General features: G+C 43.1%; 105 protein-coding genes, 2 tRNA genes, 1 other RNA gene, 1 pseudogene and 3 riboswitches (1 of these 112 running past the window's edge). Of the genes and pseudogenes, 59 read left to right on the top strand and 50 right to left on the bottom strand.

All coding sequences use genetic code 11. The features are described 5' to 3' along the window. Positions 1–32 carry the 5' end (the start) of a universal stress protein gene (locus BM271_RS07140; protein WP_046789010.1) on the bottom strand. 391 nt of this gene lie to the left of the window's left edge, so the window shows 32 of its 423 coding nt (coding positions 1–32); its start codon is at positions 30–32; the stop codon falls past the left edge of the window. 529 nt (positions 33–561) lie between these two features. Between BM271_RS07140 and BM271_RS07135 the strand changes: the two genes are divergently transcribed. The 4 genes from BM271_RS07135 to BM271_RS07120 all read left to right on the top strand — a co-directional run bounded on the left by BM271_RS07135 (position 562) and on the right by BM271_RS07120 (position 3,904). Then, complete coding sequence (locus BM271_RS07135) at positions 562–969, top strand: hypothetical protein (protein ID WP_052749793.1); 408 nt, start codon at positions 562–564, stop codon at positions 967–969. After that, entirely contained in the window at positions 970–1,395 is a 426-nt protein-coding gene (locus BM271_RS07130) for a protein kinase domain-containing protein (protein WP_052749792.1), read from the top strand. A 225-nt stretch (positions 1,396–1,620) separates the two neighbouring features. Next, entirely contained in the window at positions 1,621–2,244 is a 624-nt protein-coding gene (locus BM271_RS07125) for an NAD(P)H-binding protein (RefSeq protein ID WP_046789009.1), read from the top strand. Positions 2,245–2,281: 37 nt separating this feature from the next. Then, positions 2,282–3,904, top strand: a complete 1,623-nt coding sequence (locus BM271_RS07120) for an FMN-binding glutamate synthase family protein (RefSeq protein WP_046789008.1) — start codon at positions 2,282–2,284, stop codon at positions 3,902–3,904. A 156-nt stretch (positions 3,905–4,060) separates the two neighbouring features. Here the strand turns inward: BM271_RS07120 and BM271_RS07115 are convergent, their stop codons facing one another. The 3 genes from BM271_RS07115 to BM271_RS07105 all read right to left on the bottom strand — a co-directional run bounded on the left by BM271_RS07115 (position 4,061) and on the right by BM271_RS07105 (position 6,761). Beyond that, on the bottom strand, positions 4,061–5,263 hold the full coding sequence (locus BM271_RS07115) for a CynX/NimT family MFS transporter (RefSeq protein ID WP_046789007.1): 1,203 nt from the start codon (positions 5,261–5,263) through the stop codon (positions 4,061–4,063). Between the two features lie 4 nt (positions 5,264–5,267). Further along, positions 5,268–5,957, bottom strand: a complete 690-nt coding sequence (locus tag BM271_RS07110) for a FadR/GntR family transcriptional regulator (protein ID WP_046789006.1) — start codon at positions 5,955–5,957, stop codon at positions 5,268–5,270. A gap of 324 nt (positions 5,958–6,281) precedes the next feature. Beyond that, positions 6,282–6,761, bottom strand: coding sequence for a ThiF family adenylyltransferase (locus BM271_RS07105; protein ID WP_052749791.1), 480 nt, complete (start codon positions 6,759–6,761; stop codon positions 6,282–6,284). 163 nt (positions 6,762–6,924) lie between these two features. Beyond that, a riboswitch (TPP riboswitch) is annotated at positions 6,925–7,027 on the top strand. Between the two features lie 103 nt (positions 7,028–7,130). Between BM271_RS07105 and BM271_RS07100 the strand changes: the two genes are divergently transcribed. The 3 genes from BM271_RS07100 to BM271_RS07090 all read left to right on the top strand — a co-directional run bounded on the left by BM271_RS07100 (position 7,131) and on the right by BM271_RS07090 (position 9,792). After that, a complete protein-coding gene (locus BM271_RS07100; RefSeq protein ID WP_046789005.1) occupies positions 7,131–7,880 on the top strand; it encodes a 3-oxoacyl-ACP reductase in 750 nt (249 codons plus the stop codon). A gap of 12 nt (positions 7,881–7,892) precedes the next feature. Beyond that, positions 7,893–9,200, top strand: a complete 1,308-nt coding sequence (locus tag BM271_RS07095) for an NtaA/DmoA family FMN-dependent monooxygenase (RefSeq protein WP_046789004.1) — start codon at positions 7,893–7,895, stop codon at positions 9,198–9,200. Positions 9,201–9,339: 139 nt separating this feature from the next. Continuing rightward, a complete protein-coding gene (locus tag BM271_RS07090) occupies positions 9,340–9,792 on the top strand; it encodes a hypothetical protein (RefSeq protein WP_046789003.1) in 453 nt (150 codons plus the stop codon). Positions 9,793–9,872: 80 nt separating this feature from the next. Here BM271_RS07090 and rlmH read toward each other — a convergent pair whose 3' ends face one another. Next, complete coding sequence (rlmH, locus tag BM271_RS07085; protein WP_046789002.1) at positions 9,873–10,352, bottom strand: 23S rRNA (pseudouridine(1915)-N(3))-methyltransferase RlmH; 480 nt, start codon at positions 10,350–10,352, stop codon at positions 9,873–9,875. Positions 10,353–10,450: 98 nt separating this feature from the next. Here rlmH and BM271_RS07080 point away from each other — a divergent pair, with 98 nt between their 5' ends. Beyond that, on the top strand, positions 10,451–11,086 hold the full coding sequence (locus BM271_RS07080) for a hypothetical protein (protein ID WP_046789001.1): 636 nt from the start codon (positions 10,451–10,453) through the stop codon (positions 11,084–11,086). Between the two features lie 154 nt (positions 11,087–11,240). On the opposite strand, the gene BM271_RS07075 is transcribed toward BM271_RS07080, so the two are convergent. The 7 genes from BM271_RS07075 to BM271_RS07045 form a co-directional block, all read right to left on the bottom strand. Beyond that, on the bottom strand, positions 11,241–12,029 hold the full coding sequence (locus BM271_RS07075) for an MBL fold metallo-hydrolase (RefSeq protein ID WP_143544914.1): 789 nt from the start codon (positions 12,027–12,029) through the stop codon (positions 11,241–11,243). Positions 12,030–12,034: 5 nt separating this feature from the next. Further along, the gene (gene yycI, locus BM271_RS07070; protein ID WP_046789000.1) at positions 12,035–12,811 is read right to left on the bottom strand and encodes a two-component system regulatory protein YycI; all 777 of its coding nucleotides are present in this window, start codon (positions 12,809–12,811) and stop codon (positions 12,035–12,037) included. Then, positions 12,811–14,124: a YycH family regulatory protein gene (locus BM271_RS07065; RefSeq protein ID WP_046788999.1), complete on the bottom strand. Its 1,314-nt coding sequence runs from the start codon at positions 14,122–14,124 to the stop codon at positions 12,811–12,813. Before BM271_RS07065 ends, yycI begins: the two co-directional genes overlap by 1 nt. After that, complete coding sequence (gene walK, locus BM271_RS07060) at positions 14,117–15,958, bottom strand: cell wall metabolism sensor histidine kinase WalK (protein ID WP_046788998.1); 1,842 nt, start codon at positions 15,956–15,958, stop codon at positions 14,117–14,119. Before walK ends, BM271_RS07065 begins: the two co-directional genes overlap by 8 nt. Before the next feature lie 16 nt (positions 15,959–15,974). After that, positions 15,975–16,676 (bottom strand): response regulator YycF, encoded by a 702-nt coding sequence (gene yycF / locus BM271_RS07055; protein ID WP_046788997.1) that lies wholly within the window; start codon positions 16,674–16,676, stop codon positions 15,975–15,977. 135 nt (positions 16,677–16,811) lie between these two features. Then, a tRNA-Asp gene (locus tag BM271_RS07050) sits at positions 16,812–16,884 on the bottom strand. 30 nt (positions 16,885–16,914) lie between these two features. Then, a tRNA-Glu gene (locus BM271_RS07045) sits at positions 16,915–16,986 on the bottom strand. Between the two features lie 368 nt (positions 16,987–17,354). On the opposite strand from BM271_RS07045, the gene BM271_RS07040 reads away from it, so the two are divergent. The 9 genes from BM271_RS07040 to cysC all read left to right on the top strand — a co-directional run bounded on the left by BM271_RS07040 (position 17,355) and on the right by cysC (position 26,708). Then, positions 17,355–18,089 (top strand): phosphoadenylyl-sulfate reductase, encoded by a 735-nt coding sequence (locus BM271_RS07040; RefSeq protein WP_046788996.1) that lies wholly within the window; start codon positions 17,355–17,357, stop codon positions 18,087–18,089. A gap of 127 nt (positions 18,090–18,216) precedes the next feature. Beyond that, positions 18,217–20,046, top strand: coding sequence for an assimilatory sulfite reductase (NADPH) flavoprotein subunit (locus BM271_RS07035; RefSeq protein WP_046788995.1), 1,830 nt, complete (start codon positions 18,217–18,219; stop codon positions 20,044–20,046). Between the two features lie 14 nt (positions 20,047–20,060). Further along, the gene (gene cysI / locus BM271_RS07030; protein ID WP_046788994.1) at positions 20,061–21,779 is read left to right on the top strand and encodes an assimilatory sulfite reductase (NADPH) hemoprotein subunit; all 1,719 of its coding nucleotides are present in this window, start codon (positions 20,061–20,063) and stop codon (positions 21,777–21,779) included. Positions 21,780–21,802: 23 nt separating this feature from the next. Then, on the top strand, positions 21,803–22,576 hold the full coding sequence (gene cobA / locus BM271_RS07025; RefSeq protein ID WP_046788993.1) for a uroporphyrinogen-III C-methyltransferase: 774 nt from the start codon (positions 21,803–21,805) through the stop codon (positions 22,574–22,576). A 13-nt stretch (positions 22,577–22,589) separates the two neighbouring features. After that, positions 22,590–23,330, top strand: a complete 741-nt coding sequence (locus tag BM271_RS07020; RefSeq protein ID WP_046788992.1) for a sirohydrochlorin chelatase — start codon at positions 22,590–22,592, stop codon at positions 23,328–23,330. A 19-nt stretch (positions 23,331–23,349) separates the two neighbouring features. After that, positions 23,350–23,955, top strand: a complete 606-nt coding sequence (locus BM271_RS07015) for an NAD(P)-binding protein (RefSeq protein ID WP_046788991.1) — start codon at positions 23,350–23,352, stop codon at positions 23,953–23,955. 27 nt (positions 23,956–23,982) lie between these two features. Beyond that, a complete protein-coding gene (locus tag BM271_RS07010; RefSeq protein WP_046788990.1) occupies positions 23,983–24,891 on the top strand; it encodes a sulfite exporter TauE/SafE family protein in 909 nt (302 codons plus the stop codon). Positions 24,892–24,910: 19 nt separating this feature from the next. Then, entirely contained in the window at positions 24,911–26,104 is a 1,194-nt protein-coding gene (gene sat, locus BM271_RS07005; protein ID WP_046788989.1) for a sulfate adenylyltransferase, read from the top strand. Positions 26,105–26,108: 4 nt separating this feature from the next. Further along, complete coding sequence (gene cysC, locus BM271_RS07000; protein WP_046788988.1) at positions 26,109–26,708, top strand: adenylyl-sulfate kinase; 600 nt, start codon at positions 26,109–26,111, stop codon at positions 26,706–26,708. A gap of 56 nt (positions 26,709–26,764) precedes the next feature. On the opposite strand, the gene BM271_RS06995 is transcribed toward cysC, so the two are convergent. The 9 genes from BM271_RS06995 to BM271_RS06955 all read right to left on the bottom strand — a co-directional run bounded on the left by BM271_RS06995 (position 26,765) and on the right by BM271_RS06955 (position 38,788). Then, complete coding sequence (locus BM271_RS06995) at positions 26,765–28,051, bottom strand: adenylosuccinate synthase (protein WP_046788987.1); 1,287 nt, start codon at positions 28,049–28,051, stop codon at positions 26,765–26,767. A 114-nt stretch (positions 28,052–28,165) separates the two neighbouring features. Continuing rightward, a complete protein-coding gene (gene dnaB / locus BM271_RS06990; protein ID WP_046791370.1) occupies positions 28,166–29,536 on the bottom strand; it encodes a replicative DNA helicase in 1,371 nt (456 codons plus the stop codon). Positions 29,537–29,575: 39 nt separating this feature from the next. Then, the gene (rplI, locus tag BM271_RS06985) at positions 29,576–30,022 is read right to left on the bottom strand and encodes a 50S ribosomal protein L9 (protein WP_046788986.1); all 447 of its coding nucleotides are present in this window, start codon (positions 30,020–30,022) and stop codon (positions 29,576–29,578) included. Next, positions 30,019–31,995, bottom strand: coding sequence for a DHH family phosphoesterase (locus BM271_RS06980; RefSeq protein WP_046791369.1), 1,977 nt, complete (start codon positions 31,993–31,995; stop codon positions 30,019–30,021). The genes rplI and BM271_RS06980 overlap by 4 nt, the downstream gene beginning before the upstream one ends. Positions 31,996–32,000: 5 nt before the next feature. Next, the gene (locus BM271_RS06975; protein WP_143544911.1) at positions 32,001–32,924 is read right to left on the bottom strand and encodes a DUF2232 domain-containing protein; all 924 of its coding nucleotides are present in this window, start codon (positions 32,922–32,924) and stop codon (positions 32,001–32,003) included. A gap of 59 nt (positions 32,925–32,983) precedes the next feature. Then, positions 32,984–34,261 carry a serine--tRNA ligase gene (gene serS / locus BM271_RS06970; RefSeq protein ID WP_046788985.1) on the bottom strand — a complete coding sequence of 426 codons (1,278 nt, stop codon included), beginning with the start codon at positions 34,259–34,261 and terminating at the stop codon, positions 32,984–32,986. 301 nt (positions 34,262–34,562) lie between these two features. Further along, the gene (gene hutI / locus BM271_RS06965) at positions 34,563–35,795 is read right to left on the bottom strand and encodes an imidazolonepropionase (RefSeq protein ID WP_046788984.1); all 1,233 of its coding nucleotides are present in this window, start codon (positions 35,793–35,795) and stop codon (positions 34,563–34,565) included. Continuing rightward, positions 35,795–37,453: a urocanate hydratase gene (hutU, locus tag BM271_RS06960; RefSeq protein ID WP_046788983.1), complete on the bottom strand. Its 1,659-nt coding sequence runs from the start codon at positions 37,451–37,453 to the stop codon at positions 35,795–35,797. The genes hutI and hutU overlap by 1 nt, the downstream gene beginning before the upstream one ends. A 12-nt stretch (positions 37,454–37,465) precedes the next feature. Next, the gene (locus tag BM271_RS06955) at positions 37,466–38,788 is read right to left on the bottom strand and encodes a YjiH family protein (protein WP_046788982.1); all 1,323 of its coding nucleotides are present in this window, start codon (positions 38,786–38,788) and stop codon (positions 37,466–37,468) included. A gap of 177 nt (positions 38,789–38,965) precedes the next feature. Here BM271_RS06955 and BM271_RS06950 point away from each other — a divergent pair, with 177 nt between their 5' ends. Next, positions 38,966–39,871, top strand: a complete 906-nt coding sequence (locus tag BM271_RS06950) for a LysR family transcriptional regulator (RefSeq protein WP_046788981.1) — start codon at positions 38,966–38,968, stop codon at positions 39,869–39,871. Here the strand turns inward: BM271_RS06950 and hutH are convergent. The 8 genes from hutH to dnaA form a co-directional block, all read right to left on the bottom strand. Continuing rightward, positions 39,868–41,358 (bottom strand): histidine ammonia-lyase, encoded by a 1,491-nt coding sequence (gene hutH, locus BM271_RS06945; protein ID WP_046788980.1) that lies wholly within the window; start codon positions 41,356–41,358, stop codon positions 39,868–39,870. The genes BM271_RS06950 and hutH overlap by 4 nt on opposite strands. A gap of 104 nt (positions 41,359–41,462) precedes the next feature. Beyond that, complete coding sequence (gene hutP / locus BM271_RS06940) at positions 41,463–41,909, bottom strand: hut operon transcriptional regulator HutP (RefSeq protein ID WP_046788979.1); 447 nt, start codon at positions 41,907–41,909, stop codon at positions 41,463–41,465. 154 nt (positions 41,910–42,063) lie between these two features. Continuing rightward, positions 42,064–44,628, bottom strand: a complete 2,565-nt coding sequence (gyrA, locus tag BM271_RS06935; RefSeq protein WP_046788978.1) for a DNA gyrase subunit A — start codon at positions 44,626–44,628, stop codon at positions 42,064–42,066. 18 nt (positions 44,629–44,646) lie between these two features. Then, on the bottom strand, positions 44,647–46,566 hold the full coding sequence (gene gyrB / locus BM271_RS06930) for a DNA topoisomerase (ATP-hydrolyzing) subunit B (RefSeq protein ID WP_046788977.1): 1,920 nt from the start codon (positions 46,564–46,566) through the stop codon (positions 44,647–44,649). 14 nt (positions 46,567–46,580) lie between these two features. Beyond that, the gene (gene recF / locus BM271_RS06925) at positions 46,581–47,678 is read right to left on the bottom strand and encodes a DNA replication/repair protein RecF (protein ID WP_046788976.1); all 1,098 of its coding nucleotides are present in this window, start codon (positions 47,676–47,678) and stop codon (positions 46,581–46,583) included. Further along, positions 47,675–47,890, bottom strand: a complete 216-nt coding sequence (yaaA, locus tag BM271_RS06920; protein WP_046788975.1) for a S4 domain-containing protein YaaA — start codon at positions 47,888–47,890, stop codon at positions 47,675–47,677. Before yaaA ends, recF begins: the two co-directional genes overlap by 4 nt. Before the next feature lie 196 nt (positions 47,891–48,086). After that, positions 48,087–49,220, bottom strand: a complete 1,134-nt coding sequence (dnaN, locus tag BM271_RS06915) for a DNA polymerase III subunit beta (protein ID WP_046788974.1) — start codon at positions 49,218–49,220, stop codon at positions 48,087–48,089. 166 nt (positions 49,221–49,386) lie between these two features. Beyond that, positions 49,387–50,718, bottom strand: coding sequence for a chromosomal replication initiator protein DnaA (dnaA, locus tag BM271_RS06910; protein WP_046788973.1), 1,332 nt, complete (start codon positions 50,716–50,718; stop codon positions 49,387–49,389). A 472-nt stretch (positions 50,719–51,190) separates the two neighbouring features. Between dnaA and rpmH the strand changes: the two genes are divergently transcribed. The 14 genes from rpmH (at position 51,191) to rpsR (ending at position 62,142) form a co-directional block, all read left to right on the top strand. Next, positions 51,191–51,328 carry a 50S ribosomal protein L34 gene (gene rpmH / locus BM271_RS06905; RefSeq protein WP_000240855.1) on the top strand — a complete coding sequence of 46 codons (138 nt, stop codon included), beginning with the start codon at positions 51,191–51,193 and terminating at the stop codon, positions 51,326–51,328. 110 nt (positions 51,329–51,438) lie between these two features. Further along, positions 51,439–51,774, top strand: a complete 336-nt coding sequence (rnpA, locus tag BM271_RS06900) for a ribonuclease P protein component (protein WP_200795333.1) — start codon at positions 51,439–51,441, stop codon at positions 51,772–51,774. 16 nt (positions 51,775–51,790) lie between these two features. After that, positions 51,791–52,633 (top strand): RNA-binding cell elongation regulator Jag/EloR, encoded by an 843-nt coding sequence (gene jag / locus BM271_RS06895; RefSeq protein ID WP_046788971.1) that lies wholly within the window; start codon positions 51,791–51,793, stop codon positions 52,631–52,633. Between the two features lie 15 nt (positions 52,634–52,648). Then, positions 52,649–54,028 (top strand): tRNA uridine-5-carboxymethylaminomethyl(34) synthesis GTPase MnmE, encoded by a 1,380-nt coding sequence (mnmE, locus tag BM271_RS06890; RefSeq protein WP_046788970.1) that lies wholly within the window; start codon positions 52,649–52,651, stop codon positions 54,026–54,028. A gap of 13 nt (positions 54,029–54,041) precedes the next feature. After that, entirely contained in the window at positions 54,042–55,925 is a 1,884-nt protein-coding gene (gene mnmG / locus BM271_RS06885; protein ID WP_046788969.1) for a tRNA uridine-5-carboxymethylaminomethyl(34) synthesis enzyme MnmG, read from the top strand. Further along, on the top strand, positions 55,922–56,635 hold the full coding sequence (rsmG, locus tag BM271_RS06880; protein WP_046788968.1) for a 16S rRNA (guanine(527)-N(7))-methyltransferase RsmG: 714 nt from the start codon (positions 55,922–55,924) through the stop codon (positions 56,633–56,635). The genes mnmG and rsmG overlap by 4 nt, the downstream gene beginning before the upstream one ends. A gap of 16 nt (positions 56,636–56,651) precedes the next feature. Then, entirely contained in the window at positions 56,652–57,464 is an 813-nt protein-coding gene (locus BM271_RS06875) for a ParB/RepB/Spo0J family partition protein (RefSeq protein WP_046788967.1), read from the top strand. Between the two features lie 137 nt (positions 57,465–57,601). Then, positions 57,602–58,423 carry a ParB/RepB/Spo0J family partition protein gene (locus BM271_RS06870; protein ID WP_046788966.1) on the top strand — a complete coding sequence of 274 codons (822 nt, stop codon included), beginning with the start codon at positions 57,602–57,604 and terminating at the stop codon, positions 58,421–58,423. A gap of 15 nt (positions 58,424–58,438) precedes the next feature. Continuing rightward, a complete protein-coding gene (locus tag BM271_RS06865) occupies positions 58,439–59,362 on the top strand; it encodes a mechanosensitive ion channel family protein (RefSeq protein WP_052749790.1) in 924 nt (307 codons plus the stop codon). A gap of 15 nt (positions 59,363–59,377) precedes the next feature. Beyond that, positions 59,378–59,557, top strand: coding sequence for a DUF951 domain-containing protein (locus BM271_RS06860; RefSeq protein WP_046788965.1), 180 nt, complete (start codon positions 59,378–59,380; stop codon positions 59,555–59,557). Between the two features lie 27 nt (positions 59,558–59,584). After that, positions 59,585–60,685 carry a redox-regulated ATPase YchF gene (gene ychF, locus BM271_RS06855; RefSeq protein ID WP_046788964.1) on the top strand — a complete coding sequence of 367 codons (1,101 nt, stop codon included), beginning with the start codon at positions 59,585–59,587 and terminating at the stop codon, positions 60,683–60,685. Between the two features lie 312 nt (positions 60,686–60,997). Then, the gene (gene rpsF, locus BM271_RS06850) at positions 60,998–61,297 is read left to right on the top strand and encodes a 30S ribosomal protein S6 (protein WP_046788963.1); all 300 of its coding nucleotides are present in this window, start codon (positions 60,998–61,000) and stop codon (positions 61,295–61,297) included. 25 nt (positions 61,298–61,322) lie between these two features. Continuing rightward, entirely contained in the window at positions 61,323–61,832 is a 510-nt protein-coding gene (gene ssb, locus BM271_RS06845) for a single-stranded DNA-binding protein (RefSeq protein ID WP_046788962.1), read from the top strand. Positions 61,833–61,902: 70 nt separating this feature from the next. Then, a complete protein-coding gene (gene rpsR / locus BM271_RS06840; protein ID WP_017547433.1) occupies positions 61,903–62,142 on the top strand; it encodes a 30S ribosomal protein S18 in 240 nt (79 codons plus the stop codon). A gap of 114 nt (positions 62,143–62,256) precedes the next feature. On the opposite strand, the gene pruA is transcribed toward rpsR, so the two are convergent. Next, complete coding sequence (gene pruA, locus BM271_RS06835; protein WP_046788961.1) at positions 62,257–63,801, bottom strand: L-glutamate gamma-semialdehyde dehydrogenase; 1,545 nt, start codon at positions 63,799–63,801, stop codon at positions 62,257–62,259. A 245-nt stretch (positions 63,802–64,046) separates the two neighbouring features. Here pruA and BM271_RS06830 point away from each other — a divergent pair, with 245 nt between their 5' ends. Then, positions 64,047–64,427, top strand: a complete 381-nt coding sequence (locus BM271_RS06830; RefSeq protein ID WP_046788960.1) for a VOC family protein — start codon at positions 64,047–64,049, stop codon at positions 64,425–64,427. 44 nt (positions 64,428–64,471) lie between these two features. Here BM271_RS06830 and BM271_RS06825 read toward each other — a convergent pair whose 3' ends face one another. Next, the gene (locus BM271_RS06825) at positions 64,472–65,572 is read right to left on the bottom strand and encodes a general stress protein (protein WP_046788959.1); all 1,101 of its coding nucleotides are present in this window, start codon (positions 65,570–65,572) and stop codon (positions 64,472–64,474) included. 343 nt (positions 65,573–65,915) lie between these two features. Here BM271_RS06825 and BM271_RS06820 point away from each other — a divergent pair, with 343 nt between their 5' ends. Beyond that, positions 65,916–66,566: a YfbU family protein gene (locus tag BM271_RS06820; RefSeq protein ID WP_268794009.1), complete on the top strand. Its 651-nt coding sequence runs from the start codon at positions 65,916–65,918 to the stop codon at positions 66,564–66,566. Between the two features lie 30 nt (positions 66,567–66,596). On the opposite strand, the gene BM271_RS06815 is transcribed toward BM271_RS06820, so the two are convergent. Then, a complete protein-coding gene (locus BM271_RS06815; protein ID WP_046788957.1) occupies positions 66,597–66,983 on the bottom strand; it encodes a general stress protein in 387 nt (128 codons plus the stop codon). Between the two features lie 147 nt (positions 66,984–67,130). Beyond that, a riboswitch (purine riboswitch) is annotated at positions 67,131–67,231 on the top strand. 80 nt (positions 67,232–67,311) lie between these two features. On the opposite strand from BM271_RS06815, the gene guaB reads away from it, so the two are divergent. Both guaB and guaA read left to right on the top strand, forming a co-directional pair. Then, the gene (gene guaB / locus BM271_RS06810) at positions 67,312–68,781 is read left to right on the top strand and encodes an IMP dehydrogenase (protein ID WP_046788956.1); all 1,470 of its coding nucleotides are present in this window, start codon (positions 67,312–67,314) and stop codon (positions 68,779–68,781) included. Between the two features lie 18 nt (positions 68,782–68,799). Further along, complete coding sequence (gene guaA / locus BM271_RS06805) at positions 68,800–70,344, top strand: glutamine-hydrolyzing GMP synthase (protein ID WP_046788955.1); 1,545 nt, start codon at positions 68,800–68,802, stop codon at positions 70,342–70,344. Positions 70,345–70,527: 183 nt separating this feature from the next. Here the strand turns inward: guaA and BM271_RS06800 are convergent, their stop codons facing one another. The 3 genes and pseudogenes from BM271_RS06800 to BM271_RS06790 all read right to left on the bottom strand — a co-directional run bounded on the left by BM271_RS06800 (position 70,528) and on the right by BM271_RS06790 (position 72,151). Then, positions 70,528–71,460, bottom strand: a complete 933-nt coding sequence (locus BM271_RS06800; protein ID WP_046788954.1) for an ATP-binding protein — start codon at positions 71,458–71,460, stop codon at positions 70,528–70,530. A gap of 110 nt (positions 71,461–71,570) precedes the next feature. After that, positions 71,571–72,044: pseudogene (locus BM271_RS06795) on the bottom strand (tyrosine-type recombinase/integrase); the annotation flags it as partial. Further along, the gene (locus BM271_RS06790) at positions 72,029–72,151 is read right to left on the bottom strand and encodes a recombinase family protein (RefSeq protein ID WP_074924551.1); all 123 of its coding nucleotides are present in this window, start codon (positions 72,149–72,151) and stop codon (positions 72,029–72,031) included. The gene BM271_RS06790 and the pseudogene BM271_RS06795, both read right to left, overlap by 16 nt. A 338-nt stretch (positions 72,152–72,489) precedes the next feature. Here BM271_RS06790 and BM271_RS06785 point away from each other — a divergent pair, with 338 nt between their 5' ends. Beyond that, a complete protein-coding gene (locus BM271_RS06785; RefSeq protein WP_052747272.1) occupies positions 72,490–74,064 on the top strand; it encodes a multicopper oxidase family protein in 1,575 nt (524 codons plus the stop codon). A gap of 253 nt (positions 74,065–74,317) precedes the next feature. Then, a complete protein-coding gene (locus tag BM271_RS06780) occupies positions 74,318–74,596 on the top strand; it encodes a four-helix bundle copper-binding protein (RefSeq protein ID WP_074924550.1) in 279 nt (92 codons plus the stop codon). Between the two features lie 362 nt (positions 74,597–74,958). On the opposite strand, the gene BM271_RS14660 is transcribed toward BM271_RS06780, so the two are convergent. Further along, positions 74,959–75,495: a YdhK family protein gene (locus BM271_RS14660; RefSeq protein ID WP_046514319.1), complete on the bottom strand. Its 537-nt coding sequence runs from the start codon at positions 75,493–75,495 to the stop codon at positions 74,959–74,961. Between the two features lie 632 nt (positions 75,496–76,127). On the opposite strand from BM271_RS14660, the gene merR reads away from it, so the two are divergent. The 3 genes from merR (at position 76,128) to BM271_RS06755 (ending at position 79,671) form a co-directional block, all read left to right on the top strand. Continuing rightward, the gene (gene merR, locus BM271_RS06765) at positions 76,128–76,520 is read left to right on the top strand and encodes an Hg(II)-responsive transcriptional regulator (RefSeq protein ID WP_001863748.1); all 393 of its coding nucleotides are present in this window, start codon (positions 76,128–76,130) and stop codon (positions 76,518–76,520) included. A gap of 28 nt (positions 76,521–76,548) precedes the next feature. Beyond that, positions 76,549–78,189 (top strand): mercury(II) reductase, encoded by a 1,641-nt coding sequence (gene merA, locus BM271_RS06760; protein WP_046788952.1) that lies wholly within the window; start codon positions 76,549–76,551, stop codon positions 78,187–78,189. A 159-nt stretch (positions 78,190–78,348) separates the two neighbouring features. Further along, positions 78,349–79,671 carry an ISL3 family transposase gene (locus BM271_RS06755; protein WP_046788951.1) on the top strand — a complete coding sequence of 441 codons (1,323 nt, stop codon included), beginning with the start codon at positions 78,349–78,351 and terminating at the stop codon, positions 79,669–79,671. A 138-nt stretch (positions 79,672–79,809) separates the two neighbouring features. On the opposite strand, the gene BM271_RS06750 is transcribed toward BM271_RS06755, so the two are convergent. From BM271_RS06750 to BM271_RS06735, 4 genes are all read right to left on the bottom strand, one after another. Next, a complete protein-coding gene (locus BM271_RS06750) occupies positions 79,810–81,126 on the bottom strand; it encodes an APC family permease (RefSeq protein WP_046791366.1) in 1,317 nt (438 codons plus the stop codon). 141 nt (positions 81,127–81,267) lie between these two features. Beyond that, positions 81,268–81,939 (bottom strand): response regulator transcription factor, encoded by a 672-nt coding sequence (locus tag BM271_RS06745; protein WP_046791365.1) that lies wholly within the window; start codon positions 81,937–81,939, stop codon positions 81,268–81,270. Continuing rightward, entirely contained in the window at positions 81,917–83,320 is a 1,404-nt protein-coding gene (locus BM271_RS06740; protein WP_020006658.1) for a sensor histidine kinase, read from the bottom strand. The genes BM271_RS06745 and BM271_RS06740 overlap by 23 nt, the downstream gene beginning before the upstream one ends. A gap of 75 nt (positions 83,321–83,395) precedes the next feature. After that, positions 83,396–84,307, bottom strand: a complete 912-nt coding sequence (locus tag BM271_RS06735) for a F510_1955 family glycosylhydrolase (RefSeq protein ID WP_020006657.1) — start codon at positions 84,305–84,307, stop codon at positions 83,396–83,398. Positions 84,308–84,629: 322 nt separating this feature from the next. Between BM271_RS06735 and BM271_RS06730 the strand changes: the two genes are divergently transcribed. Next, positions 84,630–85,421: a YdhK family protein gene (locus tag BM271_RS06730; protein ID WP_234960489.1), complete on the top strand. Its 792-nt coding sequence runs from the start codon at positions 84,630–84,632 to the stop codon at positions 85,419–85,421. Between the two features lie 228 nt (positions 85,422–85,649). Here BM271_RS06730 and BM271_RS06725 read toward each other — a convergent pair whose 3' ends face one another. The 6 genes from BM271_RS06725 to BM271_RS06700 all read right to left on the bottom strand — a co-directional run bounded on the left by BM271_RS06725 (position 85,650) and on the right by BM271_RS06700 (position 93,388). Then, on the bottom strand, positions 85,650–87,761 hold the full coding sequence (locus BM271_RS06725) for a copper-translocating P-type ATPase (protein ID WP_020006655.1): 2,112 nt from the start codon (positions 87,759–87,761) through the stop codon (positions 85,650–85,652). Positions 87,762–87,961: 200 nt separating this feature from the next. Continuing rightward, entirely contained in the window at positions 87,962–88,468 is a 507-nt protein-coding gene (locus BM271_RS06720; RefSeq protein ID WP_020006654.1) for a CueP family metal-binding protein, read from the bottom strand. Between the two features lie 208 nt (positions 88,469–88,676). Then, entirely contained in the window at positions 88,677–89,381 is a 705-nt protein-coding gene (locus BM271_RS06715; RefSeq protein WP_020006653.1) for a cytochrome c biogenesis protein CcdA, read from the bottom strand. 560 nt (positions 89,382–89,941) lie between these two features. Further along, positions 89,942–90,562 (bottom strand): CadD family cadmium resistance transporter, encoded by a 621-nt coding sequence (locus BM271_RS06710; protein ID WP_046791364.1) that lies wholly within the window; start codon positions 90,560–90,562, stop codon positions 89,942–89,944. Continuing rightward, positions 90,559–93,027, bottom strand: coding sequence for a heavy metal translocating P-type ATPase (locus BM271_RS06705; protein ID WP_046791363.1), 2,469 nt, complete (start codon positions 93,025–93,027; stop codon positions 90,559–90,561). The genes BM271_RS06710 and BM271_RS06705 overlap by 4 nt, the downstream gene beginning before the upstream one ends. After that, positions 93,020–93,388, bottom strand: coding sequence for an ArsR/SmtB family transcription factor (locus BM271_RS06700; RefSeq protein ID WP_046791362.1), 369 nt, complete (start codon positions 93,386–93,388; stop codon positions 93,020–93,022). The genes BM271_RS06705 and BM271_RS06700 overlap by 8 nt, the downstream gene beginning before the upstream one ends. Positions 93,389–94,092: 704 nt before the next feature. Here BM271_RS06700 and BM271_RS06695 point away from each other — a divergent pair. From BM271_RS06695 to BM271_RS06670, 6 genes are all read left to right on the top strand, one after another. Continuing rightward, positions 94,093–94,368, top strand: a complete 276-nt coding sequence (locus BM271_RS06695) for a hypothetical protein (protein WP_046791361.1) — start codon at positions 94,093–94,095, stop codon at positions 94,366–94,368. A 290-nt stretch (positions 94,369–94,658) separates the two neighbouring features. Next, positions 94,659–95,345 (top strand): phosphoribosylaminoimidazolesuccinocarboxamide synthase, encoded by a 687-nt coding sequence (locus BM271_RS06690; protein ID WP_046791360.1) that lies wholly within the window; start codon positions 94,659–94,661, stop codon positions 95,343–95,345. 53 nt (positions 95,346–95,398) lie between these two features. After that, positions 95,399–96,247: a sialate O-acetylesterase gene (locus BM271_RS06685; RefSeq protein ID WP_046791359.1), complete on the top strand. Its 849-nt coding sequence runs from the start codon at positions 95,399–95,401 to the stop codon at positions 96,245–96,247. Positions 96,248–96,411: 164 nt separating this feature from the next. Next, complete coding sequence (locus tag BM271_RS06680) at positions 96,412–97,341, top strand: hypothetical protein (protein WP_046791358.1); 930 nt, start codon at positions 96,412–96,414, stop codon at positions 97,339–97,341. A 176-nt stretch (positions 97,342–97,517) separates the two neighbouring features. Next, positions 97,518–99,656: a DEAD/DEAH box helicase gene (locus BM271_RS06675; protein WP_052749923.1), complete on the top strand. Its 2,139-nt coding sequence runs from the start codon at positions 97,518–97,520 to the stop codon at positions 99,654–99,656. Between the two features lie 455 nt (positions 99,657–100,111). Next, a complete protein-coding gene (locus BM271_RS06670) occupies positions 100,112–101,746 on the top strand; it encodes a BCCT family transporter (RefSeq protein ID WP_046791357.1) in 1,635 nt (544 codons plus the stop codon). A 92-nt stretch (positions 101,747–101,838) separates the two neighbouring features. On the opposite strand, the gene BM271_RS06665 is transcribed toward BM271_RS06670, so the two are convergent. Further along, complete coding sequence (locus tag BM271_RS06665; RefSeq protein ID WP_046791356.1) at positions 101,839–102,729, bottom strand: SAP domain-containing protein; 891 nt, start codon at positions 102,727–102,729, stop codon at positions 101,839–101,841. 108 nt (positions 102,730–102,837) lie between these two features. On the opposite strand from BM271_RS06665, the gene BM271_RS06660 reads away from it, so the two are divergent. Next, positions 102,838–103,230, top strand: coding sequence for a hypothetical protein (locus tag BM271_RS06660; protein WP_046791355.1), 393 nt, complete (start codon positions 102,838–102,840; stop codon positions 103,228–103,230). 14 nt (positions 103,231–103,244) lie between these two features. On the opposite strand, the gene BM271_RS14275 is transcribed toward BM271_RS06660, so the two are convergent. Then, on the bottom strand, positions 103,245–103,400 hold the full coding sequence (locus BM271_RS14275; protein WP_158462242.1) for a hypothetical protein: 156 nt from the start codon (positions 103,398–103,400) through the stop codon (positions 103,245–103,247). A gap of 74 nt (positions 103,401–103,474) precedes the next feature. Continuing rightward, a riboswitch (PreQ1 riboswitch) is annotated at positions 103,475–103,519 on the top strand. A 22-nt stretch (positions 103,520–103,541) separates the two neighbouring features. Between BM271_RS14275 and BM271_RS06655 the strand changes: the two genes are divergently transcribed. After that, complete coding sequence (locus BM271_RS06655; RefSeq protein ID WP_046791354.1) at positions 103,542–103,982, top strand: QueT transporter family protein; 441 nt, start codon at positions 103,542–103,544, stop codon at positions 103,980–103,982. Between the two features lie 103 nt (positions 103,983–104,085). Here the strand turns inward: BM271_RS06655 and BM271_RS06650 are convergent, their stop codons facing one another. Then, positions 104,086–104,694 carry an FMN-binding negative transcriptional regulator gene (locus BM271_RS06650; RefSeq protein WP_046791353.1) on the bottom strand — a complete coding sequence of 203 codons (609 nt, stop codon included), beginning with the start codon at positions 104,692–104,694 and terminating at the stop codon, positions 104,086–104,088. Positions 104,695–104,711: 17 nt separating this feature from the next. Further along, positions 104,712–105,230 (bottom strand): spermidine/spermine N(1)-acetyltransferase, encoded by a 519-nt coding sequence (gene paiA, locus BM271_RS06645; RefSeq protein WP_046791352.1) that lies wholly within the window; start codon positions 105,228–105,230, stop codon positions 104,712–104,714. Positions 105,231–105,389: 159 nt separating this feature from the next. Here paiA and BM271_RS06640 point away from each other — a divergent pair, with 159 nt between their 5' ends. From BM271_RS06640 to recR, 9 genes are all read left to right on the top strand, one after another. Then, positions 105,390–106,268, top strand: a complete 879-nt coding sequence (locus tag BM271_RS06640; protein ID WP_052749922.1) for a carboxypeptidase regulatory-like domain-containing protein — start codon at positions 105,390–105,392, stop codon at positions 106,266–106,268. Positions 106,269–106,376: 108 nt separating this feature from the next. Continuing rightward, positions 106,377–107,597 carry an ammonium transporter gene (locus BM271_RS06635; RefSeq protein WP_046791351.1) on the top strand — a complete coding sequence of 407 codons (1,221 nt, stop codon included), beginning with the start codon at positions 106,377–106,379 and terminating at the stop codon, positions 107,595–107,597. Positions 107,598–107,771: 174 nt separating this feature from the next. Continuing rightward, positions 107,772–109,223 carry a PTS system trehalose-specific EIIBC component gene (treP, locus tag BM271_RS06630; RefSeq protein WP_046791350.1) on the top strand — a complete coding sequence of 484 codons (1,452 nt, stop codon included), beginning with the start codon at positions 107,772–107,774 and terminating at the stop codon, positions 109,221–109,223. A 25-nt stretch (positions 109,224–109,248) separates the two neighbouring features. Beyond that, on the top strand, positions 109,249–110,892 hold the full coding sequence (treC, locus tag BM271_RS06625; protein WP_046791349.1) for an alpha,alpha-phosphotrehalase: 1,644 nt from the start codon (positions 109,249–109,251) through the stop codon (positions 110,890–110,892). 11 nt (positions 110,893–110,903) lie between these two features. After that, a complete protein-coding gene (gene treR / locus BM271_RS06620; protein ID WP_338061312.1) occupies positions 110,904–111,677 on the top strand; it encodes a trehalose operon repressor in 774 nt (257 codons plus the stop codon). Positions 111,678–111,724: 47 nt separating this feature from the next. Further along, positions 111,725–111,991, top strand: an RNA gene (ffs, locus tag BM271_RS06615) — signal recognition particle sRNA large type. 125 nt (positions 111,992–112,116) lie between these two features. Then, entirely contained in the window at positions 112,117–113,760 is a 1,644-nt protein-coding gene (dnaX, locus tag BM271_RS06610; protein ID WP_046791348.1) for a DNA polymerase III subunit gamma/tau, read from the top strand. Positions 113,761–113,836: 76 nt separating this feature from the next. Continuing rightward, on the top strand, positions 113,837–114,148 hold the full coding sequence (locus BM271_RS06605; protein ID WP_046791347.1) for a YbaB/EbfC family nucleoid-associated protein: 312 nt from the start codon (positions 113,837–113,839) through the stop codon (positions 114,146–114,148). A gap of 1 nt (position 114,149) precedes the next feature. Next, complete coding sequence (recR, locus tag BM271_RS06600) at positions 114,150–114,746, top strand: recombination mediator RecR (protein ID WP_046791346.1); 597 nt, start codon at positions 114,150–114,152, stop codon at positions 114,744–114,746. The last annotated feature ends 597 nt before the right edge of the window (positions 114,747–115,343 follow it).

Here is a 115,343-nt window from a genome sequence, read left to right as displayed (position 1 = left end):
AAATCATAAGGTAGTAAAATATTATTATACATAGATACACATCCTTTTTCTTTTTAGAAATTAAAATCTTATTTATTACTATTCCGTTTGTAAAAATATTTATTCACATTGTTTTATACAAAAGTATTTCAGTTAGCATATCAGATTCCTGCAGCTTTGGATACACTGCTTATCGTAAAAATTGCTAATAAATTATGAAGCTTTTTTTGAAACGGAACACCCAAAATCAAGGAATTCAAATCCATTTCAATGATTTGTATTTAATCTTCATTAAAATTAAAGAAATCCTTTCAATTTTAATTATTTTTAAATTTTCTGATGAATATCCATTAACCATACAGATGGCATTATAGAATTAACACAAACGAAGGGAGGAGAATTTCATGAACCATTTCGAAGATATCCAATCAGCAGCATCCAATGATTTTTCAACTGGTTGCTACTCAAGTGAGTCAAACGACTCTTATGATAACAGTGAGTCTTCTGACTAAGTTCATAAGCAGGCGTGGGTGACAATTTCAAAATACATTTGAAACCGGCGTTTTGAAAGGAGTGAAAAATATGCAGAGGGCCAACAAATCCAGAAAGAATGAAAAATTGATTTCAAAAATCAATAAGTTCTTCACATTGGAGAGTACAAAGAGAAACATTATCCATGAAGCACCTCCGATTTCCGTCAAAGACATTTTTAAGCATTTCTGGCCGTATACACCGCAAAAATGTTTAAAGTACGGCTTAAGTCAGCATTTACACCTATCATCTCCCTATGTTTTGCAGAAAGAGACTGCCGGGAAAATACTGGTACGGGAAGGCGAGATTATTACAATGTCTCATCCAAACTTAATCAGAGGCTATGAGCTACATTCAAAGCCGCAGCCGGTTGTAATCCAGGAAACATTGACAGGCAAAACGATATCACATCTTGTACGTCAGATTTATAAGCGCGGCGATGAACTTTCCTTGATTTAGTTGGCGTATTTTGGAAAGCAGATTGCATCAGTTGTAAACTATCTGCACCAGAATAACCTGCTGCACCTGGACATCAAGCCGTCAAACATCATTTCCCAACCGCCGCTCGCTAAATTATTTGATCTTAATCTGGTAACAACGCCCGGCACTATTAGAAAAGGAACCGGAACAAGCTTCGGGAGAACTTTAACATACTCAGCAGATGTCCGGGGTGTCGGCGTTGAATTATTCTTTATGGCAACTGGAGAAAGACCTTTTAAAACGTATGACGACAAACGCTATGTACAGCTCGAGCACAGTACTGAAGACGGCAATATACTCTTTGAAATGATTGACAGCTGTCTCGATCCGGTTGCAGAAAATCGCCCGGCTACAGTTGATGTATTTAGAATTTGTGAGAAATTCATTATTCTGCAATCACAATAGTTCAATCCCCTTTTCATTAAATCGGAAGGGGATTTTTATAATGAAAAATGTATAAAATACCTTCTGGTCCTTAAGATGATTTTATGCCGAAGAATAAAATAAATGGTTAATTCACTAAAATAAATACCATCGTCCCACTAGTGACCTTATGTTCTCAGTGAGGTTTCAACAAAATTGAATAGGGAAGTAGAAAATATAAACGTATTATCAGGAGGGAGGGGTTCGATGAAGGTATTTGTTTTTGGTGGTAATGAAGGAGCAGGTGAGCATGTTTTAAAAAAGCTTGCTGCAAAAGGGCATGAAGCCGTGACTATTGCGGAAACTGAGAACAGGGCAGAAGAGCTGGAGATGCTTGGAGCAGCTGATGTGATCATTTCTAAAGATGGACATTTCACCAACGCAATCGATGGCTCCGAAGCAATTATTTACATGGCGGGTTCCAGCCTTGGTGCAGGCGAAGATCAGGAGACACTCGTTGATTACGGAACAGTAAGAAAATCACTTGAAGAAGCGCAACGGCACAAAATCGAGCGTCTCGTTTATTTAAGTCCCGTTCGCACAGACGAGTCTCCAGAGTCTAAAGAAACGGGTGAAAAAGATGAGCCGGAAGAATGGATAAAAAAGAGTCAATTAGCCTATACAGTCATCCGGACAACAAAGAGGGTCAGCAAGCCGGGAAAAGAAATGATAACAGCAAAAGAGACGATTGCTGACAGTAATGGCGAGATTCCTTATGAAGATGTGGCTGCTGTTCTTGTAGAAGCGCTCGACAATCAGAATACATTCAGGAAAGCATTTGAAATTACTGCAGGGGATACCTCGATAGAAGAAGCCCTGGATTCTTTGTAATATATCAATAAGGGTTAGAAATTGAAGGGTGGTACTTATGGGAAAAATCACAAAATATTTACCGTCAGCTATTATGGGCACTTCAATAGCAGCGCCACTTGCCTACATGGCATATATGTATCAGAAGGATGATCGCCAGAAACAGCATGCTATTTTGCGGAACTTTCCGTTGCTCGGACGTGTCAGGTACATGACGGAACACGTGGGCCCAGAACTGAGACAATACTTATTCGCAGATGACAATGAAGGACAGCCATTTTCAAGACTGCAATACCAGGACGTGGTTAAAGCGGGGAAATACAATGAACGATTGCTCGGCTTTGGTTCTAACCGCGATTTTGAGGAAGATGGCTATTATATACGGAATACTTTATTCCCGAAGCTTTCGACTGAAATGAAACTCGATAATACAGAAAAAACAAATACGTATACGTATGTTGTTGACAATGAAGGGCTCTTTTCCCGGAAAGAGCACCACGAGGAAGCGCAGATTGATCCGTATTTTCTGCGGGATGAAGATGCGGTAGTTCTTGGAGAAGGGAATTGCCGGCAACCGTTTCATATTAAAGGACAGGTGGGAATGTCTGCGATGAGTTATGGTGCTCTTGGGGAACGGGCGATTACAGCGCTGTCAAAAGGGCTGGCTGCTGCTGGCGGAACTTGGATGAATACGGGAGAAGGTGGAATATCCGACTATCATCTGGCCGGTAATGCTGACTTGATGATGCAAATTGGACCGGGGTTATTCGGTGTCCGGACGACTGCCGGTGAATTTTCGTGGGAAGCATTCAAAGAAAAATCCGAAATCGAACAAGTGAAAGCTTTTGAAGTCAAGCTTGCCCAGGGTGCGAAGACTCGGGGCGGTCATCTTGAAGGACAGAAAGTCACTGAAGAAATCGCTAGAATCCGATTAATTGAACCAGGCAAGACAGTCAACAGCCCGAATCGTTTTGTCGATTACGAGTCTTTTTCGGATTTATTCGATTTTATCGAACAACTCCGTGAAGTTGGCGGAAAACCAGTGGGAATGAAAATTGTGGTTGGCGATATTGAAAAACTTGAAGAGATGGTACAAATTATGAGAGATTCCAATAAAGGACCGGACTTTATCACAATCGATGGAAGCGAAGGCGGAACAGGCGCGACTTATCAGGAACTTGCGGATTCTGTCGGCTTGCCAATTATGACGGCTTTGCCGATTGTTGATGAATTGCTCCGTGAGTTCGATATCAGAGATCGCGTCAAATTGATTGCCTCCGGGAAACTGGTCACTCCGGATAAGGCGGCCATTGCACTTGGTATGGGGGCAGACCTTATTAATATCGCACGCGGCTTTATGATCAGTGTGGGCTGCATCATGGCTGAAGTTTGCCATACGAATACATGCCCGGTCGGGGTGGCAACGACAGATCCAGAGCTGCAGACAGGTTTAATCGTGGATGAAAAGCGTCACCGCGTTACTAACTATGTAACATCACTTCGTGCCGGGCTGTTCAATGTGGCTGCCGCTGCCGGGGTGGATTCGCCGACGAAACTGGAACGGAGGCACTTGATTTATAAAGACTACCGGGGCCGAATTTCATCAGTGGGCAGTATGCTGCAGCGAATCGAACAAGCAGAAGATAAAGAACAGGACGTGGAATCTCTTCCGGATAAATAGTATGCTCCAACAACCTTTTCTCAATAAGGTTGTTGGAGTTTTTCAGCTTATATACAGAATCCAGACAAGGACAAGTAAAAATAAACCGCTTTTAATTGAAGTAAATCACTTCTATTAAAAGCGGTTTATTACTACTTTCACATCCTATTGTTCTTTTCAATCTGTAACCTGCCTTTCTTTTCCTGATGACATCCCAACAATTAGAAAAATAACAGATATGAGAATGAGCAGGGAGAGGGGAATCGTCCATCCGGCTGTCAAATCCTGCAGTGCCCCGACTAATACAGGACCTACTGCTGCCAAAAGATAACCGAAGGACTGAGCCATTCCCGATAACTCTGCTGCTTCTTTTCCATTTCTTGTTCTGAGCGTAAAAAACATCATCGACAGACTAAAAGCACTGCCTCCGGCAATTCCAAGGAGTATTACGTATAAGGGAGCCAACGTGAGGTTACCCTGCAATAACCCTGAAAGTCCGATGATGAATAAAAAACCAGTTGCCACACTTAAAACGACTTGACTTTTCATTTTTTCTGCTATCACAGGAATAATAAAAGTGAAAGGAATAATTGAAAATTGCATTAAGAATAGCATCCATCCCGCTGTGTTGGAATTAAGACCATTCGCATACAAAATATCAGGGAGCCATGTTATCAAAGTATAGAAAATCAATGATTGACTGCCCATAAATATTGTTATCTTCCATGCGAGCGGGGAACGCCATAAACTGCTTTTCTTCTCTGTTTCCACACTTGCTTGCTGATTACGCTGACTGGTAAGCTGCGGCAGCCAAATCAGTAAAGAAATGACTGCCAGTATACCCCAGACGCCAAGTGCACCCTGCCACCCAAAATTTCCGATGGAGGCAAGAGGAACACTGATACCTGAACCGAGGGCCCCGAATAAATTCATGAATATAGCGTACATACCGGTCATAAGACCTATCTTAAGCGGGAAATTCATTTTTATGATACCTGGAATTAGTACATTCCCGATTGCAATGGCAAGTCCTATGAAAAATGTGCCGGTAAATAAAAATACAATTTCTCCAAAAGAACGGATTACAATACCTATAATAAGCAAAACCAGTGATAAGGTGATAGTCCATTCCATACCGATGCGATTGGCTATTTTGGGAGCAAAAGGAGAAAGCAGTGCAAAAGCCAGCAAAGGTAATGTCGTAATTGATCCGGCGAGAGCATTGCTTATGGCAAGATCATCTCGTATAAAAGGAATAAGCGCCCCCACAGAAGTAAATGGTCCTCTTAAATTTGTACTGACTAAAATAACACCTATAATTAGCAGCCAACTTTTTTTTGTATTGATATCAAAGGAACCTGCTGTTCTTTCATTTCCCATGTTGTTAGTCCTCCATCATTTCAACGACATCTTTTCTTAATACTTCCATATAACTGTCAACATATGCTGCAGCTGCATTCTTATCATGGCTCTGAATTGCTGCAAACAACTCAAGATGCAGCTCTTCTTCGTACTTGAAAGGCACATCCATCGCCATCAAATCCTCGACAAAAGTATATATTATCTCTACCATCGGTTCATATAAATCAATTAGAAGTTGGTTTTTTGAAGACTGTACAACAGTCTGATGAAAACGGATATCTGAAGCAATAAATTTTTCGCGATTATGATTTTTAACTGCCTTTCGACAATTCTTAATACATTCTTCAAGCGTAAGTAAATCCGTCTCACTTCTATGCTCAGCAGCCAACTGAGCGGCTTGATTTTCTAAAGCTAAGCGTACATCAAGCGTTTCAAGCAAAGCAGTTTTTTTTATATAGCGTCTCAGTGCTGCACCAAGGGAATTGGCAGAGCGCACTATAGTTCCACTACCTTGTCTGGTTTCAAGTAAACCAGCATGCACTAAGGCGCGGATTGCTTCCCGAAGTGTATTTCGACTAACATCAAATTTATCAACCAGTTCCATTTCAGGAGGAATTTTTTCTCCGACTGTCCAGTATCCAGCTTCAATTAATTTTTCTATTTGCGAAGCAACCTGTTCTACTAACTGTGTTCGATTTGTCTTACGAATCATATGATCTCCTTTAAAAGTTGTAGGATGATTGGTACATTGGATACATTAACAGGTGTAAATATATTGTCAATCCCAGCTTCATCAACTTTATACTAAATAAGATATATTCAAAATCGTTCTTTGCAATAGCGTTTTTAACCCACTTGAATCAGCGGGTATTATCAATGAAAGTAAACATATTTAAATGCTGAAAACTTATAATCTGAAAAATAAAAGCCTTTCCGTTTTTAAAAAAGGAAAAGCTTTACATCTATTTTGACAATATTAAATATGTCCGTCACTGGCTTATAATAATATCTATTTGAAATAGTTCACACTATATTTTTATACAGGATATTCACTCAGTTTCTCAATCATTTCATGATATAAAGCATTTGCTTCTTCTTTTCGAGAGATGCCATGAACATTCATTCTGCCGTCTTTAAATAAGGTCAGCTTATATTTTTTATAAGTCAATAACTTAACAAATGCACTTGCCCTGATAGTTTTACCGGGCAGCTCCTGATTGAAATCCGATTCGTCGAACCTGAGTGTATATACACTTCCGCAATTAGATTGTACAGTGGCCAGCATATTTTTATTCAACTGTTCATATATTCGATTCTTACAGACCACACAGTCTTCATTCTTTAATTCATCTATATTTATCGTTTGAAAGCCGATTTTAAAAGTATCTACAGTAATGAGCTGCTTGGAAAAGCCTTTTCCTGATAAATAACGAATGACTTCAGAAACTTCCATACTCGCAATGAGGGAAATCACAGGAGGAAGTACACCGTTGATTGCACAGCTTTCCCCTAACATTCACTCAATCATATAAAAACTAGATAGCAGTACAGTTACAGAATTGAATTTGAATTGTGTTTGTTCCAATTCACATATGTTTTTTAAAAATAATAACAAACATATAATTTGTGCTTTACTTGACGTATCTTTGTAAAGTACTACAATGATGTTAAATAGAATAGATTCGCACTAGGGGCGTTTTTATAAACTGAGATGAGGGTAACCTCAGACCCTTTGAACCTGATCTAGTTAAAACTGGCGTAGGAAAGTGTTACATCGATACAGTTGTATATCTACGTCTTTGTGGGTATATAATCCACTCTCGATACGTAACTTTCCTATGAAGGTTGCGTATTTTTTATTCTAAAAATTATAGGAGTGATTTATTTGACAAGGACAGTTTTAGTAACGGGGAGCGGAAGAGGACTTGGCAGCTATATCGTAAAAGCACTAAGTGAAAAAGGCTTTAATGTCATAATTAACTACAACAACAGTAAAGAAGAATCAGAGAAGTTAAAAAAAGAAATTGGATCACAAGCAATTGCGATTCAAGCGGACATTACAGACCGTGAAGCAGTTGAGCAGTTAGTTAAAAAAGGGACTGAACATTTTGGCCAGATTGATGTCGTTGTAAACAATGCACTTGTTAACTTTAAATTTGATCCAACCACTCAAAAAGCATTTAAAGATTTAACTTATAAAGATTATGAGCAACAGTTAGACGGGACACTAAAAGCTGCATTCAACGTATCACAAAGTGTAATACCACAGTTTTTAGAACGTAAAGACGGTGCAATCATTAGTATTGGAACGAATCTGTATCAAAATCCTGTAGTACCATATCACGAATACACAACTGCAAAAGCTGCTTTAATTGGGTTCACCAGAAACGTTGCAGCAGAACTTGGACAGCATGGTATCCGAGCAAATGTTGTTTCTGGCGGTTTACTGAAAACAACAGACGCAAGTGCAGTCACAACACCAGAAGTATTTGATTTAATCGCACAGTCCACACCATTGAGAAAAGTAACAACACCACAAGACGTTGCTAATATGGTTGTTTACCTTTGTTCTGAGGCAGCAGATGGAATTACAGGACAAAACATCACGGTAGACGGCGGACTTACTATGAACTAGGCGGTATATATTATGAATAATTCTAAACAGTTAAATATAGGAATTTTAATGTATGGTGTAGGTCATCATCAGGCAGCATGGTTAGAAGATGATTCGAGTATCAATGAATTCACGACAATTGAATATTATGAAGATCTGGCGAAAATTGCAGAACGCGGAAAATTTGATGCCGTATTTTTCGCAGATTCACAAGCCTTCCCCGCAGATAGTGCAACAAAATTACCAGCGAGTTATTTTGACCCAGTTGTTGCATTAACTGCTATGAGTAAAGTCACAGATAACGTTGGACTTGTTTCAACTATTTCAGGTACGTTTAATAACCCATTTACCTCAGCAAGACAGTTACTCACACTGCAACACATAACAAAAGGACGCATGGGATGGAATCTAGTGACATCAATGACCGACCGTGAAGCACAAAACCACAGTATACCTGAATTACCTGAGAGAGCAGTTCGTTATAAGAAAGCAGATGAATTTGCTGAAGTCATGAATAAATTATTTGAATCGTGGTCAATTGAAAGCTACAATCCAGATAAAGAAAATAACACAATTACTAAAAATAAAAATATTCAACCATTCAATCACAATGGTGAAAACTTCCAAGTTAAAGGTCCACTAACTTTACCTTTAAGAAAAGAGGGTAAACCAGTTGCTATGCAAGCCGGGGCTTCAAAAGAAGGTGTTGCACTTGCTGCGAAATATGCTGATGCCGTCTATTCAGTTTCTTGGAACTTAAGACAAGCAAATGTTTATCGTGAAAAATTAAATCAAGCCATAAAAGAAAGCCGTCGTCCGGACAACTATATCAAAGTATTTCCGGGACTAGTGACTTACGTGGGTAAAACAAAAGAAGAAGCGCAAGAAAAGAAAGCAAAATTAGACAACCTACTTTCAATTGATACTGCACTTAATCAGCTCGAATTCTTTATTCAACAAGATACAAAATCATGGAAACTCGACGAAAAAGTACCAAAATTGCCACCAGTCGAAGAATTCAAAGGACCTGTTGGACGTTATCAAACTGTTTTAGAAATTATAGAAGACAGAAATCCCACAGTCAGAGAATTACTCGGTTATCTCAACGCTGGAGGTGGACATTTAACACTCGTTGGCACACCTGAAGAAATTGTCGATGAATTAGAAAGATGGATGAATGAAGGTGTCGCAGATGGATTTAACTTGATGCCTCCAACGCTCCCAGGAAGTCTTGAAGACTTTGTCGACTTAGTCATTCCGGAAATGCAAAAACGCGGCATTTTTAGAAGAGATTATAACGGTGAAACGTTTAGAGAAATGCTGGAACTCGATAAATATTAAGCTGCATGATTCCTAGGTACACCTCAATTTTACGTTGTGTTTTTATATTGTGGCTGGGACATAAATATCTCCAGAAAAAATAATAACTTTTGAGAACTTATGTCCCCCAGCCCTAAAAGCGAAGGTTATAAGGGCTGAATTGCTTATTGATACCCCGGTAAAAGAGGATGAAGTCAAAACTCACAAAAAAACATCAACAGCTGAGACTCAGGTTTTCGTTTATATAAATCATTTTGCGGCAGACAGAGAAAATTTAATTATTCATTTCAATGTCAAAAAAGAGATCAGAGTTCAGAAAGTGAATGATTATATAATAGTATATTTGTTAATAGGTATAGCTTTCGTCCTTTTAGAAGTTTATTTTGTTAAAAACAAACGGATGAATAAATGGATATTACCAAGCATTATTTTGATAGCTTCTATAGCTCTATCGATACCATTTAGTGTCACTTTTGACGCTAGTTTAATCCTATTTCAAGTTGTAGTACTTATGGGATTATATATAGAGGATTTGATAAATCATAATCAAAATAGAGAAAGTGATAAGATGAAATTAAAGATTTATAATTCGAGAAATTTCATTGTACCTTGATACTAAACTCACCGTCCTAACGATTTAGGGCGGTGAGTTTATAACAAGTTTTCTTATCATAATCAAATCTAGTTCCTGGATCACTTATGATAACTTTCATTCTTAACTATCTTATTCACTCTGAAAATCTGCTCTAACAACATGACTTTCATCATCTGGTGGGGATAGGTCAGGGAACCGAAGCTGATTTCCTGGTTGGATCTTTTTTTTACGCTGTCCCCGATACCGTTGCTGCCGCCGATAATGAATATGACATCACTTTTCCCTGTATTCATCCATTTTTGATATTCGTCTGCCAGTTTTTCACTGGTATATGCTTTGCCTTTAATCTCCAAGGTGACCACGTGCTGTGTGTCTTTGATTTTAGCAAGTATCTTCTGCGCTTCTTTTTCTTTTATTATTTCTATATCTTTTTCACTGGCATTATTGGGCTCTTTTTCATCTGGTATTTCCAGCAGTTCAAGCTTCGCATACCCGCTGATACGCTTTTTATATTCTTCCACTGCCTGCTTCCAATATTTTTCTTTCAATTTTCCTACTGTGATTAAAGTGATTTTCATTCTATTCACCCTTTTGTCTTATTTATAATACCTTGACTGTTTATGGTAATTGTTAAATAATTAAGATAATGCCTAATATTATGTAAAGGAGTGTTCCTATGCCGAGTCTTGCATATAGTATACTTAAATTTCACGGAGCAGACGACCTTAACAAGATGATAGATTTTGCTGTGAATGAAGATAAGGAGATGGATTTCAATGTAATTGAACCGATTCCTGAAGGTTTGGATATTCATCCTGCACCTTATCAGGATGCTGCTATTGCTTCTTATTATAATACTTTGGACGATGATGAAAAGAAGAAGCTGGTTGATGACCTGACTGGTAATGACTTTGTTGATATTGATGAAATTTTAAGTGGAGCCATTGCACAGGAGCAGGAACAGATTCTTGCTGCTGAAGAACGGATTGATCTTGGTGAGAAATACTATGGAAATCTTACTGAGTTTGGAGTTCCGGATGCCTATGAATGGACGAAAATCAATTGGGGTATGAAGGGTTACGCCATGGACACCGTCATTGACGAGGATAAATCAGAAATCCAATTTACAACTGCCGGCAAAGGCGTTCGTGCATTGATGTATAAATTATATGAAAAATCCGGAATTCCTTTCGTATACCGATACACCGACAATAAATTTAATGAGTACGGGGAGATTGTATTCAGCGAAAACGGGATTACTGAAAATGAAGTGGACGCAGCATGGGTAGATGAAATCTTTGATGCTGAGTAAAAATAAATGAGAGATACATCCTGTGTACAGAAGATGTATCCCTCATTTTATTTACATATATTTTGACTTTTCCACCGATTGTCCACATTTCTCACAAAGTTATCCACTATGTTATAACGTTATCCACATATATTCAGCTGTAAGCTGTGGATAACTATACTGTGTATATCTTTGTCGGTGATTCTTTATCTGTATCACACAGCATTATTCCGTCTTTTGTATCGATGTCGTATTGGTTCAAAACCTGTTCTACACTCATCTTAGCCAGTTCTTTGATATTATTGTCCAGACTCAGATGACTGAGATAGATGCGTTTTGTACGGTCCGTTATAACGTCCCTCATTGCATGTGCTGCGTCTTCATTGGAAACGTGCCCGACATCGGATAGTATTCTCTGCTTCGTTACCCACGGGTATCTGCCCATTCTCAGCATATCTACATCATGGTTACTTTCGAATACGAAGCAGTCGCTGTCTTTGATGATGCCCTTCATCTGATCCGAGACGTAGCCTGTATCAGTAATGACGGATATCTTCTTATTATCCCTGGCAAATGTATAGAACTGGGGATCTACTGCATCATGGGACACGCTGAAAGAATGCACATCCATGCCCACGATTTCTTTTTCTTCAAGCGGATTGAAGTGGAATTTCTGCTCGGGATTGATTTCGATTCCTTTTTTATCAATCTGTTTCCATGTGTTTTCATTCGCAAAAATAGGAATATCGTATCTTTTGGCGATGACTTTCAATCCTTTGATATGGTCAGAATGTTCATGTGTGATAAGTATTGCATTTATATTACTCAATGACGTATTGAGTGAATTAAGCGATTCCTCTATTCTTTTACATGAAAGTCCGACATCTATGAGCAGGCTGCCTTTTTCTGTTTCGATGTATGTGCTGTTCCCTGTGGAACCGCTGGCCAACACGCTCATCTTCATTGCTTTCACTCACTTTCAATTATATCTTCTGTTTCACTGATTGCATCTATATAGATCGTTTTTTCGACACCCTGATCTAAAATCCTGAATTCCCATTTAGGCCTGAGCATGACTTGTTCGCCATCATTCAGAATCACATAATAACCGAGCCGTGCATTTTCTATCACTGCTTCTTCTGAGATTCTGTCACGCTGATACAAATCTATGACACCTTGTTTGGGATCTCTGACTGCGACCGGGGTGGAGTATGAATTTTCTCTGAGGTTTTTAAGATGAGCCTGTTCATATGCTTCTGCTTCTTCGCCTTCCCCGCGGAAGACAAGCCTCGCAGATTCGTGATTGAAAATGGGCAGGTCTTCAAACTGCTGATTGAATATCATCCGGTTTCCATTACTCATCACTTCATCATACTCGTATTCTTTACCTCTGTAAACACTCTCCGCCTTATATTGCTCCAATGATTCACGGTCCATGGCCGGTGCCTGATCACCCTCACCGAACTCTACTGTGATGCTGTGATTGGCATTTGTCATTTCTATATCATCTTCATCGATTCCCTCGACGTTTTCAAAATCTTCGGCCTCACCGGTGAGCACATTGAGTTTCATCGGCTCATGTTCCGGGATGGCTGAGACATCTATATCTGTTTCTTCCAGTACATTCGGCGTACTTTCAATTTTTTTCACACTGTCCTGCTGTTTATTATAAAGCATGAAAACGAGTGATAGATTGATGATAAGGAATACGAGTATATAAAGAGATTTTGTTAATTTCCAGTCCATTAATAAAGACCCCCTTCATCAAAACGCATCCATTCGCCGTCATACTTCACATACCACTCCGGTGTGAATTCCAGAAGATTCAACTCTGTCTGACTTTCGGCAAACCCCATGTCATAACCAATGGTTATTTTGGATACTTTCTGAAGATCCAGCTCCTCATTAAGAGCAATCTGATATCTGATATTTTCCAACGGAGTCAGTTCTTTTGTCTGATCTCCCGGCACATGGGCATCGATATGGAGTTGAGGCCTTTCGTATTCAAATACTGCATTGTTGCCGTATTTGATAGAAATGGTATTTTGCACTTCATCACTGAAAACGGCATAGCCATTCATAGTGAAACGGTATAATGATTCATTCGTTTCCTCTTCGTAGTCAAAGAGGATGTGTTCATCAGCCAGTGCTGTATGTGAATTAAGGAAGTCGAAGCTCCTCTGTATCGTCTGATGGGGATTTCTACCGGATGACAGTGTTTCATCAAGATTCGTATATGAATAGCTGTACGTACTGCTGCTGTAGGTCGCAATGTTACTATCTCCCTCATATACGTATACATCCTCATTGCGCGTAGTTGATATTTCATCGTCCATGAAAAGAATATCATTCACCACATCCACGCTATGCTGTGTGGAAAGGAAATTTTCAACATCTACTTCACCCGGATCGCTCGGCCCGTATATTGCTGTCTTATTATTCGAAGTCCGCTGGTTCGTGATTATCCCGGTATAATCCTCAAATGACTCTTCATACTTTTCAACAATGGAAAGCAGGTATGAGCTGTCTATATCCGTATTTGCTACAGCCACCTTGTCCAGTGCCTCATTCAGCATGAAGAACGTCACATTATCTGAAGCGATATCTACGATAATGCGATCAAAATTGTAGTCGGGCAGGGTACCGTCATATTTAAATCCTAAAACCTGAAACAATGATTTGGCCGGCATTTCGGAAGGATAATCCACGATAAGGAACTCCTCCGATCCATCCTCTTTTACCGCAGGTTCCAATCTGTTCATATTGCTGTAGACATTTATATCCTGTATTTCAGTGCCTTCCAGGAACTCTCTGACGCCCACAACAGCATCTTCCTCGATTGTGCCCTGGATGTCACTCCCATCTGCCCAGATGAGCTGGTAGGCACGCATGACATTTTCAAATGTCACTGGCTCGCCCTGTCCAATGTTGGAGGAAGATTCTATCGAAGTATCGATCTGTGAGAATTCAGGCTGATAGCTCCAGACCATGTAGGTGAGACCTGCACTGGTGATCACCAGTATGAAGAGGATTAATGATTTGAATCTTTCCCTAAACATCCCAGACATCCCCCTCAAGCGTTTCACAAGGCAGGTTGATAAAGATTGTCGTCCCTTTATTCTCTACACTGTTCGCCCAGATTTTACCGTCATGCGCCTCAATAATCTCCTTGGAAATGGCAAGTCCGAGGCCGGTGCCGCCCATTTTGCGCGCACGGCCCTTGTCCACACGGTAGAAACGTTCAAATATACGATCCACCTTACTTACAGGGATACCGAGTCCGTTATCTTTGATCTGGACCGTCATACGGTTATACAACCTGTTTTGTTTGACGTGGAATTCAACCTTCTTATTTTCGCTGCTGGAATATTTGATAGCATTGGAAATGACATTATCCAGCACCTGTCCGACCTTATCCATCGCTATTTCAGTAAATATCGCTGTATCAGGGATATTCCGTACAAATTCGACCTCATCTTTATGGGTCATTTCGAAACGGTCGATGATGCGGTTCAGGAACATATTGAAATCCACGATTTCCTTCGTCAGTTCCTCTGCTTCATTGTCCATCCTGGAAAGCTGCAGCAGATCCTCGACCAGCCGGATCATCCGGTCAGTCTCTTCGCGTGTCACCCCCAGGAACTTCGGAGCAAGCTCCTCATCCTCCCATGCACCTTCCTGCAGTGCTTCGAGGTAGCTGCGCATAGATGTGAGCGGCGTACGGAGCTCATGGGAAACATTCGCAACAAATTCCTTGCGTTCGTTATCGATGCGTTCCTGATCTGTGACGTCGTGCAGCACGGCAATGTATCCGTTGATGAAGCCCGTATCTTTTACAATCGTTGAGAAGTTGACGCGGATTGTCGTCTCTTCATCGTCTTTTTCAAGGAACAGGAGCTGGCTCTCATTCATCTCCTGTATATCTTCCAGCATCATCTCCTGGTCGAGTTCAAGCAGTTCAAGCATATTTTCTCCGTATATATCTTCATTCCGCTTATTGATCATGTCAAGCGCCATATCGTTCACTATGCGTATACGGCCTCTCCTGTCGGTCGCAATGATGCCGTCCGACATGTGCGTGATAACGGAATCGAGGCGTTTCTTCTCACTTTCTGTATTCGCCTGTGCTTCCTGGACACGTTTTGACAGTATATTGAATGAACCCGCAAGTTCACCAATTTCATCATTACTGTATATTTTAACGCGTGATGTATAGTCACCTTCAGACATCAGAAGTGCCTGGTTCCTCATATCAGTGATCGGTCTTGTAATCGTCCGCGCGATGAAGATTCCCAGTATGCTCGTAATGATGAGCGAGATCAGAGTGGCGATGATAAAAGTATTATTGATCGCTTCAAGCTGCTGATATACTGTTTCTATATTTGAGGAAACATAAATAGCACCGAGAATCTGGCTGTCCTGAATGACAGGCTGATTCAAAAGCCACACACGCTGATGGTTCTGCTCGACGTTAACGTATATCTCGTCATTGCGTGTTCCGGTTGAAATGGCTTCTTCGGTGAGCGGGGCGTTTATTCTGGAACCTATATTGGATTCGTTGGATATCTTACTAGTCGCCACAAGCAGATTGTCTGAATTGACAAAGCGTACTTCTTCAATCTCTGGACGATTTCCATAATCAGAGAGTAGTTTCTGAATTTCTTCCCGCATTGCGTCACGGTCATCCCCGTACTCCGTATACAGTTCATTGATGCGTGTATCAATCAGGCTGACCTGTGTTTCAATATTATCCTGGAAGTTACTTGTCAGCTCTTTCTCGAGTGTATTCGTAAAATAAAGACCGATGATCTGCATTCCGATAACGATGAGAAGAACATATATGATAACAAGTTTTATATGGAGAGATTGAAGGTTTCTGAAAAACTGCTTCATTTATATGTTAACTCCTTTATTCATCGCCTTGGATATAATAACCCACGCCTCTCCGCGTCATCAGGTACTCTGGATGGGATGGATCATCTTCAATCTTTTCCCTCAGTCTTCTGACTGTCACATCCACTGTCCGGACGTCGCCGAAGTAATCGTACCCCCAAACTGTTTCAAGCAGATGTTCCCGGGTCATCACCTGTGACAGGTGTTTCGCCAGATAGTGGAACAGTTCAAATTCACGGTGGGTGAGTTCAATGTCCCTGCCGTGCTTTTTAATCGCAAAGGAATCCGGCAGTATTGTAATATCTTTGATTTGGATGTTGTTTGTTTCCACTTCTTTTTCTTTTGGAGCTGTGTCCTGGTTCCTTCTCAGATTAGCTTTCACACGGGCGATCAGTTCACGTGTCGAGAAAGGTTTCGTAACATAGTCGTCCGCACCGAGTTCAAGACCCAGAACCTTATCGATCTCGGAATCTTTGGCAGTCAGCATAATGATGGGCATTTCATGCTTCTTACGGACTTCCCGGCACACTTCCATGCCGTCCATACCCGGCAGCATGATATCAAGCAATACAATATCCGGTACAACCTCGAGTATCAATTCCAAAGCATCATTGCCGTCATAGGCACAATGCACTTCATAACCTTCTTTTTCGAGGTTGAATTCCAATATATCCGCAATTGGTCTTTCATCATCCACTACAACAATTTTTTTAGCCATTTTTTTCCCCTCACTTTGCATCGGAGTCACGTTTTTCATAGTTATCCAATATAAATGTATCACTTTTCACTATTTTTATCCATATTGACACAACAAAAAAACCCCCAGCTGATTTATGCTGAAGGCTTTGCTCTACGGTCCCGACGGGAATCGAACCCGCGATCTCCTGCGTGACAGGCAGGCATGTTAACCGCTACACCACGGGACCATGGTGATTAATTTATGTAAATATGTAAAGTGACCCGTACGGGACTCGAACCCGTGTTACCGCCGTGAAAGGGCGGTGTCTTAACCGCTTGACCAACGGGCCATATTGATTATTATCTTTGGCACAAGAGTTATTATACCATGATACAAATTTCAATTTCAACTGAATTTTTATTTTTATACATAAATAATTCAATAACTGGTTTTTTATTAAAAATAGCCGGTATAAAGCAGATAATGTTAAGAAAATGTAAATCATACTAAAAAACTCTAGTTTATGATTGACATGGAATTATCTATCAGATATGCTAGTCATCATAATTTAATATTTTCAAAAAATTCTAACTATATAGAGCCTCTCTATAAGTTAAATAGACGGTTTTTATAAGGGGGAGAAAATATTACCAATGAAATTTTCAATAGATTTATGAACAAAAAACTCTAACGTAAAAAAGGAGGAATGATGAAGATATGGCAAATGCAGAATTATCTTATGAGAATTTCACGACTGATCCGTTTCAGCAACTGACGCCTGCAGACGAAACAAAAGGGGCGCTCCGGATTTTGGAATGGGCTTATGGAAACTTTGGAGACTCCATCATTTATTCCTGCAGCTTCGGAGCTGAAAGCATGATACTCATCGACTTGATATCCAAAGTGAAAACAGATGCACAAATCGTGTTTTTGGATACGGACCTTCATTTCCAGGAAACTTATGACTTGATCGACAGAGTGAAGGAGAAATACCCCGGACTCCGCATTAAATTGAAAAAACCGGATCTTACGCTTGAAGAACAGGCAGATGAACATGGCGCCGCCCTGTGGAAAAGCGACCCCGGCCAATGCTGCTATATCCGTAAAATAAAACCGCTTGAAGATGTTTTATACGGTGCGTCGGCATGGATTTCCGGCCTGAGGAGAGAACAGTCCCCAAGCCGGCAGAATACCGATTTCGTCAATAAGGATGAACGGTTCAAGTCCATCAAAGTATGCCCGTTGATTCATTGGACATGGGATGATGTCTGGGATTATATCGGGAAATATGAACTGCCATACAATGAGCTTCACGATTTCCAATATCCGAGTATTGGATGCATACCATGCACTTCGCAGGTAAAATCGGGGGGAGACTCACGTGAAGGAAGATGGGCCGGCTCCGATAAAACCGAATGCGGGCTGCATACTCTGGGTAGCAATTCTAAATAAGCAGCGTTCTGCCACATATTAAGAGCATATTTTTTTTGCAGGTAAAACCTAGTTACAAAGTAGGAATAACATGTATATAATCTGTGTCACGCCAATAATAGAGAAAGATAGGATGAGGTGATATCCCTTGCAGCTAACCGTAACAAACAGTCCATTTAATGAAGAACAGACCGAAAAGATCAATCAAATACTGCCCACTCTGACACCGGAACAAAAAATCTGGTTCAGTGGTTATCTCACTGCAAACCAGCAGTCTGAAGCCAAGATCGGTATTGACGCACCGTCACGAGAAGTAGCAGAATACCTGCTGAATACGGAGATTCCATCCAAAACCCGGGAAATAACCATATTATACGGTTCTGAAACAGGTAACGCGCAAAGCATCGCTGAAACACTGGAAGGCAGACTCAAAGAGAATGAATTCACTGTAAAACTGTCCTCCATGGAAAACTTCAAACCGAAGGATTTAAAGAAAGTACAGGATCTTTTTATCATTTCAGCAACACACGGTGAAGGCGAGCCGCCGGATAATGCCGCTACTTTCCATGAGTTCATCCACGGCCGGAAAGCCCCCAAGCTGAGCGACTTGCGCTATTCAGTGCTTGCGCTCGGAGACCAGTCATATGAATTTTTCTGCCAGACAGGCAAAGACTTCGATGAACGGCTTGAAGCACTCGGCGGAGAAAGGTTATCTCCAAGAGTGGACTGTGATCTGGATTTTGATGAACCCGCTGAAAAATGGATGGAAGGCATATTAAGTTCTTTAGCCGATTCTGCAGCCAGCGTTTCAACATCGGCAGCCGATACTGAATCGGCACAATCATCCAATACACAGAAATATAGCAGAACCAATCCTTATAGAGCGGAAGTACTCGAGAACATCAATCTCAACGGCCGCGGTTCCAACAAGGAAGTCAGACATATCGAACTCTCCCTTGAAGACTTCGGCGAGTCATTCGAACCTGGCGACTGCCTGGGCGTATTTCCTGAAAACGATGCACGCATCGTCGATCAGCTGTTGGAAACGTTCGGCTGGAATCCCGAAACAGACGTCGAAATCAATGCGGACGGCGAAACACTGCCGCTCGCAGAAGCACTGACTTCGCGCTTTGAAATTACAAAGCTCACAAAACCACTGCTTATAAAAGCGGCTGAAATATTCGGGAACACTGCGTTAAAAGAGGTGGTAAACGAAGAGGGATGGATCCAGAGCTACATAGAAGGGCGTGACCTGATAGATCTCATCGGCGACTTCCCTGCAGCTGATCTTCACCCCGAAACACTTCTTCAGATACTCAGAAAACTGCCTGCAAGGGAATATTCCATTGCCAGCAGTTATAAAGCCAATCCTGATGAGGTCCATCTGACAGTGGGTGCAGTGCGCTATAACGCACACGACCGCGATCGGTCCGGTGTATGTTCCGTACAGTTTGCCGAACGCATCGAACCGGGGGACACTGTACCGGTGTATGTGAAGAAAAATCCTAACTTTAAATTTCCTTTCAATGAAGAGACCCCAGTCATCATGATCGGTCCGGGTACAGGTGTTGCCCCGTTCAGAGCTTATATGGAGGAACGGGAAGAACTGGAACTTGAGGGGAAAACATGGCTGTTTTTCGGAGAACAGCATTTCACTACAGACTTCCTGTATCAGACCGAATGGCAAAGCTGGCTTAAAGACGGGGTATTAAGCCGGCTGGATCTCGCATTTTCACGCGATACCGACGAAAAGATTTATGTACAGCACCGCATTGAACAAAACAGTAAAGAATTTTACCAGTGGTTAAATGAGGGGGCGGCGCTTTACGTATGCGGCGATGAAAAAAGCATGGCCAAAGATGTACATTACGCAATCCGCACAGTGCTTGAAAAAGAAGGGGGACTGAGTGAGGAAGATGCCGAGTCCTACTTGTTACAGTTGAAGAAAGATAAGAGATACCAGCGTGATGTTTACTAGAAAGGAAGGATAACATGACTGAACACAACAATACCCTGCTATCAGAGAAATTGGATGAAATGGAACGCATTAAAACAGACAGCAACTACCTCCGCGGTACAATCGCTGAAGGCCTGGAAGATGGCATCACCGGCGCAATCTCAGCGGAAGATACAAAACTGCTGAAATTCCACGGCAGTTACCAGCAGGATGACAGAGATCTGCGCGACGAACGCCGCAGGCAAAAACTTGAACCTGCATACAGCTTTATGATCAGAGTGCGGGTGCCGGGCGGCACCGCGACACCGGAGCAGTGGCTGGCGATGGATGATATCGCCGATGAATATGCCAACGGCACACTCAAACTGACTACGAGACAGGCATTTCAATTCCACGGCATATTAAAAAGGAATTTAAAGAGTTCCATGCAGAATATAAACAGCGCGCTGATGGATTCACTTGCAGCCTGCGGGGATGTAAATCGGAATGTCATGTGCAATCCGAACCCTTATCAGTCAGAGATCCATCAGGAAGTGAATGATCTGGCCGGTGGAATCAGTGATTACCTGTCACCAAGAACCGGTGCGTACCATGAAATATGGCTGGATGAAGAAAAGATTCTCGATACCCGGGACGATTCGGAGGAAGTGGAACCTATATATGGAAAAACTTACCTTCCGCGTAAGTTTAAAATCGGGATTGCTGTGCCGCCATCAAACGACATCGATGTTTATTCACAGGATTTGGGCTTTATCGCCATTATTGAAAACGGTGAATTAACTGGCTTTAATATATCGATCGGCGGCGGTATGGGAATGACCCACGGCAATACTGACACATATCCGCAGGTGGGACGGGTGATCGGCTATTGCCCTAAAGACAAAGTAAAGGAAGTTGCCGAAAAAATCGTTACGATACAACGAGATTACGGCAATCGTACTGATCGTAAGCAAGCACGGTTCAAATATACAGTGGATGCCAAAGGGGTGGACTGGATCCGGGAGGAATTGAATAACCGTCTCGGCTGGGAACTACATGGCACGAAAGATTTTCATTTTGACCATAATGGTGACCGTTACGGATGGACGAAAGGTAAGGGCAGATGGCACTTTACGTTGTTTATCCAAAACGGCCGTGTGAAAGACACTGAAGACTATCAGTTAAAAACGGCTTTAAGGGAAATTGCCGACATCCATACCGGAGACTTCAGACTGACACCGAACCAAAATCTGGTCATAGCGAATGTTACCGATCAGAAGAAAAAACAGATTCAGGCAATCATAGACAAATACGGCGTCACTGATGGTGAAAACTACTCTGGACTCAGAAGAAATTCAATGGCCTGTGTAGCCTTTCCGACATGCGGGCTTGCAATGGCCGAGTCAGAACGCTATCTGCCTTCACTGATCAACAAAATTGAAGAGATACTGGATGAGGCCGGCCTTAACGAAGAAGAAATCACAATCCGTATGTCCGGCTGTCCGAATGGATGCTCAAGACCTGCACTGGCAGAAATTGCATTCATCGGTAAAGCACCTGATAAATACAATATGTATCTCGGCGGAGGCTTTACAGGTAACCGCCTTAATAAATTATATAAGGAGAACATCGGGGAGAAAGAAATCCTGGAAAGTCTGCGTCCGATTATTATCAAGTACGGTAAGGAAAGATATGAAGGAGAACATTTCGGCGACTTTGTCATCCGTGCAGGCATTATAGAAGAAGTCCACTCCGGTCAGGATTTTCACAGCTAACATAAATTAAACGAGGTGAGAGTATGGGAAAAGTATATTTGGTCGGAGCCGGACCCGGTGATCCGGATTTGATCACGGTTAAAGGGCTGAAAGCAATAGAACAGTCGGATATCATTTTGTACGACCGGCTGGTCAACAAAGCACTGCTCGATCATGCACCGAAATATGCACGGTTTATATATTGCGGTAAAAGTCCAAACCGTCATTCGCTGCCGCAGGAAGAAATCAACGCCCTCCTTGTGAACCTGGCGAAAGATGGCAGCACTATAACAAGACTGAAAGGCGGAGATCCCTTCATCTTTGGCAGAGGGGGAGAAGAAGCTGAAGCATTGTCCGCACATGATGTTCAGTTTGAAGTTGTGCCCGGGATTACATCCGGAGCGGCTGCACCGGCCTATGCAGGCATTCCTGTTACACACCGGGACTACAGTTCTTCTGTCGCTTTTGTTTCAGGCGTCGTTAAAAAGAGCGTGGATGTCGAAGAGTATTGGAAGCATCTGGCGCTGGGCCCTGAGACATTATGCATATACATGGGCGTGAAAAAACTTCCTGAAATATGCGGACTGCTGATCAGACACGGACGGAATATTGATACGCCCGTCGCTTTGATTCACTGCGGTACTTCAAATACACAAAAAACAGTTACAGGCACGCTTGGAAACATTGTTGAATTATCAAAGGAGATTAGGAATCCTGCAATGATTGTCATTGGAGAAGTGGTTCGTCTCAGAGATAAAATAAACTGGTATGAGGAAACGGCATTCCAGGGAAATATTCCTGAAGCAATCTATCAGTGATGGGGGGAGTTTCATGAGAGGTATTTTATATGTCAGCCACGGCAGCAGAATCAAGGAAGCGAGACAGGAAGCTGTATCATTTATAGAATCTGTCAAAAGCCAGGTGGATGCGGCACTTCAGGAAACATGTTTTTTGGAATTGGCTGAACCCGATTTGGAACAGGGTGTAGACGCTCTGGTTGAAAAAGGTGCCACAGAGATTTCAGTCATACCCGTTCTCCTATTGAGCGCCGGTCACTACTTCAATGATATCCCGGAAGAAATGGAGCGGATCAAGGCAAAATACCCCAATATAAAGTTTTTATACGGGAAACCGCTCGGAGTGCAGTCACGGTTAACCAATATTTTAAAAGAGAGAATCGAAGAGACGAATATACGCCCCAAAAGAGATGCCAAAGTATTGGTCGTCGGCAGAGGGAGCTACTATCCACAGACCCAGATCGATATTACAACCATTGCACAGTCACTTTATAAATCGACCGGGTTCCAGGATGTGGATGTCTGCTATCTCGCAGCATGCAGTCCCTCGTTTGAAGAAGCGCTTGGATTGGCTGTTGATTCGGGTCATTCACAAATATTTATCGTTCCATATCTGTGGTTCACAGGTGTCCTGGAACGACATATAGAAAGTGCGGTAAAAAGCCGTCAGAGTGATGCCAAAATCGTGCTCTGCCATCATCTTGGCGATCATCCTGCGATGAAGCAGGCATTAAAAGAACGGGTGTATGAAACATTCGAACCATTGACTCTTTAAGAGCAGAGGATGAATGAAGATGGCTTATATTCCATTAATGATCGATATCTCCGGCAAAACTATCACTGTGGTCGGCGGCGGTAAAGTCGCTGAGCGCAGAGTGAATACGCTGACCGGATACGGGGCAGACATTCATATCATCAGTCCCGAAGTGACTGATAGCCTTTACTCCCTCTATGAACAGGGGAAAATCTCCTGGGATAGAAGGATATACGACACGAAAGATGCACAGGAGGCCTCTCTCATTATCGCAGCAACGGACGACACGGCAGTCAACTGGTCCGTAAAACGGAACGCACCGGCACATGCACTGCTCAATATGGCAGAAGAGGCAGAAGCGGGGGATGTCATTTTCCCCGGCACACTGCACCGTGGCAGAATGACCATCAGCGTTTCCTCGGGGGGCGCCAGTCCCGGCCTCGTCTCTTCAATGTTAAAAGAATTAGACCACAAATATGATAATAATTATAAAGCATACGTCGACTTTTTATATGAGTGCAGAAAACTGATTAAACACAGCGCAGTCACGGGTGATGAAAAAAAACGGTTACTAAAAGATTTACTATCCGATGAATATTTGAATGCCGGCAGACAGCAGGAAGTACTAGACTGGCTTAAATCATAAGCCTGAATATGATGGGAGGGAGCAAGCATGCAAAAACTGATTATATTCGCACTCGTTGGTTTTTTTGCCCAATTAATAGACGGGTCGCTTGGGATGGGGTTCGGTGCAACATCCTCCTCTCTGCTACTGACATTCGGTATCGCACCGGCTATTGCATCAGCGACTATTCATTTTTCGCAAATTGCAACCACAGCCGCTTCCGGCATATCCCATTGGAAATTCAAAAACATCGATAAAACATTAGTGCTCGGGCTGGCTGTGCCGGGTTCCATTACCGCATTCATAGGAGCAGCACTTCTGAGCAATATACAAAGCGGGCTTATAAAACCATTTATTGCAGTATTTCTGCTCTCCATGGGATTTTATATACTGTATCAGTTCATATTTAAGAAGCAGCATAAACCGCAGGGCGGAACAAAAAAGATTTCCAGCCTGTCCCTGATTCCGCAAGGGGCCGCTGCAGGATTTCTCGACGCAATCGGCGGAGGCGGATGGGGACCGGTAAATACACCACTCATGCTATCCCGCAATAAGCTTGAACCGAGATACGTCATCGGCACTGTATCAACGGGTGAGTTTTTTGTAACTCTTTCCGCATCCCTCGGATTCATTATATTCCTGGGCTGGAGCCAAATCAGCTGGACATTGGTTATCGTCCTCGGTTTAGGCGGCGTTGTTGCTGCACCCTTTGCAGCATGGCTTGTCAAAGTGATGCCGGTTCATATGTTGGCAGTGTGTGTCGGCGGATTGATCATTTTTACAAACAGCAGCATTCTGCTCAGTGTTTTCGTGGAGAATCCGGTTGCTTCAACAAGTACACGGCTGGCTATTATTCTGAGCTGGATTGCATTAGTTGTTTACACGTTGTATCAAAACAGGAAGCTTCCGTTCAGTTTTCAGAGCCGAAAGTCCGACGAAGTAAAACAAATACAATAAATTAAAGGAGCGTGTCAGTATGACAGTAACAAAAGAAATTCTTGAACAGACGATACAGCCACACGGCGGAGAACTGATCAACAGAGAGGCTGAAGGCAGCTTCAAAGCACATCTTATAGAAGATGCAAAATCATTCCCGGCACTCACATTGAACCCGTGGAGCCTGTCTGATTTAGAATTGATTGCGATTGGCGGATTCAGTCCGCTGACCGGGTTTATGGGTGAAGCTGACTATAAAAATGTAGTTGAAAACTTGCGGCTTGAGAACGGTCTGATCTGGAGTATACCAATTACACTGCCTGTGACTGAAGACGTGGCGGAAGACTTTGAAATAGGATCCAGTGTCGCACTTTACGGTGAAGATGAAAAACTATACGGCGTGCTGGAACTCGCGGAGAAATATACTTATGACAAAGCAAGGGAAGCGGAGTTAGTATACGGGACTACAGATGCCAATCATCCTGGCGTTGCAAGAATATATGAAAAAGGCGGCGTTTATCTTGCCGGTCCGATTCATCTTTTAAATCGTCCTGCTCATGATGAATTTAAAGATTTTCACCTGGATCCTTCAGAAACAAGGAAACTGTTTTATGAGCTTGGATGGAAAACAGTTGTTGGTTTCCAAACGAGAAATCCTGTCCACCGTGCCCATGAATATATCCAAAAAGCAGCGCTTGAATCAGTCGATGGTCTGCTTTTAAATCCTCTTGTCGGCGAGACCAAATCAGATGATATTCCTGCTGATGTCCGCATGGAAAGTTATCAGACCATACTTAAATACTACTATCCGGAAGACAGGACCAGACTTGTCATCTATCCTGCAGCGATGCGGTATGCCGGTCCAAGGGAATCAATACTTCATGCTACTGTACGCAAAAACTACGGCTGCACTCATTTTATAGTCGGGCGGGATCATGCAGGAGTCGGAGACTATTACGGCACCTATGAAGCACAGGAACTAATTTCCCGCTATGAAGCTGAGCTGGGCATTCAAATATTCAAGTTTGAACATGCATTTTACTGCATCACATGTGAAAACATGGGAACGGCTAAAACTTGTCCGCATGATAAATCATCCCATGTCCATTTAAGCGGTACAAAAGTACGGGAAAAACTGCGCAATGGGGAACAGCTTCCAAAAGAGTTTTCAAGACCGGAAGTTGCAGATGTACTCATCAGAGGGCTTCAGAAAAACTTATCTCGTCAGGAGTGAAAAAATGAACACATCAACTAATATTATATGGCACGATTCAGAAGTGACAAAGCAAGAAAGACAGGCCAGAAACAGCCATAAAAGTGTCGTCATCTGGTTCACAGGACTTTCCGGTTCAGGAAAATCAACTATCTCCGTTGCTCTCGAGAAGGCACTTTACGAACAGCACATCCACTCCTACCGTCTGGATGGCGATAATGTCCGTCACGGCCTGAACAGCAACCTTGGCTTCAGTCCGGAAGACCGCAAGGAAAATATCCGGCGTATTGGTGAGGTGGGCAAGCTTATGGTTGATGCAGGCATTGTGACGATGACCGCTTTCATTTCCCCTTACAGGAAAGACCGAAATTATGCAAGAAGTATCCTTGAAGAAAAAGAATTCATAGAAGTATACACAAAATGCAGTCTGAACGAATGTGAATCACGTGATCCGAAAGGACTCTATAAAAAAGCACGAGCAGGAGAAATAAAGGAATTTACAGGAATCAATGCTCCATATGAAGCACCCGCACATCCCGAAATTGTCATCGATACAGAAAAACAGACAGTGGATGAAGCTGTTGGTGCCATCATTTCTTATTTGAAGAATAATCTGTATATATAAATCATTTATAAAAAATGCTCCACAGGAAAAAAGTTTATCCTGTGGAGCTCTTTATGTTATGCCCAGAAATCTTTAAGCAGATTCGTCTGATTCCGATCCGGACCTACAGAGAATATTGAAATTTTAACACCGGATAATCTTTCGATTTCCCCGAGGTAGTTCCTCGCATTTTCCGGCAGTTCATCAAGGTGTTTCACACCGGTGATATCTTCCTTCCAACCGGGCATCTCTTTGAAAATCGGCTTGGCGCGTTTAAGTGCATCCAATGTCGCAGGATATTCCGTAATCTCCTTGCCGTCGATTTCATAGGCGGTACAGATCTTCACAGTATCCAGACCGCTCAGTACATCGATGGAATTGAGTGACAGGTCTGTAATCCCGCTTACGCGTCTTGAATGGCGGACTACTACGCTGTCAAACCAGCCGACACGTCGCGCGCGGCCTGTCGTTGTTCCGTATTCGCGTCCGACTTCACGTATGTGTTCTCCGCTCTCATCAAATAATTCAGTCGGAAACGGACCGTCTCCAACTCTTGAAGTATATGCTTTGCATACACCTACGATATTTTTGACAGACGTTGGACCAACGCCACAGCCTACAGTAACGTTACCTGCCACAGGGTTGCTGGAGGTGACAAAAGGATAAGTACCATGGTCGATGTCCAGCATGACACCCTGAGCGCCTTCGAACAGCACTTTGCCGTTGTCCTGGAAAGCATCATCAAGTACTTTCGCTGTATCTGTAACGTATGGTGCCAGACGTTCAGCCGCTTTTTTATAAGGCTCGTAGATCTCATCAAATGTGAATCCTTCACGGTTGTAAAGTGCTTCAAACGTATGATTCTTCAGCTTGAGATTTTCTTCAAGGCGTCTTTTGAAAGTTTCGTCGTCTATGAGGTCCGCCATGCGGATGCCGATGCGCTGTACTTTATCTACATAACTCGGTCCGATACCGCGTTTCGTTGTTCCGATTTTATTTTCACCGCGTGCTTCCTCTTCCAGTTCATCCTGCAGCAGATGATAGGGAAGGATGACTTGTGCACGGTTTGAAATTCTCAGATTCTCCACCGAAATGCCGCGTTCGATCAATCCATCAAGTTCCTTGATTAGAGAGAGCGGGTCGATGACGACACCGTTTCCTATCAAAGATATTTTATCATCGTAGAAAATACCCGACGGTACCAGATGAAGTTTGTATGTCTCACCGCCGAACTGGATTGTGTGCCCTGCGTTATTGCCTCCGGAGAAACGTGCAATGATGTCAGCGTCCTCAGATAAAAAGTCAGTGATCTTCCCTTTACCTTCGTCGCCCCATTGTGTTCCGACTACTACTGTTCCAGACATTTGATTGCCCCCAATTTCTTCTTTGAAATACCGTAACCATTCTACCAATAGGAGAGAAAAATTGCAATAAAAATACGAACGTTTTTATATGCAGTATATAAAAACATTCGTGAATTAATTAGGCGGGATATACCCGTCACCATAGTCCCTGTTGTCCTGATCGAAGAAGCTGCTGTAGGACTTGTTGAATATCAATTTAACCGTTCCGGTCGGTCCGTTACGGTGTTTGGCAAGGATAATCTCTATCTCATCCTGCTCTTTCTGTGCCCCTTCAGCGTCATCCTCACCATCACCGCGGACATAGTAGTCTTCACGGTAGAGGAAGGCGACAATGTCCGCATCCTGCTCAATTGAACCGGATTCACGGAGGTCACTCATCATCGGCCGTTTATCCTGTCTGGTCTCAACACTTCTCGATAGCTGACTCAGCGCAATTACCGGACATTCCATCTCACGGGCAAGTGCCTTGAGCATTCTGGAGATTTCAGATACTTCCTGCTGGCGGTTATCACTGCCTTTATTACTCGAACCCTGGATCAGCTGAAGATAGTCGATGATGACCATGTCGAGGCCATGTTCCTGCTTCAGGCGCATGCACTTGGAACGGATATCGTTCACCCGGATGCCCGGTGTATCATCGATGAAAATCTTGGAATCGGCAAGGCTTCCAATCGCTGTGGTGAAATTATCCCAGTCGTCATGGCCCAGATTTCCCTGGCGCAGTTTTGTGGCATCAATCATCCCCTGGCTCGAAATCATCCTGGATACCAGCTGGTCGGCACCCATCTCCAGTGAGAATATGGCGACGGTATAACCATCTGCGGATGTCCCCACGTGGCCTGCAATGTTCAGTGCGAATGCCGTCTTACCCATGGAAGGGCGGGCAGCGAGTATAATCAGATCGTTGCGGTTGAAACCGGACGTCATAAAGTCCAGATCCCGATATCCTGTAGGGATGCCTGTCGTTGTTGTCGTCTGGCCCGCCCGTGCCTCAACCTGCTCGTAGACTTCGTGCACGACGGATTTCATCGATTTGAAACCTTCGTTTCTGCGGCTTTCTGAAATGGACATGATCTTGGCTTCTGCTTCTGTGAGCAGATCTTCAACATCTATTTCTTCAGAAAAACCTTCATTCGCAATCTCTTCAGCCGTTTGAATCAGTGTGCGCTTAAGTGAATACTTCGCTACAATATTAACGTAGAATCCAACGTTGCGGCTTGTCGGGACGACATTTGAGAGTTCCACTAGATAGCGTGGACCGCCGATTGAATTGAGCTGCTCCATGCTTTTCAGCTGATCGATAAGCGTCACTACGTCAATGTTTTCATGATTCTCACTTAAAATTCCCATTGCACGGTAGATATTCTGATGTTCTCTTCGGTAGAAATCTTCAGGATCCAGCGTTTCTGCAGTGGATATGAAGATTTCGGGATTGATCAGTATGGCACCGAGAACAGACTGTTCCGCTTCCATATTATGCGGCATCTGCTGATGTATATCCAAAATCAATCCCTCCTTTATCCTCTATTGTTCAATAACATGAACTTTGATCGTCGCCGTTACATCCTGATGAAGCTTGACTTCCATTTTGTGGTAGCCAAGGCTTTTCAGCGGCTGGGACATATCGATTTTTCTTTTATCCAGCTTGATGCCATGTTGTTTTTCATATGCTTCTACAACTTGTTTGGAACTGATGGAACCGAACAATCTTCCATCTTCTCCGGATTTTGTTTTGATTTCAACTTCTTTTTGTTCTATTTCTTCTTTGAGCACTTTTGCATCTTCAAGTTTCTGTTCAGCAGCTGCTGCAGCTGCATCCTGCTGCTCTTTCAATTTTTTGAGGTTACCCGGTGTCGCCTCTTCAGCAAGACCGTTTTTAATCAGGTAGTTCTGCGCGTAGCCGTTGGCCACTTCTTTGACTTCACCTTTTTTACCTTTATTCTTAACGTCACTTAGAAAAATTACTTTCATTCCTCTTCACTCCTATTATCAAGTACTTCGTCTATTGCGCTGAGCAGGTCATCATATAATTCGTCCATCGTCTTATCTGTGACACGGGTGGCTGCATTGGACAGATGACCGCCGCCGCCCAGTGATTCCATCACGATCTGCACGTTGATTTCCCCGAGGGAACGCGCGGAGATGCCAATGGATTCATCCTCTCTGATTGCCATGACAAATGAGGCTTTGACCCCTTCGATCTGAAGCAGCTGATCTGCTGCCTGTGCCACCGTAACCGGATGATAGGTCATGGATGTATCCGCTTTGACGATTGCCATTCCATTATCATGGATTTCGGCGGATTTGATCAAGTCGCTCCGTGCGATATACGTATCAATATCATCTTTCAGGAACGTCTGCGCAAGGACCGGATCAGCACCGTTGCTTCTCAGGAAGCTTGCGGCATCAAATGTCCGTGAACCTGTGCGCAGGGTATAGTTGCGTGTATCGACGATAATCCCCGTAAGCATGATCGTCGCTTCCAGACGGGAGAGTTTTTGTTCCCTGTTTTGATATTCGAGCAGTTCCGCCACAAGTTCACTGGCACTGGAAGCATAAGGCTCCATGTAGACGAGCAGGGGACTGGATATGAAGTCGTCGGCACGTCTGTGATGGTCGATGATCACTTTCCGCGTCGCTTTGTTCACGATGACTTCATCAAGTACCATGCTCGGCCTGTGGGTATCCACGACAACCACTGTCGTCTTGGTGGACATGAGGTCCCATGCTTCATCGGAAGTGACGAAGAGATCCATGAGTTCCTCCCGTTCCTGCACTTCCTTGAACATGCGCTGAAGTGTATCATCAATATCTTCATCATTCAATATGATATTCGCTTTGATACCGTTCATCGTAGCGATCCTTGCCACGCCGATTGCCGAACCGAGCGCATCCATATCCGGATGCTTATGCCCCATGATGAGCACATTTTCCCCTTCAAGCAGAATATCCCGCAAAGCATGGGATATGACACGCGCCTTGACGCGCGTACGTTTTTCCATCGGGTCTGTCTTCCCGCCGTAGAAACGGGCGTTGCCGTTCACCGCTTTGATGGAGACCTGGTCCCCGCCGCGTCCGAGGGCAAGATCCAGACTCGACTGCGCAAGTTCCCCGACTTCGATATAGTCACTGGAACCCTCTCCAATCCCGATACTCAATGTAATCTGGGCACCGATTTCCTGGGAGCGTTCCCTGACCTCATCAAGCAGATTGAAGCGTGTCGCCTCGATTTCCTTCAGACTGCTGCTGTTCAGCACAATGATGAATCTGTCCTGTGAAAATCTGCGGATATAGATGTGGTGGTGATTCGCCCAGTCATTGATCGTGTTGGTGATCGAGTTGTTGAGTTCACTTTTCAGCGCTTCGCTCATGTTCTGTGTCACATCATCATAGTTGTCCAGGAACAGTATCCCGATGACGGGCTTCTTATCTTCCAGTTCCAGCTCACGGTTGCGCTGGCTTGTGATATCCAGGAGATGCAGCGCCTGATGCTTTTCATCCCAGTATATTTTATAATGCCGGTCGCTGTAGGATGATTCCGTCATCTGGATGTTGTTCGCTTTCAACGTTGTCATGATGTTCGGGAACAACTTGTTGATCGGTTCTTCTATATTTTCAGCGGGAATCACATTGCTGATGTAATCGTTCATCCACTCGATTTCATCCTCATCATTGAGCAGTATGAGACCCATTGGCAGATTATCTATGGCGTACTGCTTGCTTCCCGCCACATCAAGGACCATCTGCCTGAATTTGATCTCACTCACTTTGAGTGAGCGGTAGAGATAAAGAAACAACAGTGTCAAAAGGATGATGCTGACAACCAGGAATAACAGGCCTGTATTAAAATGATTAGCCGTTATGAATATATTCATTACAAGAATATGAAACGCTGCAATACCAAAAGGTATAAAGATCATTTTTTTATCCAGCACGTTGTACATCATCATCACTTCCTTCTAAGTTCTATTATCGTCCTTATTCTGAAGATCATTTCAAATATACCAATTAATAACGTCAATGGTTTCAGTATGATTAAAGGAATCAGCAGCAGAACTGACAGTGCCACATGCAGTTTCTTTTCCCTGAAGAAAAAGTAGGCAAAACTTAAACCATGTATATATAATATCCATTCCAGCACGATGATTATGTTGCTCATCGTAGAGAAGAACGTCGTTCCTTCGGTTGTAAAGAATGATACTATAAATGAAATTAAAAATAAATACAGTATGAAGCGCGGGAAATTCCAATCTTTGAATGAACGGTATTCCCAGAGCTTGACTGTCGAGGATCCAAGGATGAGACGCAGCATCAACACTGTGTATAATGCCAAAGCGAATGAAATCAGCGTAATATATGCAGGCAGACTGATGAATATCTGGTCCAGCGTCTGTCCGATGAGTTCGGTATCCATCGATGAGGCGGCAAAATCACCGTACATCTCAATCTGTTCCATATACCAGTTGCGGAAATTCATATAAACGTCAGACAACGGCTGGATTGTCCCTGTCCACTGCATGATGTTCAGGCCGCCGATCGTGCCCAGCGCGAATGTCGCTGTCACATAGAAGAGCGTAAGCTCTTGAGACAGATTCTGTTTGAGTGTGCGGTGCAGTACGACTGCGAGTAAATAGAGCAGCAGGTACCAGAGCCATACAGTGGCCGATAGAAGAATTAATGCAGGTATAAGAAAACTGACAAAAGTCAGCCAAAAATGATAGTTCGACTCATGCTTCAATTTTACCAGGAAATAAACGGTAAAAGGTAAAATGACTGCGCCCAGGAATAAGCTGATATCAGTCAGTGTAATAAATACAAACACCATCAGGAGGACGAGCATCATTTGAAGCAACGAAACTTTATTATTCAACATTTCAATCCTCCAACCATAAAATAAAGCTCCTAAATGAATAGGAGCATCCAGTATTACTATTATAACGCTTCAAGCTTTTCCTGACCACTCATATACGGTCTCAAAACTTCCGGAATTGTGACAGTGCCGTCTTCATTCTGATAATTTTCCAGCAGGGCAGCCATTGTACGGCCAACAGCGAGTCCGCTGCCGTTCAGAGTGTGAAGCAGTTCAGGTTTGGAATTTTTATCCCGTTTGAATTTGATATTAGCACGGCGTGCCTGAAAATCAGTCATGTTGGAAACTGAACTGATTTCTTTATAATCATCATAGCTCGGCAGCCATACTTCAACGTCATACGTCTTGGAAGAACCGAATCCGATATCCCCTGTGCAGAGGAGTACCGTGCGGTGGGGGATTCCAAGCAGGTTCAGTATGTTTTCCGCATGATCCGTCATCTCTTCAAGGGCATCCCAGGAATCTTCGGGGCGTTCCACACGGACCATCTCGACTTTGTTGAACTGGTGAAGGCGGATCAGTCCGCGTGTATCCCTGCCTGCAGAACCCGCTTCACTTCTGAAGCAGGCCGTCTGGGCAGTGAACTTCACAGGCAGTGCATCGTCAGACAATGTTTCATCTTTATGGAAGTTGGTCAGCGTCACTTCTGATGTTGGAATCGTGTACATGTCCATGTCTTCCACTTTAAAGAGATCCTCTTCGAATTTAGGCAGCTGGCCTGTGGAGAACATTGCATCTCCCCGCACGATCTGAGGCGTCATCATCTCCTTGTATCCATTGCCGTTGTGAACATCCAGCATGAAGTTCATCAGTGCACGTTCAAGTCTCGCACCGTCCCCCGTATGATAGACATAACGGGCACCGGATACTTTCGCCGCCCTTTCAAAATCCGCCAGTCCCAGAGATTCGAGCAGATCCCAGTGTGCTTTGGGCTCGAAACTGAACTCTTTCGGTGTCCCTTCGCGTCGGATTTCAACATTTTCAGTGTCATCCGCGCCTTCGGGCACGTCATCTTGGATCAGGTTCGGGATGCGGTGCATGCGGTATTCGTACGCTTCCCTGACTTCTCCGAGCCTGTTGTCGATTTCTTTGATTTCATCTCCGACCTGGCGCATCTCCTGGATGACATCATCCGCGTCTTCTTTGTTTTTCTTTTTGATTGCGATCTGTTCGGACACTTTGTTGCGTCTGCTCTTAAGCGTCTCGGACTGTTGAATCAGCTCTCTGCGCTCTTCGTCGAGTTCCAGAATCTCATCGATAACGGCAGGGTCCACTCCCCGTTTTTCCGTTTTCTCTTTGACAGTGTCTTTTTCATTTCTTATTTTTTTAATATCCAGCATTACGGCCGCCTCCATCGTTATAGTTTTTTGGAATAAAAAGATACCACGCCCCAAAAGGGACGTGGTATACGCGTTGCCACCCTAATTTGATGTCTGTGACATCATCTCTTCATTGCTAACGGTATGGATCAGATACCGGTCCGTCATTAGTGAAGGATGGAAATTCATGCCGCTCTCCGGCCATTTTCACCACCCATGGCCTCTCTGTCATCAAGCGATCACTACTGTTTCCTTCTGACGGCTCTTATCAAGTTAAGACCCATTTTAATACGGATCTGTTAAAAAGGCAAGGACGGGGCGCCTAAACCAGGAGACCCGGGCGCTCATAAACGGTTTTGCCATCTGCAATGACCGTGTGGGCATGGTTGACGCCGTAATGATACGGAATATATTCATGGTTCGGGGCATCCCAGATGACGAGATTTGCTGCATCGCCTTCAACGAGCGTACCGCGCTCAGAACCGATTGCATGCGCAGCATTGACTGTCACTGCATTCCAGATTTCATTCGGCGTCATTTTGAGTTTCAGCCCTGCGATGGCCATAATCATCTGAAGATTGTCTGTGACACAGCTGCCCGGATTATAATCTGTCGCGAGACTCACAGCCCCGTCATTATCCAGCATTCCCCGGGCATCGGCAAACTTGTCTTTTCCAAGATAGAATGTCGTCCCCGGAAGAAGCACTGCCACTGTATCCGAATCTTTCAGCATTGTTTTGCCTGTTTCGCTTGCGGCAACCAGGTGATCGGCGCTGATTGCATTCTGTTCGATTGCAAGTTCCAGACCGCCCAGCGGATCGATTTCATCCGCATGAATTTTCACACGCAGTCCTTTTTCATTCGCCGCTTCCATGTATCTTCTGGACTGTTCGATTGTGAACACACCGGTTTCACAGAAAATATCCGCAAAGTCGGATATATCCTTGACTTCGTCGAGCAGATCGATCATTTCATTCAGGAAAGTTTCACTGTCTGCACCTTTGGGAATAGCGTGAGGTCCGAGGAATGTGTGCTTCATCTCGATCGGGAAATTTTCTTCTATTTCCCGGGAAACATTGAGCTGCTTCAATTCATTTTCACGGTCCAGACCGTAGCCGCTCTTGCTTTCAACCGTAAGCACACCATGCTGGATCATGCGCACGATATTTTTGGATGCTTTTTCAAACAGGGCTTCATGCGTCGCTTTTCTTGTCTGCTCGACAGTGTTCAGGATACCCCCGCCTTTTTCAAGGATTGTCAGATAGTCCACACCCTGGCGCTTCAGGGACATCTCATGTTCACGGGAACCTCCATGGACGACATGTGTATGCGGATCGATGAGGGCAGGGGAGGCAATCATGCCTTTTGCATCAATCGTTTCCTTCGCTTCATACCCATCTGTCTTCGGACCTGCATAGACGATTTTGCCGCCGTCAATGACGACCATTGCGTCATCTGCAATTTCAAGCTCATCCATCTCTTTGCCTTTTAGCGGTCTGTCCGTCTTCTTCGGCAGGATGAGTGATTTGATATTTTTGATTATAGTATCGTTCATTATTCATTCTCCTTTAGCATTGGTATGTTGACGCCTTTCTCTTTCGCTGTTTCGACCGCAATGTCATAGCCGGCATCTGCATGTCTCACAACACCCATACCCGGATCACTTGTCAGTACTCTCTCAAGACGTCTTTTTGCATTATCCGTACCGTCCGCGACAACTACCATGCCGGCGTGGAGGGAATAGCCCATGCCGACACCGCCGCCGTGATGCACGCTGATCCATGAACCGCCGGCAGCCGTATTAACGAGTGCGTTCAGAATCGCCCAGTCCCCGACTGCATCACTGCCGTCTTTCATGCTTTCAGTCTCACGGTTCGGGCTTGCAACAGAACCGCTGTCCAGATGATCCCGGCCGATGACCACCGGAGCCGAAATTTCACCGCTTGCCACCAGTTCATTCAGGGCGAGCCCCATCTTTGCACGTTCACCGTAGCCAAGCCAGGCAATTCTTGAAGGCAGCCCCTGGAAAGCAATTTTCTCCTGGGCCATATCGAGCCAGCGCAGTAGCTTTTCATTATCCGGGAAAAGTTCGCGCATCTTGCGGTCCGCCACTTCGATATCTCTCGGATCACCGCTCAGCGCCGCAAAACGGAAAGGTCCCTTCCCTTCACAGAAGAGCGGGCGGATATATGCCGGCACAAATCCGGGGAAATCAAATGCATTTTCAACCCCGTCATCAAATGCCACCTGACGGATGTTGTTGCCGTAATCGAAAACGACCGAACCATTTTTCTGGAATTCAAGCATCGCATCCACATGCTTTGCCATGGAGCGCGATGACAGTTTTACATATTCTACAGGATCCGTTTCGCGGAGTTCCGCCGCTTCTTCCAGACTGTATCCTTCCGGCACATAACCGTTGAGCGGGTCATGGGCGGATGTCTGGTCCGTCACAACGTCAATTTTGAATCCGCGCCTTAAGATCTCATGATGGACTTCAGCCGCATTGCCGAGCAGACCGATGGACAGCGGTTCTCCTTTATCCCGTGCTTCTTCAGCCAGTTTCAATGCTTCATCAAGGGAATCCGTCTTAGTATCCAGATATTTTGTATCGAGACGCTTCTGGATCCTTGACTCATCCACATCCACACAGAGGGCGACTCCTTCATTCATCGTCACGGCAAGCGGCTGTGCACCGCCCATGCCGCCGAGTCCGGCAGTCAGCGTGATTGTCCCGCGCAGGGAACCGTCGTAGTTCTGATTTGCGAGTTCTGCAAATGTCTCATAAGTGCCCTGGACGATGCCCTGGGAGCCGATGTAGATCCAGCTTCCCGCAGTCATCTGGCCGTACATCATCAGGCCTTTTTTATCGAGTTCGTTGAAATGCTCCCAGTTTGCCCATTTGGGTACCAGTACGGAGTTTGATAATAAAACCCTCGGAGCCTCCGCATGTGTTTTGAACACGGCCACGGGTTTGCCCGACTGGACGAGCATCGTTTCATCCTTTTCCAAATTGCGCAGAGTATTCTCTATCGCTTCAAAAGCTTCCCAGTTGCGTGCTGCTTTCCCGATTCCTCCGTATACGACGAGGTCTTCCGGCCGTTCAGCCACTTCAGGGTCCAGGTTGTTATAGAGCATTCTGAGGGCCGCTTCCTGTTCCCAGCCCTTACATTCGATTTCCAGACCTTTTTTGGCAGTTATTTTTCTAGACATGAAATCCACTCCTTAGAATATTAGTAATGCAATCGGTATGACGATGATGAGAGACAGCACTGCCCTTATGAACCAGACAGCGACCATCTTCCAGACTTGCATATTTATATCTGTAGCTAAAATACAGGGAACAATCGCCGAAAAGAAAATGATGCAGGATACGGATATCACTGCTGTGATAAAACGCAGTTCAATCCCGGCATCCACCACCAGCAGCGACGGCAGGAACATTTCAATGATGGATACCGTCACGGCTTCCGCAAGCAACGGTATATCCTCAAGCGGGAACAGGTAGAGCACCGGATAGAAAATGAAGGAAACCCAGTAGACGATTTCCGTAAATTCCACGATGACGAGTCCGAGCAGGCCGATCGACAGAATTGTCGGAACAACCGTCATCGTCATCCTGAACGCATCCCTGAAATTCCGCATGATATTTTCAAGCAGCGGCTCGCTTTCAAAAGATTGCTGTTTTGCCTTATACCATGCATATTTGAAACGATTCCCCTCAAAATCCTCTTTTCCGGAATTATCCTCGCCGTTGTAATAATAATCCGCCTCCGTCCTGAGCGGAGGAATCCTCACTGATAACGCTGTGACGGCAAAAGTGACAACGAGTGTTGTCCAGAAGAACAGATTCCAATGATCCATGAGATCCAGCGTCCTTGCGATTACAATCATGAATGTTGCAGAAACAGTCGAGAAGCCGGTCGCAATGATCATCGCCTCTTTTCTGCTGTACTGACCGTCCTTGTACACCCGGTTGGTAATCAGCAGTCCGATTGAATAGCTTCCGACGAATGACGCGACTGCATCGACAGCTGATTTTCCCGGGGTCTTAAATAAAGGTCTCATGACTGGCTCCATGATGACACCAATGAATACGAGCATTCCGTAACCGACCAGCAGACCGAGGACAGCCCCGCCGACAGGGATCAGTATACTCAGGTTGACCGCCAGTGAATTGAACAGGAACGGCCCGATATCCTCCCTCAGTACAAATGCCGGTCCAAACTGGAAGACCACCATGAATCCGACTGCCATGCCGGCAACTTTGAAGAAAGTGATGCCGGTTTCTATGGTACTTTTATTCCATTCCCCGGTTATGAACGGATAGATTGCACCCACGATAATGACGAGCAGTGTATAATATTTGATGGAATCACCAAAAACATTTCCGGTCAGAGTGACAAAATGGTCGAGCAGAATCGAATTGTTGTCGAACAATGTGACAGGCACAAAAAATAAAATGATCCCTATCGCGCTGTAGAGGAAAAAGCGCCACATCCCTTTACCTTTCTGTCTGCTCATTTCCTCCTTTGTTACATAATCCATAATTTCCACCCCTTCGCTCCCGGTTTAGTAAGCGTTTACATCTGTTATGTTCAAGTTTAGGAGCCGGATGTATAAAATACAAATACCAATATGCAATGATTCCATAGCATTTGGCTATAACTCCGGGGAAAATTGCGGGATAATCGCATTCAATAACTTTTAAAAAGGATGAGAAACATGCAAATCAACCAGCTGCTGCATTTCGTAACCGTCATCGAGAAAGAATCATTCACAACTGCTGCATATGCGCTCCACATATCCCAGCCTTCACTCAGCACATCCATCAAACGCCTGGAAGACGAAATCGGATTCAAACTGATCGATCGTTCACAGCGCAATATCCGTCTGACAAAAGAAGGGGAGCTCCTGTATAAGGAATCCACAAAACTGGTCATGCATTTCAACCAGGTAAAAGATACTGCCCTGAACCTGAAAGAAAGCGGCCCTGCACATTTGTCCATCGGTCTGATAGAAAGTGCCAAATACTGGACGGCCCAGGTTGTGAAATCCTACAAAGCCTCCCAGCCTGATGTTTTCATAGAGCTTGAACCTGTACTGAGCATCGATGAAATCAGACGGGCATTTGATAACTTCGAAGTCCATGTCACCATCACAAACCAATATATCAATGACAAAACGATCACTTCCATTCCACTGTATGAAGAGAAGCTTGTCGCGGTCGTTCCTCCCGGTCATCATCTGAAAAACAAGACTTCCATCCAGATCCGGGACCTGAAAGATGAGAAACTGATCATTTCGCATGAAGGCTACCAGACGCGGACAGACATTTTGAATTCATTCAACAAAGTCGGCATCACACCGAATATCAAATTTGAAATCGGCCGCTTTGATTTCGTCTCCGACTTTGTCAAAAGCGGACTCGGCATTGCAATCATGCCGGAAAAGTATGCGGAGTCACTCGACCCGGACAGTATCCATATCTGTGAAATCGAAGATTCCGCCACTTTCAGGATTGTCTATCTGGCATATGACAATAAAAGATTCTTCTCCCCGCTGACAAAAGAATTCATAGATCTCGTACTGGATTACTTCGATAAAGAACCTCTTGATGCTATCGATTAATTGATCATCCGCAGCGCGTCCGATAATATCTTTATATCTTTACTGAAATTGCGGTCGTGATCGATGAATTCCACGATTTCCCTGTAAGTGTCGAATTTCTCCCGTGTTTTCGGCGACAGCCTGTCGACCCCTTTGATTTCGACAGCTGTCAGTGCAATGAACAATTCAGTCGCAAGGACGTTGCGCATGTTGTTTATGATATCCCTTGCATGCCTCGATCCGATCGTCCCCATCGAAACATGGTCCTCCTGGTTCGCCGATGAGGGGATGGAATCCACACTTGCCGGGTGGGCGAGTGTCTTGTTTTCTGACACCAGACTTGCTGCGGCATACTGCAGAATCATCGCGCCGGACTGCAGTCCTTCTTCCGGGCTCAGGAATGCCGGAAGATCACCGTTCAGACTCGGATTGACCAGGCGTTCGATACGGCGCTCGGAAATGTTGGCAATTTCGGCTGTCCCTATTTTCAGCAGATCCATCGCAATAGCAATCGGCTGTCCATGGAAGTTTCCGCCTGAAATGACTTCATCTTCACTAAATACGAGCGGATTGTCATTGGCTGCATTCATTTCGATTTCAAGCTTGTCTTTTACATAGGCAAGCGTCTGCAGCGAGGCGCCGTGCACCTGCGGAATGCATCTGAGTGAATATCCGTCCTGGACCCTGACCTCCCCCTGCCTGGTTGTAAGCTTGGAGCCCTCCAGGTAATCCCGGAGCGCTCCGGCCACTTCCACCTGTTCTGGGTAACCTCTTGATGTATGGACTTTTTCGTTAAATGCATCGGTGATGCCGTTCAGTGCCTGATGGGTGAGTGATGCGATCCATACACTGTCCGCCATCAGTTTTTCCGCTTCGATATAGTTGATCAGACCCTGGGCTGTCATCGGCTGCGTGCCATTGATCAGAGCGAGTCCTTCTTTTGCCTGCAGCGTGAGCGGTTCGATATCGAGTGCCTCCAGTACATCTTTCGAATCCCGAAGTTCCCCTCCGTAATAAACTTCACCTTCGCCGATGAGTGCAATCGCAAGGTGGGAGAGCGGGGCGAGATCGCCGGACGCGCCGAGTGATCCCTGCTCCGGCACTTTCGGTATGATGCGTGCATTGATGAATGTCTTCAGCTGGTCGACAAGCCCGACTGTTACACCCGAATGTCCTTTTAACAGCGTATTGAGTCTCAGTACCATCATGGAGAGTACCGTATTTTCCGCAAAAGGTGCGCCCACACCGCATGAATGGGAGCGGATCAGGTTGACCTGCAGATCCTGCGTCCTGTCCTTTGATATCCTCACGTCGCTGAACAGACCGAACCCTGTCGTAATGCCGTATATGGTCTTTTCATGTTCGATGATATCCTCGACGATTTTTCTTGATCCGCGTACATTCTCATACGCCGCTTCTGATATTTCCACAGTGCTGTCTTCTTCTGTTAAAAATGATTTCATTTTAGCGATGGTCAGACCATGACCTTCCAATGTTAAAACTGCCATTTTGACTCCTCCTTTTTCCATTAAAAAAAGACACAGTCATCCCTTCCCGGGATTTCAGTGTCTCTAATAGCTGATGTCTGTGACATGTATTATTCTATTGTCTGTTAAATGTGATTGATTCCGAGGCCCAGCGTTTCATGCTCTTTGCCTTTGATCGGTGCACCGATGGTGCCGTAAAAGCAGACTGCAATCCATTCGCCCTCATTCGGGTCTTTGTATGGATATCCTCTGACTGCAGCAAATGAAAGGCCGACGGTCCGCATGACCTCGCCGACGCTCAATTTTCCCCGCGTCACACCTTCAGCCGCTTCGATGATTGCATGATAGAGCGCATGTGTTTCCCGGTAAATATCCGGATTGATGAGTTCATTGCGCTTTGCCGCAGTCTCGACGGATGAGATGACCTTTTTAAGGTCCATCGATCCAACTTTGCCTGTAACCACTTTGAACTCTTCATGTTCCGGCATCAGTTCAAGTGCTGCCTTCTGTCCCAGCAGAGCTGCCAATGTCGCATATTTACCAAATGCCTTTTGCTGTACTTCACTGTTCATCGGACTACCTCTTCTGAATCGGTTTATTTTCTATGGAATTCCACTGATATTTCTACTAAATTCTCTAATGACTGTCTTCATTATAGCGTTTACATGAATGATTGGCAATAAAGCGAAAAAATACCCCAGGCTCGTTGAGCCGGGGGCAGGGAAATTATTCTTCAATTTCATCTTCAGAAGGTTCCAATGAGTCTTCAGAGGTCAGCGTCTCTTCTGTAATCTCTTCTGCTGCCTCTTCCGCATCTTCTTCATTATCGAGCGTCAGCTCTTCTTCTTCGATTTCTTCTTTCACTTTGGCGACTGTCGCAACTTTCTGGTCGTCTGACAGCTTGATCAGTCTTACCCCCTGGGTGTTCCGGCCAAGAGTGGAGATCTCTTCCATCACAAGTCTGATGATGACGCCGTGATTGGTTACAATCATCAAATCTTCGTCACCATTTACGGATGCGATGTAGATCAGTTCACCGACACGGTCGGTGAGGTTCGCCGTTTTGACACCGACACCGCCGCGGTTGGTAATCCGGTATTCCTCTTCATGCGTCAATTTACCATAACCATTGTCTGTTACGACAAGGATGGCCTGATTTTCTATCAGCACATCGAGTCCGACGACTTCATCGTCGTCACGGAGCCTGATGCCCTTGACACCGGCAGCGGTACGGCCCATCGTGCGGATCTGTGTTTCAGGGAAACGGATGAGAGCACCGTATTTCGTCCCCAGGATGACTTCTTTCGTGCCGTCTGTCAGACGCACAGCAAGGAGCTCATCCTCGCCCCTGAAGGAAATCGCGATTTTGCCGTTTTTGTTGATCCGTTCAAAGTTATCAAGACTGGAACGTTTAACAAGCCCGTTCTTCGTCGCGAATACGAGGAACATATTTTCAAATTCTTCCGGATCCTTGTCCTTCACGGAAATCATCGTACTGATTTTTTCATCCTTATCGACTTCCAGCATGTTGACGATCGGAATGCCTTTGGACTGTCTCGACAGTTCAGGCAGTTCATATCCTTTCAGGCGGTAGACACGGCCTTTATTGGTAAAGAACATGATATAATCGTGCGTACTCATCGTCACGATCTGGCTGACGAAGTCATCTTCGATGGTGTTCATTCCCTGGACGCCGCGGCCGCCGCGGTGCTGTGCACGGTAGGTGGAGGACGGCAGACGCTTGATATAGTTGTTGTGGCTGAGTGTCACAACAATCTGTTCTTCAGGGATCAGATCTTCATCTTCAATGTCGGAGATGCTGCCGAGCGTAATTTCCGTACGGCGCGCATCACCATATTTATCTCTGATTTCAATCAATTCTTCACGGATGATCTCAAGAAGTTTCTCTTCATCCGCCAGAATTGCTTTGAGCTCCTCAATGGTTTTGAGTATTTCATTATACTCATCTTCAATCTTGTCCCTCTCGAGCCCTGTCAGACGGCGCAGGCGCATATCCAGGATCGCCTGGGCCTGGCGTTCGGACAGATTGAAGTTTTCCATCAGTCCGGTTCTGGCCGCTTCATCATTTTGGGACCCTCTGATCAGAGTGATGATCGCATCGATGTTATCGAGTGCAATTTTCAGTCCTTCCAAAATATGCGCACGGTCTTCCGCACGTTTCAGATCAAACTTCGTACGTCTTAAAACAACCACCTTCTGGTGTTCAAGGTAATGGTGGAGCACCTCTTTGAGACCCAGGATCTTAGGCTGGCCTTTGACCAGGGCGAGCATATTGATACCGAATGATGTCTGAAGAGGCGTCTGTTTATAAAGGTTGTTTAAAATGACATTCGCATTTTTATCTTTCCTGATTTCGATGATGATTTTGACGCCTTCTTTAAGGCTGGTTTCATCCCGCAGATCCGTGATGCCTTCGATTTTCTTGTCCCTTGCCAGTTCAGCAATCTTTTCAACAAGTCTGGCTTTATTGACCTGGTAGGGGATTTCAGAAACGACAATGCGCTCCTTGCCGTTTTTCATCATTTCGATTTCACATTTTGCGCGCATTATGACAGATCCTCTGCCTGTTTCATACGCTTTGCGGATGCCGCTCTTGCCGACGATCAGACCGTACGTAGGGAAGTCCGGCCCCTTCACATATTCCATCAGCTCCGGCAGTGTAATCTCATCATCTTTCGACAGTGCAAGAACCGCATCGATCACTTCCGTCAGGTTATGCGGCGGAATGTTCGTTGCCATCCCTACAGCGATACCGCTTGAACCGTTTACGAGCATATTCGGGAACCTGGCAGGAAGTACAACCGGTTCACGTTCATTACCGTCATAGTTATCCTGGAAATCTATGGTGTCCTTGTTGATATCCCTCATGAGTTCCATCGAAATCTTACTCATTTTAGCTTCCGTGTAACGCATCGCCGCTGCACCGTCACCATCCATCGAGCCGAAGTTGCCCTGGCCGTAGACAAGCGGGTAGCGGTAGCTGAAATCCTGTGCCATACGGACCATTGCATCGTAGATGGAAGAGTCACCGTGCGGGTGATATTTACCCATTACATCTCCGACGATACGTGCGGATTTTTTAAAAGGTTTATCAGAAGTCATACCGTTGTCATGCATGCCGTGGAGTATTCTGCGGTGTACCGGCTTCATGCCGTCACGGACATCAGGCAGTGCTCTTGAGACGATGACACTCATTGCGTAATCCAGGAATGAAGTACGCATCTCCTTACTGATATTGACCTGCTGCAGTCTGTCTTTTTCGTCACTCATTCAAATTTACCTCCATCTTTAAACGTCCAGGTTCTGAACATACATTGCATTTTCTTCGATAAAGTTCTTCCTGTGTTCGACGATGTCGCCCATCAGCATCTCAAATGTCTGATCCGCTTCAACTGCATCCGAAAGTGATACCTGGAGCAGTGACCTGAACCCTGGATCCATCGTTGTTTCCCACAGCTGATCGGCATTCATCTCCCCGAGACCTTTATACCTGGAAAGTGAAATCTTCGGTGTGTCTTTAAGCTCATCCCTCAGTTTATCAAGTTCCCTGTCATCGAATACATAGTATTTATTTTTCCCCTGTTCGACTTTATAGAGCGGCGGCTGGGCGATATATACATATCCCGCTTCGAGCAGCGGCTGCATGAAACGGTAGAAGAATGTAAGCAGCAATGTGCGGATATGTGCACCGTCCACATCGGCATCCGTCATGATGACAATCTTATGGTATCTCGCCTTGGAAAGATCGAACTCCTCACCGATCCCTGTACCGAGAGCGGTAATCATGGAGCGGATTTCATTATTGTTCAGAATACGGTCAAGACGCGCCTTCTCAACATTCAGGATTTTACCGCGGAGCGGCAGGATCGCCTGTGTTTTTGAGTTACGTCCGGATTTCGCAGAACCGCCGGCGGAGTCACCCTCAACGATGAAGAGTTCACTTTCTGCCGGATCCTTGCTTGAACAGTCCGCAAGTTTACCCGGAAGACTTGAAATTTCAAGTGCAGATTTCCTGCGTGTCATCTCCCGCGCCTTTTTGGCGGCAAGCCTTGCGTGCTGTGCCGTGATTCCTTTTTCGACAATGATTTTGGCAACCGGCGGGTTTTCCATCATGAAGCGTTCGAAACCTTCCGTGAAGAGCTGATCGGTGATCAGCCTGGCTTCAGAGTTGCCGAATTTCGTTTTCGTCTGTCCTTCAAACTGCGGGTCTGTATGCTTGATGGAAACGACTGCTGTCATCCCTTCACGTACATCTTCACCGCTCAGACGATCTTCGCCGTCTTTGATGATTTTATTATTGAAACCGTAATTGTTGATCACTTTAGTCAGCGCGCGCTTGAATCCATCTTCATGCGTTCCGCCTTCGTAAGTGTTGATGTTGTTTGCATATGACAAGAGCGTGGTGGTAAAGCCGCTGTTGTACTGCAGCGCGATTTCCACTTCGATTTCATCTTTTTCACTGTGCATGTAGATGACTTCGTCATGAAGCACCTCACGTGTCTCATTCATCTGCTCGACGTAGGATTTAATACCGCCCTCATAGTGGTAGCTGAATGTCTGATCCTCTTCGCCGCGTTCGTCAGTCAGATTGATTTCAAGGCCTTTATTCAGGAAGGCCAGTTCTTTGATGCGGTGCTGCAGCATTTCCAGTTCATACTCGGTCGTTTCAGTGAATATTTCCGGGTCCGCCTTGAAACGAATCATCGTTCCGGTCTTGTCTGTATCGCCGATCACTTTCAAATCGAACTGCGGCACACCGCGGCTGTAGCTCTGATGGTGGATCTTGCCGCCAAGGTGCACATACACTTCCAGCGTCTCACTCAATGCGTTCACTACGGACGAACCGACACCGTGCAGTCCGCCTGATACCTTGTATCCGCCGCCGCCGAATTTACCGCCGGCATGGAGGACAGTCAGGATGACTTCGACGGCAGGACGGCCCATCTTTTCCTGTATATCAACAGGAATGCCGCGGCCGTTATCCGTCACTTTGATCCAGTTGTCCTTTTCAATCGTTACGTTTACACGCGTGGCGTGTCCTGCCATAGCCTCATCGATACTGTTGTCGACGATTTCCCATACCAGGTGGTGGAGTCCTTTCGAAGCTGTTGATCCGATATACATTCCCGGACGCTTTCTGACCGCTTCCAGACCTTCCAATACCTGTATCTGGCTGGCGCCATATTGATCTTGATTTATTTCAGCCATGTTATCACCTTCCGCTATACTTTAACTTTCCCGTCATCTATGCTGAATGCCTGCATTTCATCCATGATTGTATGATTTATATCACTGATCGAAGTTGTCGTCACGAACGTCTGGACCCTGTTGCGGATCGATGTGAGCAGATGTGACTGGCGTGTCTCATCCAGCTCGCTTAACACATCATCCAGCAGAAGTACCGGATACTCCCCGATTTCTTCACGGATCAGTTCCAGCTCCGCCAGTTTCACCGAAAGGGCGGTGGTCCGCTGCTGCCCCTGGGAACCGTATGTCTGAACATCGAAATCATTTATATAAAACGATATGTCATCCCTGTGGGGGCCGATCAGAGACTGGCCGCGGTCGATTTCCTTTTCGAGCGTGGCATCGAGCAATGCCTTGATCTCCTGTTCCAGGGACTTTTCATCTTTTGATTCGAATTTAATATTCGGCCTGTAGCGGACAGATAATGTTTCATTGCCATTCGAGATATCCCCGTGGATCCGCCCGGCATATTTTTCAATCGTATTGATGAACTGCTGCCTTTTTAAAATAATTAAACTTGCATATTCTGCAAGCTGCGCGTTCAAAACATCGATCATCACCTGATCGACGTTTTTCTGTTTTAAATAATTGTTTTTCTGTGCCAGGACCTTCTGATATCCGCTCAGCATGTTGAGATAGATTTTAGAAATCTGCCCGCATTCCATATTGATGAACTTGCGTCTGATCTGCGGCGATCCTTTGACAATGTTCAGATCTTCAGGTGCAAAAAGTACAACATTCAAATGTCCGATATACTGGCTCAGCCTGGAGACTTCCATATGGTTCACTTTTGCACGCTTACCTTTTGCACTCACACTGATCGACAATGGAAGGTCGCTGTAGGAAGTCGTAATACTTCCGTTGACGAACGCTTCCTCCTGTTTGAAACGGATGAGTTCTTTATCTTTCGAGGTGCGATGGCTCTTGGCCAGCGCCAGAAAGTAGATGGACTCCAGCAGATTCGTTTTTCCCTGGGCATTCCGGCCGATGAAGACATTGAGTTTCGGATGGAATTCAAGATCCAGCGATTCATAGTTTCTGAAGTCTCCCAGATGAATATTCTTCAGGATCATTTCGGATATTCTATCCTGTAATGCCCGAAATCCCCGAGGTTCAGCTCATCCCCGTCATGAAGCTTTTTACCTCTGCGGTTCTCAGGTTCCCCGTTCAGGAACACTTCATTTTCCTGAAGGAACCATTTCGCTTCTCCGCCGGTGCCGATTATTCCCTCATGCTTAAGGAACTGGCCCAGCGTAATTATATCGTCGAATTGGATACTTTCCATTGACTCATCCTCCTAACTCTCACTTCTATATTATACTACATTTTCGGATAAATTTCACTTCAGAAGCGCAAATAAAGCCCTCAGAGCGTTTTATGGGCATTTTAGGGTTTTCCCCCTTTGAAAATAAAAAAACGACTGAGAAGCCCTATTTTTTATTTCTGGGCCCCAGTCGCAAGTTTTTGTGAGGTTTCTTATTTTAGTAAGTACGGATTGGCAGAATCAGCTGGATGACTTCATCGGAATTTGCAGCGCTCAAAGTGAATGGACGCATCGTACCGAAGAAATCGATGGTCACTTCTTCATCATTGATCGCTTTAAGCGCATCCATCATGTACTTGGAATTGAAGGATATCTTAAGCCCTTCGCCTTCCACGCCATTCGTATTCACATCTTCATTCACCGTTCCGACTTCAGGTGAATTGGAAGATAATTCAACATTGCCGTCTTCCACTGTCATGCGGATTACATTGTTGCCGCCTTCCCTGGCGAGGAGGGATACACGGTCGATGGCATGATAGAAACTCGAGTTATCCACAGTAACTTTCGTTTCATAGTTTTCAGGGAATAATCTTGACGTATCCGGATAGTTCCCTTCAAGCAGCCGTGAAATGAATCTCATATTTCCATAACTGAACAATACCTGGTTCTGTGACAGATGGATTTCCACTTCGTCGTCCGAATCATTGATGATTTTATTCAGCTCAGTCAGGGATTTTCCCGGGATGATGGCATTCATGCTTTCCATTGCGAACTGATCTCCGTTCAGTTTGCGGAGTGCAAGTCTGTGGGAATCGGTTGCTGTGAATTTGATGCCTTCATCATTGAACTGCCAGTTTACACCTGTCAGTACAGGACGTGTTTCCGATAATGAAACCGCAAAGTTGGTCTGATTGATGATTGTTTTGAGTACTGTCGATTTAAGTACGATGCTTTCTTCATCATTCACTTCAGGCAGAAGCGGGTACTGATCCGGATCGTTCCCGCTCAGGTTGAACTCTGATTTTGAAGCAGTGATTTTAGTCTGGTATGAATCATTTGTTTCCAGTTCTACGAAATCCCCTGAAAGCTTCTTGATGATATCGACGAAGAACCTTCCGGATAATACAACAGCGCCAGGTTCATTAATTTCTAGTATTTCTTCATTATCAACTTCTGTCGGTATTGTAATTTCAATAGATATCTCGGAATCACTGCCGGTCAGAAGCAGCTGATTATCTTTTACTTCCAGTTTTATACCGTTAAGGATGGGCAATGTAGTTCTGGGTGATATCGCTTTGAGACAATGATTTAATTGTTCAATGAAATACTGGCGATTAATGCTGATTTTCATATGATAATGACTCCTTATATATATAGATTAATAATAATTAAAGTAATAATAGTAATAGGCCCTGTGGATGTGTGGATAAGTCGGATTATCCTATATCACACAAGTTATCCACATGTGCATAATCTGTTGGTTCAAGTGTAACATTTATCCACACTATTCACATCTGTTAACTGATCTTGTTCTCTATCTGTTCCAGCTCCTGTTTGAAGATCTCATCCTGGTTCAGCATTTTTGAGATCTTCTCATGGGCATGTATGACTGTTGAATGGTCCCTGCCTCCAAAAACTTCACCGATTTTCGGCAGTGAGTAATCTGTCAGCTCCCTGGCAAGATACATGGCGATCTGTCTTGGGAAAGCGATGGATTTCGTGCGCTTTTTGGAGGAGAATTCCTCGATCTGTATATCATAGAATCCTGCGACAGCTTCCTGTATGTCCGTGATGGTGATCTTCTTCGAACTGGACTGGGTGACGAGGTCCTTCAATGCTTCAGAGACCATTTCCGGTGTCAGAGGCTGGTTTACCAGCTTAGAGTAGGCTGCAACACGCGTAAGGGCGCCTTCCAGCTCGCGGATATTCGTCTGAATATGGTTGGCGATGTAGATCATCGCTTCGTTTGGAATTTCCACTTCTTCCTCTTCACATTTTTTACGCAGGATCGCAATACGCGTTTCAAGGTCCGGCGGTGTGATATCCGTGATGAGCCCCCATTCGAAGCGGGATCTCAGCCTGTCTTCCAACGTCGGTATCTCTTTTGGCGTGCGGTCGCTTGAGATGACAATCTGCTTATTGTCTTCATGAAGGGCATTGAATGTGTGGAAGAATTCCTCCTGTGTGGATTCTTTGCCTGCAAGGAACTGAATATCATCGATCAGCAGAACATCCACATTCCTGTATCTGTTCCTGAAGGCTTCGGTTTTGTTGTCCCGGATGGAGTTGATGAATTCATTCGTAAATTTCTCACTGGAAAGGTAGGCCACTTTTGCATTCGGCCGGTGTTCCAGGACATAGTGGCCGATGGCGTGCATCAGGTGTGTTTTGCCTAAACCGACCCCTCCGTATATGAATAGAGGATTGTAGGCTTTGGCGGGTGCCTCTGCGACGGCGAGGGAAGCGGCATGGCTGAAACGATTGCCGTTTCCGATGACAAATGTTTCAAAGGTATTATTGACATTGAGCTGGTTGTGGACGGGAAACTCAGTCATTTCTTCCTGTTCCTGGCTCACGGGCGTGGCCATCCCTCTGGTTTGTTCATCTTCGGTGACGACATGGATATCCGGCTTTTCACCCATGACTTCATACAGTTTTTCCTGTATCAGCTGGCTGTAGTTCTTTTCAAGCCAGTCCCGCTGGAACTGGGATTCAGCTTTAACAACAGCTTTGTCATTATCGAGATGCGTCATGGTCGTTTCTTTGAACCATGTTGAATAGCTGGCTGTCGCAATCTGTTCTTCTATCCCTTTTAGCGTATTCTCCCATATTTCATTTAAACTGCTCATAGGTTTGTCCTCTTTTCTTATTCACATAAATCACAGGCTGTGGATAAAGATTTCCACGAACTTTAATAACTGTCCACAGGTTATTAACATTCTGTGGATAACATTCTCATTTAGGACGTTTTTCCACAATTACGTAAACAGAATTATAACGAATTTACCGTATGATATCAACAGGAGATAAAAGATATGCACAAAATAACGACTTATCCACAGGCCTTCTATTCACATCTGTGTATCTGGGGATAACTCGGGGTATGGTGTGTGGAAGAATCGAAAACCCGGAATGGTTATCCACAGGCACTATGCACATAAAAAGTTATCCACAGTGATTTTCCGGTAATTTTTGATGGACTGATAGTGAAATTTGTGTTGAAATCGAGGGGTGTTTCTGTTATTCTTTAATAGTTACAATTTTAGAGGCTTAATTTAGAAGCTATATATCAGGTAAAAGTATCATGGAGGTGTATTTAATATGGTAAAACGTACTTACCAGCCAAATAAACGTAAACACAGCAAAGTGCACGGTTTCCGTAAAAGAATGAGCACAAAGAACGGACGTAAAGTTTTAGCCCGTCGTAGAAGAAAAGGTAGAAAAGTTCTTTCAGCCTAATCCCCAAGATCATCTGAACAGGTGATCTTTTTTTATGTATATGGCGAGATATTTTATAAACGGCGCCGAATTTTGTATAATGGAATATCATATGAAAGAGCGTAATAATGATGAAGAAAAGATACAGGATTAAAAAGGAAAAAGATTTTCAGCTTGTCTTCAAAAAAGGAAAGTCTTTCGCAAACAGACAATTTGTAGTTTATCTGATCGATAACCCAAAAACTGATCATATGCGGCTGGGCATCAGTGTATCCAAAAGGCTCGGAAATGCAGTGAAACGCAATAAAATCAAACGGCGTGTCCGGGTGTTTTTCCAAAAGTACCAGAATTCTCTGGATGCACGGGAATATGTAGTGATTGCGAGGCAGCCTGTAAGTCAGATGGACTATCATCAGATGGAAAAATCATTATTGCATGTGCTGAAAATCGCAAGATGTATAAAATGACACGGGGGTCACTGCCATGTACAGGATTTACAAGGAAGAAACTGTCGATCGTGCAATCGCCAAAGGTCTGGAAGAACTGAAAGTATCCGAATCCGACATTAAAATTGATGTTGAAGACGAAGGTAAGCGTGGAATTTTAGGTTTTGGCAAAAAAGATGCAGAGGTAAGGCTGACAATCATCAATCCGGAGCTGAAGATGTATGCATCCATAGACGATCTCATTTCGAGGGACGTGGAAAAAGAAGACAGCATCGTCGCGGAAGAAGCAGTCACGGAAGAAGCGGAAGCATCTGCTTCTATTATGGAAGAAACGGGTACAGAAACAGAGCCGGAAGATACGCCGGCGGATCCGGAAACTTCTGAAACGGAAGCCCGCATCAACAGTCCCAAGCAGGATAACAGGACATTGATCAAGGACGCTTCAGAAGAAACGAAGAAGTATATGGACCGGGTCATCCGGGATATGAATATTGAAAGTACGAGTGAAATAATTATTAAAAACAATGAAATCCGTATAGATATGACATCAACGATGGCCGCCAAACTGATCGGCAAGCGCGGTGCGACATTGAACGCACTCCAGGAAGTGGCCCAGAATTATTTCAACTCAATCTTCAAGAGTTATGGAATCATTATACTTGATGTCGAAAATTACAGAGAAAAGCGTAAAGAGACGCTTGAGAACCTCGCGGTGAACATGTCTAAAAAGGCGCTCAGGACAAATGAGCCGGTCAGACTGGAACCGATGCCTTCATTCGAGCGCAAGATCATGCATCACGTATTGAGTGGCATCGCCGATATTGAAACATATTCCGAAGGTTCCGAGCCGAACAGATATTTAGTGATAGAAAAGAAATAAAAGGAGTACTGCACTATGCAATTAGAAACTATATCCAGTATTTCAACCCCGGTGGGTGAAGGTGCGATCGCAATTGTGCGTCTGTCCGGCATAGATGCCGTAGAAATTGCCGACACCCTGTACAAAGGGGCGAAGCCATTGTCGTCAGTGGATTCCCATACGATTAATTATGGGCATATTGTTGATCCTGAAACTGGTGAATCTGTGGAGGAGGTCATGGCAGCCGTAATGAGGGCGCCAAAGACTTATACCAGAGAGGATATAGTTGAGATCAATTGCCATGGTGGGATTCATACTGTGAACCGGGTGCTTCAGCTTACTTTGAAACATGGGGCACGCATGGCCGAACCCGGCGAATTTACGAAACGTGCATTTCTAAATGGAAGAATCGACCTTTCACAGGCTGAAGGTGTCATGGATTTCATCAGATCAAAAACAACTGAGGCATCCAAAGTGGCCAATCAGCAGATGCAGGGCAGACTGAAGACATATGTCGGAAGTCTGAGGCAGAGCATTTTGAATATCCTTGCCCAGGTGGAAGTGAATATAGATTATCCGGAATACGATGATGTCGAAGAAGCGACAACATCGTTTCTTCTGGATGAAGCGAAAAAAGTTGAAGTTGAGATTGAAAAGCTTCTAAAAAGCAGCTCACAGGGAAAGATTTTGAGAGAAGGCTTAAGTACTGTCATTGTCGGTAAACCGAACGTCGGTAAAAGTTCACTGCTCAATTATTTCATCCAGGATGACAAAGCGATTGTTACAGACGTCGCTGGTACAACACGGGATATTTTAGAAGAATACGTCAATGTCAACGGCATCCCATTGAAACTCGTTGATACTGCCGGCATAAGGGACACCAATGATATCGTTGAAAAAATCGGTGTGGAGCGCAGCCGTCAGGCACTTGCACAGGCCGAACTGATCCTCTATGTCGTAAACAACAACGAACCGCTCACTCATGAGGATATCGAAATCCTCGATTCCATTTCAGACCAGAAAGTGATCGTGATCGTGAATAAACTCGATCTCGAATCCAATCTTGATCTCGAAGAGCTGCAAAACCGCTACCCGGATATGCAGATTGTGAGAACATCGATTATAAACAGTACAGGCATCGATGATCTGGAAGACAGGATAGCGGAATTATTCTTTGACGGAAGCATCCAGTCCACGGATTCGACATATGTCTCCAACAACAGGCATATCGGATTGCTGGAAGATGCCAAACGTACGATTGCAGATGCAATTGAATCAGCGGAGATGGACGTACCGGTCGATATTATCCAGATCGACCTTGTTAAAACGTGGGAACTGCTTGGAGAAGTGATTGGTGAAGATGTCAGTGAACAGCTGATCGACCAGCTCTTCAGTCAGTTCTGTCTTGGAAAATAAAAGGAGGAAAACTATGACAGGAAATATGAAATACGATGTTATCGTCATTGGTGCGGGACATGCAGGCGTCGAAGCGGGACTTGCCTCTGCACGCAAAGGGCTTAAAACATTGATGCTGACGATCAACTTGGACAATATCGCATTTATGCCATGTAATCCATCCGTCGGCGGTCCGGCTAAAGGGATCGTCGTCAGGGAAGTCGACGCACTCGGCGGACAGATGGCTAAAATAATAGATAAAACACACATTCAGATGAGAATGCTGAACACAGGGAAGGGCCCTGCGGTACGCGCCCTCCGTGCACAGGCGGACAAGGCGCTCTACCAGAAGGAAATGAAGCGTGTGCTCGAAGATGAGCCGAACCTGGATATCCTTCAGGGGATGGTGGACGAGATCATCGTCGAGGAAGACACAGTGAAAGGCGTTAAAACGAATATCGGTACAGTCTACGATGCGGAAGCTGTCATTGTAACGACAGGCACTTTCCTGCGGGGCGAAATCATTTTGGGAGATCTGAAATATTCCAGTGGTCCGAACCACCAGATGCCTTCAGTCCCACTTGCCGACCAGTTGAAAGATCTTGGATTTGACATAGTCAGATTCAAAACAGGAACACCACCGCGCGTCAATTCGGATTCCATCGATTATTCGAAAACTGAAATCCAGCCCGGCGACGATGTGCCGAGGGCGTTCAGTTTTGAAACTAAAGATTTCATCATGGACCAGCTTCCATGCTGGCTGACATACACGTCAGAAAATACGCATCAGATCATTAATGACAACCTGCATCTCTCAGCGATGTATTCAGGAAATATCGTGGGCACAGGACCGCGTTACTGCCCGTCCATCGAAGATAAGATTGTACGCTTCAATGACAAACCGCGTCATCAAATCTTCCTGGAACCTGAAGGCAGGGACACGAAAGAAGTATATGTCCAGGGATTATCAACAAGCATGCCTGAAAACGTCCAGCGTGAAATGCTCTCTTCAGTACCCGGTCTTGAAAATGCAAGGATGATGCGTGCGGGCTATGCCATTGAATATGATGCACTGGTGCCGACGCAGCTGTGGCCGTCACTTGAAACGAAAAAAATCGAAAACCTGTTCACAGCAGGACAGATCAACGGTACGAGCGGCTACGAGGAAGCGGCCGGCCAGGGGCTTATTGCGGGCATAAATGCTGCAGCAAAACTGCTTGGTGAAGAATCGCTTATCCTGAGCCGTTCCGATGCATACATCGGTGTGCTGATCGATGATCTTGTGACCAAAGGGACAAACGAACCTTACCGTCTTCTTACATCCAGGGCGGAACACCGTCTGCTGCTCCGTCATGACAACGCAGATCTCCGTCTGACGGAAAAGGGTCATGAACTGGGTCTGATCTCTGAGGAACGGTATGATGCATTCCTTGCGAAAAAGCAGCATATCGAAGATGAAATCGAGCGTCTTAAAAATGTCCGCATCAAACCGAATGAACGGACACAGTCTGTAATCGAAGCAAGGGGCGGCACACTGCTCAAGGACGGTATCCTTGCATTTGACCTGCTCAAACGTCCTGAAATGAATTACGAATCCATCATGGAAATACTTGAAGAAGAGATCCAGATCACACAAGAAGAGTACGAGCAGATTGAAATCCAGATCAAGTATGATGGTTACATCGCCAAATCCCTTGCACAGGTTGAAAAGATGAAACGCATGGAAAACAAAAAAATCCCTGGAGACATCGATTATGATGCGGTGCACTCACTGGCGACAGAAGCGCTTGATAAGCTGAAAAAAGTCAAGCCGCTGGATATTGCACAGGCGTCCAGGATTTCGGGTGTGAACCCTGCAGACGTATCCATTCTTCTGGTCTACATTGAACAGGGGAACATCAAAAGGGTAAACGCATGACAGAACAACAATTCATAGAAGCACTTAAGCAACAGGGCATCGAACTGACAGCCCGCCAGATCAGCCAGTTCAGGACATACTTCGAGATGTTGGTTGAGTGGAATGAGAAAATCAATCTGACTGCCGTAACAGAAGAAGAGGAAGTATATCTGAAACATTTCTATGATTCATTGACACCGCTCTTCAATATCGACATCAAACAGGATGCGGACATATGTGATGTGGGCGCCGGTGCAGGTTTTCCGAGCATACCGATGAAGATCGTCCGTCCGGATCTGAAGGTCACCATCGTCGATTCGCTCAACAAGCGCATCCGCTTCCTTAATGAGCTGTCGGCAAGCCTGGATTTGGATAAGATGCACCTGGTCCACGACCGTGCAGAGACATTCGGCCAGGGGGCACAGCGTCATAATTTCGATATTGTGACGGCACGTGCGGTCGCGCAGCTGAATGTACTTGCCGAACTCTGTCTTCCACTGGTAAGGACCGGCGGCCATTTTATCGTGCTGAAAGGCAAAAAGGGCATGGAAGAGTTAGATGACAGCAGCTTCGCACTGGATCTGCTCGGCGGCGAAGTAAAAGAGACACACAGTTTTGTACTTCCTGAAGAGGACAGCGAAAGATATATACTCGATATTGAGAAAATACGCAAAACACCGAAAAAGTACCCGAGAAAACCCGGAACTCCGAATAAATCACCATTAAAATGACAGGCAGGTGAAGCAGATGAAAAAGCCTTTTTCCAGACTTTTTGGTCTCATTGATAAAAGTGATGATAAAAAAGAAGATGTGTCCCTGCAGCTTCTTCCGATGGAGAATATTGTGCCGAACCGTTATCAGCCCCGTACGGATTTCGACCGTGACCGTATAAAAGAGCTGGCGGCATCGATTGAAGAGCATGGTCTGCTGCAGCCGATCACAGTCAGACCGATTGAAGAAGGCATGTATGAGATCATTGCGGGTGAACGACGCTTCAGGGCACTGAAGATGATGAACCGTGAAGAAGCGGAAGTCATTGTAAAGTATCTGACGGATACCGAGTCGGCGGCGATTGCCCTCATCGAGAATATCCAGCGTGAAAACCTCTCCAGCATCGAAGAGGCGAGGGCCTATCAGAAGCTGCTCAAGATGGACGGCATCACTCAGAAGAACCTTGCTCAAAATCTGGGTAAGAGCCAGTCTTTCATCGCCAATAAACTCCGCCTGCTTAAACTTTCCGATGGTGTAATCGAAGCGCTGCAGCGTCAGGATATCACTGAACGCCACGCAAGGAGCCTGCTGAGTCTGGATGATGAGTTACAGTCTGAACTGCTTGCAGATATCAGGGATAAAAACTTGACGGTCAAAGATACGGAAACAGCTGTCAAGAACCGGCTGAAGCATGTGAACGGGGAAATTGATTTTAAAGATGATGTTTCATTCATGCTGAATGATCTGAACCGTGAAGTCGAAAAGCTCAGAAACAAAGGTATGGACGTCTCCTATGACACTTCCGAGCAGAAAGAATTTCATGAAGTGAATATAAAGATATTCAAATAAAACACTCACAGGCACTTACCCCGGTGAGTGTTTTGTTTTGGTGTCACAAATGCCTGCAGGCTGATATAATGTTATATGTGATTCCAGGCAAAAATGATGGCTGCAATGCAGTTTAAGATTTACGGAGGTGACGGGCAATGGCAAAAGGACTCGATGGAATGCCTGCAGACGATCAGGATGAAACAGTTGCCATTCTGGATATTTCTGAAATCCGGCGTAATCCTTATCAGCCAAGAACAGAGTTCGATCCAGAAAAGTTAAAGGAACTGGCCGATTCCATCGCTGAGCACGGTATACTCCAGCCGATCATCGTGAGGAAATCGGTTAAGGGATATGATATCGTTGCAGGGGAACGCAGGTTCAGAGCAAGCAAACTCGCAGAAAAAGAAACCATTCCCGCAATCATCAAAGAGCTGACAGATAGACAGATGATGGAATTTGCCATCATCGAAAATCTGCAGCGGGAGAACCTGAGCCCCCTGGAAGAGGCGAAGAGCTACCGCGAGCTGATGGATGGACTGGGCATTACACAAAATGATGTGGCGGAACGGCTGGGGAAATCAAGGCCGTACATCGCCAACATGCTCAGATTGCTTAATCTGCCGCCCCGTGTCAGACAGATGATCAACGCCCGGGAATTATCAGGCGCACACGGCCGGACTTTATTATCGCTCAAAGATCCACTGCAGCTGGAAGCGGCAGCGAAAAAGGCAGTGGAAGAGGAAATGAGTGTCAGGTCACTTGAGATTTATGTAAAATCCCTGGCTGATCCGTCTGTAAGGAAAAGAAAGAAAGCATCAGATAAACCGGGCTTCGTCGTCCGGCATGAAGCGAAGCTGAAGGAACGTTTCGGAACGACTGTCGAGATAAGCAAACAGCGTAAAAAAGGAACGATCTCCTTGGAATTCAGAAATGAAGCGGAATTCAAAAGAATCATTTCAATACTGGAAAATTCATAGAATGGATGTGTAAAATTGTTTTCAATACTTAACAACACAACACCGGAATCGGTGGATTTGGGATTTGTCCAACAGATTGTGGAAGATGTAACTAACCCGGAAACATGGATGGTTATCGGCGGAAGAATCCTGACGGCTATCGTACTGATCGTCGCTGCCTTGATTCTGGTTACAATCGCCAATCGTGTCATCAACAACTTCTTCACTTATAAATCGAAAGCAAAATCCAAGATCAGAGGCAGCGAAAAACGCAATCAGACGTTGATCAATGTGCTGCAGAACGCTGCCACAGTAGTCATATGGTTCGTCATCATCATGATGATCCTGGAAACTTTCAACCTGCCGGTGCGCACATTACTGGCCGGTGCCGGAGTTGTCGGTCTGGCCGTAGGTTTCGGTGCACAGAGTCTCGTTAAAGATATGATTACAGGGTTTTTCATCATTTTGGAAAATCAGTTTGATAAAGGTGATTTTGTAAGGATAAATTCAACCGGTACGACAATCGGAGAAGGAGAGGTCATCGCCTTCAGCCTCAGATCCACTAAGATACAGGGCTGGGAAGGTGAGCTCATCGTCGTGCCAAACGGTTCAATCAGTGAAGTGGTCAACTTCTCCCGTTACAATGCGATTTCAATGCTGGACATCAACCTCTCCCTTGAGGAGGACCTTGATCAAGTGGAAGCGACTCTCAGTAAATACTTCGAAGAAAACTGGAGGAATGAAGAGACGTTGGTTTCCATGCCGGAAGTCCTTGGTCTCCAGGGTATTGAAAATGGGGAAGCAATCATGAGGATAATGCTCGAAACTGAACCAATGGAACATTTTGGTGCAACCAGACGCATGAGGAAAAGAATCAAAAACCATCTCGCAACTAAAGGAATCTATATTTCCGTCCCTAAAATGGACATTCAGGATTTTGACGTAGCTGGAAACGAATAAACGAGGGTGAATGATATGGATAAAGAATATGCCATGCATGACATAGTAGAGATGAAGAAGCCGCATCCATGCGGCAGCAAACTGTTCCGGATTACGCGTCTCGGGGCGGATATCAAGATAAAGTGCGAACAGTGCGGCCGGGTCATCATGCTGCCGCGCCGTGATTTTGAGAAAAGAATGAAATCAGTGAAGTAAAAAAATGAAATGTAAAGGTGATTATTAATGGCTCTAACAGCAGGAATCGTGGGATTGCCGAATGTTGGGAAATCCACATTATTTAACGCTATAACTAAAGCAGGCGCGCTTGCAGCAAACTATCCATTTGCCACCATCGACCCGAACGTCGGTATCGTCGAAGTGCCGGATGAGCGACTCAACAAACTTACGGAAATGGTAGAACCTAAGAAGACCGTGCCTACGGCATTTGAATTTACGGATATCGCAGGAATCGTCCAAGGAGCATCAAAAGGCGAGGGACTGGGTAACAAATTCCTGGCCCATATCCGTGAAGTGGATGCGATCTGTCAGGTTGTCCGTGCATTCAACGATGAAAATGTTACACATGTGTCAGGAAAAGTAAACCCGGTGGATGATATTGAAATCATCAACATGGAACTCATCCTTGCCGATTTGGAAAGTGTGGAGAAAAGACTGCCGCGTCTGGAAAAGATGGCGAAGCAGAAAGATAAGGATGCTATAGCGGAAGCGGCAATCCTTCAGAAAATTAAAGAAGGACTTGAAAATGACCAGGCGGTGCGCTCAATGGAATTCACTGAAGAGGAAGCGAAATATGTGAAGAACTTCCATCTGCTCACACAAAAACCGATGCTTTATGTCGCAAACGTGGCAGAAGATGATCTGGCCAGTCTTGAAGGCAATGCGCATCTGGAGAAAATCAATGAGTATGCTGGAAGAGAAGGCTCTGAAGTCATAGTCATCTCAGCGAAAGTCGAAGAAGAAATCGCAGTACTCGATGAAGATGAAAAGGAAATGTTCCTGGAAGAGCTCGGCATCAGTGAATCCGGCCTCGATAAACTGATCAAGGCATCCTATGATCTTCTGGGACTGGCAACCTACTTCACAGCAGGTGTGCAGGAAGTGCGAGCTTGGACGTTCAAAAAAGGAATGACGGCTCCGGAATGTGCCGGCATCATCCATACCGATTTCAAAAAAGGATTCATCCGTGCAGAAACAGTGAGCTATGATGACCTCGTTTCAGCGGGAAGTGAAGTTAAAGCCAAAGAAGCGGGCAAAGTGCGCCTCGAAGGTAAAGAGTACATCATGAAAGACGGCGACGTCGTTCATTTCAGATTTAATGTGTAAAATATATAATCTTAGACAGTCTTTCTCCTGGCAAGTCTGAATCAGCCGGTTGATCTGTCTCGGAGTGAGATACTCCTTCATGATGTCCCCTCCTGGTATTTACTTTCTATCTTAGTGTATACCAGCGGGACATTTTCATTTGTGATTACTTAGGACATTATCACTTGTGTTTCACAATTTAGATATAATATGTAAAAATTTATTGTAAAATGACTAAAACACTGGTATAATATCGGATTGTGAGTAATGAAAATTATTCCTTGCCTGTTTCCGAGGAACCAGGCCGTTAAAGACCATAAGGAGGTGTAGAAGATGAGAGCATATGAAATTCTATATGTAATCCGTCCTGATATCGAGGAAGATGCAAAAAAAGCACTCGTAGAGCGTTTTGATGATGTATTGACTTCAAATGGTGCGGAGATCGTCGAATCAAAAGAGTGGGGTAAACGTCGTCTTGCGTATGAAATCGAAGATTACAAAGAAGGTTTCTACCAGATCATCAAATTGAATTCTGATGTTGCAGCAACTAATGAATTCGAACGTTTAGCCAAAATCAGCAATGATATCATTCGTCATATCATTGTCCGCGATGAACAAGCAGAAAATAAGTAATTAAAAACACATTGGAGTTGATTACATGCTGAACCGTGTTGTATTGGTTGGTCGTCTTACAAAAGACCCCGATCTTAAAGTCAGTCAAAACAACATTTCCGTAGCAACTTTTACTTTAGCGGTAAACCGCCCATTCACAAGTTCGAATGGCGAACGCGGTGCCGATTTCATAAACTGTGTTGTTTTCCGTAAACAAGCAGAGAATGTCAATCAGTACTTGAAAAAAGGAAGCCTTGCGGGTGTTGATGGTAGACTGCAAAGCCGTACTTATGATAATAAGGATGGGCAGCGAGTGTTTGTGACTGAAGTAGTGTGTGACAGTGTACAATTCCTCGAGCCGAAAGGGCAAGGCGGTAATCAACAACAGCAGTACAATAATAATTCCGCAGACAGCTATACGAATGCGTATGGTAACCAGTCTACAGGATCAAGACCGGCTCCGCAGCAGCAGTCCAGACAGGACAATGCTGAGGAAAACCCATTTGCGAATGCAGATGGCCCGGTTGACATCAGTGATGACGATCTACCATTCTAATATATAGAGCTTCGGAAAACGAACCCGGCAGACGGGTCAGTATAAAATATATGAAGAGGAGGAAACATTCATGGCAGGTCCAAGAAGAGGCGGTCGCCGTCGTAAAAAGGTTTGTTACTTCACAGCCAATGGCATTACGCACATTGACTATAAAGAAGTAGACCTTCTTAAAAAGTTCATTTCAGAACGTGGTAAAATCCTTCCTAGACGTGTTACAGGTACTTCCGCGAAGTATCAGCGCCAGCTTACAGGAGCAATCAAGCGCGCACGTCATATGGCACTACTACCATATGTAAAAGAAGAACAGTAATATACGAAATTCCCAGGTCGAATAGGCCTGGGAATTTTTTATATAAAAATAAGATTGATGACTGATGCCATCAACCTTATTATGTTCAATCCTGCAATGTTGTCTTTCTGGAAATTAGAACATTTCAGAAATGACTTTCTGCTCAAGGAAATTGAGGAGATAGTCCGGACTGCCTGTCTTCTGATCTGTACCGGAGAGTTTGAATCCGCCGAATGGGTGATAACCCATTACAGCTGCTGTACAGCCACGGTTCAGGTACAGGTTGCCGACATGGAATTTTTTCTGTGCCTTGATCCAGTGTTCACGTGTGTTCGTGATGACTGATCCTGTCAGACCGTATACAGTATTATTGGCGATATCGAGCATTTCATCAAAATCTTTCGCTTTTGCGAATGCCACGACGGGGCCGAATATCTCTTCCTGCATGATGCGTGCTTTCGGGTCAAGATCTGCGAATATCGTCGGCTTGATGAAGTAACCTTTGGAGTCGTCTGTCTCTCCGCCGATCTTCAATTCGCCTTCCTCTTTACCGATGTCAATATAACCCTTGATCATATCGAACTGTTTCTGACTGATTACAGGTCCCATATATGTTTCATCTACAGGATTTCCGACAGTCAGCTCTTTTGTCAGCTCAATTGATTTTTTGAGAACTTCATCGTAGACATCCTCATGGATGACCGCACGGGATCCGGCGGAACATTTTTGTCCTGCAAAGCCGAAAGCGGAATTCACGATGGAGTCTGCTGCGAGATCCAGATCGGCATCTTTATCCACGATGATTGTATCTTTACCGCCCATCTCCGTAATGACTCTTTTCAGGAAATGCTGCCCTTCCTGAACGACTGAAGCACGTTCATTAATTCTGAGTCCTGTGCCTTTGGAACCGGTGAATGTAATGAAGTGTGTCTTATGATGGTCGACCATATAGTCTCCGATTACACCTGAATCTCCTGTAACAAAGTTCACAACGCCTTTTGGCAGACCGGCTTCTTCAAGCACTTCAATCAATTTATACGCAATCAACGGTGTATCTTCTGCAGGTTTCAGAAGGACGGTATTCCCTGCGATGATCGGTGCAACAGTCGTTCCTGTCATGATTGCGAACGGGAAGTTCCATGGCGTAATCGTGACGCCTGCTCCCATCGGCTGATAGAAATATTTGTTGTGCTCGCCTTCACGGTCAAGTACCGGTTTGCCGTCAGCCAGTTCCATCATTGATCTCGCATAGTATTCTATGAAGTCGATGCCTTCATTTGTGTCACCATCTGCTTCGTTCCACGGTTTCCCTGCTTCATATACCATCAATGCCGAAAATTCATGTTTGCGGCGTCTTATGATTGCTGCAACTCTGATGAGGAGTGCGGCGCGATCTTCAGGATCCCATTCGCTCCATGTTTCAAAGGCCTCTTCAGCAGCCTGGAACGCATCATCGATATGTTTCTGTGTCGCTTTTGAAACGTGTCCGACAACCTGTTCTTTGTCTGAAGGGTTATAGGAAGTAATCTGATCCTCCGTTTCTATATGCTCACCGCCGATGACCAGCGGCCGCTTGATACCGAGGTCATTTTTCACCTCTTCCAAAGCAGCTTTGAACGCTTTTTTATTCTCTTCTATCGTGAAATCTGTAGCTGGTTCTGCACTATATGGTACTACCATTTAAAAAATCCTCCTTGGTTTTCATTAATACTTTCAGTAATTTAATAGATTAACAATTTGGAAGTATTATCGTCCCAAAACACTCTATATATACCCGATTTTGATAAGAGTATTTATATAATATTGCTGCAAAGGGAAATTCATCAAAAATAAGTTTCTTTTCTCTCATTTTTAATAAATTTACATTAACATGTACAATGTAAATGAAAGTGTTTGTTTTTTATATTCGGAAAAGAGGTGAGATGATGATTGAAAATCTGGCCGGAGTCATGCTTTACGTAGACGATCAGGAAGAGTCGGTTGAGTTTTGGAGAGACAGTCTCGGTTTTACAGTGGTCTCAGAAGAAGAATTGCCGGAAGGGTTCAAAGCAGTCGAGATAGCACCGTACGCAGATGCTGAAACGAGGATTACGATTTTTGATAAAGCCTTCATCAAAAAACACAGTCCGGAATTAAGCCTGGACACACCATCTTTGATGTTTAAAACAGATGATATTGAGTCGTTGCACGAAGAGATGAAAAACAAGAGGATTACAGTAGGTGAGATGACGGATATGGGCGGTGGAAAGGTCTTCAATTTCGCAGACCGGGAAGAAAATTATTTTGCAGTAATGGAGACCCATTAAAATATAAAGTAACGGCCGTCAAAAGTCGGCCCGTTACTTCGTCATTAGCGCTCTTCATCATTCAGTCTGATGACCTGTTCCCCGTTAATGTCATTTTTGATGCTGTAGTCCCTGTTCCTATTATCAAAGTCTTTATCCAGAGGCTGACGGTCGCTCTCTCCAGTGTTTTTCTCTTCTTCAGGTGAAATCTCTTCAGCTATTTCGGGATGATTGTGTGTATCGACCAGGTGCTGATCTCTCCGGTCATCCATCTTATATTCGTTGATGATGGTCTTTTTATTTTTATAATGGTAATCCTCCTGCTCATTTTCAAGATAGTCCGGATCCTTGTGGCGTTCAATTTTTTCTGCATCACTTTCTTCGGTGGCCGTATTCACAGATGGATCGACCGCGATGTGCTCGTCCGTTCCTTCCCCGTATGCCAGATGCGTATCATCTTCCTGCAATTTTTCACTGTGGTCATGGGCTTCACGGGATTTATCCAATGAGAGACCCTCTTCGTTTGCCGGATTATGAATCTGATTGGCTGAGTTTTCCTGATTATTATCATATTCGCCGCTTGGAACTGCCTTATAATCATCATTATCAGTGTTTCTGTTTCCGGGATTCAGATTCGCACCGCCGGTATTTTCCCGGGGGATATCCTGTTCTATCTCTTCTTCTGTGGCAATATTCCCCGCATTGTCATCATGTGCCGTAACACCTGCAACACCGGCATTGCCTGCGGTTCCGGCTGCCGTCATATTAGTGGCATCCTTTTCCGCTTGCTCGTCAGAGTGTACAGTATCCTGACTGTCATCGGTCACAGGTTCTTTGGCGATCGAATCTGCTCCGTCACCATTTACATAAAGCAGGATTTTACCGTTGTCGAGTGCGTTTTTGAACTTCTGCTCTTCCTCATCACTCAAATCCATACCCGCCATGACACGCTCTTCTGAATCTTCGGATGAGAAGAAAGAAACAATTTTATCCCAGGCTGTGCCTTCTGCTGATTTGATATTTATATTTGTATAATCAAAGGAAGACTTTTCGAGGGAATCCCCGGATACTACGGTAATCGATTCTTCCTTTATGCCATCAGTTTTCAATTGTTCTATTCTTCCAAGCAGTTTCTCTTCACTTTCAAATGTTTCAATGTTACGCATGTCATATTCCTCCAATTTTTGTCATATATTCGAACCATATCCAAGTTATAAGATCTCCGATTTTAAAATTATATATATTAAAAGTCTACCCAAAACCGTCTGATATAAACTATTTTGGGAATTACGGACTGTCATCATACAGCCTGGAAATAAAGATTTTGGGCAGATTTTGAAAAATAAGTTGAAAAATTTGTATTTTTCGTAAAATATTGATGGAAAATACTAGTTTAAAAAGTTTAGTTAGTATACTATTAAAATGATATTACCCGCAATGCCCATCAAATTAAGGAGGTTCGTAAACAGTGGTTTAGTGTTTTAACCAAATAAAAAGTGAAGGCGGAGAGTGAAATTGCAAAGTCTGGAAAACTCGGCAATACGTTTAATTTTGTTTAACCAGTATAAGATCATGGACTTAATGACTAAAAGTACTGAAGATTTCTATTGTTACTATCAGGACATTATCGTAAACGGAATTGAAAAGAAATATCCGGTTCTTTTAGAAACGATAGAATTTGGCGGCGCGGGCGTACCAGTCAATGTATCAGAAGATGTTGAACTGATTCTGGAGATATTTTGTGAAGTGCAGAATTCGATTGTGAAATTGGATGCTGATATCCAAAAGGACATAAGAGATAACTATCATGTATATTTTGATGGATTCAATGCCAACGACGAGCTGGAACAGCCATATTATACATACAATGATTTTGTACATAAATACGAAGAAGTAAAACTGCCTGAGGCAGGTGACGGGAAGAGCGGACTCACCCTCCACCATTACAATCAAATGATGAACTGCTATGTGAAGTACCGTTCAGATGAAATACTGGACGAGGAAAAAATCAGGAATATATGTATCAGAAAAGGAGAAGAGGCCGGGGTATCTGAAGCAATTCTGGTGGATTTTACAGATTCAGGATCTTCCCAGCCGCTCCAATTGATAAAAGAGGATAAATCATATCATTTAGAACCAAAGCAGGCCGACACGGAGTAAAATTCGTCCGGTCTGCTTTTTCTATGTGGGTCATTTGTCGTTGTCATTTAAATCTGACTCTGAAGAGAAGGTTGTGCCTTCAGCTTCTTCGGCGCGCTTTTGCAATACATCATCGTCATAGAAAATCAGGAAGTTCCCCTCGCTGACTTTAAACAGATACTTCTCAATTTCATCCTCTCCAAGCTCAAACCTGTTCAGAAATCGTTCCGCAGGTTCATTGTTGGAAAGAATTTCCCGAAGGCCCCTTTCATGTGCAGCGTGACCATGGAAGTGGACCTCTGTGTAATCCAGCGCCTTGAATTCCATATCATCCCGGCCGATCAGATGTATGTCCTCTTCATAGTAATCCTCGTCCTTCAGCTGTTCTATCCTGTTAAGGACAGCCTCTTTATCGTCATACAACTCGAAATAATTCATAATGACATCCTCCCGTAAAGCTTCTGTTAAGTATATATGACTATTCCCTCCGTGCTTTCAATCCAAACACTTCTGCTCTATAATACAGAGTGTAAAGAAAGCCAAAAACTTTGTTGTATCCGTGTCGTTTTTTTGTTATCATTTATAATTAAATATTTTATTTCGTTTCATATAATCATAATAATATGGATTATGAGTTTCTAGGCTTTACCTTAAATAAAGCTACTATGAAATTACAATTGGATACACGGTCGCTGACTGTATTTTGATTGTTCCTATCATATATCTTTTTTAAGGGTGCAGTATTAAAAAATAGGAGGCAATAAGAATGTGGGAAAGGAAGTTTGAAAAAGAAGGTTTAACATTTGACGACGTACTGCTGGTACCGGCGCATTCAGAAGTATTACCTAAAGAGGTGTCACTTTCTGTCCAGCTGTCTGAGAACATCAAGCTGAACATACCGGTGCTTAGCGCGGGTATGGATAGTGTCACTGAATCTGCAATGGCAATTGCGATCGCAAGAGCGGGCGGACTGGGTGTCATTCATAAAAACATGTCAATCGAGCGTCAGCGTGATGAAGTTGAAAAAGTTAAACGTTCAGAAAATGGTGTAATTAAGGATCCGTTCTTCCTGACTAAAGAGGAGCAGGTTTTTGCAGCTGAACATCTGATGGGCAAATACCGTATTTCCGGTGTGCCGATTGTAAACAATCCTGAAGAGAAAAAACTGATCGGTATCATTACCAATCGTGATCTCAGGTTCATCGAGGATTATTCCAAACCGATAGATGATGTAATGACTAAGGAGAATCTGGTAACTGCAGATGTCGGCACAACGCTCGGACAGGCTGCTGAAATCCTGCAGAAACATAGAATTGAAAAACTCCCGCTTGTTGATGAGAATAATATTCTGAAAGGTCTCATCACAATCAAAGATATAGAAAAAGTGATTGAATTCCCCGAAGCGGCTAAAGACAGCCAGGGCCGACTGCTTGTCGCGGCAGCGATCGGCATTGCAAAAGAGACTGAGAGACGTGCAAAAGAGCTCGTTGAAGCGGGTGCAGATGCACTTGTCATCGATACAGCCCACGGCCACTCCCAGGGCGTGCTCACAGCCATCAAGGATGTCCGTGATAAATTCCCTGACGTTACACTGATTGCAGGCAACGTTGCCACTACCGAGGGCACAAGAGCATTGATCGAAGCTGGAGTTGATGTCGTCAAAGTAGGAATCGGACCAGGTTCAATCTGTACGACACGGGTCGTTTCAGGTGTAGGCGTTCCGCAGATCACTGCAGTTTATGATGCTGCGACTGAAGCGCGCAGGCACGGCAAGGCAATCATTGCAGACGGCGGCATCAAACTCTCCGGAGATATCGTCAAAGCACTGGCAGCCGGAGGGCATGCAGTAATGCTCGGCAGCCTGCTTGCAGGTACGACGGAATCACCGGGGGATACTGAAATCTTCCAGGGCAGAAGGTATAAGACATACCGCGGAATGGGTTCACTCGGCGCGATGGAGCAGGGATCCAAAGACCGTTACTTCCAGGAAGATTCGGAAGCGAAGAAATTTGTTCCGGAAGGCATCGAAGGCCGTACGGAATACAAAGGTCCGCTCAGCGATACTATCTATCAACTCATGGGTGGTTTGAAATCCGGAATGGGTTATACCGGTTCTAAAGATCTCGAAGCATTGAGAGAAGATTCTCAATTCATTAAGATCACAGGTGCAGGACTGATTGAAAGTCATCCGCATAACGTTCAAATTACCAAAGAATCTCCAAACTACACTAGATAAGAAGGGAACAGTTGAAAGATGGAAATGGCGAAAGAGCAGGAACTTATCCTTGTTATCGACTACGGCAGCCAGTACAACCAGCTGATTACGCGCCGTATCAGAGATCTTGGGGTTTACAGTGAACTCCATAATCCGAGCATCACGATTGAAGAAATCAAAGAACTCAAACCGAAAGGCATCATCCTCTCAGGAGGACCGAAATCCGTCTATGCAGATGATGCATATACAGCAGATCCGGCAATTTTCGACCTGGGTATTCCAGTACTGGGAATATGCTACGGCATGCAGCTGTTGACGCATATGCTCGGCGGAGAAGTGGTGCCTTCAAATGAGAAGGAATTCGGTTCTACCGAAATCAATATAAATACGAATTCTGCATTGTTCAAAGGGCTCTCGGAAAATGAAACAGTCCTTATGAGCCACAGTGACAAAGTGACACGCATCCCTGATGCATTCGAACAGATTGCACAGACGCCACTTTGTAAATATGCAGGAATCAGCCATAAGGAAAAAGACATTTACGGCGTACAGTTCCATCCCGAATCCAAACACTCAGTAAATGGGGACACTTTCCTTAAAAATTTCATCCGCGATATTGCAGGCTGCCACGGTGAATGGTCTATGGACAACTTCATCGACATCGAAGTCGAGAAGATCCGTGAACAGGTTGGAAACAGCAAAGTCATCTGTGCAATGAGCGGCGGCGTAGACTCTTCCGTTACCGCAGTACTGATGCATAAAGCCATCGGTGACCAGCTGACATGTATTTTCGTCGACCATGGACTGCTCCGCAAAGGCGAAGGCGACATGGTCATGGAACAGTTCGGTGAAGGCTTCAACATGAACATCATCAAAGTAGATGCCAAAGATCGCTTCCTCAGCAAGCTCAAGGGCGTATCCGATCCTGAGCAGAAACGTAAGATCATCGGCAACGAATTTATCTATGTATTCGACGATGAAGCATCCAAATTAAAAGACGCGGACTTTCTGGCACAGGGTACACTTTACACAGATATCATCGAATCCGGTACAGAGACGGCAACGACGATCAAATCACACCATAACGTCGGTGGTCTGCCTGAAGATATGCAGTTCGATCTCATCGAGCCGCTGAACACTTTATTCAAAGACGAAGTGAGACAGCTCGGCATCGAGCTTGGCATACCGGAACACCTCGTGTGGAGACAACCGTTCCCCGGGCCGGGACTCGGCATCCGCATCCTCGGTGAAATCACCGAAGAAAAACTCGAAATCGTCAGAGAAAGCGACTGGATCCTACGCGATGAAATTGCAAAAGCAGGACTCGACCGTGAAATCTGGCAGTATTTCACAGTGCTCCCTGATATCCGCTCCGTCGGGGTAATGGGTGATTACAGAACATACGACCACACAATCGGCATCCGTGCCGTAACCAGCATCGACGGCATGACAAGCGAGTTTGCAAGAATCGACTGGGATGTACTGGAGCGCATCTCCAAACGGCTCGTGAACGAAAGCAAGCATATCAACCGCGTCGTCTATGATGTAACAAGCAAGCCGCCGGCAACAATCGAGTGGGAATAACGATATATAATACTAAAACCCTTTAACTGCAATGGTTAAAGGGTTTATTTATAATATTATTTATATAAAAAGGGCAAAATGAGGGCAAATATGAAATTTATGCATGAAAATAATTCACTTCGAAAGTTAAAAATTACTAAATAATTAGATTCATTCAGGTGTTGATACAGTTATAAAACTTATCTAAATAATCTTCCACTTAAATTCTATTATATCTGAATCAGCACCATGGCTTTCTGATTCTATTTTTTTGAATACTAGTAGTGCGTATTTTCCCATCTTATTTACCACAATAGCTAAATCATCTGTTGAGTATCTTCTAAACCTATTAGAAAAATCTAGTTTTTTAAAATCTAATTGTTCAACATTGTGAAATAAATTGTGACAATTTTTGATTCGAGATACTTGTAATTGGTAATCATTATAGATTCTAGCTACATTATTATTTGCAACATCAAACTTGATGTTAAATTCGTACATTCGTTTACCAAATGTAAATTTCCCGTTGTTATTAGAAGGATTAATTTTGGCGTTACCTTCAAAATCCTCATTTTTGTAGTTCATTTCTGAATTAATTTTATTTTGATTTAGTATATTCTGATATACATTGTCGACCCAGGAGGGATTCGAAATATATTTTTCAAGCGTTAGTTTCTCTCTTGTTTCCTCATCTAAAGATAAATTTATACTTCCTTTTCTTATAAAAGAAGTTCCTTCACAATATTTTTCGTTATCCTGCTTTACAGTATAAGGTCTTTCGTTATTATCTTTTTTTATAAAAACATATCCTAATCTTTTTTTTCTCAAAACTACTTCTCCGGTTTCAATTCTAGGTCTTGGCTTTATAAACTCAAATAAATGTTGATACTCACTATCATCTGTCATCTTATTCTCTAAACCTTTTATGTATAGAGTGGCATCTACTACTCCAAATATTATGAATTTATCTTCTCCATACGCTTCTTCACTATTCAACATAGCTATTACATCTTTTACAACTTCCCATTTCTTTTTACTGCTAAGATCGTATTCTATCATCTTATAGTCAATAAAAGCTTTCTCATTAGTTTTATTATCTACAATGTCTTGAATTCTTTGTTCTATACTTTTTGTCATAAATATCACCTATCAAATTATAAAGATTTATATCTATCTGAAATAGTAAATATTTCTAATAAAATTAGATTTAATATTATGGTTAGATTAGGTATAGGAATATCTTTTTATTATTGTGGTAGTTTTTCAAGTTTATCCATCATATCCTTATCCACCTGTTCCGTTACATGTGAATATATCTGTAAAGTGGTTTTATGATCACTGTGTCCAACTCGGTCCATGATAGCTCTTAAAGATACTCCGAGTTGAGACAGCAACGATATATGAGTATGCCTTAGTGTATGTGTAGTTATGTGCTTTTCTATACCAACTGCTTTTGCTCCAGCTTGTAAACACCTATTAGCAGTCGATTTATTAATAGGGTTTCCTTTGTAGTCAGTAAAGAGGAATCCTCTGTCTTGATACTGCTCTTCCCACTGTTTTAATTTTTTGTTCTCAATAATTATTTTTTTAAGAATTTCTATGCTTCTGGATGTGATGGAAATAGTTCTGTAAGAGGATTCGTTTTTTGTAGTGTCTTTGAAGCCATACTCAGCTCCTCTTCTTTCCCAAAGGATTGTTCCATCAATTATTTCCGTCCACTTACCTTTTCGAAAAATATTCGATCACAACCATATTCATTTAAGACATCAATTTGACTATTTAAATTCTGATCTCTCGTACTGACCCTGACATAACCAATTTTGCTCATCATTTTTCCTCCTTATTTATTTCCTGGTAGGGGATTATATGTATTCTATCCTCTAATTAGCACTCACAAATCTTGGATAGCGTACAAAAACTCAATAAGTTTTTTTAAATATTATACAAAGATAATTGTACGGGTTTTTGTACTTACAATCTATAGCGAAATCAACCATATTTCATCTCCTTCCAATAAACGGTCGTTTTTTAAACTTAATTTTACATGTAGTTTTTGTCATATTAAATACTCAATTTATGCACGAATTCTCGAAAATTATAATCTAGTCTAATACATAAAGGAATGACAAGTTCTTTATTAAAAGTAGAAAGAAGGGATTGTAAAGTATGAGAAAAAAGAACCTATTGATAAGCTTGTTTTCTCTGATGATGGTCATTGTTTTATCAGCTTGTACAAGCAATGACGGAGAAGCATCTGTAGAAGATACTAGCAATGAAAAGAATTTAAATGAAGAGATGAACATGAATGAGGACAATGAAAGTTCTATGGAAGAAAATATGAATGGCTCCTCCAGTTCAGGAGAAATGAATAATGGTTCCATGGGTATGGGTAATGACCATATGGATCATGATGATGTGGTAAGTCTAATTGATTCGACAGGAGAGAACGAACTGAGTATCCCACCTGTACTCAAAAGCGACAGCAACAAAGGAACTGAGTATACAATACGCGCGCAAAAAGGAGAAACAGAAATATTTGATGGCGTTCAAACAAAAACATATGGCTATAATGACTCGTTTCTAGGTCCCATGCTTCAATTTGAAAAAGGAGATACTGTGAAAATAAACTTAATCAATGAACTCAATGAAAATACCACTTTTCACTGGCATGGATTGGAAGTGCCAGGGAATGACGATGGTGGTCCACACAATGTATTGGAGCCAGGCGAAGAGAGTACTATTGAATTTGAAGTGACACAGGAAGCTGCCACATTGTGGTTCCATCCCCACCCGGAAGGAAAAACCTCTGAACAAGTGTACAACGGACTTGCTGGGTTAATTTATATCGAGGACCAAAATTCAAAAAATCTCGAATTACCAAGTGAATATGGAGAAAATGACATCCCTCTCGTTTTCCAGGACAAAGTATTTAATGATGAAAAACAACTGAATTACAAAGCCGTAGCAAATGAAGATGGCACAGTCGGGGATACATCATTAATTAACGGCACATTGAATCCAAAATTAACTGTAGATAAAGAAAAAGTAAGGCTTCGACTTTTAAATGGATCAAATGCAAGAAATTACACCTTTAAACTAAATACAGGGGATTCTTTTGTACAAGTCGCAACGGACGGCGGGTTTTTAAATGAACCGGTCTCAATGGAAGAAATCACACTCACGCCTTCAGAGCGGGCCGAAATAATCATTGATTTTTCTAAAGTCGATGGTAATGAAAATATAGCGTTAATGAATGAAGATGGTGCCACGCTCTTACCTTTTGAAATCACAGATCAAACAGGTAAGAACATGGATATACCTGATGAAATGAATGACTTTTCAGTTACGGAAGAAGAAAAGAACCTGCCAGTGACAAAAGAAATTGAACTTTTCGGCATGATGGATCAGGTAACGATAAACGGAAAAAAATTTGATCCTGAAAGAATTGATTTTACGCAGGAACAAGGTGTTACAGAAGTATGGGAAATCTATAATAAACCTGACATGATGGGCGGCATGATTCATCCGTTTCACATCCATGGTGCTCAGTTTAAGATCCTTTCCAGGAATGGAGAAGCACCACCTGAGAACGAAAGAGGCTGGAAAGATAGTTTTTCCGTTGCCCCGGATGAGACTGTAAAAATTGCCATTCAGTTTAAAAATAAAGGCATATATATGTTCCACTGTCACATACTTGAACATGAGGACAATGGGATGATGGGACAGGTTAAAGTAGAGTAAGCTCCAAAGCTTCAATCTAATAACAAAAAAGGAACTATTTCTTGATTTTTTCTAGACGAATTACAACATTGAGTAAGTTGGAGAAGGACAATCATCATTAAAATTATGTGCAGTTTCTATGGAGTTTTACCATATCGGTTTATATGCGAAATGGATGGGAATTCAATTAATGTAAGTGCATTCAATTCTATAGGAGGGATTTATAAAGGCTCATGAACAACATCAACAACTGATTCAGACGTTACATGAATGTATGGAAGCCTGTAACCACTGTTACGATGCCTGTCTGAGGGAAGAAGACGTAAAAATGATGGCGGAGTGTATCCGATTGGATCGTGAATGTGCAGATATCTGTGCATTTTTAGAACAGGCTCTGACAAGAAATTCACCATTTTCTTCTGATCTGGCGGCAGTATGTGCCAAGGTCTGCGAAGCATGCGGCAACGAGTGTCAAAAACATGACCACGATCACTGCCAGAAATGTGCAGATGCGTGCTTCAAATGTGCAGAGGCTTGTAAAGAAATCGCCTAAGCACAACACTTAGAAAGAAGTGGTATGTCGGAACTTATTCTGGACATACCACTTCTTTTATTTCCGGTTAAGATTGTACCCAGCATTTTAACGAAAATATACATTAAGGTGTATTTGCATTATTAATTAAGAGCGCCCTTGATTTTGACAATACTTATAAGAGACGCCTTAGTTTAGACAAGGTTATAAAAAACAGTTGAGTTCGCTTAGAACCATCGTTGCAAGGAGGAGTAAACCGAATTCCCTTCAAAACAGTCATTAATGTATCTGTTAATTCATATAATAAAAAGAGCTTATCCATGCAGATTATCCATTTGAGATAGATAATCCAGTAAAGATAAGCTCTTTAATATCATCTGTTTTTATTCAACAGGTGACAATTCACTTTCTGTCACCCATTTATGATTTTCTACTTTTTCTCCAGTTGTTGTTGTGAAGTCAAGCATATATACAGTAGTGTCTTCAGCAGATTCTATCACAGCGGTTGCACCATCCATGCCTTTCATGTGATCCGCATCCAAGGTCACTTCAGTGCCGGGCTCCAGTGGTGCTTCTCCTGGACCTTCCAATTCTTCATGGATGACCCATTTATGATTCTCCACTGGGTCTCCACCAGTTGTAGGGTAATAAGTGACACTATAAGCAACAGTATCAAATGCGCCTGCAATTGTTGCTTCAGCGCCATACATACCTGGCATATGATCGGCTTTGATAATGGCTTGGCTACCCACTTCATAAGTTGGATCTTCTGCTTCCTGCAGACCGTCAGGGACTACACCAGTGCTGGACATCTGTTCAGCAAAAATGGATTGAATCGTTTCTTTCACTTCTAAAATACTGGTGCGTATATCATTAATTTCTGCTTCAGTCTCTTCAATGGATGCATCCTGGTTTTCCATTTTTTTGGTCACAGCATCCAAATGGTTGTCAGCGGCGTTTAAGCGATTCAGCAGAGATTCCAGCTTGTCCAGATACTCTTTATAGAGCTGTACTTCATCAACTGTTATAGGAGGGCCTTCGATAGATCCTTCGATTGCCTCCAGCTCAGATTGGATAGCGTCCGTTTTCTTCTCAACCTTATCCAGTCTCTTTTCAACCTTTGCTTCCCCCTGTGCTTGTCCATTGGCTTGGGGAGCTGCGTTGATGGAATCTGCCGAAACTTGTCCTGCTGAGAAACTGATTCCAGTAACGGTTGCGAGTGTGACGACTATTTTTGTAAATCTGTTATTCATTTTACATTCCTCCCTGGTATTTTTTCTAAGAGATATTTACCTTAAATGATACAAGCAATCCAATGCCTTCTAATCATTTTAAAGGGTCTTCGGAATATATAGTGGAATTACTTTCTTAATAGTTTAAAAACAACTGGTGTTTAAATCGGATTTTCTGGTGGGATGTTAGGATAATCAATAGTATTATATAAAAGTATCAATCACATACGAGTGATACTTTGGGAAAAAAATAAAATAGTCCAATTTACTTGACCGTGTACTATGGTACACGGTTTATAATATTCATGGGGTGAAATAAGATGATTTATCGCATTAGTGAGTTTGCAGATAAATGTGGAGTTAATAAAGAAACGATCAGATATTACGAGCGAAAAAATTTATTACAAGAACCTCACCGAACGGAAGCTGGTTATCGGATATATTCATATGATGACGTTAAGCGTGTTGGGTTTATTAAACGAATACAGGAACTTGGTTTTTCTTTAAGCGAGATTTATAAATTACTTGGTGTTGTAGATAAAGATGAAGTTCGTTGTCAAGATATGTTCGAATTTGTTTCTAAAAAACAAAAGGAAGTGCAAAAACAAATAGAGGATTTAAAACGAATTGAAACTATGTTAGACGACTTAAAACAACGATGTCCAGATGAAAAGCAATTACATTCGTGTCCAATAATAGAAACATTAACATGAGAGATTAATTAACGAAAGGAGCTTTTTTATGAATAAATTTAAGGTAAACATTTCAGGAATGACTTGTACGGGTTGTGAAAAACACGTAGAATCAGCACTTGAAAAGATAGGTGCTAAAAATATTGAGTCTAGTTATCGTCGTGGTGAAGCAGTATTTGAACTGCCCGATGATATTGAGGTTGAAAGTGCAATAAAGGCGATTGATGAAGCAAATTACCAAGCCGGAGAAATTGAAGAAGTATCATCACTAGAAAACGTGGCGTTAATTAATGAAGACAATTATGACCTTCTTATTATTGGTTCTGGTGCTGCTGCCTTTTCTTCGGCAATTAAAGCTATAGAATACGGTGCAAAAGTTGGAATGATTGAGCGTGGAACGGTTGGGGGAACCTGTGTGAATATTGGCTGTGTTCCGTCAAAAACTCTTCTTAGGGCAGGGGAAATCAATCATTTATCAAAAGACAATCCGTTTATAGGTTTACAAACATCCGCTGGAGAAGTGGATTTAGCTAGTTTAATCACGCAAAAGGATAAATTGGTGAGCGAACTTCGGACTCAAAAATATATGGATTTAATTGATGAATATAATTTTGATTTAATTAAAGGTGAAGCAAAATTCGTTGATGCTAGTACGGTTGAGGTCAATGGGGCAAAGTTATCTGCAAAACGCTTTTTAATTGCAACAGGTGCATCGCCTTCGTTGCCCCAAATTTCAGGACTTGAAAAAATGGACTATTTAACTAGTACAACACTTCTTGAGTTAAAGAAAATACCAAAACGATTAACTGTAATTGGTTCAGGATACATTGGAATGGAGCTTGGACAACTATTTCATCATTTAGGTTCAGAAATAACGCTTATGCAAAGAAGTGAGCGACTTTTAAAGGAGTATGATCCTGAGATTTCAGAGTCAGTTGAAAAAGCGTTAATTGAACAGGGTATAAACCTTGTCAAAGGGGCAACTTTTGAGCGTGTTGAACAAAGTGGAGAGATAAAAAGGGTTTACGTAACAGTAAATGGCAGTAGAGAAGTCATTGAATCAGATCAGTTACTTGTTGCCACTGGAAGAAAACCAAATACGGATTCTTTAAATTTAAGTGCAGCAGGTGTTGAAACTGGAAAAAATAATGAAATCCTGATCAATGATTTTGGTCAAACAAGTAATGAAAAGATTTATGCAGCAGGAGATGTGACTTTAGGACCACAATTTGTATATGTAGCAGCCTATGAAGGTGGAATTATTACTGATAATGCTATTGGTGGATTAAACAAAAAAATAGATTTATCGGTAGTTCCTGCTGTTACGTTTACGAATCCGACGGTTGCAACGGTTGGTTTAACAGAAGAACAAGCAAAAGAGAAAGGGTATGATGTGAAGACATCTGTATTACCTTTAGATGCTGTTCCAAGAGCAATTGTAAACCGTGAAACAACCGGTGTATTTAAACTAGTAGCAGATGCAGAAACACTAAAAGTATTAGGGGTTCATATTGTATCTGAGAATGCAGGAGATGTCATCTATGCAGCATCATTAGCTGTTAAATTTGGCTTAACGATAGAAGATTTAACAGAAACCCTAGCACCATATTTAACAATGGCTGAAGGGCTAAAATTAGCTGCACTTACGTTCGATAAAGATATTTCGAAATTATCTTGTTGTGCAGGCTAAGGGAACTTTTTTACAACTCCCTATTCAAGTGAACCAGCTAATGCTTTAAGGGATTTTCTAAGTGCATTTGTGGTCACAAAAATAATTTAACACTGATGATTTCGACATCAAATCTATAATTGATACCTTAACACCGCAGAGTAATAAAGGATGAATAATATGTCAGACTTATTATCCCTACCAGACATTAAAACAATAGAACCGCCACAAGAAAATGAAACCGATATGATGTTTAAAGTTGAAGCAGTCGGACCACCTGAACGTTGTCCTGAATGTGGTTTTGACAAGTTGTACAAACACAGTTCAAGAAATCAACTAATTATGGATTTGCCCATTCGTTTAAAGCGAGTGGGCTTACAATTGAACCGTAGACGATACAAGTGTCGTGAATGCGGATCTACCTTCTGGGAACGCCTAATATCTGTAGATGAAAAGCGTAGTATGACCAAAAGGCTTTTAAAGTCCATTCAAGAGCAATCCATGTCTAAGACCTTTGTAGAAGTCGCAGAAAGCGTTGGTGTTGACGAGAAAACCATTAGGAACGTTTTTAAGGACTATGTGGCACTCAAAGAACGTGAATACCAGTTTGAAACTCCTAAGTGGCTTGGGATAGACGAGATACATATTATCCGTAGACCTCGGCTTGTATTGACTAATATTGAACGCAGGACTATTTATGACATCAAGCCTAACCGTAACAAGGAAACAGTCATCCAACGTCTTTCAGAAATCAGTGACAGGACTTACATTGAGTACGTCACAATGGATATGTGGAAGCCCTACAAAGACGCAGTGAACACTATCCTTCCACACGCTAAAGTTGTCGTAGATAAGTTTCATGTAGTTAGAATGGCTAATCAAGCCTTAGATAACGTCAGAAAGTCTTTGAAAGCCCATATGAGCCAAAAAGAAAGACGTACCCTTATGCGTGAAAGGTTTATCCTTCTAAAGCGTAAACACGATCTAAATGAACGTGAATCATTCCTCTTAGATACTTGGTTAGGTAATCTTCCTGCTTTAAAAGAAGCCTATGAACTCAAAGAAGAGTTTTACTGGATATGGGATACTCCTGGTCCAGATGAAGGTCATCTTCGTTATAGTCAATGGAGACACCGTTGTATGTCCAGCAACTCTAAAGACGCATATAAAGACCTCGTGAGAGCCGTAGACAACTGGCATGTCGAAATATTCAACTACTTTGATAAAAGGCTCACTAATGCTTATACGGAGTCAATTAACAGCATTATTAGGCAGGTAGAGCGAATGGGTAGAGGTTACTCGTTTGATGCCTTACGAGCCAAAATCCTTTTCAATGAGAAGCTCCATAAAAAGCGTAAGCCACGATTTAATTCAAGTGCTTTCAATAAAGCTATGTTATACGATACTTTCAATTGGTATGAAGTGAATGATCACGACATTACAGACAACTTTGGTGTCGATTTTTCCACACTTATTAAGAATTTGGAGAAGGGTGATTTATAAGCCCTTTTCCACCATAAAATCCGAATACCCATTTTAAATTTCTATTGATTCACCTTCCTGAAAAAGCATCACCCCCTTTTGTAACTGTGATACTCTTCCCTTTTAGAAGAACACGCATGGCTCGAGATTAAAAATGCTTTAATGCGCATGCCCTTCTTCCCCATCATTACGGTGTTTAAGAAATACATACTCCCCTATGAAGATGATGATAATGAAAATGATGGAGACGACAACAATCAGCCAGTCATTCATCAGTTTGACCCACATAAAAGCTGCCAGTACAATTCCATCAAGTATGAATGCGGTCATGACAATGACTGGATTTGCATCCACCTTATCCCTCAGATGTTTAAATACACCCCAATGCACAATCATATCCATCACAAGATACAATATGGCCCCGACTGAGGCGATACGACTGAGGTCGAAAATGACGGCCAGTACCATCGCAAGTACAATTGTGTATACCAGCGTATGCTTTTGAATCCGTCCTGGCATGCCAAAGTGCTTATGTGGAATCAGCTTCATATCTGTCAGCATGGCAAGCATGCGTGACACCGCAAAGACACTGGCAATAATACCGGATACTGTTGCGATGATCGCAATGCCGACGGTAAACCATACAGCGTAGTTTCCAAATGCTGGCCTTGCGGCTTCTGCAAGCGAGTAGTCTCTGGCTGCAATGATTTCGTTTAACGGCAGATTGCTGGATACCGCCCATGCAACCAGCAGATACACAAAAAGACTGATGGAAATGGATGCGACAATCGCCCGGCCGATATTCTTATGGGGTTTAACGATTTCAGAGCCACTGTTAGTGATCGTCGTAAACCCTTTGAACGATAGGATGGTGAGTGCCACAGCTGCAATCATGCTGGTAATAGTTGCGTCTTCCGTACTTCCACTGCCCTCTGCGGGTGTAATGGAAAAACCGGCGACCCATAACCCGCCCATCGCAAAGACGACAAGTCCAATTATTTTAAGCAGGGACACAATCGAAGTAAACGTCTGAATGAAACTGTTGCCAGAAATATTAACCAGGAATGCAAAGAGCAAAAGACCAACAGCGAGCACAGGCACCAGGTAGCTGGTTGCATCCATATTGAAAATCTGCAACGTATAGGTACCGAAAGTACGAGCCACGAGACTCTGGTTGATGACCATGGATACGGCCATCAGCATCGCTGCAGAAGCAGTGACGGTACCCTGACCATACGCTTTTGCCAAAAACATGCCGATACCCCCTGCTGAAGGATATTCATTGCTCATCTTGACATAGGAATACGCACTGAATCCAGTTACAATCCCTCCGACGACAAACATGATCGGGAACCACATGCCGGCAAGTGCGGCAACCTGACCCAGCAATGCAAATATTCCGGCACTGATCATAACCCCTGTCCCAAGACCGATCGCACCAGTCAGAGATAAGCTGTCTTTTTTATATTCGCTCATTAGCATCACCTCAGAAATAATAGTCTCTAAAACATATGCCCATGGTTTGTGCAGTTAGTGTGCAGTTTTTAAAATATTTCAAATTAATTTTAGCAATGTGCTCAAAATCTACATTTTTAAGCAATCGATAATATGAGAAAGCTACTTTCTAATCCACTTGTAGCCCACGCCCCATACTGTGTGAAAATAATCATCGATGGGAAAACCCACTTCCCTGATTTTTTCCCGCATGTTTCTAACATGTGAATCCACAGTCCGGCCTTCAGTTTCTGAATACATCCCCCACACCAGGTCGATCAGTTGATTTCTGGAATATACCCGCCCCGGGTTCTGCATAAGCAACCCAATCAACGAGAATTCTTTGGGGGTCAACTTGATATACTGATTCTTATAGGACAGTTCGAATCGATCCCTATCCCATAGCAGTCCATCCATCTCAACATGGTTGCCAGGTTTCGCTCTCCTTAATAATGCATTCATCCGTGCAACGAGTTCTTCTTCATTGAAGGGTTTTGTTATATAGTCATCTGCCCCCAATTTGAGGCCTTTGACGATATCTACCTTCTGCTCCCGTGCAGTCACCATGATGATGGGTACATCCGAATGCTGACGGATTTCTCTGCATACGCTCCACCCATCCATGTCAGGCATCATGATATCGAGCAGTACAATATCGAATCTTTCTTCTTCGATGTATTGGAGCCCTTCTTTCGGCCCCAGCGCTTTTCTACAGTCGTAATGGTAGGGTTTCAAATACAAAGCCAGCAATTCCAGCATTCTCTCTTCATCATCAATCAATAATACCTTTTTCATACGTATCCTCCTTCGGCAAAGATATGTTGAAAGCCGTTCCCTCGCCTGGTTCACTTTCAACTTCCATCCTGCCGGTGTGAAGTTCCACAATTTCTTTGGCGATTGTCAACCCAAGACCAGAGCCCCCCTTGGAACGGGACCTGGATTTTTCTGCACGATAGAGCCGCTCAAATATATACGGCATATCTTCTTCGGCAATGCCTTCCCCTGTATCCGAAATAATCGTTAAGACCTCATTTTTATTCTGAACCACTTCCAATCTGACATGATTTCCACGGGGTGTATATTTAATGGCATTATCGAGTATGTTCAACAACACTTGTTGGATTCTTTCCGGGTCAATGGTAATGATCACATTATTTGGACAGGAATATGAAAATTCTATATTTCGTTCTTCAATTGCCGGATAAATCCGTTCCACGATCTTTTGGATCAGTGCATCAAATTCCACTTTTTCTTTTTTTATGGCAAATTCATTCTGATCTATTTTGGCCAACTCGAACAATGTTTTTATCAGTCCGGCCAGGTGCTCTGTCTCCTCCTGGATGATCTGTGTATATCTGATTCGATCTTCCTCGGATGTGGTGTCCCGATTGATGATATCTGTGTATCCTTTTAAATAGGTCAGTGGCGTACGGAGTTCATGGGAGACATTCGCCAGGAATTCATTCCTCTCGTTTTTCAAACGCTTAAGATCTTTTGATAAGTGTGTGATAGCAGTCGCCAACTCTCCGAGTTCGTCTTTTCGACTGGTGGATAATTCCACTTCATGGTTGCCTCTATTCAACTCTTCTGTGGCTTTTTTCATTCTGACCAATGGTTGTGTAATGACCTTTGAAAGCACAATCACCGTAATGATGGTTAAAATGACAGTTATTACTCCGATAATTAAGAATTGCCGACTGAGATTGCTGATGATTTCTTTGATATGATCGCTGTCGGCAAACATGAATACATGCCCACTATGTGTACCATCCATGATAATCGGGCTATCTGTCGCCACATATTTTTCATCTGCCCAATCCGACTCCAGTATGACGCCCTCATCCGGCACTTGGTCATCATCTGTATGCCCGATCACCGCTGTCATTTCCGGTTCCATCGGGTTGGAGCTGGTAACCACTTCTCCATTCCGGTCTGTAATGACGACAATAAAATCAGATTCGGATTCCATGATGGCGACATGCTCCAAGGTTGATGAGGTGTAGTTTTCTTCCAACACATCCCGATGGGTATTCCCACGGGCCAGCAAATCCCCCATCACGTCATCGACACGATCATTGACCAGGTTTGTATATAATATGGAGAATAATATGATTTCAACAGTGATAATTACTACAAAAAATAACAACCCTATCTTCAAAGATAATTGATTTAGCATCACAGCCTCCTCTCTTCGACAATAATACTTTGAGTGCCTAACAACAGAGTAAAAAGATGACCTCAAAACTTATGCTTATCTGGTTTGACTCTCATTTAGAACTTTCTCCCATGCAATTGACCCGGCGTCAGAGACATATACATCGCCGTTTACGGTATAGATGGCCAGTTCTTTTTCATTCTGTCGGTTTCGAGCAATATATGCAATTCCATCATTCTTCAATTCCGGTGTATCAATGATGGCTTCTTCGTCATTTTTAACATTTCTTCTGTGAAGTTCAACATTTTCGTTATTTATCGCATAATATAAATCGTCCCCATAAAAATATACGGTCATTCCTGCCTCCCTTGGATCTGTTAATGCTTTAAACTGATTTCCACCATCCTCTGACAGATAGATGCCGGTAGAAGTCGCTGCTGCAACAAAGTTGGAATCTGACGGATGGATTGCCAATGATAATACGCCCCCTTGAAGGCCCTCCGCATCTGCTTGTTCCCAACTTTCTCCATCATCAGTACTTTTATAAAAACCTCGGCCCAGCGCTGAATTTGGTTCAGGATTCAACAGAAAAATATCATGGCTGTCGTATCCTACCGCCATGGCATGGTAATCCGTTTCTCCCTCGAATTGGATATGTTCAAGTGTCCTGCCACCATCAAAACTACGTTGAATACCAAAAGGGTTGGGAATATCGGAATCTCCACCTGGATGCCCGGAAGTATAGAATCCTTCATCTACAGCATTGAATCCCATATAATCATTGTAGTTCCTGGTGGTTTCATGCCATCCCCCGTCACGGAATATTTTCAAACCGCCATGGGTCGCCAGATATAATCCATCATCCCCACCAGCATACCCCATTCCGTGCACATGTTCTATTTTGCCGTTAAAGGCTTCTTCGAATTCACCTGTTCCGTCGCTACTGCATCCCGCTAGAAATATCGCTGATACTATCATTGCATTAATCATTAACTTTCTTGATACCATAGTCGTTTCCTCCTGCCTCTATTCACTAATTAACTTGGAAGCTCTCAACCATTTTATTATTTAAATATCGATTTTTAGTGCAGATTCTAATAAGGATATGACATGTTGTATCTAAGTTATGAAACTCTACATTGAAAACCTAAACATATATTTATAAACATTACTCTCTAATATTTGCTAATTACATCCACTTTTCATTGAATCTGCACTTAAACTGCACATTCTAAGGGTATGGTTTTAGTATCTCAAAAAATTGGAGGCTAGGTAGATGAGACAATTTCAAAGAATTTCTTTATCAGGTGCAATGATTTTCGCATTAGCGTTGGGGCTTAGTCCAGGAGCAGCAAATGCAGGTAGTACAGATACTGCCGCCCATGAAGATGGAAGTTATTACTACTACGAAGTCGATGCGCATGGAAACAAGACGCAGTACATTGATGGTTTGACTGAAAAAGAATTGGAAGATGAATTGGGTTACCCTTATAACGGAGCTCGTAGCCACTACTACTATGAAGTCAATGAAGATGGGGACAAGACGAAATACATCAATGGTCTGACAAAGGAAGAGCTGAAAGAAAGACTGCACCATTATAATATGCAGTCCGAATCCCATTCTGAGGACCACATGAATATGCAGTCCGAGCCACATTCCGGTGGACATATGAACCATTCCGCTGGGGAAATGTCGAGTTCTGGTGAAGTGCCTGAAGATTTGAAAGAAGCAGAAAATCCTACATACGAAGTAGGGAGCCAAGCAATTATTGAAGCCGATCACATGCAAGGCATGGAGGGCGCTGAAGCAACCATCTCCGGAGCCTTTGATACAACGGTTTATTCCGTATCGTATACACCAACAAATGGTGGAGAACCAGTAGAAGATCATAAATGGGTCATCCACGAAGAATTGGAAAATCCGGGTGAAGCCCCATTAGAACCAGGGGATGAGGTAGTAATGAATGCCACGCATATGGAAGGTATGGAAGGTGCCACTGCTACGATTGATTCAGCTGAACAGACAACAGTTTACATGGTAGACTTTGTCACAACAGATACTGGAGAAGAAGTACAAAATCATAAATGGGTAATTGAAAGCGAATTGGCGCCTGTTGAATAACTCTAAATATTTTCAACGATGAATAAAGAGTCTATCCAAAACGGATAGACTCTTTACTATTGGCCATATGTTATTAATCCAATATACCAAAATGTTAAAAACAAGTGAGAAAATTTATAAAATTAAGAAGGAAGTCGAAATTGCAATCGCCTTCCTTCCATAATATATTGCATAATTTTTACTTCTTATAAAAAATATTATCTCTATAATACTTCAAATAAGTTTACTTTAATCCATTTCGAATCGATGTAGCAATTGCGCATTGATTGCTACGATGATGGTGCTTAAGCTCATCAGTATTGCACCGACAGCCGGGCTGAGTACAATTCCCCAAGGAGCCAGAACGCCTGCAGCCAATGGGATGGCAAAAATGTTGTAGCCGGTTGCCCATATCAAGTTCTGAACCAGTTTATTAAAGGTCCGTTTGGAAAGGCTGAATATGGCCAGTATATCTTTCGGATTGCTGTCCACAAGAACGATATCTGCACTATCCATAGCGATATCTGTCCCTGCCCCTACCGCAATTCCAACATCTGCTTTCGTCAAGGCCGGCGCATCATTAATACCGTCCCCTGTCATTGCAACAACTAAACCACGCTTTTGAATCTCTGTCACTTTCTCTGCTTTCTGATCCGGCAAAACTTCTGCATATACTTCATCAATACCAATTTGTTCTGCAACGTAGTTCGCCACCTTCCGGTTGTCTCCAGTGAGCATGATGGCCTTAATATTTCGCTTATGCAATTGTTCAACCGTCTGTTTGGAGCTTTCTTTGATTTTATCTGCCAATGCGATGGCGCCTGCCAGCTCTTCATCAATGATTAGGAACACAACCGTCTTTCCCTGTTCGGACCATTTGTTGAATTTCCGATCATCAAAGGTGATATCTTGTTTACTGATATATCCAGGACTCACAACTTTGATATTCTTCTTATCGATTGTCCCTTCAATTCCCACACCAGTAATGGAATTGAAATGAGTCATTTCATGCAGTTTCAGTTTTCTTTCCATTGCTTCATTGAGTATTCCCGTAGCAATGGGGTGCTCAGAGTCATTCTCCACTGTCGCTGCATAGCTTAGTATCTTATTTTCATCCATATCACTGAAAGTTTGCACGTCTGTTACTCCAAATTTACCTTCAGTCAACGTACCAGTCTTATCGAAAATTACTGCGTCAATATTACGTGCCCGTTCGAACTGAGGACGTTTGCGGATCAACAGACCATGCTTTGCAGATAAAGCAGTAGAAACAGAGATGACCAGGGGCGCTGCGAGACCTAAAGCATGCGGGCAGGTGATAACCATGACGGTCACTGTTCTTTGTATGGCCGTATCTACAGTGGCTCCGATACTTATCCAAACAATAAAGGTGATAATACCAGCAGCCAAAGCGATATAAAACAGCCATTTGGCCGCCTGATTCGTGATGTCCTGCGTTTTGGATTTTGTCTTCTGGGATTCTTTGACCATTTCGATGACCTGGTTCAAGTAGGACTCATCCATCAGTTTTTCTACTTCTATTGTAAGTGAGCCTTCCCTATTGATCGATCCACCGATGACCTCGTCATTAACAGATTTGGTTACGGGAACGGACTCACCTGTCAGCATGGATTCATCGATTTGGGATTTTCCTTTAACGATCTTTCCATCCAATGGCATCTTTTCTCCCGGTTTGACCAAGAGCAGATCCCCTGCTTTGATAGCATCAACCTGCACTTCTTCCGTCTCACCATTCTCAGCAATACGATTTGCTGTGTTCGGCATCAAGGATGCAAGTGACTCCAGAGCTTTGGATGCATTATTGATCGATCGCATTTCAATCCAGTGGCCTAGAAGCATGATCAGTACCAGGGTTGCCAGTTCCCAGAAAAGCTGCTCCCCATTAAATCCAAATACAACAGCCAGACTGTAGAAGAATGCGATGGAGATGGCCATGGCAATCAGTGTCATCATCCCGGGTTCTCTGTTTTTCAGTTCATCAAAAGCACCCTTGAGGAAAGGCCAACCGCCATAGAAATAAACGAATATGGACAGGGCAGCTAGAATATAGATATCCCCTGTAAAGCTCCAGTCGACGCCCATGAAATCCTGAATCATTGGAGACAGGAGAAGGATCGGAATGGTGAATATTAAAACAACAAAAAACTTATTCCGGAATTCCGTCACCATATGTCCGTGATGGTCATGTGCACCGTGCCCATGATTATCGTGCTCATGTTCATCATGAGACTCATCGTGATTTTTATGATCATGATGGTCGTGATGGGTATGCTCTTCCTGACTATGATGATTGTGATTTTCCTCCTGGTCAGAATGTGGCTCTTTTTTGCGATGATTCATTCTATCACTCCCTAACTTTTATCTCGCTTTCATTATACCCTGTGGGGGTATAATGAAGCAAGTAGACGATTCCAAATATTGAATTTTATACGAGGATATATTCAACATAGCATACGACTCATCGAGTAATTCATATTGAATTTAAATATAAAAAATCTCTGAACACCTTGAAGATGTTCAGAGATTCAGACCGGGAATAACTACTTCAATTGCAAGTCGGTCAAACAAGTACTATCCCCTTCGAAAGTGGAAAAAGCGTACTCAGCATGTTTGTTTTGATAACTAATTTCTATGGTATATTGTTTATCTCTGGGTAACCAGAAATCCATAAAACCATTTTCAAGTGTTGTTACTGTTTCATCAAAATGGACCTTACCTTGTTCATCTGTAATCTTTACATCCATCTCTTCATTTACCAGCTCACCCTGGCACCCAGTCAGACTATGGAATTCACATGGATGCGTATATGTAAGATAAGGTGCTACCGATATAAAAAACTCATCTTCGGGAAGATTATAGATATCTTCCTCTCCACCATCTTGAACAATAAGGTCCTTATCATTTATTGATGCCGATTCTACGATATTACTGGCACTCAGCTGTGATACGAATTCTTTAACATTTGTTTCATTCGAGGCTGGATCATTGGCACATCCTGCCAGAATAATCGTTAAACCCAGTAAAGCTGGCATTAAATATTTTTTCATTTGACTACCTCCCACCGTTTAATTATATCAAGCTTATTCAAGTACATTTTTCAAGATTATAGCAACTATATGAATTATGGATAAAGATGCAACAAGAACAATAGATATTTTACTTCTTATCTTCTTTGAGTGATTTAGACCAAATTAAAACTTATCTATTGAAAATATAATCTCCATTAAGACGAATTTTTCACTTTCATATTTGCAACTAGAATCCTTGAAAATCGCCAAAGAATGGCTGAAGCCAAATAATGATTTGAGTCAATCCATCAAAGTAAAGAAGGACACCCATCAATATCATAACGACGCCACCGACCTTCATAATTACGTTTGAGTATTTCAACATCCAACGGGTACGTGAGACAAAAAAACTCAAAATGAAGAATGGGACTGCAAATCCAAGACAGTAAACAATCATTAAAATTAAAGCATTATTTGGTGCCGTTGCACTCATTGCAAAAATAGCGCCAATAATTGGACCATTACACGGTGTCCATCCGGCACCGAATGCCGTACCTATAAAAATTGAACCTAAAAATCCAGAGGGCCTGTTTTTAAAATGTATTTTTCTGTTTTTCATCAGAAAATTAAAGTTTAAGACACCTGTAATAATCAGCCCGAATATAATGATTAAAATAGAACCGAGCTGTCTAATCAAATTCGCGTGCTCAATCAGTAGCCCACCTAAAAAAACCGTACCGAAACCTAGTGCGATATACACTAAGCTGAAGCCAATGAGGAAAAAAAGTGTATGTAATATCGCTCTTACATTAAATTTTTGATTTTCCACTTCATTATAGCTCATACCTGTTATATATGAGACAAAAGCAGGAAAGACCGGAAGCACACAGGGTGAGACAAAACTTAAGACCCCGGCTCCGAATGCAAGGAGAAATGTTACCTCACTGCCCATGCAAACACCTCCATTTATAATCCATCTTAACAGATAAGATAAGGATAGTTTCACACTGTTAGCTAATGTTTAGGAACTTTCTATGACATTTGAATCAACTACCCAAGATCTCGTGTTCTCGATGTCTTTCTAACTCGTTCTTCACTTAAAAAAGGTATTATTATAATTCAGAGTGTTGAAGTAACTTTATATAATCACATTTGTATTTTTACCGTAGATCCTAAATAGACAACACTAGAGTGTCTCTTTCACCGATGAATTGCATATATTTTAAATACTATTTTGCACATACTACTTTAGAACCCAGCTTGTCTTCTTACGAAGACAAGCTGGGTTCTTTAATTATAATGCAAATTATCGTCTGAATTAGTGCAGAATAATTACGAAAGTGACAGAAGGGGTAACCGGATGTGAATCGGTGATTAAAATTTAGCAGACCTTTGTCTTAAATCTGGGTGTGACTTTTGACTTTATTTTGCACTTATTTAAGTGATATTTTGCACTAAAATTAAGCCGATATCTCACATTAAAAGAGAGATATCGGCTTATAAAATTTTCTATTAAAATAGGAATGAGAACAGAGCGTTGAATGTGCCATTTTCAAATAGGATATAAATTCCTAATCCTATAAAGACGATTGGAACGATCCAACGTTCATATTTTTCGATTTTATCTGAAACAAAATTCAAGGAAGCCAATCGATAGCTGATTAGACATAGAACACCAACCATGATCATGAAAACAATGACGGCAATAATGATTTCCATCATATTTAAAGTCGTAAAGTACGGTATATAGATAGCGAAATCATCCGCACTGGAAGCCAGTACAATGAAAGTGACCGTTATGAATAATTGATTGAATCTGCCTGAAGAGAAAAGGGAGAGAATGTTGCCTTCATCTTCGTCTTCTTCACCTTGAATCCATATTTTTATACCCAGGTAAAGCGGCAGCAGTCCAAGCAGTCCGATTATCCATTGTTGGGGAACTAGATTAGCAACGCCCAATGACACCAGAAGACTCGCGAGTATAATAATGACTGTCCCAATATATTGTCCAATCCAGATATATTTGATCTGGTTCCTTTTCTTTATTTGCGAAAACAGAAGAATCAATATGACGAGATAGTCGATTCCTGTCGCTACATAGACGGCAGCAGCTGTAAATACCGTTACAATCATTTTTCCAACTCCAATATTTGGACATCAGTACTTTTATTTATCTGGGAAGAACCCAAGCTTAATTCATCTTCCTTCACACGCATAAGCCTCAAGCCATTCAAGGCCACCACTAAAGTGGCACCCATGTCCGAGAGAATCGCAATCCATAGTGTCAGCCATCCTGGGATGACCAACAATAGAGCAATCAGTTTGATTCCAATGGCAAAAGCGATATTCGCTTTGATGATGTTCAATGTTTTACGGCTAAGTTTGATGGTAAAGGGCAGTTTCCTCAGGTCATCGCCCATTAAAGCGACATCTGCTGTTTCAAGAGCGGTATCTGTACCGGCGCCACCCATAGCGATACCAACGGTGGAAGCTGCCAGCGCTGGGGCGTCATTGACCCCATCGCCGACCATGCCTACATGACGATAATCAGTTTTTAGTTGCTTGATTACGTCTAGTTTATCCTGCGGGAGCAATTCAGATTGAATATCTGTGACACCGACATGTGAACCAATCGCACGGGCAGTACTATGATTATCTCCCGTAAGCATGACTGTTTTTTCGATGCCTGCCTGATGCAGATTCTGGATTACCACTTTACTTGATTCGCGGACTTCATCCGCGACTGCAATAATTGCCTGAACTGTATTTTTCGTTCCTGCAACCATAACGGTCTTACCTTGTTCTTGAAGTGTTTTGACATCACTTTTAATTGCATCATTGAAATTAGCTGCCTCCATCTCTTCAAATAATGCCGGACTGCCAACATAATACATTTCATTATTGATTTTACCCCGTATCCCTTTGCCTGTAATGGAAGAAAAGTCTTCGACAAAGATATCAGAATAAGGAAGGTTATAACTGTCTGCCTTCTTTATAATAGCGGATGCCAATGGATGCTGGGAACGATCTTCCAATGCTGTGATGGCTGCCAGCATTTCCTTTTCATCAACTGCATTGTCGATTAAACGATAATCGGTTACAACCGGGACGCCTTTTGTGAGTGTGCCGGTCTTATCAAATGCAATGGCTTTTAATCCACCCATTTCTTCGAGGTAAACCCCCCCTTTTATAAGGATTCCCTTCTTGGCAGCATTTCCGATTGCTGAAACAATCGCTATCGGCGTGGAAATCACCAATGCGCATGGACAACCTACAACGAGGACCGCTAACCCCTGGTATACCCAAGTAGACCAACTGGCACCGAAAAATAACGGCGGTACAATCGCAACCAGCACTGCGACACCCATAATGATGGGTGTATAATATTTTGCGAATTTATCAATGAATGCCTGGGCGGGGGCACGCTCACCCTGTGCTTCTTCCACCAGATGAATGATTTTGGCAATGGTCGTATCTTCAACCAATTTAGTGATTTTAACTTCCAGTAAGCCTTCTTCGTTCAGCGTCCCTGCAAACACTTCATCATCGAGCGATTTTTCAACCGGCACTGATTCACCTGTGATTGCTGCCTGGTTGATTGCAGAGTAGCCATTGACAATTACGCCGTCCATAGCAATTTTCTGTCCAGGCTTAACAATCATGATATCGCCCACAGCAATATCATTGACGTGCACTGTCATTTCCTGTCCGTTGCGTCTGACAAGTGCCTCTTTAGGAGCAATATCCATCAATGAACTGATGGATTGCCTTGCTCGATCCATCGAGAAACGCTCCAACGCTTCGCTGATGGCAAACAAGATGACAACAATGGCGACCTCAGCCCATTCTCCGATGATGACACCGCCAATCACTGCGACTGTCATCAGGGTTCTCATATCGAATTCAAACCGGACTAAATTCTGGAGTCCGGTTTTCAGCATTGAAGTTCCTCCAATGAGCATTGAAGTGACAAATAGTAATGGTGTAAGGATATTGTCATTGCCATTCACAAACATGGAAATAAAACCGAAAGCGATAAATAGTAGCGAATAGAGCAGGGTGCTGTGTTTTTTATAAAATGGAAGGGAGGCTTCCTTCTCTTTTTTGTCCTGTCCACTTTCTTCCCGAGCTCTCTCAGGCACCACTTCGAGATTTTCAAATGCACCGGCTTCTTCTAATTCTTCAATTGTTGCCGATCCATATACAGAAATTTTTGATGCCCCAAAATTGACTTTCGCATCTTGAACTTGGGGTAATTTCTTCACATTCCCTTCAAATGTGCCGGCACAATTTGCACAAGAAAATCCTTGGACACGGTAGACTTTTTTCTCTTTATTAACCTCTGTTTGCGCTTGACGTCTAGGCTTTTCAGGTGACACTTTTAAATTTTCAAATGCACCGGCTTTTTCTAATTCTTCGACTGTTGCTGATCCATATACAGAAATTTTAGATGCACCAAAATTCACCTTTGCATCTTGAACTTCGGGTAATTTTTTCACATTCCCTTCAAATTTCCCTGCACAATTCGCACAAGAAAACCCTTGGATGCGATAGACGTTTTTCTCTTCCTTAGTGAGTTCTGCAATGCTATCAGACATTGGTCATCACTTCTTTTCTATGTGTTAATGCAATCACCATTATCTGTTTGATATGTTGATCTTCCAGTGAATAGAAAGCGAGTTTGCCCTCTTTTCTAAAAGTGACCACCCCTTGCTTATAAAGGGTCCGCAGATGGTGGGATGCATTGGCTACAGTGATACCGAGGATATTTGCGATATCACAGACACATAATTCTTCATCCTGACACAGGGCATAGGTGATTTTTGCTCTGTTTACATCGGCAATGGATTTCAGCATCTCCGAAACACCAAAAATATCAACGGTTTGTAAATCTTCTTGTATTCGATTGACCTTCTCTTCGTCATAACAAAAAATATCACAAGTATCTTTTTTATTCATAATCCACCTCTTCATTCAAATTTTCACTTGAATACAGTATAATCATCTTCAGTTTATTATTCAAGCTAATATTTGAATAAGAATAATGAATACGTATAAATTTTTCTCAACAAAACGGAATTTTTTGAAATAAATAAATGAAAAAATTCTGATATTGTAAATGAACTTTATGTTGTGTTGTTTATGAAAATAGGGTAGATCCTAAATAGACATTAAAGAGATATTGATTACGCTGGTTTCCAAGTGTGTGATTAGGGTGTTTGATAAGATCATGCCAAAGAAGAGGTTTTATGAAGATAGGATTTGTGTGTATGTAATCATTTAATCAAAACTTAGACCAATCAATGGAAGTGTTAGAAAATTTGATACTGAGAAGATTTTTTAGAGAAATAATCCGGTTCCATCGTAAATGAACGACTTGTCTTTAAAGAAGTGAATCAAAAATTGTGCTAAAATTATTACCATCACCCAGTTCAATTCTTTGCTGATAGCAAGGAAGGTGTAGAACCGATACATCAAAAAACCCCCAATCTACTAGCATAGAATGGGGGTTCAATGACACCATGAAACTGATTTTTGTTACTTATATTATATCATTCTGATTAATATATTCAAATGATAAATAAGATATTTATGGTATCGGATAACAACTATAGCAATTCAATATTACATTAATATAAGTAAATTATTTGGTGGTGTGAACATTGGTAAAGAAAAATGAGATTGTAAAATTTAAAATTGTTTTTGAGTTTACAGAGGGCCAGGATGCAAATGTAGTAATATCAGATATTGTCAGCTTTCATGATGGACAAAATATTCATGAAAAAATGGAGAAGGCTGAAAGTGTCGCTAAGGACCTGGGGGAAGGACTTAAAAATAAAATCATTAAAGATGAGTTTATATGTGTGGATACTACTTTTTTTCGTAGTAATTTAATTAAAGCATTTACACTAAATCCAGACTATGACAGTTTAAAATAAATGATTTTCAGGGCAATAAAAGGGCAAATTATCTGGGAAAGGGCAGATAGTATTGGAACTCTTTTTAAGAAAATAGTTGGAAAACATTGATATAAAAGGATTTTTATTAACCCTAGCAGGGTGATAATTGGAGAACATCATTGAGTGGGAATAGTAAAAAATCTTTAATCACGTGGAATCATCCCGAAAGTCGAATCTTAGTTCGTCTTTCGGGATTTTATATTTTTAAAGGTAAGGCACTCGTCACTCTGTTAAAATAAAAATTAACTAACTGAATGAGGTGGATACATATGGAATTGATTTATAAAGGCAAGACCAAAGATGTATATCAGAATGATGACGGACAGATTGTACTATATTTTAAAGATGATATGACTGGTAAAGATGGCGTTTTTGATCCGGGCGAAAACCAGGTTGGACTGCAAGTTGAAGGCTCGGGAAAAGCGGGACTTCAGATGACAAGTTTCTTCTTTGAGAAATTAAATGCTGCGGATATTCCGACTCATTATGTGGATGCGGATATTGAAGCGCGTGAAATGCGGGTTAGAAAAGTATCTGTTTTCGGGGAAGGACTGGAAGTCATCTGCCGGTTTAAAGCTGTGGGCAGCTTCATCCGCCGCTATGGTGATTATATTGAAGAGGGTGCAGCATTACCGGCCTATGTGGAAATGACTTTGAAGGATGACGAGCGACAGGATCCGTTAATTAATGAAGCGGCGCTCGAAGCTTTGAATATTCTTAAACCGGGGGAATATAAACAAATTGCGGAATTAACTGTGAAGATCAGCGAACTGATCAAAGATGAACTGGCACAAAAGAATCTGGATCTATACGATATCAAGTTAGAGTTCGGACGAGACACAGAGACCGGGCAAGTGTTATTGATTGATGAAGTTTCCGGCGGCAACATGCGTGTGTATAAAGATAGCGAATATATTGAGCCTCTAAAGTTGAATGCGTTCCTGTTTAATGAATAAATTGAAACTATAAATTGAATTTAGTAATGAATCCATGAGAAAGAAGTTTTTCTATGAAATCTATATTATTAATAGGTCAGTCGAATATGGCGGGAAGGGGATTCATAGAGGATGTACCGCCGATTTATAATGAGCGCATAAAAATGCTGAGAAACGGCAGGTGGCAGATGATGGCTGAACCGCTGAATTTTGACCGTCATATCTCGGGCATAGGTCCTGCAGCTTCTTTTGCCCAGATCTGGACGAATGAGCATCCGGAAGAGTCCATTGGCCTGATCCCATGCGCGGAAGGCGGAAGTTCCATTGATGAGTGGTCCCCTGATGGTCCTTTAACAAGACATGCGGTTTCTGAAGCTGAATTCGCTATGGAAACGAGTGAAATCATAGGAATACTGTGGCACCAGGGAGAAAGTGACAGTTTCGGAGAACGGTATAAGACATATGAGAATAAGCTGCTCTCTTTATTCCAACATTTGAGAGAAGAATTGAATGCACCTGATATTCCAATCATCATTGGGGAATTGGGACATTATCTTGGAGAGGATGGTTTTGGAAAAAGTGCTGTAGAGTATCAGCAGATCAATAAGGTCTTGTATAAAGTTGCCAGTGAGGAGACTGACTGCTTTTTTGTAACATCTAAAAACTTAACTGCAAACCCGGATGGTATTCATATGGATGCTGTTTCCCAGAGGAAATTCGGATTGCGCTACTATGAAGCATTTTCAAAACGGGAAAATGTTTTGGATGTTCTGGATATGGAACAAACATGGATTGAGAAAGAAGCAAAACGTGCACTGACTAAAAATGAAAGTATATTTGTACAGAGCACTGAATTTGCATTAGGCCGATTGAGTTTTGAAGAGTTTATGGAGAATGTTTCCAAAATCAATGGAAATGAGTAGAGGTACCACACTTTAGTACTTTAACTCATAAAAAATATGTAAAGGAGACTTTCTGTCCTTAAGGATCAGAAGGTCTTTTTAGTATATATTAATTTAAATATTCAGATTTTATAAATAATACTGTATGATTGGTTTAAAGCATATAAAGAGGCAGGGGTGAAAGGATGAGACTCTTATTATTTATAATATTGAGCATCATTGTCCTCGTAGGATGCAATCAGGAACAGCCGCCAGAGGATGAAAATGCAATCCAGGATGAAACATCCGAAGAAAATACTGTGGAAGATGATACAGAAGAGGCAGCTTCTTCGGAGGAAACAGATACACAAATAGAAGATAAGCTAGAGGGTGACGATACCGAAGGGTATGGCAAGCCGGAAAAGAGTGAAGAGCAGCCTCCGGAGGATCTGCTCTCTGATGTGACTTTCAAGGAAGGATTCTGGATAAACTACAAGGGAGAGGATGACGCCCGCAGCCATATGGCACGGACGGACTTTATTCCATATGATCCAAAAAAGGATTATACCGTTACAGCGGCTTCCTATGTTTCATATTATTACGGTGAAGAGTTCATTAAAACCAACAACTATGGACACGGTGGTTCTCTGATTATAGAAAAAGTGCCTGAGGCTGATCGTGTAATGCTCAGTATCGAAAAAAGCAGAAAGGATGAACTTGAGTTTTATAATGCTGCAATGGAAGATGCCGTGGAAGGGGAAGAAGTGAATACCACCCCTGCAGAGCTTGTCGGAAGAGGTAAACTTGTGGAAGAAAATCTCGCCGGCCAGATCATGTTCGGCCAGGAATTCCTTTCGGAAGAAAACCTGATGCGCGGTGAAGTGATTGATGAAAATGGCAACTTTGCAGAGACTGAGAATCATGCTGTCACGGAGGCGCTGGAATATAATCCATCTGCGGACTATGCCATCACCGTGCCCGCTTCCATCAGCTATTACAGTGGCAGTGAATTCATTGAAACGATAGAAATCGAGGATGCACCGGCGTATATCCCGCGCGTGGAGGGGGCGAACTATATCAATATCAGTTTCGATGAAGAATTCATATACGAGTTGAATGTCATCGAAATGGAATAGGCTCAGAAGCAGATAATCAAGCTTCAAGTCATTTTGGTTGGAAGTTTGTTAAGGTAATATATAGATATTCAGAAAAAACTATGTATAAAGATGATCGAAAAGTAGTCATTTCTGATTTAAAATATGAGATAAATACTAAATAAGTATCCGAATAAATCAAACTTCGCGAGGGTGCTATGATCAATAACAAAAAAGATGTCATAAAAATTGAAAAGGAACTTGATTCGAAAATTACAGAAATCAGGAAGTATGGTGAGGATTATTTTAATCCGAAAATCAATGAGTTATGGCAGCATGTCAAAACTCATATTGCCCAGGGTAGGCTGAAAGAAATGCACATCGATACGATTTCTACGATTGAGAAAGGCATGCCTATAAACAATCTGGTCAATGCGGGTTTCAAGTCCATATATGATGTGGCGGACTGCACGCCGGAACAATTCCTGCAAATTCGCGGTGTAGGGGAGAAGTCCGCCTATCCTCTGCATGATGCAGTATCAAGAATTAAGCAATCTGTTCACGCCCGGGTGCAGGGAAGGATCGATCCTGACAATCTGTCGGAACTGGATTACGACGTATTGAGAACAATTTATTCAAAGCAGCAGATTCTAATCGACAGAGAACACTTACTGGAAGAAATCGATCAGCTTGGCAAGGAGTTCAAAGACCGGTTTGATGTAATAAAGACCCAGAAGAATTTCTTTATGAGCTTGTTCCAGTCGAAAGAAGCCAAAGGAAAGATTTCCCGGGAAATCGATGCTTTGAATGAGAGTGACTTGTTATCCAGTATGGATACAATCAGAAAGAATTACGATAAAATTATCAATTTCGGAGTGAGCAATGAATTTCTCAGGGATGACTTTATATCCAACAACATCAAATACTACACTGAAATCGAGAATGGGACCGGATATACACAGAAAAAGTCGGCGGCTGATATCCCTTCTGAAATTGTGGAAGCGGTGAACGGATTTCCGCTTGAGACTACAGGTCTGAAGGGGCTTACGTTGCGTCATTACCAGGAGTTCGGTGCGAAATACATCCTTCATAATAAAAGGATATTGCTTGGAGATGAAATGGGGCTCGGCAAGACGATCCAGGCGCTGGCGGCAATCAATCATTTAAGGAATGCCGGAAAATCTTACTCGATTGTCGTCTGTCCACTCAGTGTTGTGGCCAACTGGAAGCGGGAAGTGAATAAGTTTTCGGATATCAACACGTATGTATACCACGGAAAAAACAGGGATAAAGCATTTGATGACTGGCTGGAAAATGAAGGGGTGCTCATCACCACTTTCAGCCATACGCGCAACATGGATAAAGATAAAATTGAAAAGTTGGATATACTGATCGTAGATGAAGCACATTTTGTCAAAAATCCTGGAGCGAAGCGGTCTAAAAGTGTCTATGAGTTATCCGAACAGGCGGAATACGCCGTATATATGAGCGGCACTCCACTCGAAAACCGCCTGGAGGAGATGAAACAACTTCTAAGTGTGTTACAACCCCGTGTAGCTCTGAAATTATCAAATGAGCTGCATCTGCTCGAACCGCAAAAATTCAAAAGGGAAATCGCACCGGTTTACCTGCGACGCAACCGTGCAGATGTACTGGGTGAACTGCCTGAATTGGAAGTAATCGAACAGTGGTCTGATTTCAGTGAAACTGAGCAGGGGATATATGAAAATGCGGTCGCTTCAAGCCAAATGATGAAGATGCGGCGTGCGGCATGGGCAGGCGGGACGCCTGCAGATTCTCCCAAACTTGAAGCTCTTGTGGATATTTGCGAAGAGGCAAAAGAAAATGGTCATAAAGTGCTGGTATTCTCATTTTTCAGAGACGTGATCACTGTTGTTCAGAACCATTTAACAGGGCCGTCATTTCCTGCAATTACAGGAGATATACCCAATGCCGAAAGACAGCAGATTATCGATGACTTCACAGCAGCGGAACCGGGAGCAGTATTGGTATCGCAGATTACCGCAGGCGGCGTGGGGCTGAATATACAGGCTGCCAATATCATCATTTTATGTGAACCCCAATGGAAGCCATCTATTGAAGAACAGGCAATCAGCAGGGCATACCGCATGGGACAGTCGCGGAATGTCGTGGTGTACAGATTATTGACTGAAGACAGTATAGATGTGAGTATGATGGAGCTTCTTGATGAAAAGTCACAGTTGTTTAATCTTTATGCCAGGGATTCCGAAGTTGCAGATATTGTTCAGGACAGGCGTGAAGAATCGGATGCTTCACTTCAGCAGCAGGTGCTGGAACTTGAAAAAAGACGTCTTGCTGAAAAGCAGGCGGTATAATGAAATTTAAAAGCTGCATGAGATGTGATATGCAGCTTTTAAAATGATTTTGAACCTGCATTTTTAATATTTATCTGCAGGTATATAGGAGTGCGTTTACCACATAAGGAGGCTGTACTAAGTCGAAAGTTGTAAATTTTCCTGGAAAATCAATGGTAAGCGTATTCATTTCCTTACAGCTGTTCTCTTGCTATTGGTTACGTGTTACGATGGTGAATGTTGTAAGTGCTTAGATTTCTTATATAACTAAATCATATTTGGGCTGTAGATTGAAATTTCATTTTATGAATGTTATTTAATTTAAGGTTCTTTTTTTATTTGTGATTTACTCTGCACCATCTTAAATTAATGGAGCAACATTAAAAATGGACTGTCTGTTTCTGGATGACCGCCCGGATTTATTTTAGTTCTATAAGAAAAGTAAACGATACAAATCTATTTAGGAGGATTTATCAATGATCAACAGATCAAAAGTCACACCGGTCTTTTATGTCTCCCTTTCCATAGCATTTGTATTTATTCTATGGGGAGCGATTTTCCCGGAAAATCTTGGGACGGTCCTAGGCTATATCAATGACTTCATATCAAACAAGTTCGGCTGGGTATACATGCTGGCAATGACCGGTTTTGTTATATTCGCGGCGTTCCTGGTTATCAGCCCATACGGTAAAATCAGGTTGGGCAAACAGAATGAAAAAGCCCAGTACAGCTATTTCACATGGTTCTCATTCCTGTTTACTGCGGGTATGGGTGTCGGACTCGTGTTCTACGGAGTTACAGAACCGCTTACTCACTACTATAATCCACCTGTACTGGGAGAAGGGGCAACGCCTGGTGCATCACAGGAAGCACTGCAGTATACGCTCTTCCACTGGGGATTCCATCCATGGGCAGTATATGCAGTTGTCGGTCTTGCGCTGGCATACTTTAATTTTAGACACAAATCACCACTATTAATGAGTTCGGCGCTTACACCGATACTTGGTAATAAAGCAAATGGCGGGCTTGGCACCAGCATTGATGTTCTTGCCGTATTCGGAACTATTTTTGGTATCGCAACGTCGCTAGGACTCGGTGCCACACAGATCACAGCTGGTTTGAGCTACAGTTTTGATGCAATAGATAATAATCTTGTGACGCAGACCATTATTATCCTGATTATTACGGTCGCCTTTATTGTTTCCGCATCGACTGGCGTAAATAAAGGAATCCGCTACCTGAGTATGGGTAACGTGATCATCGCAATTGCATTAATGGTCTTTGTCTTTATCTTCGGTTCATCTATCCAGATGGTTGAAGCATTTATGACAAACACAGGAAACTACCTTCAAAATCTGGTAGGTATGACATTCAATATGAATTCATTCGTCGGAGACAGAGGCTTCCTGAACGATTGGACTTTATTCTACTGGGCTTGGTGGATAGGTTGGGCTGCCTTCGTTGGTAGTTTCATCGCACGTGTATCACGCGGCAGGACAATCCGTGAATTCATTCTCGGTGTCACCGGTGTACCGGTCCTGTTCAGTGCAATCTGGTTCGCGATCTTCGGTGTTGCAGGTATTGAAGCAGACAACATCCTTGGTGGCGGTCTTTACAGCCTTATGGAGGCCCAGGGTAATGAAGTCGCATTGTTCGCATTCCTCGAGAACTATCCGGCTGCGGCATTAATCATGGGAATTGCAGTATTGCTTATTGCATCATTCTTCGTCACGTCTGCCGATAGTGGTACATTCGTACTCAGTATGCTTACAACAGGTGGTAGCTTGAACCCGCCACTCCAAATTAAGATGATCTGGGGTGTCATTCTTGCTGGAACAGCAATAGTGCTCCTCTGGTCAGGCGGTTTAGGGGCAGTGCAGATGGCTATGCTGATTGCGGCATTCCCATTCACATTTATAGTCATACTGTTAGCGATATCTCTGTTCAAAGCCCTGCGCAGTGAACACGATATTCTGGAGCTCGAAAGAAAACAGCTCGTTTATGAGCCGAGCTACAGAGAACAGACCCAAAAAGAACTGGAAGAGAAACGTGTCGCTTTCGAAGAAGCACTTCCGGATGAAACAGCGCCGGAGACAGAAGAAGAGAAATAGAAGTATAAGAGAATGTAAAAAAGCAGCGGTTGCCTGGAAAAAGGGCAAACGCTGCTTTTTTTAATCCTGTAACTTTTCAGGCTGATAGTAAATTATTCTTCATCATCCAGCAGGCTTCTTAATTTTATTTCAGCATCCTCGTCATCCATCACATGATCAATAATGAACCTTGCCGCCTTGTTCCGGATTTTATATGAATAGGGAAGGTTATCCGTGTCATCAACTAACGCATGATACAACGTATACGGTGTCATCAGGCCGGTATCGAGGATTGTTCTGTATTTGTCAGCAGTGAAGTTATCAATATTGAAATGACTGCCTGACTGGAGAGTCTTATATGATGGATAACTCAAAATGGATTGAAGAATGATGAGCATAGTGAAATTATTGAGATAGTGTATGGAAGATTCCGGATCGTTCATTTCTTCCTGATAAAAATGAGAGAGCAGCTGGAATGACTTGATTGCATTATATTTATTAGGAGTGTTGATGCTGTTTTCAATATTTTCCTGCAGCAGTCCTGTAATAATCTCTTCTGATGACTTATCAGGGTGGACCAGGTAGTAGGCATAAGCTTCATACACGCTGATATGGCCGTTAAAGTGAAAGTAGTTTATGAAATCCGTTTTCTCAAAGAAAGGCTTATAGACATCTTTTACGGTATAGACACTTTTAAGGTTCTCATTTTTTAAGTCAATGAAACGACGGTTGTCTATTATCCTTTCGATCAATGCATTTTTGTTGCCTGAGATTTTGATGCCGCTGTGTCTTAACAAGTGCTTCAGTTCTGGGACTTTCAGCTTTTTCAAAGTCACTGAAAGATCATCGTTCCTATAAATTACTTCTTTCTCCAGCAGCGATTCTATTAGATCTTCCGCCTTCGATGAATATTGAGTAATCCAGAAGTCATACATCACCGCTTCATAATGGGTTCTCCCATTGACAAAGTGCAGGTATAGTACTTCTATTGCGTTCAAATTCATTACTCTCACATCCTTTATGTACAGTTTACATATTAGAGGAAGAAAAGTAATGTATGATGGATTTAAGATTTAAGTTTTGTGAGTACTATAAAAGAGGGGTGGATATCCATGGGACTGTTTGATTTTTTCAAGAAGAATGATAAGCAGGGTGAAACGGCACCTGCAGAAAAATATTGGCTGCTGGCCGACGGTGATGGAAAGGTTATGGAACCTGATTGGGCGCAGATTGAAAAAGCGGTGAAGACTGCTGTATCGGGTCCCGCCGGGGAATTCATACATCTGGGTTATATGAATTCGGGTCTGGAAATCGAAAGTCTCCAGGCTGTGGGCGAAGACGGCGTCTACCGGGTGGAAGCTTTACCATCTAAAGGTTCTTATGATTATGGAAGAATTTACATCAATGACGGCGTCAGATATGAGGACACGCTCGCATTGTTCAAGGAATTTCATGAACATCAGAGAGTCGTTGGCTTTAGAAGCTGGGATATGAGAAAGTTGTGATGCACGAAGGGCGATTAAAAATCTCCTTCCATTTCTTGTGCTTTTACAAAAAGTTTTTCCATTGTATTCTGATTGCGGCTTGTAAGTGACAGTTTCGATTTTCCCTCAAGACGGTTATTGTTGATCTTTGCCCCGTAGGCTCCACCGCGTAGCAATACGATATACTTCATGATATTTCCCCATTTCATATTGTAAAATGATCATGCATGGTGTAAAATTTATAAGGTTAAATTTGAAAGTGTTTTTATCACAGGTTCGAGATCCTCCCTGTATAAAAAACTAAGGAGATTGATATTATCAAAAACAGGACATTGATTTATAATGCATTGCTCGCTGCTCTATACGTTGCAACGACGGTGATCAATCCCATCGGGACGATGGCGATCCAGATCCGTGTCAGCGAGATGCTCGCCGTTATTCCGTTTTTCAACCGCCAGTACATCCCGGGAATCATTTTAGGTGTCGGCATTGCCAATCTGTTTTCAGGTCTCGGTTTCATGGATGTTTTAACGGGTGTCGGCATCGCCGTCATTTCCTATACGATCAGCTATTTCATTAAAAACATCTGGGTCAACGTCGGACAGTACAGCATACTCTGCGGTATTTTCGTGGGTTTGATGCTATGGATGGTGCTTGGCATACCGTTTTGGTTCAGCTTTATCACCATTACGATCTCGACATTGATTACGACTTCAATCGGAGCGTTTTTATTCTCGAAAATTGGTGACAGGATCCTGCCGACAATAAAATAGAAGTATTTTTTATCAGGTCCCGTGCTGCAGATGACATAAATATCTGCAGCATGGGATTTTTATTATGAAGATTCGTTTTGCTGTATTTCCCGGGCAATAACCCTTATCTCAGTTTCTTCATCGCATCAGCGACTTTATGTGCATTCGGATCTTTCTCTTCATATAACTTGTCTATGACATTTTTATAGTCTTTCTCATTTCTGTTCTGGCTCAGCTTGTATGCGGCCTGGACTTCTTCCACTTTGATTTTGAATCCGACGATGCCGTTGATCTGCTTTTTCGTGTCAGCGGATGTATTTTCCCATACTGCACCGTTCTCCTTGTGGCCTTCGTATTTATGCATCAGGCGTTTGAGATCTTCCTTTAATGCGTCTTCATCCAGTATTGACGGTGTGCCGTATACGTGGACGGATTGGTAATTCCATGTCGATACATTCTCATCTTCATACCATGTGGATGATATATAGGCATGAGGTCCCTGGTATATGATCAGGACTTCCTTTTGTTCTTCAAGTGTCTTCCATTGCGGATTTGCTTTTGCGAAGTGGCCGGTGATGTAGTACTCCCCCTCGATTTCATTCAATTCCAACGGCAGATGTGTTGCTGTGGGCCTGCCCTGATCGGTGGTTATAATGGTCCCAAATGAATTGCTGCGGATAAAATCCCTGACTTCATTCATGTCTGTGACTTCGAAATGCTTTGGAATAAACATAAATAGCCTCCCTGGTATCAGTTTAACGTCTTTTCCATGATCAGATCTGTCTGTTCTTCGTCCCCCATATAGAAAGAGTGGGCGCCGGTCTGTATAAATCCTTTTCTTCTATAGAAGTCGAGTGCATTTTCATTCTTTTCCCAAACTCCGAGCCAAATCTTTTCTTTGCCCGATGAGCGGGCGATTTCAAATGTTTTGTCGAGCAGCTGCTTCCCTAGACCGAGCTTTTGGAAGTTCCGGCTGATATAGATTCTTTCCAGTTCGAGCGCCTCTTTTCCCATTTCTTCAGTTTGTGCATCTCCGGTATTCACTTTCAGGTAACCGGCAACTGCATCATTATGATAGACGAAAAAGAATTGGGAGGATGGGTTTCTGAGTTCTGCAGTCAGTTTTTCTTCGGTAAAGGCATTATTCAAATATGTTCTCATATTTTCCTCTGTATTCTGGTCTCTGAAAGTCTCATCGAATGTATCATAGCTGATTTTCTGGAGTGTTTTTAAATCTTCGAAGGTGCATTTTTCTATTTTGGATGACATCATATCCCCCCTAATGTGTTCATTATCTATTAATATATATATTAATAGTGTCTGTGTAAAAGAATGCGGTTGAATACGCTTGGGAAATGTAAGTAAGTATAGGTTAAATTTCAAAAATCTGGTATATTATAGGGTATTAGATTGATTTAGGAGGCTGTCATGAGAAATACCATTAAACGGTCAGCAGTCATTGCACTGCTTTTAATATTGCTTCCGGTTCCGGGTGTTGCGGCAAACACAGCAGAAGAAACTTCTATTGAAGAATCGGCGGAACAACAGACGACTGAAGAATCGACGGAGCAGCAGATATCTGAAGAAACGACAGAAGAAGCGACAGAGGAGTCGGTTGAAGAGAATTACAACAAGACTGAAGAACCTGCAGATGAATATGTGCCCCCGCAGAATGAGCAGCCCCAATATGAGCAGACGACTGAAGAACCTTATCAAAGTTATGAGGAATCCACAGAAGAATTCTATTATGAGGAAGAGACTGCTGAGCAAAAGGTGGAGGAATGGACGGAAGAGGTCACCGAGGAAGTGACTGAAGAGATAACAGAAGAACCGACGGAGGAAAGCTATGTCGAACCTGAAACCGTGGAGGAAACGACAGAAGTGACGATTAATAAAGCGGAAGTGGATGAGTTTTCCATTGCAGGAAAGGTCCTTTCTGATGATGCCGGTCTTGAGGCTGTCACTGTCACTTTGACAGGGGACAAAAAAGATGAAGTGACAACCGATGAAAATGGAAATTTCTCTTTTACAGAAGTGCCGTCCGGCGAATATGAACTTCAGGTGGAAACCCCTGAAGGGTACACTGCTGAAAAGGAAATGCTCAGCCTGAGCGTTGAAGACCGTGGTAAACGCGGTATTACTTTCGTGTTGGAAGAAACACCTGCCGAAGAGAGTATTGAGACGGATGATCAGGTGATGGCTGATCAGGATGGGGGATCTTCAAATAACCTTACTGTGATTCTTGTCGGTGTCATACTCCTGGCTCTTGTTGCAATTCTATTCATAGTAAGAGCTTTAAGGAGATAAAATACTGTAACATGTCAGAAAGTCTAACATATAATGTTAGGCTTTTTAACATGGATTTTGAATATTCGGAAAACAGTTATATAATGTTCCCATACTTTTAAGGAGTGGTTGAACATGGATACACTTTTATTATTTCTCTGTACTTTGCTCGTTTGGTTAATGACGCCTGGTCTCGCTTTATTCTACGGTGGTCTTGTACAATCTAAAAATGTGCTGAACACATCAATGCACAGTATTGCAGCAATTGTTGTCGTAACGTTCACGTGGGTGATACTTGGTTTTTCTTTAAGTTTTGGCGGGAGCAATCTCTGGATTGGTGATTTCTCGTTTATCGGCTTATCCAATGTAGGATTCGAACCAAACCCGGCATTTTCTGAAACTGTTCCATTTGCTTTATATATGGTTTTTCAATTAACGTTTTGTACGATTTCGGTATCGATACTTACAGGTTCTGTCGCTGAACGTATGAAATTCGGACCATTCATTGTGTTTATGGCATTATGGGTCCTATTGGTATACAGTCCGGTTGCCCACTGGGTCTGGGGCGGCGGATGGATTCATTCTATCGGCGCAATAGACTTTGCCGGAGGGACGGTTGTTCATATATCTTCAGGTGTGTCAGGGCTTGTGCTCGCATTATTACTTGGATCAAGAAAACCTGATAATAAAAAACCGCCGCATAATTTAGTCATTACAATGATCGGTGCCATTCTCGTGTGGTTTGGCTGGTTTGGGTTCAACACAGGCAGTGCACTGACATTTGACTCAATCGCAATGTTCGCATTTGTTAACACAGTACTTGCGTCCACAGCTGGAATCGCCGGCTGGAATTTTGTGGAATGGATAATGAAGGGGAAAATATCATTGGTCGGTACATTATCCGGTATGCTTGCAGGACTGGTGGTCATTACGCCGGCAGCTGGTTTTGTTACTTACTTCGGAGCACTGGCTTTGGGACTGATTGGAGGCGCAATATGCTTCTTTGCAATCACGAAAATTAAAGTATTGCTTAACTATGACGATGCACTGGATGCATTTGGATTACACGGTATCGGCGGTATTGTTGGTGCGATCGGTACAGGTGTATTTCAAACGAACGCCGTGAACCCTGATATCGCAAATGGTTTATTGGCCGGCGGTGGGTTCATACCGTTGCTGGTACAGATTATAGCAGTGACAGCAACAATACTTTTCAGTGCAGTCATGACATTCTGCATCGCCAGGACAATAAGCATATTCACTACATTGCGAACAGATGATAAAGAGGAATTAGAAGGTTTGGATAATGTGTTCCACGGCGAAGCAGCATATGAGCAGTCTAAACCATGAAGAGAAAATAAAAACCGCTCGACAGAGCGGTTTTTATTATTTTCCCGTTAAAATTTTTAACTCAAGTTGATTGAATGCATGTTACTTTTCACAACATTTGAAAGCCTTTACACAACTGTATAGACATGTTATAGTTGAGGCGATATAATCCAAAATAAAAGGAGTGTGGGAAGAATGGCGGTAAACCGCGACGAGGTCAGACAGATAATCGATGCAATTGGGGGTCAGGAGAACGTCAATGCAGCAACACACTGTGTCACGCGACTGCGTCTTGCACTGGATGATGAATCCAAAGTGGATAAAGAGAAGCTGGATTCCATTGATCTGGTTAAAGGCTCGTTCGCAGCGAACAACCAGTTTCAGATTGTAATCGGTCAAGGGACGGTAGACGAAGCATTTAAGATTTTCGAGGAGGAGACAGGTAAAGGGGGCGGCTCGAAAGATGAAGTTAAAGCAGCTGCGGCCAAGAAGATGAATCCGCTTCAAAAGTTCATCAAAATGCTGGGGGATATCTTTATTCCGATCCTGCCGGCAATCGTTACAGCAGGTCTGCTGCTCGGCTTGAATAACCTGCTTACTCTGCAGGGACTGTTCTGGGAAAATGATTCCATAATTACCCGATTCCCGGGTATTGAAGGTATTGCGAGTATGATCAACTTCATTGCTGTGGCGCCATTCATCTTCCTGCCGGTGCTCATCGGCTGGAGCGCGATGAAAGTGTTCGGCGGAAATCCGCTGCTTGGTATAGCACTCGGTGTTGCATTATGCCACCCGGATCTTGCGAGTCAGTACGGGCTCTTCGACAGTGAATCCGGCGAACTTGCAGAGATTCCTACATGGAACGTATTCGGACTGGAAATCCAGCAGCTGAACTATCAGGGGCAGGTGCTGCCGGTGCTTGTGGCGACATGGGTGCTTGCGAAAGTGGAATTGTTCCTGAACAAGCGGGTACATGACATGTTCAAACTGCTTGTTGTTGCACCTGTCGCACTCGTTGTTGTCGGTATTCTTACTTATACAATCATCGGTCCGATCACACTGTGGGGCAGTACGCTCATTACAGATGCAATCATCTGGCTGTTTGAAACTGCCGGTATTCTGGGCGGAGCGGTATATGGTCTGTTCTATGCACCGCTTGTAATTACCGGAATGCACCATATGTTCCTGGCAGTGGATCTGCAGCTGATCGGTACAACAGGCTCGACATTCCTGTGGCCGATTCTGGCGATTTCAAACATCGCGCAGGGTTCTGCGGCATTCGGAGCATGGATGATCTACCGCAGCCAGAAAAAGAAAAAGGAAGAAGGTCTGGCGATGACTTCCGGTATTTCGGGCTGGCTGGGTGTTACTGAACCGGCGATGTTCGGGGTGAACCTGCCATTGAAATATCCATTCCTTGCTGCGATATTGACAACAGCCGTAGTCGGCGGTATTTTCGGGGCTAATATGCTGACAGCCTACAGTGTCGGTGTCGGGGGTGTGCCTGGTGTCATCTCGATTACAGACGGTTTTTGGCTGCTGTTCTCAATCGGTATGCTGATTGCCATCGTAGTACCGTTCCTGCTGACACTGCTATTCTCCAGATTTGTCAAAGAGAAGACGAAAGATATGGTGGACGTAGACTAATTAATTATATGAAGGAGTTTTTACATTGGCATCCAATGACTGGAGAAAATCAGTTGTATATCAAATTTATCCGAAATCTTTCAATGATACGACAGGAAGCGGAGAAGGGGATATTCCGGGCATCATAGAAAAACTGGATTATGTCAAGATGCTGGGTGTCGATTATGTATGGCTGACACCCGTCTACCGATCTCCGATGAACGACAATGGGTATGATATCAGCGACTATTACGAGGTGAACCCGCAGTTCGGGACGAAGGAAGATCTGGAAAAACTGCTGGAGGCGGCTCACGGGCGCGGCCTTAAAGTCATGATGGATATCGTCATCAACCATACGTCGACCTCCCATAACTGGTTCGTTGAATCCAGAAAATCCAAAGATAACAAGTACCGCGATTATTATATTTGGAAGGACGGCACGGAAGCGGGACCGCCTACGAATTGGGAATCCAAATTTGGCGGTAATGCATGGACATATGATGATAAAACCAACCAGTATTACCTACGGTTATTTGACGTGTCTCAGGCGGATCTTAACTGGGAGAACGAGAGCTTGCGTAAAGAAATATATGAAATGATCAACTATTGGATCGATTTCGGAGTGGATGGTTTCCGCTTCGACGTCGTCAACCTCATTTCGAAAGGCGAATTTAAAAACTCGGACGGTCCCGGCAAGGAGTTCTATACGGATGGTCCGAAAGTGCATGATTACATCAATGAACTCAACCGCAATACTTTCGGTGATAAAGAGGTCATGACGGTGGGTGAAATGTCATCCACTACAATTGATCACTGCCTGAAGTATACAGACCCGAAACGCAATGAGCTGAACTCTGTATTTAACTTCCATCATCTGAAGGTCGATTACCCCGGTGGAGAAAAATGGACACTGGCAAATTATGATTTCATCGAGTTGAAGCGCATCCTTATGGATTGGCAGGTGGCAATGGATGAAGGCGGCGGGTGGAATGCAATCTTCTGGTGCAATCATGACCAGCCGCGCATCATTTCAAGATTTGGGCAGGATGATACGGAGGAAAACCGCGTATTAAGCGGAAAAATGCTCGCCATCGCACTGCATGGACTTAAAGGGACACCTTATATTTACCAGGGCGAAGAAATCGGAATGACAAATCCTAAGTTCACACGGATTGATCAGTACCGTGATGTTGAAAGTCTGAATGCCTACAGTGCGATGAAGGAAAATGGAATGACCAACGCGCAGGTTCTGGATATCCTGGGTTCGAAATCGAGAGACAATGCCAGAACACCGATGCAGTGGAATAAAGACCGGCATGGCGGATTCACGACAGGGGAACCGTGGATTGAACTCGCAGAAAATTATCAGGAAATCAATGTCGAAACAGCACTCGAAGATGAAAACTCCATATTCTACACTTATCAGAAGCTGATATCGCTCCGTCATGAAATGGATCACTTCACCTATGGCAGTGTCATCCCGCACCTCATGAAAGACCGCGCGGTTTTTGCATACGAGCGGACATATAATGAAGAAACGATTACGGTGATTGCGAACTTCAGAAATAAATCAATTCCGTTCCCGGAGAATCTTGATACAAGAGGTGAAATCCTCATCTCAAATTACGAAGATAAAAGTACAGAGCTCAGGCCTTTTGAAGCATTGATGTTATATAGACAAACGCCGTAAAGAATTATATCATGGATGTAATTGCAATAATGCCGGAAAGTGACAGGGTGAGTGAGATGAATTTGAACAAATACAACCAGATCTATCAGGAAATATCCAGCGACATATCCGGAGGCAAATACAAAAAAGATGATGTACTACCTTCTGAACATCGTTTGGTTGAAACGTTTGATGTCTCCAGGGAAACAGTGAGGAAAGCGTTGAATCTTCTTCAGGAGAATGGCTTTATCCAGAAGATGAAGGGTAAGGGATCCGTTGTCATTTATAATCCTTCAATGGATTTCACAGTTTCCCACCTTACCAGCTTTAAAGAGATTCAGCAGTTGAAAACCAAACAATACTCGACTGCAGTAGTCGAGCTGAAGCGATATCCGGCGGAACAATTTCCGAAAGTGATGGTTGCTTTGGATCTCGCACCGGAAGATAAAGTCTGGCAGCTGATAAGGCAGCGGAAATATGAGGGGAAGACCCATATTGTCGATATGGACTATTTTACCGTGGATATGATGCCCGGGCTCAGTATCCAGGTGGCAGAAGACTCGATTTATGAGTATATTGAGAAGAAACTGGGGCTGACGATTGCGTATTCCCACAAAGAAATCACATTTGATGCGATGACGGAGCATGAAATTGAACTCTTTGATCATAATGATCTGTCTTATGTGGCAACAGTCCGTTCTGTTGTCCATCTGAATGATGCAAGACCGTTCCAATATAATATTTCGAAACATCTTGCAAGTGAATTTAAATTCGTTGATTTCTCCAGACGTTTCCATGGGGATTAATATATTTATCTTGCATTGAAGTTTTGATTTTGTTATGATTTAGTGTGCCGTGCTAAGTGGGGAGGTAGCGGTGCCCTGTACCTGCAATCCGCTCTAGCAGGACTGAATTCCGTTTCCGAGGACACTCGGTGTGAGGACTGCCTCAATCTCACTGGTGTTGAGATTTCGGTCCTATGCAATAGAACGTCACGAACCATGTCAGGTCCGGAAGGAAGCAGCATTAAGTGGCCCATTCTATGTGCCGTAGGACAGCCGAAGTTGAGCTGGTGATTTGAGTAACGCTTGTGCCGGGTGTTCAAAGAAACGGTGCACGGTTTACATATCGAATGACTGTATCTGATGATGCAGTCATTTTTTATTTGCTTTAAGTTATTAGGGGCGAAGTGTGACATATGATATAATAAAGGACATGGAATATTAATTACGGAGGTGCTGTTGAATGGAATATCAGGCTTTGTACCGGGCTTTCAGACCCCAGACATTCCAGGATGTTGTCGGACAGAAGCACGTAACCAAAACATTGCGCAACGCAATCATCAGGGATAAGGAATCACACGCCTATCTGTTCAACGGTCCCCGGGGAACCGGTAAGACGAGTATTGCGAAAATATTCGCCAAGGCGCTCAATTGCCGCTTTGGTTCCGAAGGCGAGCCCTGCAACGAATGTGACATCTGCATGAGCATTACAGACGGTTCTGCAAACGATGTGATAGAGATTGATGCTGCGAGTAACAACGGTGTCGATGAAATCAGAAATATACGGGAAAAAGTCAAATATGCACCTTCTGAAGCAAGATATAAAGTGTACATCATTGATGAGGTGCATATGCTCACTACCGGTGCATTCAACGCACTGCTGAAAACACTGGAAGAGCCGCCGGGTCATGCGATTTTCATACTGGCGACGACAGAGCCCCATAAAATACCGGCGACAATCATTTCGAGGTGTCAGCGTTTCGATTTCAAAGCGATTGAGATCAACGAAATCATCGGCCGGCTCAAATATGTTGCAGATTCGGAATCCCTTGAATACGAAGATGATGCAATTGAGTATATCGCCCGCACATCTGAAGGCGGAATGCGGGATGCACTCAGCATCATGGATCAGGTCATTGCATACAGCAATGACTATATTACCGTGGATGATGCTGTAATGATTACAGGCGGAATAAAATCCGAAGAACTGAATGACTGGCTCAGACTGATAGAGCAGAAAGACTCGAGAGAGGCTTTTATTACCTATCACAGATTTATTGATGAAGGGAAAGATCCGACCCGTCTGATCCATGAGCTTGTCTACTATATAAGAGACATTATTTTGATGAAGCATTCCGGCGAGGCGGATGAAGATGTTGCGTTCTATCATACTGAGGACAAGGTACTCTACGAAATGATAGATGTGCTGAATGATGCGATGGTCATGATGAGATTTTCTGTAAATACAAGTGTGCATCTTGAAGTCGTGATCGTGAAACTGGTTCAGGTACTGAACAGGAATGACCAGGCGGCCGGAACACAAAACGTCGATCTTTCGCATATTGAACAAAAGTTGAAAGAACTTGAACGGCGCCTGGCGAACCAGCCACAGACTAATGCAGCTCCGGTACAGGAGAAGAAGCAGATGAGGAATGCACCTTCGAAAGGATTCTCCCTGCGGCAGATTGAAAAAGTGCTCGACCACGCCAACAAGGAAGATCTGGTGAAACTGAAGGACGACTGGCCGAAAGTGTATCAGCATGTCGAAGAGAAAGGGTACCATTCCCTCAGGTCCCTTATTAAAGATTCGGAGCCGGTAGCAGCAAGTGACACGCACGTGCTGCTTAAATTCCAGAACGATCTCCACAGTGATCTGATTAATAAGGACGAGAAGAAGCGGGAAGAATTGGAAACGCTCATTCCTTCTATTATAGAGAAGGAAGTCAAAGTGGTCGGTGTTCCGGATTCCAGCTGGCTGCAGGTCAGACATGACTACATCCAGGAAAAGAAAGCCAATAAGGAAAAGAAGGAGTCTTCTAATGAGAAGAAGCCGTCGGATGTCGCCAAAGAGATATTCGGTAATGATATAGTAGAAACACGGTCGTAATCAGTTTATAAAAACAATATTTTCATATATAATATATAGATGATCATTCTAAACACATTTGGAGGAGAATACCAGTATGAACAATATGCAGGGCATGATGAAACAGATGCAGAAAATGCAGAAGAAAATGCAGGAAGAGCAGGAAAAGCTGAAAGAGGAAAAAGTTGAAGGTACGGCCGGCGGCGGTATGGTCACAGTGACGGTATCCGGACATAAAGAAGTACTCGATGTAGAAATCTCCGAGGAAGTAGTGGATCCGGACGATATCGAAATGCTGCAGGATCTGATCATTGCTGCAACAAACGAAGCAATGACGAAAGCCGATGAACTTACAAGTGAGCGTCTCGGAAAGCACACCAAGGGTATGAATATCCCTGGTATGATGTAATATGCATTATCCAGAACCAATATCCAAGCTGATTGACAGCTTCATGAAACTGCCGGGTATCGGGCCGAAGACAGCCCAGCGCCTGGCATTTTATGTTCTTAATATGAAGGAAGACGATGTCGTCAATTTCTCCAGAAGTCTCATGGAAGTGAAAAGAGACCTTCAATTCTGTTCAATCTGCGGACACATTACAGATATAGATCCCTGTTATATATGCAGCGATAAGAACAGGGACCGGAGTATCATATGTGTAGTCCAGGATACGAAAGATGTTATCGCCATGGAAAAAATGCGTGAGTATAAAGGACTTTACCATGTACTCCATGGTGCAATCAGTCCCATGGATGGAATCGGACCGGAAGATATCAACGTTGCATCATTAATAGAGAGACTGAAGGATGATGAAGTGAAAGAGATCATCCTCGCTACGAACCCGAATATCGAAGGTGAATCGACAGCCATGTATATTTCAAGATTGGTGAAACCGATCGGGATTAAATCCACGCGGCTTGCCAGCGGGCTGCCCGTAGGCGGAGATCTGGAATATGCAGATGAAGTCACACTGTCCAAAGCGATAGAGCACAGGACGGAACTGTAAAGAATTATTTATGATCAGGAGATGGAACAGCTTTCTATAGAAGAAAGTTGGCCATCTCTTTTCTTTTTTTAATAAAATACCACGAAACATGTTATAAAAAATGCTGAAAGGGTATAAATACACCATCCTATTTCATCAATCCATACTTAAAACTAATTAACAGCTGCACTGAAAGATTGGCAGGGATATAAGAAAAGTAGCTCAAAAGGGCGGCATAGAGAGGTTCCAACAAAAGAGAATGAAATTAAATAGTAAAAATCAAAACTTTTTTAGAAAAAGGGTTGCGTAAATGAAACAAACCCTGTATAGTAATATCTTGTCGGACGAAATAAAGCACCGACACAACAAATGTTGCTAGAGGCATTAAGAAATGTAAAAAAGGTGTTGCATCTGATTTTCATTCATGCTATACTAGTTAAGCAGTCGAAAACGAGAACATTGAAAACTGAATGACAATATGTCAACGTTAATTCCGAGATAATGAGGTTCACATTAAGTTGAGCTTCCCACATTGAGGCGACCAATCAAAAACGCAAACAGATACTGTCAGCAGTATCACATGAGCTCGAGAGGAGCTTTCCAATTATGGAGAGTTTG

Source organism: Salinicoccus halodurans (assembly GCF_900114445.1).
In the GTDB taxonomy this organism is placed as follows: domain Bacteria; phylum Bacillota; class Bacilli; order Staphylococcales; family Salinicoccaceae; genus Salinicoccus; species Salinicoccus halodurans.
Note: the sequence above shows the minus strand (reverse complement) of the source record. Positions and strands in the feature narration are given on the sequence as shown.

Coding starts and splice junctions, on each gene's coding strand:
- BM271_RS07135 (WP_052749793.1), top strand. CDS start 562: ATGCAGAGGGCCAACAAATCCAGAAAGAATGAAAAATTGATTTCAAAA.
- BM271_RS07125 (WP_046789009.1), top strand. CDS start 1,621: ATGAAGGTATTTGTTTTTGGTGGTAATGAAGGAGCAGGTGAGCATGTT.
- BM271_RS07120 (WP_046789008.1), top strand. CDS start 2,282: ATGGGAAAAATCACAAAATATTTACCGTCAGCTATTATGGGCACTTCA.
- BM271_RS07115 (WP_046789007.1), bottom strand. CDS start 5,263: ATGGGAAATGAAAGAACAGCAGGTTCCTTTGATATCAATACAAAAAAA.
- BM271_RS07110 (WP_046789006.1), bottom strand. CDS start 5,957: ATGATTCGTAAGACAAATCGAACACAGTTAGTAGAACAGGTTGCTTCG.
- BM271_RS07105 (WP_052749791.1), bottom strand. CDS start 6,761: ATGTTAGGGGAAAGCTGTGCAATCAACGGTGTACTTCCTCCTGTGATT.
- BM271_RS07095 (WP_046789004.1), top strand. CDS start 7,893: ATGAATAATTCTAAACAGTTAAATATAGGAATTTTAATGTATGGTGTA.
- rlmH (WP_046789002.1), bottom strand. CDS start 10,352: ATGAAAATCACTTTAATCACAGTAGGAAAATTGAAAGAAAAATATTGG.
- BM271_RS07080 (WP_046789001.1), top strand. CDS start 10,451: ATGCCGAGTCTTGCATATAGTATACTTAAATTTCACGGAGCAGACGAC.
- BM271_RS07075 (WP_143544914.1), bottom strand. CDS start 12,029: ATGAAGATGAGCGTGTTGGCCAGCGGTTCCACAGGGAACAGCACATAC.
- yycI (WP_046789000.1), bottom strand. CDS start 12,811: ATGGACTGGAAATTAACAAAATCTCTTTATATACTCGTATTCCTTATC.
- BM271_RS07065 (WP_046788999.1), bottom strand. CDS start 14,124: ATGTTTAGGGAAAGATTCAAATCATTAATCCTCTTCATACTGGTGATC.
- walK (WP_046788998.1), bottom strand. CDS start 15,958: ATGAAGCAGTTTTTCAGAAACCTTCAATCTCTCCATATAAAACTTGTT.
- yycF (WP_046788997.1), bottom strand. CDS start 16,676: ATGGCTAAAAAAATTGTTGTAGTGGATGATGAAAGACCAATTGCGGAT.
- BM271_RS07040 (WP_046788996.1), top strand. CDS start 17,355: ATGGCAAATGCAGAATTATCTTATGAGAATTTCACGACTGATCCGTTT.
- cysI (WP_046788994.1), top strand. CDS start 20,061: ATGACTGAACACAACAATACCCTGCTATCAGAGAAATTGGATGAAATG.
- cobA (WP_046788993.1), top strand. CDS start 21,803: ATGGGAAAAGTATATTTGGTCGGAGCCGGACCCGGTGATCCGGATTTG.
- BM271_RS07020 (WP_046788992.1), top strand. CDS start 22,590: ATGAGAGGTATTTTATATGTCAGCCACGGCAGCAGAATCAAGGAAGCG.
- BM271_RS07015 (WP_046788991.1), top strand. CDS start 23,350: ATGGCTTATATTCCATTAATGATCGATATCTCCGGCAAAACTATCACT.
- BM271_RS07010 (WP_046788990.1), top strand. CDS start 23,983: ATGCAAAAACTGATTATATTCGCACTCGTTGGTTTTTTTGCCCAATTA.
- sat (WP_046788989.1), top strand. CDS start 24,911: ATGACAGTAACAAAAGAAATTCTTGAACAGACGATACAGCCACACGGC.
- cysC (WP_046788988.1), top strand. CDS start 26,109: ATGAACACATCAACTAATATTATATGGCACGATTCAGAAGTGACAAAG.
- BM271_RS06995 (WP_046788987.1), bottom strand. CDS start 28,051: ATGTCTGGAACAGTAGTAGTCGGAACACAATGGGGCGACGAAGGTAAA.
- dnaB (WP_046791370.1), bottom strand. CDS start 29,536: ATGCCGCATAATATGGAAGCGGAACAGTCTGTTCTCGGTGCCATACTG.
- rplI (WP_046788986.1), bottom strand. CDS start 30,022: ATGAAAGTAATTTTTCTAAGTGACGTTAAGAATAAAGGTAAAAAAGGT.
- BM271_RS06980 (WP_046791369.1), bottom strand. CDS start 31,995: ATGTACAACGTGCTGGATAAAAAAATGATCTTTATACCTTTTGGTATT.
- BM271_RS06975 (WP_143544911.1), bottom strand. CDS start 32,924: ATGTTGAATAATAAAGTTTCGTTGCTTCAAATGATGCTCGTCCTCCTG.
- serS (WP_046788985.1), bottom strand. CDS start 34,261: ATGCTGGATATTAAAAAAATAAGAAATGAAAAAGACACTGTCAAAGAG.
- hutI (WP_046788984.1), bottom strand. CDS start 35,795: ATGAACGATACTATAATCAAAAATATCAAATCACTCATCCTGCCGAAG.
- hutU (WP_046788983.1), bottom strand. CDS start 37,453: ATGTCTAGAAAAATAACTGCCAAAAAAGGTCTGGAAATCGAATGTAAG.
- BM271_RS06955 (WP_046788982.1), bottom strand. CDS start 38,788: ATGGATTATGTAACAAAGGAGGAAATGAGCAGACAGAAAGGTAAAGGG.
- BM271_RS06950 (WP_046788981.1), top strand. CDS start 38,966: ATGCAAATCAACCAGCTGCTGCATTTCGTAACCGTCATCGAGAAAGAA.
- hutH (WP_046788980.1), bottom strand. CDS start 41,358: ATGGCAGTTTTAACATTGGAAGGTCATGGTCTGACCATCGCTAAAATG.
- hutP (WP_046788979.1), bottom strand. CDS start 41,909: ATGAACAGTGAAGTACAGCAAAAGGCATTTGGTAAATATGCGACATTG.
- gyrA (WP_046788978.1), bottom strand. CDS start 44,628: ATGAGTGACGAAAAAGACAGACTGCAGCAGGTCAATATCAGTAAGGAG.
- gyrB (WP_046788977.1), bottom strand. CDS start 46,566: ATGGCTGAAATAAATCAAGATCAATATGGCGCCAGCCAGATACAGGTA.
- recF (WP_046788976.1), bottom strand. CDS start 47,678: ATGATCCTGAAGAATATTCATCTGGGAGACTTCAGAAACTATGAATCG.
- yaaA (WP_046788975.1), bottom strand. CDS start 47,890: ATGGAAAGTATCCAATTCGACGATATAATTACGCTGGGCCAGTTCCTT.
- dnaN (WP_046788974.1), bottom strand. CDS start 49,220: ATGAAAATCAGCATTAATCGCCAGTATTTCATTGAACAATTAAATCAT.
- dnaA (WP_046788973.1), bottom strand. CDS start 50,718: ATGAGCAGTTTAAATGAAATATGGGAGAATACGCTAAAAGGGATAGAA.
- rpmH (WP_000240855.1), top strand. CDS start 51,191: ATGGTAAAACGTACTTACCAGCCAAATAAACGTAAACACAGCAAAGTG.
- rnpA (WP_200795333.1), top strand. CDS start 51,439: ATGAAGAAAAGATACAGGATTAAAAAGGAAAAAGATTTTCAGCTTGTC.
- jag (WP_046788971.1), top strand. CDS start 51,791: ATGTACAGGATTTACAAGGAAGAAACTGTCGATCGTGCAATCGCCAAA.
- mnmE (WP_046788970.1), top strand. CDS start 52,649: ATGCAATTAGAAACTATATCCAGTATTTCAACCCCGGTGGGTGAAGGT.
- mnmG (WP_046788969.1), top strand. CDS start 54,042: ATGACAGGAAATATGAAATACGATGTTATCGTCATTGGTGCGGGACAT.
- rsmG (WP_046788968.1), top strand. CDS start 55,922: ATGACAGAACAACAATTCATAGAAGCACTTAAGCAACAGGGCATCGAA.
- BM271_RS06875 (WP_046788967.1), top strand. CDS start 56,652: ATGAAAAAGCCTTTTTCCAGACTTTTTGGTCTCATTGATAAAAGTGAT.
- BM271_RS06870 (WP_046788966.1), top strand. CDS start 57,602: ATGGCAAAAGGACTCGATGGAATGCCTGCAGACGATCAGGATGAAACA.
- BM271_RS06860 (WP_046788965.1), top strand. CDS start 59,378: ATGGATAAAGAATATGCCATGCATGACATAGTAGAGATGAAGAAGCCG.
- ychF (WP_046788964.1), top strand. CDS start 59,585: ATGGCTCTAACAGCAGGAATCGTGGGATTGCCGAATGTTGGGAAATCC.
- rpsF (WP_046788963.1), top strand. CDS start 60,998: ATGAGAGCATATGAAATTCTATATGTAATCCGTCCTGATATCGAGGAA.
- ssb (WP_046788962.1), top strand. CDS start 61,323: ATGCTGAACCGTGTTGTATTGGTTGGTCGTCTTACAAAAGACCCCGAT.
- rpsR (WP_017547433.1), top strand. CDS start 61,903: ATGGCAGGTCCAAGAAGAGGCGGTCGCCGTCGTAAAAAGGTTTGTTAC.
- pruA (WP_046788961.1), bottom strand. CDS start 63,801: ATGGTAGTACCATATAGTGCAGAACCAGCTACAGATTTCACGATAGAA.
- BM271_RS06830 (WP_046788960.1), top strand. CDS start 64,047: ATGATTGAAAATCTGGCCGGAGTCATGCTTTACGTAGACGATCAGGAA.
- BM271_RS06825 (WP_046788959.1), bottom strand. CDS start 65,572: ATGCGTAACATTGAAACATTTGAAAGTGAAGAGAAACTGCTTGGAAGA.
- BM271_RS06815 (WP_046788957.1), bottom strand. CDS start 66,983: ATGAATTATTTCGAGTTGTATGACGATAAAGAGGCTGTCCTTAACAGG.
- guaB (WP_046788956.1), top strand. CDS start 67,312: ATGTGGGAAAGGAAGTTTGAAAAAGAAGGTTTAACATTTGACGACGTA.
- guaA (WP_046788955.1), top strand. CDS start 68,800: ATGGAAATGGCGAAAGAGCAGGAACTTATCCTTGTTATCGACTACGGC.
- BM271_RS06800 (WP_046788954.1), bottom strand. CDS start 71,460: ATGACAAAAAGTATAGAACAAAGAATTCAAGACATTGTAGATAATAAA.
- BM271_RS06790 (WP_074924551.1), bottom strand. CDS start 72,151: ATGAGCAAAATTGGTTATGTCAGGGTCAGTACGAGAGATCAGAATTTA.
- BM271_RS06785 (WP_052747272.1), top strand. CDS start 72,490: ATGAGAAAAAAGAACCTATTGATAAGCTTGTTTTCTCTGATGATGGTC.
- BM271_RS06780 (WP_074924550.1), top strand. CDS start 74,318: ATGGAAGCCTGTAACCACTGTTACGATGCCTGTCTGAGGGAAGAAGAC.
- BM271_RS14660 (WP_046514319.1), bottom strand. CDS start 75,495: ATGGAAAACCAGGATGCATCCATTGAAGAGACTGAAGCAGAAATTAAT.
- merR (WP_001863748.1), top strand. CDS start 76,128: ATGATTTATCGCATTAGTGAGTTTGCAGATAAATGTGGAGTTAATAAA.
- merA (WP_046788952.1), top strand. CDS start 76,549: ATGAATAAATTTAAGGTAAACATTTCAGGAATGACTTGTACGGGTTGT.
- BM271_RS06755 (WP_046788951.1), top strand. CDS start 78,349: ATGTCAGACTTATTATCCCTACCAGACATTAAAACAATAGAACCGCCA.
- BM271_RS06750 (WP_046791366.1), bottom strand. CDS start 81,126: ATGAGCGAATATAAAAAAGACAGCTTATCTCTGACTGGTGCGATCGGT.
- BM271_RS06745 (WP_046791365.1), bottom strand. CDS start 81,939: ATGAAAAAGGTATTATTGATTGATGATGAAGAGAGAATGCTGGAATTG.
- BM271_RS06740 (WP_020006658.1), bottom strand. CDS start 83,320: ATGCTAAATCAATTATCTTTGAAGATAGGGTTGTTATTTTTTGTAGTA.
- BM271_RS06735 (WP_020006657.1), bottom strand. CDS start 84,307: ATGGTATCAAGAAAGTTAATGATTAATGCAATGATAGTATCAGCGATA.
- BM271_RS06725 (WP_020006655.1), bottom strand. CDS start 87,761: ATGAATCATCGCAAAAAAGAGCCACATTCTGACCAGGAGGAAAATCAC.
- BM271_RS06720 (WP_020006654.1), bottom strand. CDS start 88,468: ATGAAAAAATATTTAATGCCAGCTTTACTGGGTTTAACGATTATTCTG.
- BM271_RS06715 (WP_020006653.1), bottom strand. CDS start 89,381: ATGGGCAGTGAGGTAACATTTCTCCTTGCATTCGGAGCCGGGGTCTTA.
- BM271_RS06710 (WP_046791364.1), bottom strand. CDS start 90,562: ATGATTGTAACGGTATTTACAGCTGCTGCCGTCTATGTAGCGACAGGA.
- BM271_RS06705 (WP_046791363.1), bottom strand. CDS start 93,027: ATGTCTGATAGCATTGCAGAACTCACTAAGGAAGAGAAAAACGTCTAT.
- BM271_RS06700 (WP_046791362.1), bottom strand. CDS start 93,388: ATGAATAAAAAAGATACTTGTGATATTTTTTGTTATGACGAAGAGAAG.
- BM271_RS06690 (WP_046791360.1), top strand. CDS start 94,659: ATGGAATTGATTTATAAAGGCAAGACCAAAGATGTATATCAGAATGAT.
- BM271_RS06685 (WP_046791359.1), top strand. CDS start 95,399: ATGAAATCTATATTATTAATAGGTCAGTCGAATATGGCGGGAAGGGGA.
- BM271_RS06680 (WP_046791358.1), top strand. CDS start 96,412: ATGAGACTCTTATTATTTATAATATTGAGCATCATTGTCCTCGTAGGA.
- BM271_RS06675 (WP_052749923.1), top strand. CDS start 97,518: ATGATCAATAACAAAAAAGATGTCATAAAAATTGAAAAGGAACTTGAT.
- BM271_RS06670 (WP_046791357.1), top strand. CDS start 100,112: ATGATCAACAGATCAAAAGTCACACCGGTCTTTTATGTCTCCCTTTCC.
- BM271_RS06665 (WP_046791356.1), bottom strand. CDS start 102,729: ATGAATTTGAACGCAATAGAAGTACTATACCTGCACTTTGTCAATGGG.
- BM271_RS06660 (WP_046791355.1), top strand. CDS start 102,838: ATGGGACTGTTTGATTTTTTCAAGAAGAATGATAAGCAGGGTGAAACG.
- BM271_RS14275 (WP_158462242.1), bottom strand. CDS start 103,400: ATGAAGTATATCGTATTGCTACGCGGTGGAGCCTACGGGGCAAAGATC.
- BM271_RS06650 (WP_046791353.1), bottom strand. CDS start 104,694: ATGTTTATTCCAAAGCATTTCGAAGTCACAGACATGAATGAAGTCAGG.
- paiA (WP_046791352.1), bottom strand. CDS start 105,230: ATGTCATCCAAAATAGAAAAATGCACCTTCGAAGATTTAAAAACACTC.
- BM271_RS06640 (WP_052749922.1), top strand. CDS start 105,390: ATGAGAAATACCATTAAACGGTCAGCAGTCATTGCACTGCTTTTAATA.
- treP (WP_046791350.1), top strand. CDS start 107,772: ATGGCGGTAAACCGCGACGAGGTCAGACAGATAATCGATGCAATTGGG.
- treR (WP_338061312.1), top strand. CDS start 110,904: ATGGATGTAATTGCAATAATGCCGGAAAGTGACAGGGTGAGTGAGATG.
- dnaX (WP_046791348.1), top strand. CDS start 112,117: ATGGAATATCAGGCTTTGTACCGGGCTTTCAGACCCCAGACATTCCAG.
- BM271_RS06605 (WP_046791347.1), top strand. CDS start 113,837: ATGAACAATATGCAGGGCATGATGAAACAGATGCAGAAAATGCAGAAG.
- recR (WP_046791346.1), top strand. CDS start 114,150: ATGCATTATCCAGAACCAATATCCAAGCTGATTGACAGCTTCATGAAA.